General features: G+C 72.1%; 74 protein-coding genes and 2 riboswitches. Of the genes, 24 read left to right on the top strand and 50 right to left on the bottom strand.

The genetic code is table 11. The features are described 5' to 3' along the window. The 5 genes from ilvC to ACZ6IM_RS35630 form a co-directional block, all read right to left on the bottom strand. Window positions 1–577 (bottom strand): ketol-acid reductoisomerase (ilvC, locus tag ACZ6IM_RS35610; protein WP_469562546.1); only part of this gene is annotated, 577 nt, incomplete at its 3' end. A 118-nt stretch (window positions 578–695) separates the two neighbouring features. Next, window positions 696–1,220: an acetolactate synthase small subunit gene (gene ilvN / locus ACZ6IM_RS35615; RefSeq protein ID WP_052838449.1), complete on the bottom strand. Its 525-nt coding sequence runs from the start codon at window positions 1,218–1,220 to the stop codon at window positions 696–698. Between the two features lie 21 nt (window positions 1,221–1,241). Then, a complete protein-coding gene (locus tag ACZ6IM_RS35620; protein ID WP_052838450.1) occupies window positions 1,242–3,083 on the bottom strand; it encodes an acetolactate synthase large subunit in 1,842 nt (613 codons plus the stop codon). A 242-nt stretch (window positions 3,084–3,325) separates the two neighbouring features. Then, window positions 3,326–6,418, bottom strand: a complete 3,093-nt coding sequence (locus tag ACZ6IM_RS35625; protein WP_469562551.1) for a putative bifunctional diguanylate cyclase/phosphodiesterase — start codon at window positions 6,416–6,418, stop codon at window positions 3,326–3,328. A 419-nt stretch (window positions 6,419–6,837) separates the two neighbouring features. After that, window positions 6,838–7,779: a 2-hydroxyacid dehydrogenase gene (locus ACZ6IM_RS35630; RefSeq protein WP_469562554.1), complete on the bottom strand. Its 942-nt coding sequence runs from the start codon at window positions 7,777–7,779 to the stop codon at window positions 6,838–6,840. Between the two features lie 74 nt (window positions 7,780–7,853). Between ACZ6IM_RS35630 and ACZ6IM_RS35635 the strand changes: the two genes are divergently transcribed. Next, on the top strand, window positions 7,854–8,852 hold the full coding sequence (locus ACZ6IM_RS35635; RefSeq protein ID WP_469562557.1) for an aldo/keto reductase: 999 nt from the start codon (window positions 7,854–7,856) through the stop codon (window positions 8,850–8,852). A 100-nt stretch (window positions 8,853–8,952) separates the two neighbouring features. Continuing rightward, the gene (locus tag ACZ6IM_RS35640; RefSeq protein ID WP_469562560.1) at window positions 8,953–10,161 is read left to right on the top strand and encodes a PQQ-dependent sugar dehydrogenase; all 1,209 of its coding nucleotides are present in this window, start codon (window positions 8,953–8,955) and stop codon (window positions 10,159–10,161) included. A 32-nt stretch (window positions 10,162–10,193) separates the two neighbouring features. On the opposite strand, the gene ACZ6IM_RS35645 is transcribed toward ACZ6IM_RS35640, so the two are convergent. The 12 genes from ACZ6IM_RS35645 to ACZ6IM_RS35700 all read right to left on the bottom strand — a co-directional run bounded on the left by ACZ6IM_RS35645 (window position 10,194) and on the right by ACZ6IM_RS35700 (window position 22,382). Beyond that, entirely contained in the window at window positions 10,194–10,400 is a 207-nt protein-coding gene (locus tag ACZ6IM_RS35645) for a DUF6191 domain-containing protein (RefSeq protein WP_052838455.1), read from the bottom strand. A gap of 37 nt (window positions 10,401–10,437) precedes the next feature. Further along, window positions 10,438–13,536 (bottom strand): helix-turn-helix transcriptional regulator, encoded by a 3,099-nt coding sequence (locus ACZ6IM_RS35650; RefSeq protein WP_469562563.1) that lies wholly within the window; start codon window positions 13,534–13,536, stop codon window positions 10,438–10,440. A 104-nt stretch (window positions 13,537–13,640) separates the two neighbouring features. Then, the gene (locus tag ACZ6IM_RS35655) at window positions 13,641–13,826 is read right to left on the bottom strand and encodes a hypothetical protein (RefSeq protein WP_052838457.1); all 186 of its coding nucleotides are present in this window, start codon (window positions 13,824–13,826) and stop codon (window positions 13,641–13,643) included. Window positions 13,827–14,057: 231 nt separating this feature from the next. Beyond that, entirely contained in the window at window positions 14,058–14,648 is a 591-nt protein-coding gene (locus ACZ6IM_RS35660) for a hypothetical protein (protein ID WP_052838458.1), read from the bottom strand. A 35-nt stretch (window positions 14,649–14,683) separates the two neighbouring features. Next, the gene (locus ACZ6IM_RS35665; protein WP_052838459.1) at window positions 14,684–15,268 is read right to left on the bottom strand and encodes a GNAT family N-acetyltransferase; all 585 of its coding nucleotides are present in this window, start codon (window positions 15,266–15,268) and stop codon (window positions 14,684–14,686) included. After that, window positions 15,246–17,492, bottom strand: coding sequence for an MMPL family transporter (locus ACZ6IM_RS35670; protein WP_469562568.1), 2,247 nt, complete (start codon window positions 17,490–17,492; stop codon window positions 15,246–15,248). Before ACZ6IM_RS35670 ends, ACZ6IM_RS35665 begins: the two co-directional genes overlap by 23 nt. 249 nt (window positions 17,493–17,741) lie before the next feature. Beyond that, window positions 17,742–19,256 carry an Asp-tRNA(Asn)/Glu-tRNA(Gln) amidotransferase subunit GatB gene (gatB, locus tag ACZ6IM_RS35675; protein WP_052838461.1) on the bottom strand — a complete coding sequence of 505 codons (1,515 nt, stop codon included), beginning with the start codon at window positions 19,254–19,256 and terminating at the stop codon, window positions 17,742–17,744. A gap of 15 nt (window positions 19,257–19,271) precedes the next feature. After that, complete coding sequence (locus tag ACZ6IM_RS35680) at window positions 19,272–19,511, bottom strand: hypothetical protein (protein WP_007444751.1); 240 nt, start codon at window positions 19,509–19,511, stop codon at window positions 19,272–19,274. Then, window positions 19,508–21,001: an Asp-tRNA(Asn)/Glu-tRNA(Gln) amidotransferase subunit GatA gene (gene gatA, locus ACZ6IM_RS35685; protein WP_052838462.1), complete on the bottom strand. Its 1,494-nt coding sequence runs from the start codon at window positions 20,999–21,001 to the stop codon at window positions 19,508–19,510. Before gatA ends, ACZ6IM_RS35680 begins: the two co-directional genes overlap by 4 nt. Before the next feature lie 5 nt (window positions 21,002–21,006). Continuing rightward, a complete protein-coding gene (gene gatC / locus ACZ6IM_RS35690) occupies window positions 21,007–21,303 on the bottom strand; it encodes an Asp-tRNA(Asn)/Glu-tRNA(Gln) amidotransferase subunit GatC (protein WP_003973500.1) in 297 nt (98 codons plus the stop codon). Between the two features lie 118 nt (window positions 21,304–21,421). Continuing rightward, on the bottom strand, window positions 21,422–21,940 hold the full coding sequence (locus ACZ6IM_RS35695) for a cupin domain-containing protein (protein WP_052838463.1): 519 nt from the start codon (window positions 21,938–21,940) through the stop codon (window positions 21,422–21,424). A gap of 70 nt (window positions 21,941–22,010) precedes the next feature. Continuing rightward, window positions 22,011–22,382: a DUF4267 domain-containing protein gene (locus ACZ6IM_RS35700; protein WP_052838464.1), complete on the bottom strand. Its 372-nt coding sequence runs from the start codon at window positions 22,380–22,382 to the stop codon at window positions 22,011–22,013. Window positions 22,383–22,467: 85 nt separating this feature from the next. On the opposite strand from ACZ6IM_RS35700, the gene ACZ6IM_RS35705 reads away from it, so the two are divergent. Then, window positions 22,468–23,058 carry a TetR/AcrR family transcriptional regulator gene (locus tag ACZ6IM_RS35705; protein ID WP_052838465.1) on the top strand — a complete coding sequence of 197 codons (591 nt, stop codon included), beginning with the start codon at window positions 22,468–22,470 and terminating at the stop codon, window positions 23,056–23,058. 73 nt (window positions 23,059–23,131) lie between these two features. Here the strand turns inward: ACZ6IM_RS35705 and rmdB are convergent, their stop codons facing one another. The 5 genes from rmdB to ACZ6IM_RS35730 form a co-directional block, all read right to left on the bottom strand. After that, window positions 23,132–25,360 carry a cyclic Di-GMP phosphodiesterase RmdB gene (gene rmdB, locus ACZ6IM_RS35710; protein WP_052838466.1) on the bottom strand — a complete coding sequence of 743 codons (2,229 nt, stop codon included), beginning with the start codon at window positions 25,358–25,360 and terminating at the stop codon, window positions 23,132–23,134. 257 nt (window positions 25,361–25,617) lie between these two features. Further along, a complete protein-coding gene (ligA, locus tag ACZ6IM_RS35715) occupies window positions 25,618–27,825 on the bottom strand; it encodes an NAD-dependent DNA ligase LigA (protein ID WP_469562575.1) in 2,208 nt (735 codons plus the stop codon). A gap of 15 nt (window positions 27,826–27,840) precedes the next feature. Then, window positions 27,841–28,836 carry a methionine synthase gene (locus ACZ6IM_RS35720; RefSeq protein WP_052838468.1) on the bottom strand — a complete coding sequence of 332 codons (996 nt, stop codon included), beginning with the start codon at window positions 28,834–28,836 and terminating at the stop codon, window positions 27,841–27,843. Window positions 28,837–28,900: 64 nt separating this feature from the next. Next, complete coding sequence (locus ACZ6IM_RS35725) at window positions 28,901–29,590, bottom strand: SDR family oxidoreductase (protein ID WP_469562578.1); 690 nt, start codon at window positions 29,588–29,590, stop codon at window positions 28,901–28,903. Window positions 29,591–29,639: 49 nt separating this feature from the next. Beyond that, the gene (locus ACZ6IM_RS35730) at window positions 29,640–30,179 is read right to left on the bottom strand and encodes an LOG family protein (RefSeq protein ID WP_052838527.1); all 540 of its coding nucleotides are present in this window, start codon (window positions 30,177–30,179) and stop codon (window positions 29,640–29,642) included. A 91-nt stretch (window positions 30,180–30,270) separates the two neighbouring features. Between ACZ6IM_RS35730 and ACZ6IM_RS35735 the strand changes: the two genes are divergently transcribed. Together ACZ6IM_RS35735 and ACZ6IM_RS35740 are read left to right on the top strand one after the other, a co-directional pair. Continuing rightward, window positions 30,271–30,603 (top strand): DUF427 domain-containing protein, encoded by a 333-nt coding sequence (locus ACZ6IM_RS35735; RefSeq protein WP_052838470.1) that lies wholly within the window; start codon window positions 30,271–30,273, stop codon window positions 30,601–30,603. 37 nt (window positions 30,604–30,640) lie between these two features. Next, window positions 30,641–31,420, top strand: coding sequence for an alpha/beta fold hydrolase (locus tag ACZ6IM_RS35740; protein WP_052838471.1), 780 nt, complete (start codon window positions 30,641–30,643; stop codon window positions 31,418–31,420). 49 nt (window positions 31,421–31,469) lie between these two features. Here the strand turns inward: ACZ6IM_RS35740 and mnmA are convergent, their stop codons facing one another. Next, complete coding sequence (gene mnmA / locus ACZ6IM_RS35745) at window positions 31,470–32,600, bottom strand: tRNA 2-thiouridine(34) synthase MnmA (RefSeq protein WP_469562594.1); 1,131 nt, start codon at window positions 32,598–32,600, stop codon at window positions 31,470–31,472. 60 nt (window positions 32,601–32,660) lie between these two features. Between mnmA and ACZ6IM_RS35750 the strand changes: the two genes are divergently transcribed. Beyond that, a complete protein-coding gene (locus ACZ6IM_RS35750) occupies window positions 32,661–33,374 on the top strand; it encodes an N-acetylmuramoyl-L-alanine amidase (RefSeq protein WP_052838473.1) in 714 nt (237 codons plus the stop codon). Between the two features lie 15 nt (window positions 33,375–33,389). Here ACZ6IM_RS35750 and ACZ6IM_RS35755 read toward each other — a convergent pair whose 3' ends face one another. The 3 genes from ACZ6IM_RS35755 to ACZ6IM_RS35765 all read right to left on the bottom strand — a co-directional run bounded on the left by ACZ6IM_RS35755 (window position 33,390) and on the right by ACZ6IM_RS35765 (window position 35,178). Next, window positions 33,390–34,559, bottom strand: coding sequence for a cysteine desulfurase family protein (locus ACZ6IM_RS35755; protein ID WP_052838474.1), 1,170 nt, complete (start codon window positions 34,557–34,559; stop codon window positions 33,390–33,392). 90 nt (window positions 34,560–34,649) lie between these two features. Then, window positions 34,650–34,961, bottom strand: a complete 312-nt coding sequence (locus tag ACZ6IM_RS35760) for a hypothetical protein (protein WP_052838475.1) — start codon at window positions 34,959–34,961, stop codon at window positions 34,650–34,652. A 49-nt stretch (window positions 34,962–35,010) separates the two neighbouring features. Continuing rightward, window positions 35,011–35,178 (bottom strand): hypothetical protein, encoded by a 168-nt coding sequence (locus ACZ6IM_RS35765; RefSeq protein WP_052838476.1) that lies wholly within the window; start codon window positions 35,176–35,178, stop codon window positions 35,011–35,013. 126 nt (window positions 35,179–35,304) lie between these two features. Between ACZ6IM_RS35765 and ACZ6IM_RS35770 the strand changes: the two genes are divergently transcribed. Next, window positions 35,305–35,931, top strand: coding sequence for a TetR family transcriptional regulator (locus tag ACZ6IM_RS35770; protein ID WP_052838477.1), 627 nt, complete (start codon window positions 35,305–35,307; stop codon window positions 35,929–35,931). A 12-nt stretch (window positions 35,932–35,943) separates the two neighbouring features. Here the strand turns inward: ACZ6IM_RS35770 and ACZ6IM_RS35775 are convergent, their stop codons facing one another. From ACZ6IM_RS35775 to ACZ6IM_RS35820, 10 genes are all read right to left on the bottom strand, one after another. Then, window positions 35,944–36,804, bottom strand: coding sequence for a thioesterase family protein (locus ACZ6IM_RS35775; protein ID WP_469562600.1), 861 nt, complete (start codon window positions 36,802–36,804; stop codon window positions 35,944–35,946). A 62-nt stretch (window positions 36,805–36,866) separates the two neighbouring features. After that, window positions 36,867–37,526 (bottom strand): trimeric intracellular cation channel family protein, encoded by a 660-nt coding sequence (locus ACZ6IM_RS35780; protein WP_052838479.1) that lies wholly within the window; start codon window positions 37,524–37,526, stop codon window positions 36,867–36,869. A gap of 78 nt (window positions 37,527–37,604) precedes the next feature. Continuing rightward, window positions 37,605–38,960, bottom strand: a complete 1,356-nt coding sequence (locus ACZ6IM_RS35785; protein WP_469562604.1) for an ABC transporter ATP-binding protein — start codon at window positions 38,958–38,960, stop codon at window positions 37,605–37,607. Window positions 38,961–38,983: 23 nt separating this feature from the next. After that, window positions 38,984–40,081: an ABC transporter ATP-binding protein gene (locus tag ACZ6IM_RS35790; RefSeq protein ID WP_052838481.1), complete on the bottom strand. Its 1,098-nt coding sequence runs from the start codon at window positions 40,079–40,081 to the stop codon at window positions 38,984–38,986. Next, window positions 40,078–41,076: an ABC transporter permease gene (locus ACZ6IM_RS35795; protein ID WP_052838482.1), complete on the bottom strand. Its 999-nt coding sequence runs from the start codon at window positions 41,074–41,076 to the stop codon at window positions 40,078–40,080. Before ACZ6IM_RS35795 ends, ACZ6IM_RS35790 begins: the two co-directional genes overlap by 4 nt. A 108-nt stretch (window positions 41,077–41,184) precedes the next feature. Next, the gene (locus tag ACZ6IM_RS35800; protein ID WP_052838483.1) at window positions 41,185–42,981 is read right to left on the bottom strand and encodes an ABC transporter substrate-binding protein; all 1,797 of its coding nucleotides are present in this window, start codon (window positions 42,979–42,981) and stop codon (window positions 41,185–41,187) included. Window positions 42,982–43,051: 70 nt separating this feature from the next. Continuing rightward, window positions 43,052–44,059 (bottom strand): ABC transporter permease, encoded by a 1,008-nt coding sequence (locus ACZ6IM_RS35805; protein ID WP_052838484.1) that lies wholly within the window; start codon window positions 44,057–44,059, stop codon window positions 43,052–43,054. A 316-nt stretch (window positions 44,060–44,375) separates the two neighbouring features. After that, window positions 44,376–45,173 carry an enhanced serine sensitivity protein SseB C-terminal domain-containing protein gene (locus ACZ6IM_RS35810; protein WP_469562608.1) on the bottom strand — a complete coding sequence of 266 codons (798 nt, stop codon included), beginning with the start codon at window positions 45,171–45,173 and terminating at the stop codon, window positions 44,376–44,378. Window positions 45,174–45,367: 194 nt separating this feature from the next. Next, window positions 45,368–46,135: an enhanced serine sensitivity protein SseB gene (locus ACZ6IM_RS35815; protein ID WP_052838486.1), complete on the bottom strand. Its 768-nt coding sequence runs from the start codon at window positions 46,133–46,135 to the stop codon at window positions 45,368–45,370. Between the two features lie 78 nt (window positions 46,136–46,213). After that, window positions 46,214–46,882, bottom strand: coding sequence for an AAA family ATPase (locus ACZ6IM_RS35820; RefSeq protein ID WP_052838487.1), 669 nt, complete (start codon window positions 46,880–46,882; stop codon window positions 46,214–46,216). Window positions 46,883–47,059: 177 nt separating this feature from the next. Next, window positions 47,060–47,153: riboswitch (glycine riboswitch) on the top strand. Beyond that, a riboswitch (glycine riboswitch) is annotated at window positions 47,154–47,269 on the top strand. A 39-nt stretch (window positions 47,270–47,308) separates the two neighbouring features. Between ACZ6IM_RS35820 and gcvT the strand changes: the two genes are divergently transcribed. From gcvT to ACZ6IM_RS35845, 5 genes are all read left to right on the top strand, one after another. After that, window positions 47,309–48,427, top strand: coding sequence for a glycine cleavage system aminomethyltransferase GcvT (gene gcvT, locus ACZ6IM_RS35825; protein ID WP_052838488.1), 1,119 nt, complete (start codon window positions 47,309–47,311; stop codon window positions 48,425–48,427). 108 nt (window positions 48,428–48,535) lie between these two features. After that, window positions 48,536–48,913, top strand: coding sequence for a glycine cleavage system protein GcvH (gene gcvH / locus ACZ6IM_RS35830; protein ID WP_052838489.1), 378 nt, complete (start codon window positions 48,536–48,538; stop codon window positions 48,911–48,913). Between the two features lie 14 nt (window positions 48,914–48,927). Continuing rightward, window positions 48,928–50,190 (top strand): serine hydroxymethyltransferase, encoded by a 1,263-nt coding sequence (gene glyA / locus ACZ6IM_RS35835; RefSeq protein ID WP_052838490.1) that lies wholly within the window; start codon window positions 48,928–48,930, stop codon window positions 50,188–50,190. A gap of 101 nt (window positions 50,191–50,291) precedes the next feature. Further along, window positions 50,292–51,659 carry an L-serine ammonia-lyase gene (locus tag ACZ6IM_RS35840; RefSeq protein WP_469562613.1) on the top strand — a complete coding sequence of 456 codons (1,368 nt, stop codon included), beginning with the start codon at window positions 50,292–50,294 and terminating at the stop codon, window positions 51,657–51,659. A 158-nt stretch (window positions 51,660–51,817) separates the two neighbouring features. Then, window positions 51,818–53,230: an MFS transporter gene (locus ACZ6IM_RS35845; RefSeq protein ID WP_052838492.1), complete on the top strand. Its 1,413-nt coding sequence runs from the start codon at window positions 51,818–51,820 to the stop codon at window positions 53,228–53,230. An 82-nt stretch (window positions 53,231–53,312) separates the two neighbouring features. On the opposite strand, the gene ACZ6IM_RS35850 is transcribed toward ACZ6IM_RS35845, so the two are convergent. After that, the gene (locus ACZ6IM_RS35850) at window positions 53,313–54,047 is read right to left on the bottom strand and encodes a D-Ala-D-Ala carboxypeptidase family metallohydrolase (protein WP_052838493.1); all 735 of its coding nucleotides are present in this window, start codon (window positions 54,045–54,047) and stop codon (window positions 53,313–53,315) included. Window positions 54,048–54,226: 179 nt separating this feature from the next. Between ACZ6IM_RS35850 and ACZ6IM_RS35855 the strand changes: the two genes are divergently transcribed. Next, the gene (locus tag ACZ6IM_RS35855; protein ID WP_052838494.1) at window positions 54,227–54,784 is read left to right on the top strand and encodes a glycoside hydrolase family 25 protein; all 558 of its coding nucleotides are present in this window, start codon (window positions 54,227–54,229) and stop codon (window positions 54,782–54,784) included. A 7-nt stretch (window positions 54,785–54,791) separates the two neighbouring features. Here the strand turns inward: ACZ6IM_RS35855 and ACZ6IM_RS35860 are convergent, their stop codons facing one another. The 3 genes from ACZ6IM_RS35860 to ACZ6IM_RS35870 are packed head-to-tail and all read right to left on the bottom strand — an operon-like array spanning window position 54,792 to window position 56,781. After that, on the bottom strand, window positions 54,792–55,628 hold the full coding sequence (locus tag ACZ6IM_RS35860; RefSeq protein WP_469562646.1) for an NADPH-dependent F420 reductase: 837 nt from the start codon (window positions 55,626–55,628) through the stop codon (window positions 54,792–54,794). After that, window positions 55,607–55,819 (bottom strand): EF-hand domain-containing protein, encoded by a 213-nt coding sequence (locus ACZ6IM_RS35865; RefSeq protein ID WP_003973534.1) that lies wholly within the window; start codon window positions 55,817–55,819, stop codon window positions 55,607–55,609. Before ACZ6IM_RS35865 ends, ACZ6IM_RS35860 begins: the two co-directional genes overlap by 22 nt. 47 nt (window positions 55,820–55,866) lie before the next feature. Next, window positions 55,867–56,781 (bottom strand): helix-turn-helix domain-containing protein, encoded by a 915-nt coding sequence (locus ACZ6IM_RS35870; protein ID WP_052838496.1) that lies wholly within the window; start codon window positions 56,779–56,781, stop codon window positions 55,867–55,869. Window positions 56,782–56,829: 48 nt separating this feature from the next. On the opposite strand from ACZ6IM_RS35870, the gene ACZ6IM_RS35875 reads away from it, so the two are divergent. After that, a complete protein-coding gene (locus tag ACZ6IM_RS35875) occupies window positions 56,830–57,465 on the top strand; it encodes a GNAT family N-acetyltransferase (RefSeq protein WP_052838497.1) in 636 nt (211 codons plus the stop codon). Window positions 57,466–57,493: 28 nt separating this feature from the next. On the opposite strand, the gene ACZ6IM_RS35880 is transcribed toward ACZ6IM_RS35875, so the two are convergent. The 5 genes from ACZ6IM_RS35880 to ACZ6IM_RS35900 form a co-directional block, all read right to left on the bottom strand. After that, window positions 57,494–58,108 carry an ADP-ribosyltransferase gene (locus ACZ6IM_RS35880; RefSeq protein WP_052838498.1) on the bottom strand — a complete coding sequence of 205 codons (615 nt, stop codon included), beginning with the start codon at window positions 58,106–58,108 and terminating at the stop codon, window positions 57,494–57,496. 97 nt (window positions 58,109–58,205) lie between these two features. Then, entirely contained in the window at window positions 58,206–58,709 is a 504-nt protein-coding gene (locus ACZ6IM_RS35885; protein ID WP_052838499.1) for an ATP-binding protein, read from the bottom strand. 305 nt (window positions 58,710–59,014) lie between these two features. Then, window positions 59,015–59,782, bottom strand: coding sequence for an enoyl-CoA hydratase/isomerase family protein (locus tag ACZ6IM_RS35890; RefSeq protein WP_052838500.1), 768 nt, complete (start codon window positions 59,780–59,782; stop codon window positions 59,015–59,017). 45 nt (window positions 59,783–59,827) lie between these two features. Then, window positions 59,828–61,030: a L,D-transpeptidase gene (locus tag ACZ6IM_RS35895; protein WP_052838501.1), complete on the bottom strand. Its 1,203-nt coding sequence runs from the start codon at window positions 61,028–61,030 to the stop codon at window positions 59,828–59,830. Window positions 61,031–61,183: 153 nt separating this feature from the next. Then, window positions 61,184–62,422 (bottom strand): L,D-transpeptidase, encoded by a 1,239-nt coding sequence (locus tag ACZ6IM_RS35900; RefSeq protein ID WP_052838502.1) that lies wholly within the window; start codon window positions 62,420–62,422, stop codon window positions 61,184–61,186. A gap of 155 nt (window positions 62,423–62,577) precedes the next feature. Between ACZ6IM_RS35900 and glgX the strand changes: the two genes are divergently transcribed. Together glgX and ACZ6IM_RS35910 are read left to right on the top strand one after the other, a co-directional pair. Beyond that, on the top strand, window positions 62,578–64,839 hold the full coding sequence (gene glgX / locus ACZ6IM_RS35905; protein WP_052838503.1) for a glycogen debranching protein GlgX: 2,262 nt from the start codon (window positions 62,578–62,580) through the stop codon (window positions 64,837–64,839). A gap of 171 nt (window positions 64,840–65,010) precedes the next feature. Then, window positions 65,011–66,429, top strand: coding sequence for a sulfatase family protein (locus ACZ6IM_RS35910; protein ID WP_469562623.1), 1,419 nt, complete (start codon window positions 65,011–65,013; stop codon window positions 66,427–66,429). 14 nt (window positions 66,430–66,443) lie between these two features. Here ACZ6IM_RS35910 and ACZ6IM_RS35915 read toward each other — a convergent pair whose 3' ends face one another. Genes ACZ6IM_RS35915 through ACZ6IM_RS35930 form a run of 4 tightly spaced genes read right to left on the bottom strand, consistent with a single transcriptional unit; the run spans window position 66,444 to window position 70,032 of the window. After that, entirely contained in the window at window positions 66,444–67,088 is a 645-nt protein-coding gene (locus tag ACZ6IM_RS35915; protein WP_469562626.1) for a response regulator, read from the bottom strand. Then, window positions 67,078–68,331 (bottom strand): sensor histidine kinase, encoded by a 1,254-nt coding sequence (locus ACZ6IM_RS35920; RefSeq protein WP_469562628.1) that lies wholly within the window; start codon window positions 68,329–68,331, stop codon window positions 67,078–67,080. Before ACZ6IM_RS35920 ends, ACZ6IM_RS35915 begins: the two co-directional genes overlap by 11 nt. A gap of 52 nt (window positions 68,332–68,383) precedes the next feature. Further along, window positions 68,384–69,133 carry an ABC transporter permease gene (locus tag ACZ6IM_RS35925; protein ID WP_052838507.1) on the bottom strand — a complete coding sequence of 250 codons (750 nt, stop codon included), beginning with the start codon at window positions 69,131–69,133 and terminating at the stop codon, window positions 68,384–68,386. Further along, window positions 69,130–70,032, bottom strand: coding sequence for an ABC transporter ATP-binding protein (locus ACZ6IM_RS35930; protein ID WP_052838508.1), 903 nt, complete (start codon window positions 70,030–70,032; stop codon window positions 69,130–69,132). The genes ACZ6IM_RS35925 and ACZ6IM_RS35930 overlap by 4 nt, the downstream gene beginning before the upstream one ends. Before the next feature lie 171 nt (window positions 70,033–70,203). Between ACZ6IM_RS35930 and ACZ6IM_RS35935 the strand changes: the two genes are divergently transcribed. The 7 genes from ACZ6IM_RS35935 (at window position 70,204) to ACZ6IM_RS35965 (ending at window position 82,552) form a co-directional block, all read left to right on the top strand. Continuing rightward, a complete protein-coding gene (locus tag ACZ6IM_RS35935; protein WP_469562632.1) occupies window positions 70,204–72,105 on the top strand; it encodes an ABC transporter ATP-binding protein in 1,902 nt (633 codons plus the stop codon). Then, complete coding sequence (locus tag ACZ6IM_RS35940) at window positions 72,102–73,985, top strand: ABC transporter ATP-binding protein (protein ID WP_469562635.1); 1,884 nt, start codon at window positions 72,102–72,104, stop codon at window positions 73,983–73,985. The genes ACZ6IM_RS35935 and ACZ6IM_RS35940 overlap by 4 nt, the downstream gene beginning before the upstream one ends. Beyond that, window positions 73,982–75,874 (top strand): ABC transporter ATP-binding protein, encoded by a 1,893-nt coding sequence (locus ACZ6IM_RS35945; RefSeq protein WP_052838510.1) that lies wholly within the window; start codon window positions 73,982–73,984, stop codon window positions 75,872–75,874. Before ACZ6IM_RS35940 ends, ACZ6IM_RS35945 begins: the two co-directional genes overlap by 4 nt. Then, window positions 75,871–77,628, top strand: coding sequence for an ABC transporter ATP-binding protein (locus ACZ6IM_RS35950; RefSeq protein WP_469562638.1), 1,758 nt, complete (start codon window positions 75,871–75,873; stop codon window positions 77,626–77,628). Before ACZ6IM_RS35945 ends, ACZ6IM_RS35950 begins: the two co-directional genes overlap by 4 nt. 304 nt (window positions 77,629–77,932) lie before the next feature. Then, complete coding sequence (locus ACZ6IM_RS35955) at window positions 77,933–79,987, top strand: M4 family metallopeptidase (RefSeq protein WP_052838512.1); 2,055 nt, start codon at window positions 77,933–77,935, stop codon at window positions 79,985–79,987. Window positions 79,988–80,310: 323 nt separating this feature from the next. Continuing rightward, on the top strand, window positions 80,311–81,960 hold the full coding sequence (locus ACZ6IM_RS35960; protein WP_052838513.1) for a M4 family metallopeptidase: 1,650 nt from the start codon (window positions 80,311–80,313) through the stop codon (window positions 81,958–81,960). 82 nt (window positions 81,961–82,042) lie between these two features. Beyond that, window positions 82,043–82,552 (top strand): DUF1990 family protein, encoded by a 510-nt coding sequence (locus ACZ6IM_RS35965; RefSeq protein WP_052838514.1) that lies wholly within the window; start codon window positions 82,043–82,045, stop codon window positions 82,550–82,552. Window positions 82,553–82,584: 32 nt separating this feature from the next. On the opposite strand, the gene ACZ6IM_RS35970 is transcribed toward ACZ6IM_RS35965, so the two are convergent. After that, entirely contained in the window at window positions 82,585–85,203 is a 2,619-nt protein-coding gene (locus ACZ6IM_RS35970; RefSeq protein ID WP_052838515.1) for a glycosyltransferase family 1 protein, read from the bottom strand. Window positions 85,204–85,572: 369 nt separating this feature from the next. On the opposite strand from ACZ6IM_RS35970, the gene ACZ6IM_RS35975 reads away from it, so the two are divergent. Next, on the top strand, window positions 85,573–86,178 hold a 606-nt coding region (locus ACZ6IM_RS35975), incomplete at its 3' end, for a maltotransferase domain-containing protein (protein ID WP_469562643.1).

Genomic DNA, 86,178 nt, shown 5'->3' on the forward strand with positions numbered 1-86,178 from the left:
AGAGGTCGGTCTCGGTCTCCTCGGTGAAGGTCGTCTTGATGACGCCGGCGCGGGTGCCGCCGATGCCCTTCGCGTACGACAGGGCCAGCGCGAAGGCGTTGCCCGTGGCGTCCTGCTCGACGGCGGCGATGCAGGGCACGCCGCGGCCCTCCTCGTACTGACGGCGCACCAGGTGGCCCGGGCCCTTGGGGGCGACCATGCAGACGTCCACACCGGCCGGGGGCTTGATGAAGCCGTAGCGGATGTTCAGGCCGTGACCGAAGAACAGGGCGTCGCCGTCCTTCAGGTTGTCCTTGATGTCCTTCTCGTAGACCTCGGCCTGGATCGGGTCCGGAACGAGGATCATGATGACGTCGGCCTCGGCGGCGGCCTCGGCCACCGACACGACGCGCAGGCCCTGCTCCTCGGCCTTGGCCTTGGACTTGGAGCCCTCGTGCAGACCGACGCGCACGTCGACACCGGAGTCGCGCAGCGACAGGGCGTGGGCGTGGCCCTGGCTGCCGTACCCGATGACCGCGACCTTGCGGCCCTGGATGATGGACAGGTCGGCGTCGGCGTCGTAGAACAGCTCGGCCACTGGGTTCTCTCCTTGTGTGCAGGTGTTGCGTCCCACCGTATGCCGGTGAGGGGAAGGGAAGTTTCGGGGTCTCGGGATACGGGCGGCCGACGGTCTCCGCGACCGCCCGTTTCCGTCGTTATGCGGACCGGTCGAGTGCGCGCAGCGAGCGGTCCGTGATCGAACGGGCGCCGCGGCCGATGGCGATCGTGCCGGACTGGACGAGTTCCTTGATGCCGTACGGTTCCAGCATCCTGAGCATGGCGGACAGCTTGTCCCCGCTGCCGGTGGCCTCGATGGTGACGGCCTCCGGGGAGACGTCGACGGTCTTGGCACGGAACAACTGGACGATCTCGACGATCTGGGAGCGCGTCTCGTTGTCGGAGCGCACCTTCACCAGAACGAGTTCGCGCTGGACGGCCTGGGTCGGCTCCAGCTCGACGATCTTGAGCACGTTGACCAGCTTGTTGAGCTGCTTGGTGACCTGCTCGAGGGGGAAGTCCTCGACACTCACCACGATGGTGATGCGGGAGATGTCGGGGTGCTCGGTGACACCGACGGCGAGCGAGTCGATGTTGAAGCCGCGGCGGGAGAAGAGGGCGGTGATCCGCGCCAGGACGCCGGGGGTGTTCTCCACCAGGACGGAGAGCGTGTGCTTGGACATGGTCTCTTCGGTCTCTCTCGCTCAGTCGTCTTCGTTGTCGCCGAAGTCGGGGCGGACGTCCCGGGCGGCCATGATCTCGTCGTTGGAGGTGCCGGCGGCCACCATCGGCCAGACCATCGCGTCCTCGTGGACGATGAAGTCGACGACGACGGGGCGGTCGTTGACGGAGTTGGCCTCCTCGATCACCTTGTCGAGGTCGGCCGGGTCCTCGCAGCGGATGGCGTAGCAGCCCATGGCCTCCGACAGCTTCACGAAGTCGGGGACCCGGGTGCCGCGGGCGTCCGGGTTGACGTCGTCGGGGCCGGAGTGCAGCACGGTGTTGGAGTACCGCTGGTTGTAGAACAGGGTCTGCCACTGGCGGACCATCCCGAGGGCGCCGTTGTTGATGACGGCGACCTTGATCGGGATGTTGTTCAGGGCGCAGGTGGTCAGTTCCTGGTTGGTCATCTGGAAGCAGCCGTCGCCGTCGATCGCCCAGACGGTGCGGCCGGGCATGCCGGCCTGCGCGCCCATGGCGGCCGGGACGGCGTAGCCCATGGTTCCCGCGCCGCCGGAGTTCAGCCAGGTGGCGGGCTTCTCGTACTGGACGAAGTGCGCGGCCCACATCTGGTGCTGGCCGACGCCGGCCGCGAAGATCGTGCCCTCGGGGGCCAACTGCCCGATGCGCTCGATGACCTGCTGCGGGGAGAGCGAGCCGTCCTCGGGCTGGTCGTAGCCCAGGGGGTAGGTGTCGCGCCAGCGGGACAGGTCCTTCCACCAGGCGGTGTAGTCGCCCCGGTTGCCCTCGTCGTGCTCCTTCTGGACCGCCTGCACGAGGTCGGCGATGACCTCGCGGGCGTCTCCGACGATCGGGACGTCGGCGGCGCGGTTCTTGCCGATCTCGGCCGGGTCGATGTCGGCGTGGACGATCTTGGCGTACGGGGCGAAGCTGTCCAGCTTGCCGGTGACGCGGTCGTCGAAGCGGGCTCCGAGGGCGACGATCAGGTCGGCCTTCTGCAGCGCGGTGACGGCGGTGACCGCACCGTGCATGCCCGGCATTCCCACGTGCAGCGGGTGGCTGTCGGGGAACGCGCCGAGCGCCATCAGGGTGGTGGTGACGGGCGCTCCGGTGAGTTCGGCGAGGACCTTCAGCTCGGCGGTGGCCTTCGCCTTGAGGACACCGCCGCCGACGTAGAGGACGGGGCGCTTGGCCGCGGAGATCAGCTTGGCCGCCTCGCGGATCTGCTTGGCGTGCGGCTTGGTGACCGGGCGGTAGCCGGGCAGGTCCATGACCGGCGGCCAGGAGAAGGTGGTCTTCTTCTGGAGGATGTCCTTGGGGATGTCGACCAGGACCGGGCCGGGACGGCCGGTGGAGGCGATGTGGAACGCCTGCGCGATCACCTTGGGGATGTCCTCGGCCTTGGTGACCAGGAAGCTGTGCTTGGTGATCGGCATGGTGATGCCGACGATGTCCGCCTCCTGGAAGGCGTCCGTGCCGATCGCGGAGGAGACCACCTGCCCGGTGATCGCGACCAGCGGCACCGAGTCCAGGTTGGCGTCGGCGATCGGGGTGACCAGGTTGGTGGCGCCCGGTCCCGAGGTGGCCATGCAGACGCCCACCTTGCCGGTGGCCTGGGCGTAGCCGGTGGCGGCGTGGCCCGCGCCCTGCTCGTGGCGGACCAGGACGTGGCGCACCTTGGTGGAGTCCATCAGCGGGTCGTAGGCCGGAAGGATCGTGCCACCGGGGATGCCGAATACGGTGTCGGCGCCGACCTCCTCGAGAGAGCGAATGAGGGACTGCGCACCCGTGACGTGCTCGGGGGCGGACTGTCCTCCGGATCGGGGCCGGGGCTGCGGGTGAGCCCCGGTGGCCTGCTCGGTCATCGGCGTTCTCTTCTCGATGCTGAGGGTTTTTGCGAGGTTTGAGCGATCTTCGGCTGCTGCTCGGCAGGTGCCTGTGCAACAAAAAACCCCTCGTGCCATAAGGCAAGCGAGGGGAGCGCGCCGGGTGTGGGTCGCGGGAGTCCGGGTCGGTCCGGACGTCACCAGCTTCAGCCGACGCGCTGTCCAAGTACGAGAATTCGGGTGCGCATGGCACTGACCTTCCCTCCGGCGCGCACTCACTGTCAAGTGGGTGGGACGGGAGTCTCATTATGTGAGCGGAGAGCGGTGCCGCCGCTCAGGACGGCCGGCAGCCCGGAGGGGACACCGCCGACGACCTGGCCGGGGGCGGGACCGCCGACACCCTTGGTGTACACCCCGCCGCCGCCCGCGAAGGCCGGTTCGGCCGGTCCGTGCGGCACCGGGTAGTGACCGGTGCCGAGCGCTCTGCGCAGCCGGTACTCGTCCAGGGCCCCGGAGAACGCCATGCCCTGTCCGTGCGTACAGCCCATCGCGCGCAGGGCGACGATCTGCTCGGGCAGGTCGACGCCGTCGGCGACGGACTTCAGCCCGAGGTCGGTGGCAATGCGCAGCAGACCGCTGGTGATCTTGTGCAGTCGAGCGGACTCCACGACGCCCTCGACCAGGCCCCGGTCGAGCTTGAGGACGTCCACGGGCAGCCGTCGCAGCGCGGTGATCGCCGCGTAGCCGCTGCCGAAGCCGTCCAGGGCGATCCGGACCCCGACCCTGCGCAGCGCGTTCAGCCGGCGGTCCAGCTCGTCGAGGCCGACCCGTGGGTCGATGTCCGACAGCTCGATCACAAGGGAGCCCGGAGGCAGTCCGTGGCGGGTCAGCAGGGCCTCCACGGAGCCCAGCGGCATGGAACGGTCCAGCAGGCGGCGGGCGCCGATGCGTATGGCCACGGCCACGGACAGCCCGGTCGCCGCGCGCTCGGCGGCCTGCTCGACGGCCTCGCGGAGCACCCAGCGGTCGAGTTCGGCGGTTCTGTCGCCCTCCTCGGTCACCCGCAGGAACTCGGCGGGGGTGAACAGCACGCCCTGCGAGGAGCGCCATCGCGGCTGGGCGCAGACCGACGTGATCCGGCCGTCGGTGAGGGAGACCACCGGCTGGTGCAGCAGGGCGAACTCCCCGTCGTGCAGCGCGGCACGCAGCCGGGTGGCCAGCTCCGCCTTGCGTACGACGTCCTGCTGCATCTGCGGCCGGTACAGCTCGACGCGTCCCTTGCCGCCCGCCTTGGCCCGGTACATGGCGAGGTCGGCATTGCGCAGCAACTCGCCCGCTCCCAGGCCCGGTTCGGCGAAGGCGACGCCGATGGAGGCGTTGACCCGGACCTCGTTGCCGTCGATGAGGTAGGGCTGGGAGAGGGTCAGCCTGAGCCGGTCGGCCAGCTCCCGGATGTGGCCCTCGCGGGCGGCCCGGTCCCGGGCGCCGTCCCCGACGATCAGGGCGGCGAACTCGTCACCGCCCAGTCTGGAGGCGGTGTCGCCCTTGCGGACGGCCTCGTGGAGTCTGCGGGCCGCCTGGACCAGCAGCTCGTCCCCGGCCTGGTGCCCGATGGTGTCGTTGACTCCCTTGAAGCCGTCGAGGTCGATGAAGAGCACCGCCGTGCCGCGCAGGGCGGCACCCCGGTCGGAGGCGCGGCGGCCGGAGAGCGCCTGCTGGACACGCCGGGTGAACAGGGCGCGGTTGGGCAGGTCGGTGAGCGGGTCGTGTTCGGCGTTGTGCTGGAGCTGCGCCTGGAGGCGCACGCGTTCGGTGACGTCCCGGCTGTTGAAGATGAGGCCGCCGTGGTGCCGGTTGACGGTCGACTCGACATTGAGCCAGCCGCCCTCTCCGGAGCGGAAGCGGCACTCGATGCGCGTGGTGGGCTCCTCGACCGGGCTGGCGGCCAGGAACCGGCGTACCTCGTGCACCACGCAGCCGAGGTCCTCGGGGTGGATGAGACCGGCCAGTTCGGTGCCCACCAGCTCCTCCGCGGCCCGTCCGTAGACCCCGGCGGCGGCCGGGGAGACGTAGCGGAGGATGCCGTTGGGCGCGGCGATCATGATGACGTCGCTCGAGCCCTGGACCAGGGAGCGGAAGTGGTTTTCCTTCTGGGCCAGTTCCTGGGTGAGGACGATGTTGTCGAGCAGCATGATGCCCTGCCGGACGACGAGCGCCAGCACGACGGTGCCGCCGGTCAGCAGCACCACGCGGTCGACACTGCGGCCGTTGAGCACGTTGTAGAGGATGCCCAGGGTGCAGACGGCGGCCGCGAGGTACGGCGTGAGCGCGGCCAGGGACCCGGCGATGGGGCGGGCGGCCGGATAGCGCCCCCGTTCGCCGCCCTGTCCGGGCCCGGGCAGGGCGGTGGGCGCCGCGGACGGCGCGGCGGGGGGTGCGGGCTGGTGACCTGCGCCGCGCTGTCCGGGCACGTGCTCGCGCACCACGCGGGTGTGACCACGGGTCCCCTCGTCGTCCAGCGCCGGCCGGCCGCGCCGGGACGCGGCCCAGGGGGCGTAGGCGAGCAGCAGGGAACCGGCGAACCAGCCCGCGTCGAGCAACTGCCCGGAGCGGTAGCTGTTGTGCAGCAGCGGCGAGGTGAACAGGGCGTCGCACACCACCGTCAGGCCGAGGGCGCCGATGGCGGTGTTGACGGCGGATCTGCACACGGGCGAGCGCCTGAAGTGCAGCGCGAGCACCATGCTGACGAGAGCGATGTCGAGCAGCGGGTAGGCCACCGAGAGCGCGGAGTGCGCGACGCTCGACCCGCCCTCGGCCTTGGCCGCCTGGGCGAGCGCCAGACTCCAGGCCAGGGTGAGCAGCGAGCCGCCGATCAGCCAGGCGTCCAGGCCCAGGCAGATCCAGCCGGCCTTGGTCACCGGCCGCTTGGCCAGCACCAGCAGTCCCACGATGGCGGGCGGGGCGAAGCACAGGAAGAACAGGTCCGCGTAGCTGGGGCTGGGCACCGGCACCCGCAGCACGACCTCGTACCACCCCCAGACCAGGTTGCCCAGGGACGCCATCGCCGAGGAGAGGGCGAAGAGCAGCCAGGCGGGCCGAAAGCGGACCCGGCGCCCGCGGGCGTAGAGGAAGCACGAGACGGCGGCGGCCGCCGCGGCGGCGCTCAGGCCGAAGTCGCCCATGATCTTGGCGACGTACTGCGAACCCCAGCCGAGCGCGGCACCGACGGCGTAGGCCGCGCAGACCAGGGCGAGCAGGAGTTGGCGGACGAGGGGCGGTCCGCCGGCGGCGGCCGACGGCCGGGTCAGCAGCGGTCCGGCCGAGGGCCGGCCGCGCAGCGCTCCGTCCAGCGTGGACACGGGGGGCGGACTCACCGCGGCCTCCGGGTCCGCAACGCTCCCGCGTCCCGCACGCACCGGTGGACCGGCCGGTCCTGCCTTCTGCGGTCGCCCGGCCGGCGCGGGTGGGGGCAGCGCTGAGCGGGCCGGCCGCCGTGACCGCCGGGCCGACCCTGTCGGCGTGCGGTCGCGGTCGTGGTGGTGGTCGTGCGCCAGGGTCGCCGGCGGCGGCTCCGCCGCGTCGGATCGTTGGTCCATAGGCCGTGCATCGCCCGTCGCCCCCCTCACAGTCTGAGATGTCCATCCCCGGCGCCGTACGGTGCGCGGCGCTTCCCCTGTCGGACGATACACCAGTCTCGTCACTCAGGGACATAGGTTCTCTACGCTCCGTGACGACCAGCGGATATGCGGGCACCCACCGCATCCGGGGCGTCGCGGAGGGTGCCCGAAACGGATTACGCCCCCGTCGTCAGGATCACGTTGCGCAGCGGCTCCCGGTTCACGAACCGGTTCAACTGGCCCACCAGCAGCCGCTTGGCGCGCGGCAGGAAGGCCGAGGTCGGACCGCCCGCGTGCGGGCTGACGACTATGCCGGGAGCATGCCACAGGGGGTGGCCCGGCGGCAGCGGTTCGGGGTCGGTCACGTCGAGGGCCGCGGCGAGGCGCCCGCTCTCCAGTTCGGCGAGCAACGCCTTCGTGTCCACGACCGGTCCGCGCGCCACGTTGACGAGCAGGGCACCGTCCTTCATCCGGGCCAGGAACTCGGCGTCGACAAGCCCCCGGGTGGCCTCGGTGAGCGGTGTGGACAGGATGACGACGTCGGCCCGCGGGAGCAGGGCGGGGAGTTCGGCGAGCGGGTGCACCGGGCCGCGCTCCGTGGTGCGGGCGGAGCGCGCGACGCGCACCACCGGCGCGACCTCGAACGGCACGAGCCGGTCCTCGATCGCGGCGCCGATCGACCCGTACCCGACGATGAGGACCGTCCGGTCCGCGAGCGCGGGCCGGAAACCGCCGAGCCACTCGCCGCGGTCCTGCGCCCGCACGAAGTCCGGGATGCCTCGCAGCGACGCCAGGACGAGGGCCAGGGTCAGCTCCGCGGTGCTGGCCTCGTGCACGCCGCGCGCGTTGCACAGCCGTACGCCCGCGGGCAGGTGCTTCAGACCGGGCTCCACGTGGTCGATGCCCGCCGAGAGGGTCTGGACGACCTGGACGGAGCGCATCTCGGGCAGCGGGCGCAGGCCGACCGTGCTGGGCTTCATGTAGGGGACGACGTAGAACGCGCAGTCGGCCGGGTCGGCGGGGAAGGTCTCCTCACCGTCCCAGTGGCGGTAGGCGGGGCCCTCGGGGAGGCCCTCGATCTCGTCCGGGGGGATGGGCAGCCACACGTCAGCAGTCATGGTCAGGAGGCTATGTCAGGGGGCGGAGAGGCAAAGGTTAGGTTGGGTGGTCCGACAAGGGAGGGTCACGACCGGTGGAGCGCAGGACGATCGGCGCGACGGCACTCGCGGTGGGGGCCGTCGGACTGGGGTGCATGCCGATGAACTGGGCGTACAGCGCCTCGCGGCAGCGGGGCGACGAGTCGCTCAGGGCGGTGCACCGGGCCCTCGATCTCGGCTCCTCCCTGCTGGACACGGCGGACATGTACGGCCCGTTCACCAACGAGCTGCTGTTGGGGCGGGTGTTGAAGGAGCGGCGGTCCGAGGCCTTCGTGTCGACCAAGGTCGGTCTGCTGGTGGGTGAGCAGCACATCGTGGCCAACGGCCGTCCCGGCTATGTGAGACGTGCCTGCGACGCGTCCCTGCGCCGGCTGCAGACGGACGTCATCGACCTGTACCAACTGCACCGCGCCGACCCCGAGATACCCGTCGAGGAGACCTGGGGCGCGATGGCGGAGCTGGTGCGGGCCGGGAAGGTGCGGGCGCTCGGTCTCTGCGCGGTCGGGGCGCGCTCGGCCCGGCGGCCGGGGGCGCGGCTGCACGACGCGACGGTCCGACAGCTGGAGCGGGTGCAGCAGGTCTTCCCGGTGAGCGCGGTCGAGGCCGAGCTGTCGGTGTGGTCGCCGGAGGCGCTGCGGACCCTGCTGCCGTGGTGCGTCTCGCGCGGCGTCGGCTTCCTGGCCGCGATGCCGCTGGGCAACGGCTATCTGACCGGCACGCTGACGCCCGGCCAGGGCTTCGAACCGGAGGACCTGCGGGCCCGGCACCCCCGCTTCACCGCCGAGATGATGGCCGCCAACCAGCCGATCGTGGCCGCGCTGCGCCGGATCGCGGCCCGGCACGGCGAAGGGGTCACGGCGGCGCAGGTGGCGCTGGCCTGGGTGCTGGCGCAGGGGCGGCACGTGGTGCCGGTGCCGGGTACCAAGCAGGAGCGCTGGGTGACGCAGAACGCGGGGGCGGCCCGGCTGCGGCTGACCGAGCGGGACCTGGCGGAGCTGCGGGGGCTGCCGCCGGCCCAGGGCTCCTGGGAGTGACGCGCACGGCCGCCCCGGTCGGCCGCCGCCGGACCCGGTCGGGGACCAGGTCCCGGATTCGGGATTCGCCGATCGGGAACTTGGACGGCCCGTGCGGTGTATGACAAGGAGAACCCGCCGCGTCGAAGGGACCAAGATCGTGCAACGTCGAGCCGTGCCGGCCCTGCTGGCCGCCGCTCTCCTGCTGACGGCCGGCTGCTCCTCCGACTCCTCCGGCGGCGCGGACCCGTCCGGAGCGGACGGCGCCTCCTCCCCGGCCGGCACGGCGGCGCAGTCCTCGCCCGCCGGGTCGCCCGCCGAGCAGGCGCCGCCGGCGAAGGGCTCCGTGAAGGTGCTCCGTACGGTCGCCACGGGGCTGGACAGCCCCTGGGGTCTGGCCCCGCTGCCGGGCGGCGACCTGCTGGTCTCCTCCCGCGACGAGGCCACGATCACGCGGGTCGACGAGAAGACGGGCGAGAAGACGGAGCTGGGCGAGGTGCCCGGCGTGTCCCCGTCCGGCGAGGGCGGCCTCCTGGGCATCGCGCTCTCCCCCGACTACGCCTCGGACCACCTGGTCTACGCGTACTTCACCTCCGCCTCGGACAATCGCGTCGTGCGGATGCTGTACGACGAGAAGAAGCCGGCCGGTGAGCAGCTGGGCGCGCCGGACACGGTCTTCCGGGGCATCCCCAAGGGCGTGATCCACAACGGCGGCCGGATCGCCTTCGGCCCCGACGGGATGCTCTACGCGGGCACGGGCGAGAGCGGTGACACGGGCCTGTCGCAGGACAAGGAGTCCCTCGGCGGCAAGATCCTGCGGATGACCCCGGACGGCGAACCGGCGCCCGGCAACCCCTTTCCCGACTCCCCCGTGTACTCGCTGGGCCACCGGAACGTGCAGGGCCTGGCCTGGGACGGCAAGCAGCGGCTGTTCGCCTCGGAGTTCGGCCAGGACACCTGGGACGAGCTGAACGCGATCAAGCCGGGTGACAACTACGGCTGGCCCGAGGCGGAGGGCAAGGGCGGGGGCTCCGGGTTCCACGACCCCCTCGCCCAGTGGAGCACCGACGAGGCCTCCCCGAGCGGCATCGCCTACGCCGAGGGCTCCGTGTGGATGGCGGGGCTGCGCGGTGAGCGGCTGTGGCGCATCCCGCTGAAGGGGACGGCTGCCGCGGCCGACCCGCAGGCCTTTCTGGAGGGCGAGTACGGCCGACTGCGCACGGTGGCGCCGGCGGGCGGCGACAAGCTGTGGCTGGTGACCAGCAACACGGACGGCCGGGGCGACGCGAAGGGCGACGACGACCGGATCCTGGAGCTGCGGGTGACGTAGGCGATTCTCCGCGACCCGGGCCCTGGACACCCCTATCGGTTCGCCGCCGGGCCCTCGGTGCCCGGCTCCGCTTCCTCGGGAGCCGGCGCGTGCACGACGACCTTGCCCGAGGTGAGGTCTATCGGGCCGCGGCCGGGGTCGCCGTCGCCGATGTCCTCGCGGGTCAGTTCGAGGCGGTTCTGCTCGTCGCGGGTGTGTTTGCGGCCGGGGGAGAACAGTTCCTCGAATGCGTTGAACATCGTGCCTCCGTCGGTCGGCGTCCTTACAGCGTAAGCCTCACTCCGCCGAACCGGACGTGAGCCGTTCGGCGGGGAACAGCGCCAGCCGGTGGGCCACCGCCGCCGCCTCACCGCGGCCGGAGACGCCGAGCTTGGCCAGGATGTTGGACACGTGGACGCTGGCCGTCTTGGGCGAGATGAACAGCTCCTCGGCTATCTGCCGGTTGGTGCGGCCCTCGGAGACCAGCCGCAGGACGTCGCGCTCCCGGCCGGTGAGGCCGAGGGCGCCGGCGGGGTCGGCGGGCGGGGAGGCGGACACGGGGGCCGGTTCGGCGGCGCGGCCGAGGGTGAGGCGGGCGCGTCGGCCGAGTTCGGCCACGGCGTCGGACAGCGGGCGGGCGCCGAGGTGGTCGGCGACGGTGCGGGCCAGGCGCAGCAGCTCCGTGGCACGGGCGCGCTCGTCCTCGCCGCCGGTCGCCAGGAGGGCACCGGCCAGCCGGTGCCGGACGCGGGCGAGGTCGTAGGGCCGCTCCAGGCATTCGAAGGCGGTGACCGCCTCCGACCAGAGCTGCGGGGTGTCGCGGCCCTGCGCGCGGTGCAGTTCGGCGCGGACCCACCGCTCGTGGGCGACCCAGACCGGGGCGCCCGTCGTCAGGTGCTTCGCGGCATCGGCGAGGCGTTCGAGTACGTCGGCGCGGCCCTCCTCGGCGGCCGGCAGGCCGCGCGCGTCGGCCTCCGCCGCCGCGGCGGACAGCAGCAGGGGCCAGCCGTAGCGCTGGGTGCCGGGCGGGAAGCCCGCGTCCAGGACGCGGACGAGTTCGGCGCGGGCGTCCGGGAGCCGGCCGTCGGCCGCGGCGATGCCGACGGTCAGGGCGGCCAGCGGCAGTCCGTACTGCGGCATGGGGTCGTGGGCGCCGTAGGCGGCGCGGGCCTCGGCGAGCAGCCGGGCGGCCTCGGCCCGCTCGCCGCGGGCGAGGGCGACGGCGGCGCGCTTGAGCGCGGCGCCGCCGCGTGGTGCGGGGCTGCGGCCCGGTGCTCCGGCCCGGTCGGCCGCTTCCAGGGCCTCGTCCCAGCGACCCAGGGAGATGAGCGACTCGGCGAGGTTGCCCCAGACCCAGGCCTCGGACTCCAGCAGGCCCCTGCGCCGGGTGAGTTCGACGCCCTCGCGCAGGATGCCGAGCGCGTCCCGGGAGCGGCCGACGCTCTCCAGGGACGAGGGCAGGTTGACATGGCTGCGGGCCACCACGGCGGACCGGTCCTGGGCCACCACCAGGTCCCTGACCTGGAACATCTCGTCGAGTCCCGCGTCGATCTGCCCCGCGTCCACCATCAGGCCGCCGAGGGTGAGCCGGGCGTTCAGCTCGATCTCTTCGGCGCCCACCATGCGCGCGTACTCGACGGCCCGTTCGGCTGCCGTCATCGCGTCGGGGCCGGGGCAGTGGAGCATCGACCAGTTGGCGGACATGGCCAGCACCTCGGCGTGCACCTGGGACGGCGGCAGGCCGCGGACCAGCTCCTGGGCGATGCCCAGCTCCCGCCAGCCGTCGCCGCGGCCCTGGGCCTGGACCAGCAGCGAGCGCTGGGTCCAGAACCAGGCGGCGCGCTGCGGGTCCCGGCCGCCGGCGCCCGCGCCCGCGTCCTGCTCGTCCAGCAGGCGCAGCGCCCGCTTGGTGATCTTCATGGCGCGCTCGCGCTCGCCGCACAGCCGCCCGGCGACGGCGGCCTCGGCCATCAGGTCCAGGTAGCGCAGGGGCTTGGTGGCGGGGTCGCAGCCGCAGGGAGGGTAGACCTCGGTGTAGTCGACGGGGCGCAGGGTGGCGCGTACGTCGTCGGGGACGGAGTCCCACAGCTCCATCGCGCGCTCCAGCAGCCGCAACTGCTCGGAGTAGGCGTGCCGGCGGCGGGCCTCGACGGAGGCGTCCAGGACGGCGGGCAGGGCCTTGGCGGGGGCGTGGGCGTGGTACCAGTAGCTGGCCAGGCGCATCACGCGCTCGGCGGCGGGCACCAGCGTGGGATCGGCGTCCAGCGCTTCGGCGTAGCGCCGGTTGAGGCGGGAGCGTTCGCCGGGGAGCAGGTCGTCCCCGACGGCCTCGCGGACCAGGGAGTGGCGGAAGCGGTAGCCGTCGCCGTCGGGCGCGGGGAGCAGGATGTTGGCGTTCACCGCGGAGCGCAGCGCCTCGATGAGGTCGTCCTCGGCGAGCCGGGCGACGGCGGCGAGCAGCCGGTACTCGACGGTGGAGCCGCCCTCGGCGACGATCCGGGCGACCCGCTGGGCGCTCTCGGGCAGTGCTTCGACGCGGACTAGGAGCAGGTCGCGCAGGGAGTCGGTGAGGCCGGTGCAGCTGCCCTGGTGGGCGGCGACGGCGAGTTCCTCGACGAAGAAGGCGTTGCCGTCGGAGCGCTCGAAGATCTCGTCGACCTGGAGCGGGTCGGGTTCGTGGGCGAGGATCCCGGCGATCTGGCGGCCCACCTCGTCGCGGGTGAAGCGGCCGAGTTCGAGGCGGCGGACGGTGCGCAGCCGGTCGAGCTCGGCGAGCAGGGGGCGCAGCGGGTGGCGGCGGTGGATGTCGTCGGAGCGGTAGGTGGCCAGGACGACGAGGCGGCCGGTGCGCAGGGTGCGGAACAGGTAGGCGATCAGGTGGCGGGTGGAGGCGTCGGCCCAGTGCAGGTCCTCCAGCACGAGGACGACCGTGTGCCGGGCGGCGACGCGCTCCAGCAGACGGGCGGTGAGTTCGAAGAGCCGGGCCATGCTCTCCTCGTCGTGCCGGCCGCCGCCGGTGACCGGGGCGCCCTCGCCCAGTTCGGGCAGCAGCCGGGCCAGCTCCTCCTCCTGCCCGGCGGCCGCGGCGGCCAGCTCCTCGGGCAGGTGGCGGCGCAGGGCGCGCAGCGCGGTGGAGAAGGGCGCGAAGGGCAGCCCGTCGGCGCCGATCTCCACGCAGCCGCCCAGCGCGACGACGGCTCCCCGCCGGTCCGCCGTGGCGGCGAACTCCTCGACGAGGCGGGTCTTGCCGACGCCGGCCTCGCCGCCGAGCAGCAGTGCCTGCGGCTCCCCCCCGGCGGCGGACGCGCGGGCGAGCGCCTCGTGCAACGTGTCCAGTTCGCCGGTGCGGCCGACGAACACGGGACTGACGGACCTGGTCTCCACGGACCCGAGCATCGCACGCGGGTACGACAGCGGGTCACCGGTTTTCGGCAGGTGGACAGCGGCGGTAACGACAGCGGGGAGGAAGGCCGTACGGCCCCCCTCCCCGGCTCCCCCGTTCACGCCACCCGGGCGAACCGGGGCCGGTGCCGGCGCGGCGTATGGCTCTCCGCCTCGGCGCCGCCGTGCCGGGCCTGGCGGCGGGCGGCGCGCCGGGCGCGGACCACCTCGCGGGCCAGCCGGGCCTCGTCGGCGCGACGGATCAGTTCGGCGGAGCGGTAGCGCTGGATCTCGTACTCGTACACGGTGTGTCCCCTCGGTCCCTCGGTGAGAGCCGGTCTCGGTTCCCGGCTTCGGCTTCGCTCGCTCGCTTGCCGCTCGCTTGCGATGCCTCAACCTTCGTCTCCCAGGGGGGTGGGCCACATCGGGTAAGTTCCGCATCTTCGGCGCCGCGTGGGGCCTTAGACGTGCGTGAGGGGTCTTAGGGCGCGCGCCGTGGGCGCGTGATCGTCCTAAGACCCCTCAGAAGTGCCCGGTCAGCCGGCGGCGGGCAGCCCCAGAAGGACGTCCGTGTACTTCAGGACGGCCAGGAGCAGGCCGATGACGCCGAGGGCGACGCCCGCCCAGGCGACCGACTTGATCCACGGGGCCTGCGGGCGGCCCGGCGCGCCGAACGCGGGGCGGGCCAGCACGACGACGCCGACGATCAGCGCGACCAGGGCGAAGATGCCGCCCCACATCGCGGTGGCCTGCCAGGCGTTGCCGTAGCCCTTCTCGATCAGGGTGCCGACGTTCGACGACGAGGACGTCTGCAGCTGGCCCATCAGCGACTCGCGCGCGGAAGCCACGGTGCCGACCCAGCTGCCGGTCAGGGAGACGATGCCGAGGCCGGCGGAGACGACGGCGCCCGCGCCCTGGCCGACGCCGGTGGGGCCCGCCCCGGTCCCCTCGCTGCCGTCCGTGTCCTCGACCGTCCCCGCGTCGGCGCCCTCCGGCGTGTCGGTCCCGGCCGCCTCGGGGGCCCCGTCCGCCTTGGTGACCTCGGTGGACCCCGTGGGCCGCGCCGCCTCGTCCGTCTCGTGCTCGTCGGTCTTCACGCCGGTCTCGTCCACTGTCTTCGTTCCCATGCCTCGCACCGTACGGACGCTGTCTGAGAGGTCCCTTAATGATCCTTGTGAGCGGCACGCGCGCGTGCCTCGCGTGCCGCACGCCACTCGGGTGCGAGCACCGCCCACACCTCCATGTCCTGGCGCGCGCCCCGGTGGGGGAAGCTCTCGCGCAGCACGCCCTCACGCATCATGCCGAGTCGCCGCGCGGCGTTGACACTCGGGGTGTTCGCCGAGGAGGCGTACCACTCCACGCGGTGCATGCCGCGCTCGTCGAAGGCCCAGTCGATCAGCACGCGCGCACCGCGGGTGACCAGGCCGCGGCCCGTCGCGGCGGGCTCCAGCCAGCAGCCGATCTCGCAGACGCCGGTGGCGGCGTCGAAGACGCGGTAGAGCAGGCCGCCGACCAGCGTGCCGTCCAGCCACAGCCCGTGCAGGAAGCCGCTGTCGGCGGCGTGCCGGTCGGCGTACGCCTGGAGCACCTCGCGCGCCGACGCGACGTCGGTCGCCTTGGCGCCGAAGGGGACGTGCTCGGTGATGAAGTCCCGGCCGCGGTCCAGGTGGGCCAGGAACTCCTCGGCGTGCCAGGTCTCCAGGGGGCGCAGCTCGGCTCCGTCGTCACCCAGTGGTATCGCGTACATCCCGCTGCCGTGCCTCCTCCGCAAGGACGTCCGCCACCTCGGCGTCCGTCGCCGCGGCCAGCCTCTCATGGGCGGCCCGGCACTCGGGCGGCTCGATGCTGATGCGGGGCAGGAGGGCGTCCAGGCGGCGCGGCAGCCACCAGTTGGCGCGGCCGAGCAGGTGCATCAGGGCGGGCACCAGGAGGGTGCGCAGCACGAAGGCGTCCAGGGCGACGGCGGCGGCGAGCGCGATGCCGAACATGGCGATCACCCTCTCGCCGCTGAGGACGAAGGCGAGGAAGACCGAGATCATGATGACGGCGGCGGAGTTGATCACGCGGCCGGTCTCGGCGAGTCCGACCCGGACGGCGCGGCGGTTGTCGCCGGTCTCCAGCCACTCCTCGTACATCCGGCTGACCAGGAAGACCTGGTAGTCCATGGAGAGCCCGAAGAGCACCGAGACCATGATCACGGGCAGGAAGGGTTCGATCGGCCCGGCGCTGCCGAGGCCGAGCAGTTCGCTCCCCCAGCCCCACTGGAAGATCGCCACGACCACGCCGAAGGCGGCGGCCACGGCGGCCACGTTCATGGCGGCGGCCTTGACGGGGATGCCGACGGAGCGGAAGGCCAGCAGGAGCAGCAGGCAGCCGAGGCCGATGACGACGCCGACGAAGAGGGGCAGCTTGCCGACGATGACGTCGGCGAAGTCGTCGTAGCCGGCCGTCACGCCGCCGACGTGCACGTCGAGCGCGGTACCGGCCTCGGCGCGCGGCAGCACCTCGGAACGGAGCCGCTCGACCAGGTCGCTGGTCTGCTGCGACTGCGGCGCCGACTCGGGTACGACGGTGAGGTACGCGGCGTCGCCGCCGGAGTTGTACATCACCGGCGTCACCGAGGAGACGCCCTCGGTGGTGCGCAGGGTGGCGTCGAGGTTGTCCAGGGCGAGGCGGTCCTCGGCGCCGCGGACCTCGGTGACCAGGGTGAGCGGACCGTTGACGCCGGGGCCGAAGCCGTCGGCGAGGAGGTCGTACGCCTGGCGGGTGGTGGTGCCCTTGGCGTCGTTGCCCTGGTCGGAGGTGCCCAGGCGCAGGCCGAGAGTGGGCAGGGCGAGGACGGTGATGACGACGAGGGCGAGGGCGCCGAGCAGCTTGGGCCGGCGCTCGACGAAGGCCGACCAGCGGGCGGCGAACCCGGTCGGCACCTCCGGCTCGGGACCGTGCTCGGCGAGCCGGCGCCGCTCGCGCCGGCTCAGGGCACGCGGGCCGATGTACGACAGCAGGGCGGGCAGCAGTGTCACGGAGGCCGCGACGGTGAGGATCACGGTCAGCGAGGCGGCGACGGCGACGCCGTTGAGGAAGCTCAGCCTGAGGATCAGCATGCCCAGCAGGGCGATGCACACGGTGGCACCCGCGAAGACGACGGCTCGCCCGGTGGTCGCCACTGCGTCGGCGGCGGCCTGGGCCACCGGCAGCCCCCGTTTCAGTCCGCGCCGGTGTCTGGTGACGATGAACAGGGCGTAGTCGATGCCGACGCCGAGTCCGATGAGGGTGCCCAGCATGGGCGCGAAGTCGGCGACGGTCATGGCGTGGCCGAGGAGGGTGATGCCGGCGTAGGCGGTGCCGACGGAGACCAGCGCGGTGGCGATGGGCAGCAGCGCCGCGGCGACGGTGCCGAAGGCGAGGAACAGGACCACCGCGGCCACGGCCACGCCGACGGCCTCGGCGAGGTGGCCGCCGCCGGACTCGGTGAGCGCTATGGCGCTGCCGCCCAGTTCGATGCGGAGTCCGTCGCCCTCGGCCGCCTCGGCGGTGTCGACCACGGCCCGCGCCTGGCCCGGGTCGATGTCCTGGGAGGCGGCCTCGAAGGTGACGGTGGCGTACGCGGTGTCGGCGTTCTCGCTGATCAGGGGCGAGTCGGCGTCGTGGTACGGGTTGGTGACCGAGGCCACCCCCGGCAGGTCCGCGACGCGGTCCAGGGTGCGGGTCATGGTCTGTTCGACGTCGGCCGCGCGGACGGTGCCGTTCGTGGTGTGCCAGACGATCGTGTCGCTGTCGCCGCCGAGGTCGGGGAAGCGGGATTCGAGCAGCTGGGAGGCGCGGTCGGAGCCGGTGCCGGGGATCCCGTAGTCGTTGGAGTACGCGGAGCCGGTGACCGTGGCGGCCGCGGCCACGCCGCCGAAGGCGAGCAGCCAGAGCAGGACGGCTACGAGGCGACGTCGAACACACCAGCGTACGAGGGCTGCCACGAACGTGCTCCCAGGGTGTCTGATTGTGGATCTTTGACCGGGAACACCGGAAATTACCGGAAAAACCGGAAACGGTCGTCCATGGTGCGAACGGCCCGCAAAGAACGCATGAGCAATGCGGAATCACTCTTGCAGCCAGAAGTGATCCTTTGCGGACTTAGTGGTCTTATTCACAACAACGGCCCTGGGGGGACGCGCCACGGTCGGCGCGTCCCCCCAGGGCTCACGGGTGTTCGGGAGTCGCGGGTCTCAGCCCTCGGACACGCCCAGCTTCTCCAGGATCAGCTCCTTGACGCGGGCCGCGTCCGCCTGACCCCGGGTCGCCTTCATGACCGCGCCGACCAGGGCACCGGCCGCGGCCACCTTGCCGCCGCGGATCTTGTCCGCGACGCCCGGGTTGCCGGCGATGGCCTCGTCGACGGCGGCGGTCAGCGCGCCCTCGTCGGAGACGACCTTCAGGCCGCGCTTGTCCACGACCTCGTCCGGGGTACCCTCACCGGCGAGCACGCCCAGGATGACCTGGCGGGCCAGCTTGTCGTTCAGCTCGCCCTTCGTGACCAGTTCGGCGACGCGGGCGACCTGGACCGGCGTGATCGCCAGCTCGTCCAGCGCCTTGCCCGACTCGTTGGCGCTGCGGGCCAGTTCGCCCATCCACCACTTGCGGGCGGAGGCGGCGTCGGCACCGGCGTCGATCGTGGCGACGATCGGGTCGAGGGCTCCGGCGTTGAGGATGGACTGCATGTCGTTGCCGGAGATGCCCCACTCCTCGCGGAGCCGGTTGCGGCGCACCAGCGGCAGCTCGGGCAGCGCGGACCGGATCTCCTCGACCCACTCGCGCGAGGGGGCCACGGGCACCAGGTCGGGCTCGGGGAAGTACCGGTAGTCCTCGGCCTCCTCCTTCACCCGGCCGGAGGTGGTGGACCCCGTGTCCTCGTGGAAGTGGCGGGTCTCCTGGATGATCGTGCCGCCGCCGTTCAGCACGGCGGCGTGCCGCTGGATCTCGAAGCGGGCGGCACGCTCGACGGAGCGCAGCGAGTTGACGTTCTTGGTCTCGCTGCGGGTGCCGAACTTCTCCCGGCCGTGCGGGCGCAGCGACAGGTTCACGTCGCAGCGCATCTGGCCCATCTCCATGCGGGCCTCGGACACGCCGAGGGCACGGATGAGTTCGCGCAGCTCGCGGACGTACGCCCGCGCGACCTCGGGGGCCCGCTCGCCGGCTCCCTCGATCGGCTTGGTGACGATCTCGATGAGCGGGATGCCGGCGCGGTTGTAGTCGAGGAGGGAGTGCGAGGCGCCGTGGATACGGCCCGTGGCACCGCCGACGTGCAGCGACTTGCCGGTGTCCTCCTCCATGTGGGCGCGCTCGATCTGGACGCGGAAGGTCTCCCCGTCCTCCAGCTGCACGTCGAGGTAGCCGTCGAAGGCGATCGGCTCGTCGTACTGGGAGGTCTGGAAGTTCTTCGGCATGTCCGGATAGAAGTAGTTCTTCCGGGCGAAGCGGCACCACTCGGCGATCTCGCAGTTCAGCGCGAGACCGATCCTGATCGCCGACTCGACGCCGGTCGCGTTGACGACCGGGAGCGCGCCGGGCATGCCGAGGCAGACGGGGCAGGTCTGGGTGTTGGGGTCGGCACCGAGCGCGGTCGAACAGCCGCAGAACATCTTGGTGTGGGTGCCGAGTTCGACATGGACCTCGAGGCCCATGACGGGGTCGTACGACGCGAGTGCGTCCTCGTACGACACCAGGTCGGTCGTGGTGGTCACGGTGAAACTTCCCTCTCAGCCCAGCAGGACGTCGTCGTCGCCGAGACGCTTCAGCTCGCGGTACAGGATGGCGAGGTTGGTGACGACGGCGGCGCCGGTGACGACGGCGTCGAGCAGTCGCAGCGTGTCGCTCTCGCCCCGGGCCTTCTTGATCTGCTTGTAGACCCCGACGGCGCCGAACGCCGACGTGGCCATCGAGACGTACAGACCGGACTTGGACTTCTTGAAGCCCTTGGCCTTGGTCAGTGCACTCACAGCGACGGTGCCTCCTCGATCAGCGGGTGGCCCCACTTTTCCACGAAGGCGGCCTCGACGGCGGCGCCGACCTTGTAGAGCCGGTCGTCCTTCATGGCGGGGGCGATGATCTGCAGACCCACCGGCAGGTTGTCCTCGGGCGCGAGGCCGCAGGGCAGCGACATGGCCGCGTTGCCCGCCAGGTTGGTGGGGATGGTGCACAGGTCGGCCAGGTACATCGCCATCGGGTCGTCGGCGCGCTCGCCGATCGCGAAGGCGGTGGTCGGGGTCGTCGGGGAGACGATCACGTCGACCTGCTCGAAGGCCCGCTCGAACTCCTGCTTGATGAGGGTGCGGACCTTCTGGGCGCTGCCGTAGTACGCGTCGTAGTACCCGCTCGACAGGGCGTACGTGCCGAGCATGATGCGGCGCTTGACCTCGGGGCCGAAGCCGGCCTCGCGGGTCAGGGAGGTGACCTCCTCGGCGGAGTGCGTGCCGTCGTCGCCGACGCGCGCGCCGTAGCGCAGGCCGTCGAAGCGGGCGAGGTTGGAGGAGCACTCGGACGGGGCGATCAGGTAGTACGCGGAGAGCGCGAGGTCGAAGGACGGGCAGTCCAGCTCGACGATCTCGGCGCCCAGCGACTTCAGCAGCTCGACGGACTCGTCGAAGCGCTGCACGACACCGGCCTGGTATCCCTCGCCGCGGAACTGCTTGACGACGCCGACGCGCATGCCGTCCACGCTGCCGTTGCGGGCGGCCTCGACGACCGCGGGGACCGGGGCGTCGATGGAGGTGGAGTCCATCGGGTCGTGCCCGGCGATCACCTCGTGCAGCAGGGCCGCGTCCAGGACCGTGCGGGCGCAGGGGCCGCCCTGGTCGAGGGAGGAGGAGAAGGCGACCATGCCGTAGCGGGAGACGCCGCCGTACGTCGGCTTGACGCCGACCGTGCCGGTGACGGCCGCGGGCTGGCGGATGGAGCCGCCGGTGTCGGTGCCGATGGCGAGCGGGGCCTGGAAGGCGGCGAGGGCCGCGGAGGAGCCGCCGCCGGAGCCGCCGGGGATCTTGGTGAGGTCCCAGGGGTTGCCGGTCGGGCCGTAGGCGCTGTTCTCGGTGGAGGACCCCATGGCGAACTCGTCCATGTTGGTCTTGCCGAGGATGACGACGTCGGCGGCCTTCAGGCGCTTGGTGACGGTCGCGTCGTACGGCGGGATCCAGCCCTCGAGGATCTTCGAGCCGACGGTGGTGGGGATGCCCTCGGTGGTGAAGATGTCCTTGAGCGCGAGGGGGACGCCGGCCAGCGGGCCGAGCTTCTCGCCGCGCTCGCGCTTCTCGTCGACGGCGCGGGCCTGGGCCAGCGCGCCCTCGCGGTCCACGTGCAGGAAGGCGTGCACCTTCTCGTCGACGGCCTCGATGCGGGCCAGGTGGGCCTCGGTGACCTGGACGGCGGTCAGCTCGCCGGAGGCGATCTTCGCGGCAATCTCGGCCGCGGTGAGCTTGATGACGTCGCTCATGGCGGTTACTCCTCCCCCAGGATCTGCGGCACCTTGAAACGCTGCTGCTCCTGGGCCGGGGCGCCGGACAGCGCCTGCTCGGGCGTGAGCGACGGACGGACCTCGTCCGGCCGCATGACGTTCGTCAGCGGGAGCGGGTGCGAGGTCGGCGGTACGTCTTGGTCGGCGACCTCGCTGACGCGGGCGACCGCGCCGATGATGTCGTCCAGCTGTCCCGCGAAGTGCTCGAGCTCTTCGGGCTTCAGCTCCAGACGCGCCAGCCGGGCGAGGTGGGCGACCTCCTCGCGCGTGATGCCAGGCATGCAGCGTTCCTCTGGGTGAGTGTGTGGTCGGGGCACATCGGCCGGGGCAGGGTGCTCGTCCCGGCCGATTCGGCCCAGTGGGTGTGGACCAATCCTATGGGGCCGGGCCCCGTGGCCGTTAAACGGTTTCCCCCGGGGCGGCTCCGCGGCGCCGCGCGTCCCATGCGGTACTGCGCAGGAAGTGGTTGTCGTAGAGCTCCTGGACCTCCAGCAGGCTCTCCCGGGTGGCCTCGCCGAGGGCGATGCGCTGGAGGTGGCGGAAGTACTCGAAGCGCTCGACGCCCGGCGTGATGACGATGAGCAGGTCCGCGTCGGCGCCCGGCACGGCGGCGAAGGCGTGCGGCTTGCCGGGCGGGACGACGACGAGGTCGCCGGGGCCCGCGGTGAGGACCTCGTCGCCGGAGAGGACGTCGGCGGCGCCGTCGAGCAGGAAGAACATCTCGGCGGAGTTGTCGTGCCAGTGCGGCGCGGCGCCGTCGGCGCCCGCGGTGAGGGTGACGCGCTGGGTGGACAGGGCGCCGCCGGTGGCGCTGCTGTCGGCCAGCAGGCGCACGGTGGTGGGCGCGCGGCCGACGACTTCGGCCTCGGCCGCGCGGACGACCACGGACTCGTCGAACTTGGGAACGAACAGCGACATTCTCGAACCTCCTGAGGCGGAACGGCGGTACGGCGGACGGGTGGCTGGACGGACGGGCCGTACCGGGCGCTCAGACCGCGAAGAGCAGACCGGCACTGATCAGTAGGACGACCGCGGTGGCGAAGTGGATCCCGAAGGCCACCGCTTTCGTACCCCCGTGGCGCAGCACTATGAGCGTGTCGGCGAGCGGCACGAGGGCGACGCAGAGCATGAACCACGCCTCCGGGCGGGCGCCGGCGAAGGCCAGGAGCGCCAGTCCCACCACGCCGAACGTGCCGTCTCTGACGCCCTTGATCGTCAGGTAGGCACCGGCGTCGCCACCGGGGTCGGCCGGGACGCCGTAACCGGCGGCGGACGGGCCGGGCTGGAACAGGAAGCGGTACCCGAGGAACAGGCAGAACAGGTTGAGCACGATGGCCAGGGTGTACGCGGCGACGGTCACGACGACTCCTTGCTAGCAGCGCTAGGAACAGGAATGACGCTAGCAGAGCATCGGCAGGATGGCTAGCGTTGCTAGAATCGCGGTCATGACGATCCAGACGCGCCGGGAGCGCGAACGAGCGGAACGCGAGCGGCTGATCGTGACGGCCGCGCGGGACCTGGCCGAGGCAGAGGGCTGGGACGCGGTCACCACCCGCCGGCTGGCCGCCGAGATCGAGTACAGCCAGCCGGTCCTGTACAGCCACTTCAAGGGCAAGGGCGCGATCATGGCGGCGGTCGCGGTACGGGGCTGCGAGGAGCTGGCGGCGGACCTGCGGGCGTCGGCCGCGGCGGCCGGGGGCGCGCACGGGAGGTCGGCGGCGGTCGGCCGGGCGTACACGGACTTCGGACGGCGTCGGCCCGCGCTCTACGACGCGATGTTCACGCACCTGGTGGACCTGCCGTTCGCCACGCCCGAGGCCCCGGCACCGCTCCAGGAGGCGTTCGGCGAACTGCTGTGCGCCGTGGAACCCTTCGTGGCCGAGGGCGAGGACCCGGCGCTGCTCACGGAGACGTTCTGGGCGGGTCTGCACGGACTGGTGACCCTGACGCGCAGCGGCCGACTGCCCCAGGAGGCCCACGACCACCGGCTCGCCCTGCTGATCGACCGGTTCGCACCACAGACCGGGACAGGCTGAGCAGACAACACAACACGGGTCGACGGCGTGCCGCGGTCGGCGGCGTGCCGCGGTCGGCGGGGGGGTGGTCAGGTCACTCGTCGCTCGCTGCCGCGGGCAGTGCGGCGGCGGCTCGGACCCAGCCGCGGGAGCCGCGGGCGAGCAGCCAGGCGGTGGTCTCCTCCGGCGGCATCGCGGCGGCGACCAGCCAGCCCTGTACGGCGTCGCAGCCGAGGTCCCGCAGACGCTCCCAGGTCTCGTCGTCCTCCACGCCCTCGGCGACGACGAGCAGGCCGAGCGAGTGGGCGAGGTCGACGGTGCAGCGCACGATCTCGGCGTCCTCGTTGTCGATGGCCAGCCGGGCCACGAACGAGCGGTCGATCTTCAGCTCGCTGACGGGGAGCCTGCGCAGGTGGACGAGGGAGGAGTAGCCGGTGCCGAAGTCGTCCAGGGACATCTTGACGCCGTGTCCGGTCAGCGCGTTGAGGGTGTCGGCCGCACGCTGCGGGTCCTCCAGGAGGACGTGCTCGGTGATCTCGAGTTGGAGCGCTCCCGCGGGGACGCCGTGCCGGGCGAGCCGGGCGGCCACCGAGCCCGCGAAGCCGGGGGTGTGGACGTCGCGGGGCGAGACGTTGACCGCGACCGGCACGAACAGCCCCTGGGCACGCCACCGGGCGACCTGGCCCAGCGCCGTCTCCAGTACGTACTCGGTGAGGTGGGGCATCAGCCCGGAGGACTCGGCGATGGCTATGAACTCGTCCGGCGGCACCTTGCCCCGCTCGGGGTGCACCCAGCGCACCAGGGCCTCCAGGCCCGCCACCTGCCCGTCGAAGCGGACCTTGGGCTGGTAGTGCAGCTGGACCTCGTGGGCGTCCAGGGCCCGGCGCAGGTCGCCGAGGAGGCCGAGCCGGTCGGGGGTGTTGGAGTCCCGCTTGGACTCGTAGACCTCCACGCCGGTGCGGTCCCGCTTCGCCTGGTACATCGCCACGTCGGCGCGGCGCAGCAGGCCCTCGGCGTCCAGCGCGTGGTCGGGGAAGACGGCGACGCCGGCGCTGGCCTCCAGGACCAGGGTGAGCCCGTCCAGGTCCATCGGGGAACTCAGCTCGGCCACCAGGCCCCGGGCGATCCGGGTCGCCGACGTGGTGGAGTCGGCGACGGGCAGTAAGACGGCGAACTCGTCACCGCCGAGCCGCGCGGCCTCCGCCCCGCGCGGCAGGGCCTGCCGCAGCCGGTCGGCGGTCTGGAGCAGCAGCCGGTCGCCGGCGAGGTGCCCGAGCGTGTCGTTGACCGACCGGAAACGGTCGAGGTCGATCAGCATCAGGGCGGCGCGGGCGCCGATGCGCTCGGCGTCGTCCAGCGCGGTCCAGGTGCGCTCCAGAAGCCACTGCCGGTTGGGCAGGCCGGTGAGCGGGTCGCGCAGCTGCTCCTCGGCGCGGGCGCGGGCGATCCACAGTGTGGAGTCGAGGGCGATGAGCGGGATGGCGAACAGCGGCAGCAGCAGCGGCTTGGCGACGGCGACGACGCAGATCAGCGGGGCGATGCCGAGCAGGGCGATGGCGAGCAGACCGTGTCTGACCAGGGCGGTGCGGGCGACGGTGGGCAGGCCGGGGCGCGGGGTCTGGAGGTACCACAGCTGGGTGCGGGTGACGGCGAGGTAGGCGACGGCGACCAGCACCACCTCGAGAACCGCGTACAGCCCCCAGGTGTCGGGGTCCCAGGGGTGCTCCACGGACGGGACGGAGCCGCAGACGCCGAGGAGCAGGGCACCCGCGGCGATGCCGAGGATGTCCACCGCGCCGTGCAGGACGCCCTGCCGCCAGCGGCCCCGGCGGGCTATGCCGACCAGCACGACGACGGTGAGGCTGACCATGCCGGCCGGAATCCAGCCGTACAGCAGCAGGACAGCGAGGGTGAGGGCGGCGCCCGAGCCGGTGCCGCCCCACCAGCGGGAGCGGCCGAGCATGACCAGGTGGCCGACGACGATGCCGGCCAGCACGGCCAGGGACCAGCCGACGGTGCCGGCCGGGAAGAGGGCGTGTCCGTCGCTGAACGCCCGGTAGAAACCGGCGCCCAGGACGAAGGCGGCGGTCGCGACGATCGCCGCGGGCAACGCGGGCCAGGACAGGTGCCGTTCACTGTCCGGGTCGGCCGCGCCGTGGAGGTGGCCGGGGGCGCGGCCGGCGGCCTGCGGCACGCGGGTGCCCGTCGCGGGATGCGGGACGCCACCATCGCGTTGCCCGAGCCACCGGCTCACGTGCCACGCGTCCACCATGCGACGCAGGCTCAGCCGTGAGCCCGCGGCGGCGCTCTCGGTCGGTTCCATTCCCGTCCCTCTCACAGCCGGCGGTGCCCACGCCACGCGGCCCCCGCCTCGACCACCTTCAACGGCTCCGCATTGGAGACCCCTCCCCCTGTCGCTCGGGGCAGGGGGGTGCCCCGACCGCAGCTGGGCACGGCGGGCGCACACCTCAACAGTAGGCCGCGGAAGGCTTCCAGGGGCACTGGTCGTCGACGGTTGCCCGAATGCCACCCGGCCACCCGTATGCATCTGATATGCGCCGATCGGGTGGCCTTCAACCGCTATTCCTCAGCCGAAAGCGCGACGTCCGCCGCCGCTTCGGGTCCTTGTTCGAGCAGAACGGCGAAACCGTCCTCGTTCAGAACCGGCACTTTCAGCTGCATCGCCTTGTCGTACTTCGAACCGGGGTTGTCACCGACCACCACGAACGACGTCTTCTTGGACACCGAACCGGTCACTTTGGCGCCCCGGCTCTGCAGGGCGTCCTTGGCGCCGTCCCGGGTGAAGTTCTCCAGGGTGCCGGTGACGACGACGGTGAGTCCTTCGAGCGGGCGCGGTCCCTCGTCCTCCCCCGTCGAGCGGTCCTCCAGGGGGACTCCGGCCGCTTTCCACTTGCGCACGATCTCGCGGTGCCAGTCCACGGCGAACCACTCCTTGACGGCGGCGGCGATGGTGCCGCCCACGCCGTCCGTGCTCGCCAACTCCTCCTCGGTGGCCTGCTCGATGCGGTCGATGGAGCGGAACTCCCGGGCGAGTGCCTGGGCGGCGACCGGCCCGACGTACCGGATGGAGAGGCCGTTGATGAAGCGGGCCAGCGGGCGGGTCTTGGCCTCCTCGATGTGCTGGAGCAGCGCGAGGGTGTTCTTCTTCGGCTCGCCCTCCTTGTTGGCGAAGACCGTGGCGATCTTCTCCTCGCCGGTCTTGGGGTCGCGCTTGGGCAGCCCGCTGTCGGGGTCGAGGACGTACGCCTTGATGGGCAGCAGCTTCTCGACGGTGAGGTCGAAGAGGTCGCCCTCGTCCACCAGCGGTGGCTCGGACGGCTCCAGCGGCCCGGTGAGCGCCGCCGCCACGACCCCGCCGAAGTGCTCGATGTCCAGGCACTCCCGGCCCGCGAGATAGGCGACCCGCTCGCGCAACTGGGCCGGGCAGGCGCGGGCGTTGGGGCAACGGAGGTCGATGTCGCCCTCCTTCATCGCCTTGAGCGGCGTCCCGCACTCGGGGCACTTCGCCGGCATCACGAACTCCCGCTCGCTGCCGTCCCTGAGGTCGGCCACCGGTCCGAGGATCTCCGGGATCACGTCACCGGCCTTGCGCAGCACCACGGTGTCGCCGATGAGCACCCCCTTGGCCTTGACGACCTCCTGGTTGTGCAGCGTGGCGAACTCCACCTCGCTGCCGGCCACCGTCACCGGCTCGACCTGCGCGTACGGCGTGACCCGGCCGGTGCGGCCGACGCCCACCTTGATGTCGACGAGCTTGGTGTTGACCTCCTCCGGCGCGTACTTGTAGGCGATGGCCCAGCGGGGTGCGCGGGCCGTGGAGCCGAGGCGGCCCTGGAGGCGGATCTCGTCCAGCTTGACGACGACGCCGTCGATCTCGTGCGCGACGGAGTGCCGGTTCTCGCCGTAGTAGGCGATGAAGTCCCGCACCCCGTCCAGGCCGTCGACCACCCGGTTGTGCGGGGAGGTGGGCAGGCCCCAGGTCTTCAGCAGGTCGTACGCCTGGGAGAGGCGGGTCATGCCCGAGTAGCCCTCCAGGATGCCGATGCCGTGGACCACCATGTGCAGCGGGCGGGAGGCGGTGACGCGTGGGTCCTTCTGGCGCAGCGAACCGGCCGCGGCGTTGCGCGCGTTGGCGAAGGGCTTGTCCCCCGCCTCGTTCAACCGGGCGTTGAGCTCCTGGAACTTCTCCATCGGGAAGTAGACCTCGCCCCGGATCTCCACGAGGTCGGGGACCTTGTCGCCCGCCAGGCGCTCGGGGATCTCGGCGATGGTGCGGACGTTGGGCGTGATGTCCTCGCCGGTGCGGCCGTCACCGCGGGTGGCGGCGCGGACGAGGCGGCCGCGCTCGTAGGTGAGGTTGACGGCGAGTCCGTCGACCTTCAGCTCGCACAGGAGGTGGTACTCCTGCTCGCCCAGCTCCCGGGCGATGCGCTCGAACCAGGCGGCCAGCTCGTCGTCGTTGAAGGTGTTGTCCAGGGAGAGCATCCGCGTGGGGTGCTGCACGGCCGTGAACTCGGTCGCGTAGGCACCGGCGACCTTCTGGGTCGGGGACTGGGGGGTGCGCAGCTCCGGATGCCGCTCCTCCAGCTCCTCCAGGGTGCGCAGCAGCCGGTCGAACTCCGCGTCGCTGACGACGGGCGCGTCGTTCACGTAGTACCGGAAGCGGTGCTCCTCGATCTGCTCGGCGAGCTGCGCGTGCCGCTCCCGCGCCTCGGCGGGCACGCTCGTCGTCTCCGCCTGCTTGTCGCCCTGCTTGTCGCCGGCCACCGTATGGTCCTCCCGTTACTCTGGGTTGTCCGCGAGAGATCTTGCCGCCCGGACGCAGTGGGCGAGCGCGCGCCGGGCGTAGTCCGGGGAGGCACCCGCGAGTCCGCACGCCGGAGTGACGGTGACCGCCTCCGCGAGCAGCTCCGGACGCAGCCCCAGCCTGCGCCACAGCGTTCTGACACCCATGACGCTACCGGCCGGGTCTGACAATGCGGTGTCCGTGCCCGGCACGACACCGGTGAACAGCCGGGTGCCGCCCTCGACGGCCTCACCGATCGCGTCGTCGTCACGCTCGGTGAGAAGCGAGAAGTCGAAGGAGACGCCCGCGACGCCCGCCCGCCGCAGCAGGGCGAACGGCACGTCCGGCGCGCAGGAGTGGACCACGACGGGGCCGTCGGCGTGCACCCCGGCGACCTCGCGCAGTGTCGCCTCCACGACCTGGCGGTCGACGGCGCGGTGGGTGCGGTAGCCGCTCGCGCTGCGCACCTGTCCGCGCAGGACGGCGGTGAGGGAGGGTTCGTCGAGCTGGAGGACGACGCGGGCACCCGGCACCCGGCGCCGTACCTCGGCCAGGTGCAGGCGCACGCCCTCGGCGAGCGAGGCGGCGAGGTCGCGACAGGCGCCGGGGTCGGACAGGACCGCCTCGCCGTTGCGCAGTTCCAGGGCGGCGGCGAGCGTCCACGGGCCGACGGCCTGGACCTTGAGCGGCCCCTCGTAGTCCTGGGTGAACTCCTCCAGGGCGTCCAGGTCCTCCCGGAGCCAGCCCCGGGCCCGCTTGGTGTCCCGGCCGGGCCGGTCGCCGAGCCGCCAGCCGCTGGGCTCCACGCGCGCGTACAGCTCGACGAGCATCCCGGCGGTGCGGCCGATCATGTCGGCGCCGGGGCCTCGGGCGGGCAGCTCGGGGAGGAAGGGGAAGTCCTCGAAGCTGCCGGTGGCGGTCCTGGCGGCCTCCCGGGCGTCCTGGCCCGGAAGGCTGCCGATGCCGGTGGCGGGGGCGAAGGTGTCGTTCACGGGGCAAGCCTACGCAGGGGCGCGGGGCCGGAATTCGCCCCCGCCGCCCCTCGCGAGAGGTCGCTCACCGTCCCGGGCGCACCGTCAGGTCGTTGACCTCCGCGTCCCTCGGGAGGTCCAGGGCCATCAGGATCGTCGTGGCGACGGACTCGGGGTCGATCCACTGCGCCGGGTCGTACTCCTTGCCCTCCTGCTGGTGGACCTTGGCCTGCATGGGGCTGGCGGTGCGGCCGGGGTAGACGGAGGTGACGCGGACGCCGTTCGCGTGCTCCTCCTGGCGCAGGGCGTCGGCCAGGGCCTTCAGGCCGTGCTTGGAGGCGCCGTACGCGGCCCAGCCCGCGTGGGCGTTGAGACCGGAGCCGGAGTTGACGAAGAGCACCTGGCCCTTGGCGACGCGGATCTGGGGCAGCAGGAGACGGGTCAGCTCGGCGGGGGCGACCAGGTTGACGTTCAGCTGGTTGAGCCAGGTCTTCGGGGTGAGGTCGCCGACCGGGCCGAGGTCGACGACCCCGGCGATGTGGAGCAGCGAGTCCACGCGGTCGGGCAGGCTCTGGTGGGAGAGGGCCCAGGACAGCTTGCCCGGCTCCGCGAGGTCCCCGACCAGGGTCTTCGCACCCGGGAGCGCGGCGGCCAGTTCCTTGGCGCGGCCCGCGTCGCGCGCGTGGAGCACGATCTCGTCGCCGCGTTCGTGCAGCCGGCGGGCGACGGCCGCGCCGATGCCGGAGCCCGCTCCGGTGATCACATGTGTAGCCATGCCGCCATGCTCGCATCAGCCGGGCGGCGCCCGGAGGCCACCCGGCGCCCTACTCGATGCCCTGGCTCTCCTCCAGGTAGGCGAGCGCGCCGACCGGCTCCTCGGCGAAGAACACCAGCTCGGTGAGGGGGCGGGGCAGGAAACCCTCGTCCTCCATGCGGCGGAACTGCTCCCTGAGGCCGTCGTAGAAGCCCGCGGTGTTGAGCAGGACGACCGGCTTGTCGGTGTGCCCGTGCTTCTTCAGCTCCAGGATCTCGGTGGCCTCGTCGAGCGTGCCGGTGCCGCCCACCATGATGACCACGGCGTCGGCCTTCTCCAGCAGCAGCCGCTTGCGCTCGGCCAGGTCCTTGGCGATCACCATCTCGTCGGCGCCCTCGCGCGCCTTGGCCGCCAGGAAGTCCACCGAGACCCCGAGCAGCCGTCCGCCGGCCTCCTGCACGCCGTCGGCGACGACCTTCATAAGACCGACGTCGGAGCCGCCCCAGACGAGGGTGTGCCGGCCCTTGCCGAGCAGTTCGGCGAACTCCTTGGCGGGGCCCGTGTAGCGCTCGTCGAGGTCGGCGGCGGAGAGGAAGACGCAGATGTTCATGGCCTCCACCGTACGGCCGGGCCCGGAGGGGAAGAACCCGGCCTCCGGGGACGCTGTAGTGACGAAGGCCACTGCCACCAGGAGGACGATCGTGACCAAGGGACTCAAGGGACACCGCATCACCGTCGAACCGAGCGACCGGCACGTGCGCGTGGTGCACGGCGGGCAGGTGCTGGCGGAGAGCGACGGGGCGCTGGTGCTGCACGAGACGGGCTGTCCCGACCGGTACTACATCCCGCCCCGGGACGTACGCGTCGACCTGCTGACCCCGTCCGGCACGACCACCCACTGCCCCTTCAAGGGCGACGCCTCCTACTGGTCGCTGCCGGACGCGGCGGACCTGGTCTGGGCGTACCCGGACCCGAAGCCGGAGGTCGCGGAGATCAAGGACCACCTCTGTTTCTACGAAGTCGAGGTGTCCTGAGCGATGAATCCGGTGCCGTACGGCAGTCTGCACAGGCATGGAGAAGACGACTGTTTCGCGTGACGGCACCCGCATCGCCTACGAACGCTCCGGCCGGGGGCCGGCGGTCGTGCTGGTCAGCGGCGCCATGTCGACGGGTGCCACGACCGCGCCCCTGGCCGCCGAGCTGTCGGGCCGTTTCGACGTCACCGTGTACGACCGCCGGGGGCGCGGCGAGAGCGGCGACACGCCGCCCTACGCGGTGGAGCGCGAGATCGAGGACCTGGCGGCGCTGATCGGGGCGGTGGGCGGCGAGGCGTCGCTGTACGGCATGTCGTCGGGCGGCGCGCTGGTGCTCCGGGCGGCGGCGAGCGGTCTGCCGGTGCGCCGGGTCGCGGTGTACGAGGTGCCGTACGCCATGGACGACGCCGCCGCGCGGGCCGCGGCCGAGTACACCGAGCGGCTGGCCGAGGTGCTGGGGCAGGGCCGGCGCGGGGACGCGGTGGAGCTGTTCCTGCGGCACACGGGGCTGGGCGAGGAGATGATCCGCGGTGCCCGGCAGTCCCCCATGTGGGCCGGGATGGAGTCGGTGGCGCCGAGCCTGGCGTACGACGACGCCGTGCTGGGCGACAGCCGGGTGCCCGCGTCCGCGATCGCCTCGATCGGCGCTCCCCTGCTGGCCCTCGCGGGCGGGGCGAGCGACGCGTGGTGGCACGGGGCCGCCCGTGCGATCGCTCAGGCGGCGCCCGACGGCCGGTACGGCACCGTGGCCGGGCAGACCCACATGGTGGAGCCGGGCGTACTGGCGCCGGTGCTGGCGGAGTTCCTCGCCGGGTGAGCCGACGCCACGGCGGTCACCCTCGCCGTCGTACGCCCCGGCGGACGACTCAGACCGCGCCGGCCGTCGCGCGCGAGGTGGACGCGATCGTCGCGGAGCCCACCACGCGCGTGCCGTCGTACAGCACGATCGCCTGGCCGGGGGCGACGCCGCGGACCGGCTCGGTGAAGGCCACCTGCAGGGTGCCGTCGACCAGTTCGGCCCGTACCTCGGTCTCGCCGCCGTGGGCGCGGAGCTGGGCGGTGTAGGTGCCGGGGCCGGTGGGGGCCGCGCCGCACCAGCGGGGCTTGATCGCGCTGAGGGCGTCGACGTCGAGCGCCTCGGCCGGGCCGACCGTCACGGTGTTGTCCACCGGGGAGATGTCCAGGACGTAGCGCGGCTTGCCGTCGGGGGCCGGGGTGCCGATCCTGAGGCCCTTGCGCTGGCCGATGGTGTAGCCGTACGCGCCCTCGTGGGTGCCGAGCCGGTTGCCCGCCTCGTCGACGATGTCGCCCTCCGCCTTGCCCAGCCGGTCCGCCAGGAAGCCCTGGGTGTCGCCGTCGGCGATGAAGCAGATGTCGTGCGAGTCGGGCTTCTTGGCCACCGCGAGGCCCCTGCGCTCGGCCTCCGCGCGGATCTCGTCCTTGGTGGTGTCCGTGTCGCCGAGCGGGAACATCGCGTGGGCGAGCTGCCGGTCGTCGAGCACCCCGAGGACGTAGCTCTGGTCCTTGGCCATGTCGGAGGCGCGGTGCAGCTCGCGGACGCCGTCCTCGCGCAGGATCACCTTCGCGTAGTGGCCGGTGCAGACGGCGTCGAAGCCGAGGGCCAGCGCCTTGTCGAGCAGCGCGGCGAACTTGATCTTCTCGTTGCAGCGCAGGCACGGGTTGGGGGTGCGGCCGGCCTCGTACTCGGCGACGAAGTCCTCGACCACGTCCTCCCGGAAGCGGTCGGCGAGGTCCCACACGTAGAACGGGATGCCGATGACGTCCGCGGCGCGGCGGGCGTCCCGTGAGTCCTCGATGGTGCAACAGCCCCGGGCGCCCGTGCGGAAGGACTGCGGGTTGGCGGAGAGCGCCAGGTGGACGCCGGTCACGTCGTGCCCCGCCTCGGCCGCGCGGGCGGCGGCGACGGCGGAGTCGACTCCGCCCGACATGGCGGCGAGGACGCGGAGGGGACGGGTGCGCTGCGGGGTCTCAGTCATAACCCCTCCAGAGTACGGGGAGGCGGGAACCGGAGCGCGCGAGTATGCGTTGAAGATCGCATGGGGGCGAAGCAGGGATCCACGAGCGGGTCCACGAGCGGCGGGTCCGCGGACGGCGACCGGCGGATCGGCCGCCGCGCGCTGATCGTCGGCGGTGCGGCGGCGGCCGTGGGCACCGGTGTGCTGGCCCGTGACGAGCTGGCCCGGCTGTGGTGGCGGATACCGGGCGTCGAGCGGCCCCGCGAGGAGGGCGCGGTCGACTACGCGGGCGCACGCTGGGTGGCGGCGTCGGACGCGAACTGGCGGCGGGCGGACCGGCCGGACGACTTCGGCATCGACATGGTGATCGTCCATGTCACACAGGGCAGCTTCGACAGCGCGGTGCGGGCCTTCCAGGACCCGGGGCACAAGGCGGCCGCGCACTACGTCGTCGGGCAGGACGGGCGCGTCACCCAGATGATCCGCGAGCTGGACGTGGCGTACCACGCGGGCAACCGCGACTACAACGAACGCAGTGTCGGCATCGAGCACGAGGGCTTCGTGGACCGGCCGCAGGACTTCACCGACGCGATGTACGCCGCCTCCGCGCGGCTGACGGCGGGGATCTGCGCGCGGTACGACATACCCGTGGACCGCAGGCACATCCTCGGCCACGTGGAGGTGCCGGGCACCGACCACACCGACCCGGGGCCGCACTGGGACTGGGACCGGTACCTGAAACTGGTGCGGCGGGCGGCCACGAGCGGCCCGTCGAAGCCGCCGACCAAGGCCTGAGCCCGACGACGGCGTCTACGACAGCCCCGCCGCCCGAGCCCGTTCCACCGCGGGGCCGATCGCCTTGGCGAGCGCCGCCACGTCGGCCTCGGTCGAGGTGTGGCCCAGCGAGAAGCGCAGGGTGCCGCGGGCCAGGTCGGGGTCGGTTCCGGCGGCCAGCAGGACGTGGCTGGGCTGGGCGACGCCCGCGGTGCACGCGGAGCCGGTGGAGCACTCGATGCCCTGGGCGTCGAGCAGCAGGAGCAGCGAGTCGCCCTCGCAGCCCGGGAAGGTGAAGTGGGCGTTGGCCGGGAGGCGGCCGTCGGGTGCCGGGTCGCCGCCGAGGATCGCGTCCGGGACGGCCGTGCGGACGGCGTCGACCAGGTCGTCGCGCAGGGCGCCGATCTCCCGGGCGAACCACTCGCGCCGCTCGGCGGCCAGGCGCCCGGCGACCGCGAAGGAGGCGACGGCGGGGACGTCGAGGGTGCCGGAGCGCACGTGGCGTTCCTGGCCGCCGCCGTGCAGGACGGGGACCGGGGTGTACTCCCTGCCGAGCAGCAGCGCGCCGATGCCGTAGGGGCCGCCGATCTTGTGGCCGGAAACGGTCATGGCGGCGAGCCCGGAGGCGGCGAAGTCGACCGGGAGCTGCCCGAAGGCCTGGACCGCGTCGGCGTGCAGCGGCACGTCGAACTCGGCGGCCACGTCGGCGAGTTCACGGACCGGCATGATCGTGCCGATCTCGTTGTTGGCCCACATGACGGTGGCGAGGGCCACGTCGTCGGGGTCGCGGGCGATGGCCGCGTGCAGCGCCTCGGGGTGGACCCGGCCGAGGGCGTCGACCGGCAGGTACTCGACCTGCGCGCCCTCGTGCTCGCCGAGCCAGTGGACGGCGTCGAGGACCGCGTGGTGCTCGACGGGGCTGGCCAGGACCCGGGTGCGGGCCGGGTCGGCGTCGCGGCGGGCCCAGTACAGGCCCTTGACGGCGAGGTTGTCGGCCTCGGTGCCGCCGGAGGTGAGGACCACCTCGCTGGGGCGGGCGCCGAGCGCCTCGGCGAGGGTCTCGCGGGCCTCCTCGACGGTGCGCCGCGCCCGGCGTCCGGACGCGTGGAGGGAGGAGGCGTTGCCGGTGACGCTCAGGTGCGCGGCGAGTGCCTCGACTGCCTCGGGAAGCATCGGGGTCGTCGCGGCGTGGTCGAGGTAAGCCATGGTGCGGCCGATTCTACGGGGCGGTTCCGCCCGGTCCCGGAGCAAGGGCCGCCTCGTCGCGCGGCGGCCCGGAGGAGGCCGCGCGGTGGCTCACAGGCTCCAGGACATCGTGTTGTCGGCGGACATGAAGGCCACCAGGACCAGCAGGTCGGCGACGCCCAGGCCGAGGCCGAGGAGGGCCCGGCCGCGGCGGGCGGTGCCGCGCCACAGGGCGATGCCGGCCAGGGCGATGGCGATCGGGCCGAGGAAGACGTTGAGGACGAGCAGACCGAGCAGGCCGAGGACGAAGGAGGCGACGGCCATGCCGTCGGTGTCGTGGATGCCGGTACGACGGGTGGGGCGACTGGCGTCGGTGCTGCCCGTGGTGTCGGTGCTGCGGTGGGCCGGTGCGGTGAGCTGCATGGGGTTCTCCCTGCCGTGCGTCGGTGGACCGTGCGCTGGTGGGCGTGGGTCAGTGGGCGGAGGTGCTCCGTCGGCGGCCGTGCCGCTCGCGGACCGCGAAGACGCCGAGCCAGACGGCGATGACCAGGCCGGCCGCGACGGAGAAGGTGAGCGGTGCGTGGGCGACTGCGCCCAGGACCACACCGAGGAGCAGGAGTGCGACGACGAGAAACACCATGGTGCTGATCCCCCAATCTGCGTGGACACTTCGGTGAACGATTGTGGTTACAGTTGTTCACTGACTTCTCAGTCTAGCGCGTCGCACGGCTTTTCAATTCCGGAGAACAGTTGTTAACTGCATGGCATGAGTCACACCCCCGGCATCCGGCAGGCGCAGAAGCGGAAGACCCGGCAGGCGCTCCTCGACGCGGCGCTCGGCCTGCTGGAGGAGCAGAGCCTGAGCAGTCTCGGCCTGCGCGAGGTCACCCGTGCCGTGGGCGTCGCCCCGACCGCCTTCTACCGGCACTTCCACTCCACGGCGGATCTCGGTGTGGCGCTGGTCGAAGAGGCGCTGGGCAGCCTGCACCCGATGATCCGGACCACGATGTCACCGGCCGAGGACGACGACGAACGCATCGCCCGCGCGGTCGAGTTGATCGCCGGCCATGTGGCCGCGCACCCGGCCCACGTCCGCTTCATCGCGCGGGAACGGCACGGCGGGGTACAGCCGGTGCGCCGGGCCATACGGGAGCAGCTGGCGCGGTTCGCCGAGGAGGTGCGGGCCGAGCTGGCCACGGACGCGTCGGCCGCGGGCTGGAGCGAGACCGATCTGCGCATGCTGGCGGGCCTCTACGTCGACCAGATGCTGATCACGGCGTCCCTGTTCCTGGAGACGCTGGACGCCCCGGAAGAGGAACGCCGCCGGGCCGTCGAGACGGCACGGCGGCAACTGCGGCTGATCAGCGTCGGCCGCAGGCACTGGCTGGACTGAGCAGCCCCCGGGTCAGCCGAGCCGGACCCGGGCCAGCTGGCGGGACTGGGCGACCAGGCGGTCGGCGCTGTCCCAGACCTCGGCGTCCTCCTCCAGGAAGCCGCCGGCGAGGTTGCGGGTGGTGATGGAGACCCGGAGCGGGCCGGGCGCCGGGCGGCACCGCACGTGGACGGTCAGCTCGACCGTCGGCACCCAGCCCTTGAGCCCCAGCTCGAAGGCGGTCGGGGGCAGCGCGTCCACCGCGAGGAGCAGCGAGAGCGGGTCCGCATCGCGGCCGTCGGCGAGGCCGAACCAGGCCCGCATCTCGCCCCGGCCCGAGGGCTGCCCCAGCGCCCAGCCAAGGGTTGCGGGGTCTAGCTTGAGCATCAGCCGGTCGGCGATGGCCGAGCTGCCCTCGACGGGGGCGGGGCCGTCCTCCGGGCCGAAGCACTGGTCCATCGGCGGGATCGTGGGCGGCTTCGCCGAGGTGCGGACGTCGTCCGGCAGCGCGTCGAGGTCGCCGTAGGAGGCGAGGACCCGGATGCGCTCGACCTCGTTGCCCTCGTCGTCGTACTGGAAGAGGGAGGCCTGGCCGGTGGAGAGGGTGCGTCCCGTGCGGACGGTCTCGGTGCGCACGACCGCCGGGCCCGGCCGGGAGGCGGTGAGGTAGTGCGCCGAGATGGTGAAGGGGTCGGGGTGCGGGAGCGCGTCGCCGAGGGCCCGGCCCAGGACGGCCAGCAGATAGCCGCCGTTCACGGCACTGATGATCGTCCAGCCGGCCGACAGGTCGAGGTCGTAGACGCCGGGGGCGCGCGGGGTCACGGCGGTGTCCCGGTCGAACTCGCTGTCGCCGATGGTGGCCCGGGTGGCCGCTGCGGAGGCTGCTTCTGGCATGACTGCACGGTACAACAGGAAACTACTAAGCGGTAGCTTTCCGTGAGTCGTGGGGACCGGGGTCAGTCCCCCTCGACCACCGTCGACCTGCGATTCCAGGCGCGTGGTGCCCGCCAGTGGAAGCGCAGCGCGAGCAGCCTGAGGACGAAGGCCGTGACGACCGCGAGGCCGCTGGTGAGCGGGGTGAGTGCCTCGTAGCGGATGCACAGGGCGACCATCGCGGAGCCGACGATCGCCGGGACGGCGTACAGGTCACGGTCCCAGCGCAGCAGCGAGGGCACCTCGTTGGCGAGCACGTCGCGCAGCACGCCGCCGCCCACCGCGGTGGTCAGGCCCAGGCAGGCGGAGGCGGTCAGGCCGAGGCCGTAGTCGTACGCCTTGGTGGTGCCGGCGACGCAGAACAGGCCGAGGCCGGCCGCGTCGAAGATGTTGACGCCGGTCTGGAGGCGCTCCACATGGGGGTGGAGGAAGAAGACCAGCAGCGTCGCCAGCAACGGGGTGAGGAAGTACCCGAGGTCGGTGAAGGCGGCGGGCGGCACCGCGCCGATCACCAGGTCCCGGAACAGCCCGCCGCCGAGCGCGGTGACCTCGGCGAGGACGGCGATGCCGAAGACGTCGAAGTTCTTGCGTACGGCCAGCAGCGCGCCGGAGATGGCGAAGACGAAGATGCCGACCAGGTCGAGCGTGTGCTGGACGGTGGGGCTGAAGAGTTGCTCGTACACCCTTCCATTCTTACTCGCCAGCGAGCCCCTGCCTTACAAATGAAGGCAGGGGCTCGCTGGCGCGCGAGGTGGGAGAGGTCACTTCTCCTTGGCGGGAGGCTCCTCGGCGGGAGACCCCTCGGCGGCCGGCTCGTCACCGTCCGACGCGGCGCCCTCGGCCGCCTCGGTCTCCGACGGCTCGGAGGCTTCGGTCTCCGACGGCTCGGAGGCTTCGGTCTCCGACACCTCGGACGCCTCGGGCTCCGACGCCTCGGTCTGCGACGCCTCGGTTTCGATCGCCTCGACCTCCGCGGCCACCGCCGCCGAGGTCGCCGCCGACTCGGCCAGCGCCTCCTCCGACACCAGCTCCGCCGCCTCCTTGGCGGCGGTGAGCAGGACGACGTCCTGCGGGGCCTGGTCCTCGAAGTTCTCCGGGTGGTGGCAGGCGACCTGCTGACCCGGCCGCAGCTCCTTCAGCGGCGGCTCGGTGGTGGTGCAGATCTGCGTGGCCTTCCAGCACCGGGTGTGGAAGCGGCAGCCGCTCGGCGGGGAGATCGGCGAGGGCACGTCACCCTTGAGCAGGATGCGCTCGCTCTTGGCCGACTTGCGGGCCGGGTCCGGGATCGGGACGGCCGACATCAGCGCCTTGGTGTACGGGTGCATCGGCGACTTGTAGAGCAGGTCGCGGTCGGCCAGCTCCATGATCTTGCCGAGGTACATCACCGCGATGCGGTCCGAGACGTGCCGCACGACGGACAGGTCGTGCGCGATGATCACGTACGTCAGGCCCAGCTCGCTCTGGAGGTCGTCGAGCAGGTTGACGACCTGGGCCTGGATCGACACGTCGAGCGCGGAGACCGGCTCGTCGGCCACGACCAGCTTCGGGTTGAGCGCGAGCGCGCGGGCGATGCCGATGCGCTGGCGCTGGCCGCCGGAGAACTCGTGCGGGTAGCGGTTGTAGTGCTCGGGGTTGAGGCCGACCACCGACAGCAGCCGCTGCACCTCCTTCTTGACCCCGCCCTCGGGCTGGACGCCCTGGAGCTTGAAGGGGGCGCTGACGATCGTGCCGATGGTGTGGCGCGGGTTCAGCGAGGAGTACGGGTCCTGGAAGATCATCTGCACGTCGCGGCGCAGCGGACGCATGCCGCCGACCCCGAGGTGGGTGATGTCCTTGCCCTCGAACTCGACCTTGCCGGCGGTCGGTTCGAGCAGCCGGGTGATCAACCGGCCCATGGTCGACTTGCCGCAGCCGGACTCGCCCACGACGCCCAGCGTCTCGCCGGCCTTGACCTCGAAGTCGAGGCCGTCGACGGCGCGGACCGCGCCGACCTGGCGCTGCAGCAGGCCCTTCTTGATCGGGAAGTGCTTCTGCAGCCCGGTCACCTTCAGCAGGGTGTCGCCGGGACCGGCGTCCTTGGTGAGGGTGGTGCCGCTGGTCTGTGCGGGGATGGTCACCGCTTTGTCCTCTGCCTGGTCGCTCACAGCTTCGGCGCAATCTCTTCGGTCCAGATACGCTCCCGCTGCTCCTGCGACATGTGGCAGGCGGCCCAGTGCTTGCTGCCGACCTCGGTCAGCTCGGGGCGGACCGTGCGGGTGACGTCGTCCTTGGGCACGTCGGCGTACGGGCAGCGCGGGTTGAAGGCGCAGCCGGACGGGAGGTTGATGAGGGAGGGCGGCGAGCCCTTGACCGGGATGAGGCGTTCCTGCTGGTCGCGGTCGAGCCGCGGCATGGAGCCGAGCAGGCCCCAGGTGTAGGGGTGCCGGGGCTCGTAGAACACCTTCTCCGCCGGACCGCGCTCCACGCACCGGCCGCCGTACATCACCAGGAGGTCGTCGGCCAGCTCGGCGACGACGCCCAGGTCGTGGGTGATGACGATGACCGCGGAGCCGAACTCCTTCTGCAGGTCCCGGATGAGGTCGAGGATCTGAGCCTGGACGGTGACGTCCAGGGCGGTGGTCGGCTCGTCCGCGATCAGCAGCTCGGGGTTGTTGACCAGCGACATCGCGATCATCGCGCGCTGGCGCATACCGCCGGAGAACTCGTGCGGGTAGCTGTCCACCCGCTTGTCCGGCTGCGGGATGCCGACCCGGTCGAGCATCTCCACCGCGCGGCGCTTGGCGGTCTTCTTGTCCACCGGGTGGTGGATGCGGTACGCCTCCACGATCTGCTGGCCGATCGTGTAGTACGGGTGCAGCGCGGACAGCGGGTCCTGGAAGATCATCGCCATCTCCCGGCCGCGCAGCTTGCGCACGTGGTCGGGGTCGGCGGACAGCAGCTCGGTGCCGTCCAGCCAGATCTCGCCGGATATCCGCGCCTTGCGCTTGCCGTACTGGCCGGCGGTGTGCAGGCCCATGATGCCGAGCGAGGTCACCGACTTGCCGGAGCCGGACTCGCCCACGATGCCGAGGGTCTTGCCCTTCTCCAGCTGGAAGGAGAGCCCGTCGACGGACTTGACCAGGCCGTCGTCGGTCGGGAAGTGCACCTTGAGGTCGCGTACTTCCAGGAAGGCGGTCGGCGCGGACGAGGTGCCGGCGGGCTCGCCCACCGCTGCCCCGCTCTTGCTCAGTTCGGTCATGCGAGCCTCACTCGGGGGTCGATCACGGCGTACAGGACGTCCACCACGAGGTTGGCGATGAGCACCGCGAGAGAAGTGATCAGGGTGACGCCCAGGATAACCGGCAGGTCCTGGTTCTTGATCGCGTTGAGCACGGCCTGGCCGAGGCCGGGGAGGCTGAACGTGGTCTCCGTCAGGATCGCGCCGCCGATGAGGGCGCCGAGGTCCATGCCGAGCATGGTGAGGATGGGCGTCATCGTCGAGCGCATGGCGTGCTTGCGGATGACGACACTTTCCCTGAGTCCCTTGGCGCGGGCGGTCCGGATGTAGTCCTCGCCGAGGATCTCCATCATGGTCGCACGGGTGATCCGCGCGTACATGGCCGCGTACAGGAAGGCCAGGGTGATCCAGGGCAGGATCATGCCGCCGAGCCAGCCGGAGAAGCTGTCCGAGAGCGGCACGTACTGGGCGTCGAGCCAGCCCAGTCCGTAGGAGAAGGCCGCGAGGCTCAGCAGGCCGGTGAAGTAGATGGGCAGCGAGACGCCGGCCAGGGCGACGATCATCGCGCCGCGGTCCCACAGGGTGCCCCGCTTGAGGGCGGAGAGCACACCGGCGGCCAGACCGAAGATCAGCCACAGCACGGCGGCACCGAGCGCGAGACCCAGGGTCACCGGGAAGCGGTCGGTGAGCACCGGCCAGATGGCCTGCTCACTGCGGAAGGAGTAACCGAAGCAGGGGGCGGCGCACTCGGTGACGTCGCCGCCGCCCGAGTAGGTGCGGCCCACGAAGATGCCGCGGAAGAACTCCCAGACCTGGGCGTAGATCGGGTCGTTGAGACCCAGCTTCTCCCCCACGGCCTTGATCGAGGCGGGGTCGGCCTGCTTGCCCACGAAGCTCGCGGCGATGTCGACGCCTGCCCACTTGGGGATCAGGAAGAAGATGCTGAAGACCACCATGACGATGACCACGAGCATCACAGCGGCGGCGAACAACCGCCTCAAGAGGTAAGCGAGCACAGCTAACGGCCCGCCGCGGACCGCGGGCCACCGGAGATTGTCCGATGGCCCGCGGTCACGCCGCGCCGGCCTTCACCTGCCTTTCGTGCCGTTCGGCGGGTGTACCGGTTACTTCGTGGACTTCAGACCGAGGTTGACGAAGTCGTACATGCCGCTGTAGCCGTCGGTGGTGTAGACGTTGGCGAGACGGCTGGAGCGGAAGTTCAGGAACTTCTCGAAGACGAAGGGCAGGTAGTAGCCGCCCTCCATCACCTTGTGGTTGATCTCGGTCGCGACCTTGGCCTTGCCGGCGTCGTCGAGCGTCTTGGCGTACGTGTCGAAGAGACCGTCGATCGCCTTGTCCTTGATGAGCGCGTAGTTGTTGTTACCGCTCTCCAGGATGAACCGGCTGTCCCACAGCGGCTGGCCGTAGCCCTGCACCGACGGGAAGTCCGGGCCCCAGCCCATGATGATGATGCCGTAGTTCTTCTTCTTCACGTTCGCGGGGCTGCCGATGATGCCGGCGGTCTGCGAGCCGTCGTACTGGTCGATGTCGACGGTGATGCCGACCTTCTTCAGCGACGCCTGGAGCGACTCGGCGGTGGCCACCTCGACCGGCTTGTTGTTGCGGACCGCGATGGTGGTCTTGAAGCCCTCGGGCTTGCCGCAGGCCTTCAGCTCTTCCTTGGCCTTGGCGACGTTGCCGGTCTTGTTCTCACCGGCGATGCCGTACGGGTCGTACTTCTGGCCCTCGGCGCCCGGGACACCCGGGGGCAGCATGTTGGTGCCGATGTCGCCGCCGGCGACCGGGCCGCCGCGCGCGGTCTGCAGCGAGACGTGGTCGGCGCCGTAGATCACGGCCTTGCGGCAGTGCTCGTTGTCGAACGGCTTCACGCTCTGCGGGAAGACGGCGTAACGGACGTAGCCGGAGACCGGGTTGTCCAGGTTGCCCTTGTGCTCCTTGAGGGCGGTGGAGCGGCCCTGCGGGGAAAGGCTGGTCTGGGCGAGGTCCAGGTCGTAGTCGCCGGCGATCAGACGGGAGTCCAGGTCGTTGGCGTTGGAGAAGAACTTGATGGAGATCTTGTCCGGGTAGGCCTTGCGGACCGGGTCGGAGGCCTGCTTCCACTCGGTGTTGCGGACCAGGACGAGGTCCTTGCCCGGGCTGTACGACTGGAACTTGTACGGGCCCGAGGAGAACGGGTGCAGACCGTACTTGGACTTGGTGTCCTTGTCCTGGCGGACCGGGGAGGCCGAGGTGAGCGCGAGCATCTCCTCGAAGTCCGAGTTGGCCTTCGGCAGCTTGAAGACGATGGTCTTGTCGTCCGGCGTCTCGATCGCCTTCAGGCCGAGCTTGTCCTTGGACTTGTCCTTGTACGGGCCCTGGTACGTGCCCTCGGGGTCGAGCACCTCCTTGAGGTACGTCGGACCGCCGGACAGCACGTCCTGCGCCCACACGCGCTCGATGCCGTACTTGACGTCCTTGGAGGTGATCGGCTTGCCGTCCTCCCAGGTGACGCCGTCACGCAGGGTGTACGTGTAGGTCTTGCCGTCGTCCGAGACCTTGGCGGTGGCGGTGGCCAGGTCCGGCACCACACCGGCGCCGGCCTTGCCCGGCTCCGTGGCGTTGGTGACGAGCTGACGGGAGTAGTAGCGCGAGAAGTTCCACATGAAGCCGTAGTAGCCGCGGGTGGTGTCCCACGAGTCGGCGTCCTGCGCGCTGGCGAACTTCAGCTCGCCACCCTTCTTGGCCTGGTCTGCCTGGGCGACCTTGTTGTTGGCGGCGTCGAAGCCGGCAGCGCCATTCTTCGAACCCCCGTTACCGCCGTCGCTGTCGCCGCCGCACGCCGCCGTGGTCAGCAGCGCGGCCACCACCGCGGCAGCGGCCAAAACCTGCTTGCGCCGCCCTGAGGTGCGTTGGGTAGTCACGATCTCGGATCCTCCGGATTAGATGAGAGACCCCGTGCAGGTGCCACGGGTCACTTTGCGGTACGGCAGTTCAGCGGGAGCCCTTCGGGTCCAGCGCGTCACGCACGCCGTCGCCGAAGAGGTTGAAGGCGAGCACGGTGATGAAGATCGCTACACCCGGGATCACCATGTACATGGGGTCCGAGTCGTAGTAGTCGATCGCGCTCGAGAGCATCTGCCCCCACGAGGCCGTGGGGGGCTTGACGCCCACACCCAGGAAGCTGAGTGCCGCCTCGGTGAGGATGTTGGTGGGGATCATCATCGTCGTGTAGACGATGATCGGCGCGACCAGGTTGGGCAGCAGTTCCTTGAAGAGGATGTAGAACCGCCCGGCGCCCAGGGAGCGGGCGGCCTCGACGTACTCCCGTTCGCGCATCGACAGGGTCTGGCCGCGGACCACGCGGCCGATGTAGGGCCAGCCGAAGAAGCCGATGACCAGGATCATCACGAACAGGCGGACACCGGTGCCGGTGAGGCCCAGCATGTTGTTCGGCATGACCGAGACCAGGGCGATGATGAACAGCAGCTGCGGGAAGGCGAGCAGACCGTCCATGACCCGGCTGATGAGGGAGTCGACCCAGCCGCCGAAGAAGCCAGCCAGGACACCGAGGACGGTGCCGATGACCACGGCGACGATCGCGGACAGGAAGCCGACGAGCAGCGAGATCCGGGCGCCGTAGAGGATGCGGGCGAAGATGTCGCGGCCGTTGACGGGCTCGACACCGAGCCAGTGCTCGCCGCTGATACCGCCCAGGGAGCCGGTGGGGGTGCCGAACAGCGGGTCGATCAGGTCCTCGTGGTGCGCCTCGGGGTCCTGCCCGACGAGGTTGGCGATCACGGGGGCCAGCAGCGCGATCACGATGAGGAGGAGCACCACCGTGCCACCCGCGAGGGCCAGCTTGTCCCGTTTCAGCCGCTCCCAGGCGATGCGCCCAAGGGAACGCCCCTGTACCGCCTTGGCCTCGGCGCCGGCAACCGCCGCTTCCTCGGCCGCACTCGGGGCCGCTTCCGCGGTCGGCTCGTGCAATGGTGCCGTCATCTGGCAGGGACCCCTCTCAACCGGCGGTAGCCGGCCCGCACTTGCCGCTGTAGCGGCGTGATCAGTCCGTCGTACACAGGAGCGAGCTTCCACCCCTTACTTGCGGGAGTCTTCAACGCTTTGGCGATCTGTAGCCAGACTTGCCGGGGAATGGATGCGCAACCGTGATGCTGTTTGAGGTGTTCCGTTATCCGGACAGTGGGTAACGGGGGCCGGACACGGGCGAGTTGGTACATCAGGGACAAGCAGGCGCTTTGCGTCCTCATCTACGCGCGAAGATCGACTCTTCCGGCGGGATCCACGGGGACCGCGGCCGTCAGTACCGGCTACCGGCCGGAGGGTATCCGTACCCGCCCGCCGGCGCCTGGGCGGGGGCGGCCGCGTGGGCCTCGCGGTCGTAGAACGGGCGCGCGTTGGCGCGCAGCCACAGGGCGACCGGATCGTGGGCGTCGGTCATCGCCACCGTCGACACCGGCAGCCCGTCCGGCACCGCGCCGACGGACTGCTGCATCATCGCGCGCACCGCGTCGACGGCGGGCGGGGAGGTGTCGTACACGTCCAGGCCGATGGTGAGGTACGGCGCCCCCAGCGCCGGCTGCACCCAGGCGCGGCGCAGCGCGCGGACCGCCGGGGTGCGGTGGGCGTTCTGCGCGAGCAGGGCGTAGAACTGGGGGATCTCGATGGCCGGTTCGGACAGCCGCAGGGGGCCCGCGGGCTGGCGGTCCAGGCCGGAGGCGATGCGGCGCAGGTCGAGCCAGGGGATGCCGACGCCGCCGCCGGGGGCGTGCGGGTTGAGCCACAGGCCGTAGTGGTCGGGGTAGAGAGCGCGGGCGGCCTCCAGGCCGTCGACCACCTCGTACGACCGGTTCCAGCCGCTGGCCGAGAGCTCCTGGGCGGAGGTCACGCAGGGGGCGTAGCCGTAGCCGTCGACCTCCATGTTCCCGTACTGGGCGTCCGGGGAGCCGGCCTGGCCGTGCCACAGCAGCATCCAGACCTGGCCGGAGGCGGGGGTGGCGAGGGCGCGCAGCAGGGCCTCGTAGGCGTCGTAGCGCCCGGGCGTCACCTGGCGCAGCATGTGCTCGACCTGTCCGGTCGTGGTGCCGCTGGCGCTCACGCGTATCGCCCCTTCGAGAGTTCCCCCGGTGTCGGACCCAGCTTAAGGCTCCGCCGGGTGCGGGGGTGCCCAGGAGCTGGGGGCTCCTTGCCGTCCGGCGGGTGCGGGTTTCGTCGTGGCTTGTCGCGCCCACGCGGCGGAGCCGCACATGTCACAGCCCCGCGCCCCTTCAGGGCGCTGTCCCTGTCCGGCGCTTACAAGCCCTGGCTGTAGAAGGGCCTGACCTTCTCCCGCATCCAGTCGCAGACCGGGTCCTGGGCTGCTTCCAGGAGGATCAGGTTGACCTGCCATTTCAGGGGGGACTTGGCGAGGGCGCGGCCGAGGGCGTCCAGGGGGAGGGCGCGGGCGTCGCCCTCCCAGTGGGTCAGTTCGACGCCGACGAACAGGACCGGGTCGGCGGTCTCGACGGCGGCCAGGCAGCGGCGCGCGCTGCGGACGACGCCGATGGCGGCGAACTCGGAGGAGGCCGCGGCCAGGAAGTCCACCGGGTCGTCCTGCCAGTCCGGCTCGAAGAGGCGGACCCGGCCGCCGGACGCGGGCCCGTCCAGGGGGGTGCGGCCGGCCCGGCACAGCTCGGCCACGGCGGGCGGCGGCAGCGGGATGCCGACCACGCCCTCCGGGTTCACCACGATGCCGACCTGCGGGGGCAGCCCGCGGGCGAACTCCGCGGCGGGGGCGATGGTGTACGCCATGTGCGCCCCCGCGACCTGGCGCAGCTGTTCCTCGGAGCTGAACACTGGCACGTAGGCCTGGCCGTCGATCTCCAGCGAGGGCAGGTCGAGGGGGCCGCTGTGCGGGCCGCCGCCGTTGGGCAGCGGGACCCAGACGAAGCTGCGGCCGAGGACCTCCACGATCCGGCCACCGGCCGACGGGATACCGAGGGAGGCGGACAGCACCTCCTCCAGCTCGTTGCCTGGCCACCCGCCGTGCGGGTGGGGGTGCGCCTGTGCCGGGAAGTCCATCTGCCTACCTACCGCCTGCCTGGTACCGCCGTTCGTGGCTGAAAGGCTAACCCGTTCGGCCCTGAGCCCTACCGTGTGTCACCCCGTGAAGGCGATCCGCCGCAGGGCGTCGGCCGCAGCCCGGTCGAGGACGACCGCGGAGGAGCAGCCCGCGGGCAGGGTGCCTTCGGTCACCGCGCGCAGCAGGCGGGAGTTGGCCGCGCGGTGCCGCAGGAACGCGTACCGCGAGACGCCCCGGCCGCGCTCGCGCTGCCCGGCCAGCGCCTCGTCGGGAGCGACGTCGAGGAGCAGCAGGTGCAGGGTGCCGTCCCGGCGGCGGGCCTCGCGGGCCAGCCAGCCGCGCACCCAGGCCTGGGTGCCGCAGTCGTGCACGACGACGCCCTCGCCGGAGCGCAGGGCGCGGCGCAGCCCCGCGTAGTGGGCGAGGCGGACGAGGGGGCGGTAGAGCGCGTACGGCAGGAAGCGCGGCATGCGGCGGTCCCAGCGGTCGCGGGTGTCCTGGGAGTCGACGCGGCCGCCGCGCACGGTGCGCCGCATCAGCGTGGACTTGCCGCTGCCGGGCAGGCCGGTGATCACCACCAGGTCCCGGGGTCCGAAGAGCAGGGCGTGCGGGCTGCGGCCGTCGCGGTCCCTCAGGTCGCGGACGACGGGTGCGGTCAGTGGGGCGCATGCCTCGGGGGCCGGGGCGGCGGGCTGCTTGGGCAGCGCGAGTCCCGAGGTCGTGGCGTACGCCGTGGTCCTGTTCACCGTGATCGTCCTCCCCTGGGGCGGTACACGAGCACCTCCCCGTCGAGTGTAAAGAGAAGGTAATGCGCGGGTCTCGCGTTTTCGTTCGCTTACTGCCACAAGCCGGTTACAGATCACGGTCTGCCACGGATCGCCCGGGCGTGCAATGATGGCGGCGCCAACTGCATACCGGCCGTTTGAATCCGCGCGGGAGAGTCCCCGGCCGCGCCGGGGCGCCGAAGGAGCAAGTCCCTCCCTTGAATCTCTCAGGCCCCGTTACCGCGCGGGCGAGGCACATCTGAAAAGCGGACCGCCCCCGACGGCGGTCCCACCCAAGGTGCAAGCCCTGATCGCCGTACTGCGGTGGCCGTGGCGAACCTCTCAGGTTCCGATGACAGATGGGGAGGACCGACCTCGCCACGTCCTGTCCTGGGAGACGACCGACCGATGAGCAGTACCGAACCGCGCCGTACCGCGCTCGACGCCACGCATCGCGCGCTGGGCGCGACGATGACCGACTTCGCCGGCTGGGACATGCCCCTGCGCTACGGCTCCGAGCGCGAGGAGCACGTCGCGGTACGCACCCGCGCCGGTCTCTTCGACCTCTCGCACATGGGCGAGATCACCGTCACCGGTCCGCAGGCGGCCGGGCTGCTCGACTTCGCGCTGGTCGGCAACATCGGCAGCGTGAAGCCGGGCCGGGCCCGCTACACCATGATCTGCCGCGAGGACGGCGGCATCCTGGACGACCTGATCGTCTACCGCCTGGGCGACACCGAGTACATGGTGGTCGCCAACGCCTCCAACGCCCAGGTCGTGCTGGACGCGCTGACCGAGCGGGCGGCCGGCTTCGACGCCGAGGTGCGCGACGACCGCGACGCCTACGCGCTGCTCGCCGTGCAGGGCCCCGAGTCCCCCGGCATCCTCGCGTCGCTCACCGACGCCGATCTGGACGGCCTGAAGTACTACGCCGGCCTGCCCGGCACGGTCGCGGGCGTTCCCGCGCTGATCGCGCGTACCGGATACACCGGCGAGGACGGCTTCGAGCTGTTCGTGAAGCCCGAGCACGCCGTCGAACTGTGGGAGGCGCTGACCCGGGCGGGCGAGGGCGCCGGGCTGATCCCGTGCGGTCTGTCCTGCCGGGACACGCTGCGCCTGGAGGCCGGCATGCCGCTGTACGGCAACGAGCTGTCGACCGCGCTGACGCCGTTCGACGCCGGTCTCGGCCGGGTGGTGAAGTTCGAGAAGGAGGGCGACTTCGTCGGGCGTGCCGCCCTGGCCGAGGCCGCCGAGCGTGCCGCCTCCCGGCCGCCCCGCGTCCTGGTCGGCCTGGTCGCCGAGGGCCGCCGGGTCCCGCGCGCCGGGTACCAGGTGGTCGCGGGCGGCGAGGTGATCGGCGAGGTGACCTCCGGCGCCCCGTCCCCGACGCTGGGCAAGCCGATCGCCATGGCGTACGTCGACCCCGCGCACGCGGCTGTCGGCACCGAGGGTGTCGGTGTGGACATCCGGGGCAGCCACGAGCCGTACGAGGTCGTGGCGCTGCCGTTCTACAAGCGCCAGAAGTAGACAGTAGACACGGGGCGCCGCCCCCGCACGGCAGTCCCCTGGGTCACTCAGCACTCCCTCTTCACCCCCTTCACCAGCCACTTCCTCGCGTACAGGAGAATTCAGGCCATGAGCAACCCCCAGCAGCTGCGCTACAGCAAGGAGCACGAGTGGCTGTCGGGCGCCGAGGACGGCGTCTCGACGGTCGGCATCACGGAGCACGCGGCCAACGCGCTCGGTGACGTCGTCTTCGTGCAGCTTCCCGAGGTCGGCGACTCGGTGACCGCGGGCGAGACCTGCGGCGAACTGGAGTCGACCAAGTCCGTCTCCGACCTGTACTCCCCCGTCTCCGGCGAGATCACCGAGGTCAACGAGGACGTCGTCAACGACCCGTCGCTGGTGAACAGCGCCCCCTTCGAGGGCGGCTGGCTGTTCAAGGTGCGGATCTCGGACGAGCCGGCCGACCTGCTCTCCGCCGACGAGTACACCGCCTTCATCGCCGGCTGAGGAGTCCCGACCCCATGTCGCTTCTGAACACACCCCTGCACGAGCTGGACCCGGACGTCGCCGCCGCCGTCGACGCCGAGCTGGACCGCCAGCAGTCCACCCTCGAGATGATCGCCTCGGAGAACTTCGCCCCGGTCGCGGTCATGGAGGCCCAGGGCTCGGTCCTCACCAACAAGTACGCCGAGGGCTACCCCGGCCGCCGCTACTACGGCGGCTGCGAGCACGTCGACGTGGTCGAGCAGATCGCCATCGACCGGGTCAAGGCGCTCTTCGGCGCCGAGCACGCCAACGTGCAGCCGCACTCGGGCGCCCAGGCCAACGCGGCCGCGATGTTCGCGCTGCTCAAGCCCGGCGACACGATCATGGGCCTGAACCTCGCCCACGGCGGGCACCTGACCCACGGCATGAAGATCAACTTCTCCGGCAAGCTCTACAACGTCGTCCCCTACCACGTCGGCGACGACGGCCAGGTGGACATGGCCGAGGTGGAGCGCCTCGCCAAGGAGACCAGGCCGAAGCTGATCGTGGCCGGCTGGTCGGCGTACCCGCGTCAGCTGGACTTCGCCGCGTTCCGCAAGGTCGCGGACGAGGTCGGCGCGTACCTGATGGTCGACATGGCGCACTTCGCCGGCCTGGTCGCGGCGGGCCTGCACCCGAACCCGGTCCCGCACGCCCACGTGGTGACCACCACCACCCACAAGACGCTGGGCGGCCCGCGCGGCGGTGTGATCCTCTCCACGGCCGAGCTGGCCAAGAAGATCAACTCCGCTGTCTTCCCCGGTCAGCAGGGTGGCCCGCTGGAGCACGTGGTGGCCGCCAAGGCCGTCGCCTTCAAGGTCGCCGCGAGCGAGGACTTCAAGGAGCGCCAGGGCCGTACGCTGGAGGGTGCCCGCATCCTTGCCGAGCGCCTGGTGCGGGACGACGCGAAGGCGGCGGGCGTCTCCGTCCTGACCGGCGGCACGGACGTCCACCTGGTCCTGGTGGACCTGCGTGACTCCGAGCTGGACGGTCAGCAGGCCGAGGACCGACTCCACGAGGTCGGCATCACGGTCAACCGCAACGCCGTCCCGAACGACCCGCGTCCGCCGATGGTGACCTCCGGCCTGCGCATCGGTACGCCGGCCCTGGCGACCCGCGGCTTCACCGCCGAGGACTTCGCCGAGGTCGCGGACGTGATCGCCGAGGCGCTGAAGCCGTCCTACGACGCCGACGCCCTCAAGGCCCGGGTGAAGGCCCTGGCCGACAAGCACCCGCTGTACCCGGGTCTGAACAAGTAGACACCACGCCTTCGAGTGGGGCGCCGCACCCGCCACAAGCGGTCCGGCGCCCCGCCCGGAGCACCCCTCCCTCTGCACCACCCCCGTTCTGAGGAGTCCCCGTGGCCATCTCGGTCTTCGACCTGTTCTCGATCGGCATCGGCCCGTCGAGCTCGCACACGGTCGGCCCGATGCGCGCGGCCCGCATGTTCGCCCGCCGCCTGCGCAACGAGGAGCTGCTGGACTCCGTCGCCTCGGTCCGCGCCGAGCTGTACGGCTCGCTCGGCGCCACCGGCCACGGCCACGGCACCCCCAAGGCGGTGCTGCTCGGCCTGGAGGGCGACTCACCGCGCACGGTCGACGTGGAGACGGCCGACGACCGCGTCGAGACGATCAAATCCGCCGGCCGCATCAGCCTCCTCGGCGAGCACGAGATCGCCTTCTCCTACGACGACGACATGGTCCTGCACCGCCGCAAGGCCCTCCCCTACCACGCCAACGGCATGACGCTGTGGGCGTACGACGCCGAGGGCGCCGAGGTGCTGACCAAGACCTACTACTCGGTCGGCGGCGGCTTCGTCGTCGACGAGGACGCGGTGGGCGCGGACCGCATCGTGCTCGACGACACGGTGCTCAAGTACCCCTTCCGCACCGGCGACGAGCTGCTGCGCCTGGCCCGGGAGACGGGCCTGTCCATCTCCGCCCTGATGCTGGAGAACGAGCGGGCCTGGCGCGACGAGGACGAGATCCGCGAGGGCCTGCTGGAGATCTGGCGCGTGATGCAGGCGTGCGTGGAGCGCGGCATGACCCGCGAGGGCATCCTGCCGGGCGGCCTCAAGGTCCGCCGCCGCGCCGCGAACACCGCGCGCAAGCTGCGCTCCGAGGGCGATCCGCTGGCCCTGTCGATGGAGTGGATCACGCTCTACGCGATGGCCGTGAACGAGGAGAACGCGGCCGGCGGCCGGGTCGTCACCGCCCCGACCAACGGCGCGGCCGGCATCATCCCGGCGGTCCTGCACTACTACGTGAACTTCGTCCCCGGCGCCGACGAGGACGGTGTCGTCCGCTTCCTGCTCGCCGCGGGCGCCATCGGCATGCTCTTCAAGGAGAACGCCTCCATCTCCGGCGCCGAGGTCGGCTGCCAGGGCGAGGTCGGCTCCGCCTGCTCGATGGCGGCCGGCGCCCTCGCCGAGGTGCTGGGCGGCACCCCGGAGCAGGTGGAGAACGCCGCCGAGATCGGCATGGAGCACAACCTCGGCCTCACCTGCGACCCGGTCGGCGGCCTGGTCCAGATCCCCTGCATCGAGCGCAACGGCATGGCCGCGGTCAAGGCGGTCACGGCGGCCCGGATGGCGATGCGCGGCGACGGCTCCCACAAGGTGTCCCTCGACAAGGTCATCAAGACCATGAAGGAGACCGGCGCCGACATGTCGGTGAAGTACAAGGAGACGGCCCGGGGCGGGCTGGCGGTCAACATCATCGAGTGCTGAGCGGGCGCCCCGGCCGGGGCGGAGGCGGGCGCCTCCACCGGCGCCTCACCGCCTCGCCGACGCCTCATCGGTGTCTCACATCGTGACATCCACTTTCCGAAAAACAAGACGGCTGAGATCGTTGCAGGGCCCATGTTTCGCACGTGAAAGACCGAGCCATGCCCGCACCAGCCTCCGGCCCAGCACCCAAGACCCCCGTCAACCCCCGGTCGCGGGTCCTCATCGCCAGCCTCATGGGCACGACGATCGAGTTCTACGACTTCTACATCTACGCGACCGCCGCCGTCCTCGTCTTCCCGAAGCTCTTCTTCCCGAGCAGCGACCCCACCACGGCGCTGCTGTCGTCGTTCGCGGTGTTCGGCGCCGCGATGGTCGCCCGGCCGATCGGCGCCGTCTTCTTCGGCCACCTCGGTGACCGGCTCGGCCGCAAGAAGACGCTGGTCGTCTCGCTGCTCACCATGGGCATCGCCACCTTCCTCATCGGCGCCCTGCCCACCTACGCGCAGGCCGGCTGGGTGGCCACCGCGCTGCTCGTGCTGATGCGGCTCGCACAGGGCTTCGCGCTCGGCGGCGAGTGGAGCGGGGCCGCGCTGGTCGCGACCGAGAACGCCCCCCGCGGCAAGCGCGCGCTGTACGGGACCTTCCCGCAGCTGGGCGCCCCGCTCGGCTTCATCATCGGCAACGGCCTGTTCCTGATCATCGGGGCGCTGCTGCCCTCCGACGCCGGCGCCGACCCCACCCAGCCGTCCGAGGCCTTCGCGAGCTGGGGCTGGCGCATCCCGTTCCTGTTCTCGGCCGTGATGGTCGCGATCGGCCTGTGGGTGCGCTCGCGGCTCGTGGAGTCGACTGTGTTCGCCAGGACCCGCGAGGCCGGCAAGGTGCACAAGCTCCCGCTGGCCACCGTGGTCCAGGGCCACTGGAGGCAGCTGGTCCTCGGCACCTTCATCATGCTGGCGACGTACGTGCTCTTCTATCTGATGACCACGTTCTCGCTGAGCTACGGCCGCGCCGCGAAGGACGCGGACGTGCCCGGACTCGGCTACAGCTACACCACGTTCGTCCTGATGATGATCTTCGGCGTGCTGTTCTTCGCCGTGTTCACCCTGGTCTCCGGCCCGCTCGCCGACAAGTACGGGCGCCGCACCACCCTGGTCTGGATCACCGCCGCGATCGTGGTCTTCGGGCTGGTCTGGGTGCCGCTGATCGGCCTGGGCACGCTCGGCGTGGTGCTGTGGCTGGTGCTCGGCTTCACGCTGATGGGCATGACCTTCGGCCCGATGGGCGCGCTGCTGCCGGAGCTGTTCCCGACGAGCGTGCGCTACACCGGATCCGGCATCTCCTACAACGTCAGCTCCATCCTCGGCGCGGCCGTCGCCCCGTTCATCGCGGTGGCGCTGTGGGAGGCCGGTGACGGATCGCCGTGGCTGGTCGGCGTCTACCTCTCGGCGATGGCCGTGCTGACGCTGATCGCCCTGCTGCTCGGCAAGGAGACCAAGGACGTCTCCCTGGACGAGGGCGAGCCCGACGCCTCCGAGGAGGACCGGCCCCGGGCGGCCTCGGTCGCCTCCTGAGCCCCCGTCCGCCCGGGGTTCCGCCACCGCGCCGTGACCGTCCGCCGGGCGCCCCCACGCCCGGCGGACGGTCACCGGTGGCTCAGATGCCGCAGGTGGGGGCCGACCAGTACGGCGACGGGTCGAAGGCCACGTGGGTGTGGTCGTTGTGGCCGGGGTAGCCCGGGCCGAGGATCTCCGAGAAGCCGTGGGTCCTGGCCTGCTGGGCGAGCCGGCAGAAGCTGGGCGAGCCGGTGAGGTCGGCGGCGTCGCCGTAGAGGTGGCGGCTGGTGGACGAGCCGCCCACCGCGCTGTTGCAGGCGCGGGAGCGGAAGCCGCTGGAGATGGTGATCGGCACGTCGCCGAGGGCGTGCCGCATGGCCTCCAGCTTCCACATGGTCTTCAGCGCGTTCGACTTGGCGGTGGCGGCGGAGACCGCGCCGCCCGACCAGTCCGAGTTGCACTTGTTCAGCTCCGCGTAGCTGAAGTGGACGGGCGTGCAGTCCGCGTCCTGGAGCGCGTAGATCTTGCTGAAGGTCGCGGGGCCCGCGACACCGTCCGCGCCCAGGCCGTAGGCGGCCTGGAACTTCTTCACGGCGGCGGCGGTCCGGGCGCCGTACTGGCCGTCGTAGGAGAGCCGTTCGCCGGAGGTGACCCAGCCGGCGACGCGGATCTGGAGCTGCGTCACGTCGCTGCCGGAGGAGCCCTCGGAGAGGGTGCGGTTCCAGGTGTAGCAGGAGTCGGCGTGCGCGGCGCCGGCGGTGGCGCCCACCCCGGCCACCGCTCCAGCCATGAGCATGACAAATGAGAGAAGGAGACGTGACACGCGTCTGAACATCCCGGCCTCCCGACCGTCGAGTCGTCCGTGAACCGGAGCCCAGCGTGCGGCACTGCGCTACGCGCGTCAATGGCGCCCGGGCGAAGGGAAGTCGACGTTTCCGCCTCCGACGCGGATCACCCGTGCCATCGTGGGGAATAACCAACTCCCGTCCCCCCACAGCCCCTCAGGGAGGCCCCATGCTGCGCGGCATCGACGTCAGCGCGTACCAGTCCTCCAGCTACGACACGGACGGGCTCTCCTTCGTCTTCGTGAAGGCGACGGAGGGCCGTTCGTACGTCAACCCCAAGCTCGCGGCCCAGACGAAGCGGGCCCGCGACGCCGGACTCGTCGTCGGCTTCTACCACTTCCTGTGGCCGGGCAACCTCACCGCCCAGGCCGAGTACTTCGTCTCCAAGGCCCCGGACCGCAAGGGCGACATCCTCGCCGTCGACTGGGAGACGAACGGCGAGGGCACCCATCCGAGCAACGCGGAGAAGGACAGCTTCATCAGGAAGCTGAAGGCCCTGCGGCCGGACAACCGGATCGTCCTCTACTGCAACCGGCACTTCTGGTTGAACGTCGACACCACCTCGTACGCGGGCGACGGTCTGTGGATCGCCGACTACGTCTCGGCGGGCAAGCCGCGCATCCAGGCGAAGTGGCGATTCCACCAGTACACGGACGACCCGGTCGACACCAACGTGGCGGACTTCGCGAGCAGGGCGGCGCTCAAGGAGTGGGCCCAGAGCGCCTGAGGCGGCGTCAGCCCCGGAAGGCCGCGGGCCGCTCCGGGGAGGCCTCCGCCAGCGCCTTGGTGACGCCGTCGACGCCCTCACGCAGGCCGTACACCGGGGTGTCCGGCTGCTGGCGCCAGGAGTCGCCGATGCCGCCCGCGTCGACGGTGTCGAAGCCCAGCTCGTCGATCAGGGCGCGGACCTTCGCCTTGGCCGCCTCGTCGTCGCCGGCCACCGGGAGGGCCATGCGGTCGGGCGCGCCGGCCGGGCGGGGGCGGTCGAGGATGTCCTGGGCATAGGTGCCGTTGAAGGCCTTGACCACCGGGTGGCCGAGATGGCGTTCGGTCCAGCGGCTCTCGGTGAGGCCCTCGTCCTCGATGCCGGCGATCCTGCCGTCCCGCTGCTGCGGGTAGTAGTTGCCGGTGTCGATGACCGCGACGCCGTCGGCGGCCCCGTCCAGGACGCCGGACGGCAGGTCCGGGATCCGCTTCAGGGGGATCGTGACGACCACGATCTCGGCGCCGCGCGCCGCCTCCTCCACCGGTACCGGGGTGGCGCCGGTCTCCTGGGCCAGCGCGGTGAGCGTCTGCGGCCCGCGCGAATTGGCGACGGAGACGTCGTGCCCGAGCGCGGTGAGCCGCCGGGTGAGGTTGCCGCCGATGTTGCCCGCGCCGATGATGCCGATCTTCATGATGCCGACTCGCCTGGCCTTTCGGAGGTCGTGTCCTGCGGAGCCTGTCGGCTCGCGCCCATGACCTGCACCAACCTCCGGCCGAGGTGGGCTATTCCGCGCGAAGGCGCCCGTCCGGGTGACCGGCGGGCGCCTTTTTCGTCGCGGTGCCGCTACTTGTTCAGGTGGGCCCAGAACTCGTCGAACGACAGCTGCTTGTCGCCGTCCAGGTCGCGGCCGGCGATGATCGCCTCGGCCACCGACTCGGTGACGTTCCAGTCGCCGCCCTGGGCGAGCGCGGTCTTGAACTCGGCCGCGGTGATGAGGCCGTCACCGTCCGTGTCGATCCGCTCGAACTGCTTGCGTGCTTCCTCGATGTCGGCCACCGGTCCGCCCCTCGTTTCGTGCCTGGGTCCATCTGACGCAGGTCAGATTATCCGGCCGTCCGAGCGCTCAGTGCGGCGACCACCCACCTGAACTGCTCCTCGTGGGCGGAGGGCGGCTCCAGGCCGTTCACGATCGCCGACAGTTCCCGGTAGCGGGCGAGCCGGACGTTGGTCACCGCAGTGAGGCGTTCGAGTACGACGGCCGGGTCGGCGTCGCCGATCAGCGCGCGCACGATGTCGGCGGCCCGCGGCGAGTCCGGTGCGACACCCTCGCGCAGGGCGTCGCCCGCGAGCTGCACCATGCGGCTCACGAACCACAGCGAGGAGCCCGCGGGGACGTCCGGCCCCCGGTCCGCCGCGTTGAACTCGATCATCCGGCGCATCGTCCCCCGGAACTCCGGGTCCTGGATCAGCTCGGCCAGCTCCACCCAGGCGTCCACCTGCTCCGAGGTGGGGTCGTCGGGCAGGTCGGCGGCGGCGAAGCGCAGGCGGGTGCGGATGTCGGGGTCCGCGGTGTCGATGCCCGCGAAGACCTCCGCCATGAAGTCCTCGATGATCCGCCGCCGTTCGGCGGTGGACAGCCGTGCCAGCTTGTTCATGAGTGTCGTCTCCTCAGCGGTCGAGCCGCGTCGCGCCACGGTGGACAGCACCGCGCGGGTCACCCTCAGCGATCTGATCTGCGCGTCCAGCGCGCTCACGTGCGCCGCCGCGACCTGCGCGACCGTGGCCTCGCCGGCCAGGACGCGGCGTACGGCGTCCAGGCCGAGGCCCAGCTCGCGCAGGGTGCGGATCAGCTCCAGGCGGGCGACGGACTGGGCGTCGTAGAGCCGGTAGCCGCCCGCGGAGCGGGTGACCGGGGGCAGGGCGCCCTCGTCGGACCAGTAGCGGATGGTGCGCACCGTCAGTCCGGTGGTCCGCGCCAGCGCGCCGATGGTCATGAGGCCGGTGCCGTCGTCGGTCATGTCTGGGAGTCTGTGCCTTCCAGTGGGTGGAGACTCAAGGAGCGCGCGGTGGCGGAGAGCCTGCGGGACATTCTGGACGCGGCGGCGCGGGGCGTGTTCCCCCCGGCGGACGGCGGGACGAGCGTCGTGCCGCAGCACGGCGGCCGGGACGCGGGCGTCGTCGCCTTCACGGCGCACTCGGTGGTCTTCACCGACGAGGACGAGGGGTGGGTGCGCGGGACGCTGGCGTCGCTGGGCTGCGACCCGCTGGCCGCGACGATGAACGCCCGGTTCCTGGCCGCCTTCGCGGAGCGCACGGGACGGACGACGGACACGGTCGACGTGCTGCTGACCGGTGCCCCGCTCCCGGGGCGCCCGGAGGTCGCGCTGACGGAGGTCGCCGATCCCGGGCATCCGCGCGTGGTCGCGGCCCGGCGGCGGCGCGACGGGGTGCGGGTGTGGGCGGCCGACGGCGGGGTGCTGGTGCTGGGCCGCGGGGTCGGCGGGCGGCTGGAGGTCGCCGTGGAGGTGGCGGAGGGGGCCCGGCACCGGGGGCTGGGGCGGCGGCTGGTGACGGCGGCACGGCGGCTGGCCGGTGAGCCGGTGTGGGCGCAGGTGTCGGCGGGGAACGCCCGCAGTCTGCGGGCGTTCCAGGCGGCGGGTTACCGGCCGGTGGGCTCGGAGGCGCTGTTCCTGCGGCCCTGAGCCGCGGCCGTCCCCGGGGCGGGGCCGGTCAGTGCCAGGGCTGGTAGTGCGGGTTGCTCTCGCACTCGCTCATGATCTCGGTCTTGGTCTGCCGGTCGACCGGGCAGACGCCGATGATGTACTTGCGCTGGATGCCGCCGGGGAAGGCGACCTCGACCTGGTCGGCCCACTTGTGGGTGTCGCCGATGGTCTTGTTGACGTCGATGCCGCCGGGGGCGTCGATGTAGTAGTTGTAGCCGGACTTGTACCAGGTCTTGTACAGGTCGTGGTCGTAGCTGGTCGAGACGAACGGCGAGGGCTGGTTGACCAGGACGTACTTCTCGACGTCGTACTGCCCGTTCTCGACGTCCTTGGCGTGGAAGCCCTCTTCGAAGACGACCTGGGGGCCGCGGCTGTCGCTGCGGTAGAGGGTGCCGCAGGTGGTGCGCCAGACCGGCTCGGGGGTGATGCGGTCGACGTCGACGCCGCGGTCGGCGGCGGCCTTGGTCTTGTCGTCGAACTGGGGGCAGGCCGGGGCGGCCTTGGCGGGGGCGGCCGACGGGGCCGGGGCGGCTCCGGGGGCGGTGGCGGCGGTGGTGGCGAGGACCGCGGAGAGCGACAGGACGGCGGCGGCGGTCCGTCGGCGCAGGCGAGTGGTGATCATGCGGATACGATCCCGGTCACGGAGCCGCGTGTTCCGGATTCTCACCCTTAGGTGGCGTGTCCGGCGAACCTGCTTGCCTTCAGCGGCAGATGGCCTCTCAGCGGTCCACTACCCGCATCTCGAACCAGGTGGTCTTCCCGCGCGGCAGCAGGTCCACGCCCCACCGGTCGGAGAGCTTGTCGACGAGGAAGAGGCCGCGCCCGCTGATGTCCGTCTCCTGCACCGGCATCAGACAGGGCAGCCCCCGGGAGGGGTCGCGGACCTCGACGCGGATCCAGCCGGGGCGGCGGCGCATGTGGAGGCCGAAGATCCGGGCGCCGGTGTGGCGTACGGCGTTGCCGACCAGCTCGGAGACGAGCAGGACGGCGTCCTCCGTGATCTTGGGGCCGAGCTGCCACTGGCGCAGGGCGACGACCTGGGCCAGCCGGCGGGCGGTGGCGGCGGACTCGGGCAGGGAGGGTAACGGAACCTCGCGCTCCGTCGGGTTGCCGAACAGCTCCAGCGCCTTGAGCGCGCGTTCGTCCTCGACCGCCGGCGACCAGCGCGCCGCGGTCGCACGTCCGGCTCCCCGCGGCAGTTCCGTACCATCCAGCCCCGCCATGCCCCCATCATGGCCGCCCTCGGCGGGCTCCGGGGCCGTTCCCGGGGAATACGCCCCCGCGGGAGCCGGGCCGGGCGACGGTCGATCGGCATATGCCGCAGGCAGTTCGGGGCCGGAAACGGCCTCACTGACCTGCGTGAACGGCTCGGCCGGAGACAAGCGACGGACTCCCTCGACAAGGCGCGCTTAATGGTGCGTTAAGGCTGCCATAAACCGCCCCATCGAGGGACCCGGATCAGACACCGCGTCAATTGCGAGGAGTACGGGGCCACTTCGGGCGGGACCCGCGCCCCGCGCGGCAGCTGTCAGAGGAACTTGGCCTTGCCCGGGCCCTCTTCCACGAAGCTGCGCATCCCGCGCTCGCGGTCCTCCGTGGCGAACAGGCCCGCGAACCAGTTGCGCTCGACGGCGAGGCCGGTCTCGATGTCCGTCTCGAGACCCGTGTCGATCGCCTCCTTCGCCGCGCGCAGTGCGATGGCGGGGCCCTTCGCCAGCCGCGCGGCCCAGGCGTGCGCCTGCTCGTAGACCTCGGCGGCCGGGACCACCCGGTCCACCAGGCCGAGCGCCAGCGCCTCGTCGGCCTTCACCTGGCGGCCGGTGAAGATGAGGTCCTTGGCCTTGGAGGGGCCGATCAGCCGGGACAGCCGCTGGGTGCCGCCCGCGCCCGGGATCAGGCCGAGCAGGATCTCCGGCTGGCCCAGCTTGGCGTTCTCCCCCGCGATGCGGAAGTCGGCGCAGAGGGCGAGTTCGCAGCCGCCGCCGAGCGCGTAGCCGGTCACCGCCGCGACCACCGGCTTGGGGATGCGGGCCACCGCGGTGAAGGAGTCCTGGAGGGCACGGGACCGCGCGATCATCGCCGCGTGGTCCATCACCTGCATCTCCTTGATGTCCGCGCCCGCCGCGAACACCTTCTCGCCGCCGTGGATCACCACGGCGCGTACGTCGTCGCGCCGGGTGACCTCCTCGGCCAGCTCCTTCAACCGGTCCTGGGTGGCGACGTCCAGCGCGTTCATCGGCGGGCGGTCCAGGCGCAGCGTGCCGACGCCTTCGGCGACTTCGAGATGTACGGTCATGCCCCGCAGGTTAGCGGGCGTTCACGTGCCGTGGCAGGCGCCCCCTTACGCCTTCCACTTCTCCCAGGACATGTTCCAGCCGTTGAGGCCGTTGTCGGGGGCGATGGTGGCGTCCTCGGAGTTCTTGACCACGACCACGTCACCGACGATCGAGTTCTCGAAGAACCAGCGGGCCGGCGCCTTCTCGTCCCAGCCGCCGCGCACGTCGCGCAGGCCGATGCAGCCGTGGCTGGCGTTGCTGTTGCCGAAGACGTCGCCGCCCCAGTAGTTGCCGTGGATGAAGGTGCCGGAGGTGGACAGGCGCATGGCGTGCGGGACGTCCTTGATGTCGTACTCGCCGCCGTAGCCGACGGTCTCGCCGTTCATCCGGGTCACCGCGAGCCGCTCGGTGATGACCATCTGACCGTTCCAGGTCTCGTAGCCGGGCGCGCCGGTGGTGACGGGGATGGTCTTGATCGTCTTGCCGTCCCGCATCACCTTCATCGTGTGCTTCTTGGCGTCCACGACGGAGACCTGGCTGCGGCCCACGGTGAAGGAGACGGTCTTGGCCTGCTTGCCGTAGACGTCCTCGCGGCCCTCGACGCCGTCGAGGTTGAGGTCGACGGTGACCTTGGTGCCGGCCTTCCAGTACTTCTCGGGCCGGAAGTCGAGGCGGTCGTTGCCGAACCAGTGGCCCTCGACCTCGACGGCCGGCTCGGTCTTGACGGTGATGGCCTTCTCGACGTCCTCCGGGTTGGTGATGCCCCGGGTGAAGCGGATCGAGAACGGCATGCCGACGCCGACCTTCGAGCCGTCCTCCGGTGTGAAGGAGCCGACGAAGGTGTTCTTCGGCGTCAGGGTGGTGAAGCGGGAGTCCTCGGCGGCGGTGCGGCCCTCGGAGTCCTTGGCGACCGCGTGCACGCTGTAGGTGGTGGCGGCGGCCAGATGGGTGGACGGCGTCCAGGTGGCGCCGTCCCCGGATATCTTCCCGTCCACCTTCGCGCCCTTGCCGTCCTTGACGACGACCTCGGTGAGCTTGCCCTTCGCGGCGCCGACCTTCAGGGCGCCGCTGGTGTCGACGGACTTGGCCCCGTTCGCGGGAGCGATGGTGACGACGGCCTCGGACTGCTCGCTCTGTGCCGCGGTGGAGTCCTTGCCCTTCTCCCCCTTGCCGTCCCCGGCCCCCGAGCCCGAGCCGCCCCCACCGCACGCGGTGACGGTCAGCATCAGCAGCCCGAGTACCGCCCCCGCTATCGGACGCACGTTCACCTTGTCTCCCCTCGCCGGGCCCGGTCCGGCCCGCACCCCAGTGCGCCCGCGCGCACCGGCGCATCGTAACCGCAGGCCAGGGGTTGCGGGACAGGTGAATTGTCACCGTTCCGTACCGAGTTGGCGGGAGGGTGCCGCGAGGCGCGGCCGGCGTCACTTCACCGCGCTGCCCGCCTTCCATTCCCTCCACTTCATGTTCCAGCCACCCAGCCCGTTGTCGGGGGCCACCGTCCTGTCCTTGCTGTGGACCACCTCGACGACGTCGCCGATGAGGCTGCGGTCGAAGAACCAGCCCGCCGGGGTGTCGGAGCCGCCGCCCTTGTCGTCGCGCAGTCCGACGCAGCCGTGGCTGACGTTGGCCCGGCCGAAGGTGTCGGCGGGCGCCCAGTAGTTGCCGTGCAGGAAGGTGCCGGAGCTGGTCAGGCGGATGGCGTGCGGGACGTCGGGGATGTCGTACTCGCCGCCGAAGCCGACCGTGCGGCTGTTCATGCGGGTGACCTCCAGCATCTCGGTGATCACCATCCGGCCGTTGTAGGTCGGCGTGGTCGGTGCCCCCGCGGTGATCGGCACGGTGGCCATCAGGGTGCCGTCCCGGCGCACCTGCATGGTCCGCTCGACCGCGTCGACGCGGGAGACCTGGCTGCGGCCGACGGTGAAGGAGACCTTCTTGTGCTGGAGCCCGTAGACCCCCTTGGCGCCCTCGACGTCCCGCAGGTCCAGGTCGACGGTGACCTCGGTGCCGGGCTTCCAGTACTCCTTGGGGCGGAAGTCGAGGCGGTCCTTGCCGAACCAGTGGGGGCGGATCTCGGTGGCGGGCTTCGCGGTGACCGTGACGGCGCGTTCGACGGCGGCGCGGTCGGTGAGCTCCCGGTTGAACTCCAGCGAGACGATCATTCCGGTGCCGACGACCGAGCGGTTCTCGGGGGCGACGTAGGCGATGAAGCGTTCCCCGGGGACCTTGGTGGTGAACGTGGTGTGCCGGGCCGAGCGGTGGCCGTCGCCGTCCAGCGCGACGGCGTCGACCGTGTACTTGGCGGCCAGGGCGAGCCGGTCGTCGTCGGGCCGCCAGCTGAGGCCGTCCTCGGAGATCCGGCCGGGCACCGGGGTCTCCTGGGCGTCCTGAGACCTGACCACCCTCACCGACTCCAGGCGCCCGTCGGGCACCCGCACCGATAGCTTCCCGTCCGGCCGGACGGCCTTGCTCCCGTCGTCCGGGGTGATGCGGATGACGTCCTCGGGGGTGGGTGGTTTGCCGAACATCTCGCCGATGCCCGAGCCGATGCCGCCGCCGTCCGAGGTGCACCCGGCGGCCCCGGCCAGCAGTCCTGCCCATGTCAGTAGGGCGGCCAGAGCGGCGCCCGCGCGCCGTGCGCGCCCGTGTTCGTGCCTCACATCCACCCGTAACGACCGGTCGGCCCGGGGGAAACGTGAGTGCGAGCCACCCGGTGGGCAGAACTGTGGGGAGGACGACGCGACGGGGAGCAGCGGCCGGGACGCCGTACGCCCTCCTGCCGGACGTCGTTCCACGAGCCGTGGGAGGCTGACAGGTGTCCAGCGCAGCCGAGCGGGAGGCGGTGCCCGGGGAGCGGGCCACCGCGGACGGTCGCCCCGCCGTCGTGGTCAATGGCGCGCGGCGGGCCGCGCCGCCGCCCGCCGTGCCGGCCCGGCCGGGCACCCCGGTGCCGCTCGGCGCCCGGTTCCGGACCGGCCCCGACCAGGTGGCGGGGACCAACTTCGCCCTGTGGGCGGGCGGGGCGGAGGCGGTCGAGCTGTGCCTGTTCGACGGGCCGGGCCCCGGTGCCAGGGAGAGCCGGGTGCGGCTGACCGAGCTGACGCACGGGATCTGGCACGGCTTCGTGCCGGGCGTCCGGCCCGGGCAGCGCTACGGTTACCGGGTGCACGGCCGCTGGGACCCGTGGACCGGCGCCCGCTGGAACCCGGCGAAGTTGCTCCTGGACCCGTACGCCCGCGCCGTGGACGGCGACTTCGGCCTGCCGCCCGAGGTGTACGGCCATGTGCGGGACTGGCCCGAGCAGCGGGTGGCGGACACCGTGCGCGACGACCGTGACTCGGCGCCGTACGTCCCCAAGGGCGTCGTGGTCCATGACGACGACGACTGGTCGGACGACCGCCGGCCCAAGACGCCGTGGGCGGACTCGGTCATCTACGAGCTGCACGTGCGCGGCTTCACCAAGCTCCACCCCGGCATCCCGCCCGAGCTGCGCGGCACCTACGCGGGCCTCGCGCACCCGGCGGCGATCGAGCACCTGACACGGCTGGGCGTGACGGCGGTGGAGCTGCTGCCGGTGCACCAGTTCGCGCACGAGAGCCATCTGCTGGAGCGCGGCCTGAAGAACTACTGGGGCTACAACTCGGTCGGCTACTTCGCCCCGCACGCCGCCTACGCCGCCTCCGGCACCACCGGTGGGCAGGTCGGCGAGTTCAAGCGGATGGTCCGCGCGCTGCACGCGGCCGGCATCGAGGTGATCCTCGACGTGGTCTACAACCACACGGCGGAGGCGGGTGAGCTGGGCCCGACGCTCTCCCTGAAGGGCATCGACAACCGCGGCTACTACCGCCTCCAGCCCGACGCCCGCCGGTACGCCGACTACACCGGCTGCGGCAACACCCTGCACGTCGTCCAGCCGCACGTGCTGCGCCTGATCACCGACTCGCTGCGCTACTGGGTCACCGAGATGGGCGTGGACGGCTTCCGCTTCGACCTGGCGGCGGCGCTGGCCCGCTCGATGCACGACGTCGACATGCTCTCCCCGTTCCTCGCGGTGATCGCGCAGGACCCGGTGCTGCGCCGGGTGAAGCTGATCGCCGAGCCGTGGGACGTCGGCTCGGGCGGCTACCAGGTGGGCTCCTTCCCGCCGCTGTGGACCGAGTGGAACGACCGCTACCGCAACGCGGTGCGGGACTTCTGGCGGCACGCGCTGCCGGACGTGCGGGAGATGGGGTACCGCCTGTCGGGCTCCAGCGACCTGTACGCGTGGGGCGGACGGCGGCCGTACGCCTCGGTCAACTTCGTCACCGCGCACGACGGCTTCACGCTGCGGGACCTCGTGTCGTACGAGCGCAAGCACAACGAGGCCAACGGCGAGGGCAACCGGGACGGCACGGACGACAACCGGTCCTGGAACTGCGGCACGGAGGGGGAGACGGACGACGCGGGGGTGCGTGCGCTGCGGCGCCGTCAGCTGCGCAACCTGCTGACCACGCTGCTGCTGTCGACCGGGGTGCCGATGCTGGTCGCGGGCGACGAGATGGGCCGCACCCAGCGCGGGAGCAACAACGCCTACTGCCAGGACAACGAGACGAGCTGGGTGGACTGGAGCCTGCGGGACGACCCGGAGTGGGCGGCCCTGTTCGCGCTCGCCTCCCGGCTGATCGCCCTGCGCCACCGGCACCCGGTGCTGCGCCGCCGGGCCTTCTTCTCCGGCCGCGCGCACTCCGCGGACGGCCTGCGCGACCTGGCCTGGTTCACCGGGGGCGGCACGGAGATGACGGAGCGGGACTGGTACGCCCCCGCCGCCACCCTCGGCATGTACCTGTCCGGGCGGGACATCCCGGGCCGCGACGAGCACGGCGACCCGATCACCGACGACAGCTTCCTGGCCGTCCTGCACGCGGGCGAGGAGCCGGCCGCCTTCGTCCTGCCGGGCGCGCCGTGGGCGGAGCGGTACGAGGTGGTCGTCGACACCGGCCGGGAGGAGCAGGAGGAGGCGCCCGGCACCACCTACCCCGCGGGGACCGGGATCACGGTGCCGGCCCGGACGGTGCTGCTGCTGCGGGCGAGCGGCTGAGAAGCGCGTTCCGGAGGCCGTTCTGTTGCCGCGTGTTGCGGCCTGTTGCGGCCCTTTTCGGCTCCGTGAACCCGGCGGCGATCTTCTTGACCGGGCCGTCGCGTGCCTGGAAACGTCCCTGGTCGGCGCCGCTTCGGCGCACCTCCGACCTCGTCCTCCAGGGGATCACGCATGCCCGAGATGTCCCGCCGCCTCTTCGGCGGTCTGGTCGGCGGCGGTGCGGTGAGCGCCGTCGCCGGTGCCTCCGCCACCGCCGAGGCCGCCACGCCCGCCTCGGCCACCGCTCCCGCCGAGCGCCCGTTCGCGGCGCGCACCGGGGGCCGGCCCGGCAAGCGCCCCAACATCCTGTTCATCCTCGGCGACGACCTCGGCTGGGCGGACCTGTCCTCGTACGGCGCGCCGCACATCAGGACGCCGCACCTGGACGGGCTCGCCGCGCAGGGCGTGCGGTTCACCCAGGCGTACTCGGGGTCGGCGACCTGCTCCCCCACCCGGTTCAGCCTCTACACCGGACGCTACCCGGGCCGTACGAAGGGCGGGCTCGCGGAGCCGATCGGCGACCGCAGCCAGGGCCTGGACCCGAACCACCCGACCCTCGCGTCCCTGCTGAAGCGGGCCGGTTACGCCACCGCGCTGATCGGCAAGTGGCACTGCGGCTGGCTCCCCGACCACAGCCCGACCAAGTCCGGCTGGGACGAGTTCTTCGGCAACTTCGGCGGCGCGCTGGAGTACTTCTCCAAGCTGGGCCAGCTCGGCGACTACGACCTGTACGAGGGCGACGCCACGTACAAGGACCTGCGCTACTACACCACCGTCCTCACCGAGCGGGCGGTCGAGTACGTCGGCCGCGACCACGACCGGCCCTGGCTGCTCAACCTGAACTTCACCACCCCGCACTGGCCGTGGCTGGGCGAGGGCGACGAGGAGACCGGCGCCGCTATCGCCGCCGAGGTGCGCACCGGGAACGTGCTGGGCGCGCTGCTGCACAACGACGGCGGCTCGGTGGAGAAGTACCGGGAGATGGTGGAGAACCTGGACGCCTCGGTCGGCAAGGTGCTCGCCGCGCTGCGCCGGGCCGGCCAGGAGGAGAACACCGTCGTCGTCTTCGCCAGCGACAACGGCGGCGAACGCTTCTCGTACCAGTGGCCGCTCAGCGGCGGCAAGTCGCAGCTGCTGGAGGGTGGCATACGGGTGCCGACCGTGCTGCGCTGGCCGGCCCGCGTCGACGGACGGCAGGTCAGCCACGAGCCGGTCTACTCCCCCGACTGGACGGCGACCCTGCTGGAACTGGGCGGAGCGCGCCCGGACCCGGCCTACCCCCTCGACGGGCACAGCCTCGCCGACTACCTGCTGCGTGGCCGGAGGCTGCCCGAACGCGACCTGTTCTGGCGGGTGCGGGGCAACCGGGCGCTGCGGCGGGGCGACTGGAAGTACTACCGGGACGCGCAGGGCCGCGACCACCTGTACGACCTCGCGGCCGACGCCCGGGAACAGGCGGACCTCGCGGCCGACCGGCCGGAGCTGCTGGCCGAGCTGAAGGCGGCCTGGGAGCGAACCGACCGCGAGCTGCTGCCCTATCCGGCGGCCTGAGTCCCGGCCGGGCGTCAGCCGAGGATGCCCCGGTCGTACGCCGTGGCGACGGCCGCCGCGCGGTCGTTCACGCCGAGCTTGGCGTACAGGTGGGTGAGGTGGGTCTTCACGGTCGCCTCGCTGATGAACAGCTCCCGGGCGATCTCCTTGTTGGATGTGCCGCGCGCCACCAGGGCGAGCACCTCGCGCTCACGGGCGGAGAGCGGCTCGCCGCCGGGGGCCTTCGGGGCACGGACGGCGGAGACCAGCCGGGAGGCGACCGCCGGGGAGAGGACCGTGCGCCCCTGGGCCGCCGCGCGGACCGCGGAGAACAGCTCGTCGCGGGGCGCGTCCTTGAGTAGGTAGCCGGTCGCGCCGGCCTCGATCGCGGGCAGGGTGTCGGAGTCGGTGTCGTACGTGGTGAGCACCAGGACCCTCGCGCGGGCGCCGCGCCGTGTCAGCTCCCGGATGGCCTCCACGCCCGAGCCGCCGGGCATCCGCAGGTCCATGAGGATCACGTCGGGGTCGAGCACGGCGGCCCGCTCCAGCGCCTCGGTGCCGCCCGCCGCCTCGCCGAGGACGCGGAAGCCCGGCGCGGACTCGAACATGCCGCGCAGGCCGTCGCGGACCACGGGGTGGTCGTCGACGATGAGGAGGGAGATCACGGCGTCATCGGTCATGGCGGACCAACGGTACGCGAGCCGAGACGGCCGTGCCGTGCCCCGGTTCCGCCTCCACCGTGAGCGAGCCGGCGATGCGCTCGGCCCGGGCCCGCATCCCGTCGAGGCCGAAGCCGCCGCTGGGGGTGCGCTCCCGCGCGGTCAGCGGGTCGAAGCCCCGGCCGTCGTCGCGGATGTCGAGGGTGACCTCGTCGCCCATGTAGGAGAGGGTGACGCCGACCCGGTCGGCGGCGGCATGCCGGGCCGTGTTGGACAGGGCCTCCTGGGCGATGCGCAGGAGCGTGGCGGCGACCTCGTCGTGGAGTTGCTCGGCGGTGCCGGTGACGGTGAACCGGGCCTGCACTCCGGTGCGCTCGCCCCATTCCGTCACCGTCTTCTTCAGCGCGTCGGGCAGTCCGTCGTCGGCCAGCGCGACCGGCGAGAGGTTGTGCACGGAGCGGCGGGCCTCGCCGAGGCTGTGCCGGGCCAGGGCGAGGGCCCGGTCCAGGTGCTCGCGGCCGAGCGCCCGGTCCGGGGTGGCCGCCACGACCTGGAGCTGGGCGATGATGCCGGTCAGGCCCTGGGCGAGGGTGTCGTGGATCTCGGCGGCCAGCCGCCTGCGCTCGTCGGCGACCCCGGCCTCCCGGGCCTGGACGAGGAGCTGGGCGTGGAGGGCGGCGTTCTCGTCGAGGGCCTGCTGCAAGGCGGTGTTGGTGCGCTCCAGTTCGGCGATGGTCTCGACCCGGGCGCGGCTGCGGGCCTCCTCCAGGGCGGCGAAGTGCGCGAAGAGGGCCACCAGCATGCTGTTGACGGTGAGGATCGCGCCGAACAGCACCCAGCCCATGACCCCGCGCGGCGGCAGTCCGCCCGACTGGGAGCCCGCGAGGGTGACGGCGGTGGCGAACAGTCCGGCCCGGCACAGCCGGCGGGGCAGCAGGTGCTGGGCGCCGAAGTAGCCGACGACCGCGTAGAAGGCGAACAGCGGGTTCAGCCAGGTGAGGGCGAAGCCGAGGGCCCAGCGGACGGCGTAGTAGCCGGTGCCGGCCCGGGACGGCCCGGGACGGGTGCGCGCCGCCCGGTTCCACCACAGCTGGAGGACGACGGCCGCGCCGATCAGCACGCCGCTCGCCAGGCGCTCGCCGCCGGTCATGCCGATGGCGTCGGCGGCCGACCAGGCGACCAGGGTTCCGACGGCCAGCAGCGCGTACGGGCCCCAGCGGTGGAACGCCGCCCACCGCTCGTCGACCGCGGTCGTCTCCGTCATCGTGCCTCAGTCATGGCGTCATTGTCGGACACGCCGCCGCCTTCCCCCACGCTCACTCCCAGCGGAACCAGCGCGAGGCCGCCGCCGTGAGCAGCACCGTCCAGGCCACCAGCACCGCCAGGTGGGACCAGCCCGGCCAGTCGCCCGCGGCGGCCTCGTTGAGGGCCTGCGCGGCGGCACCGAACGGGGTCCAGCCCACGATCCGGGCCAGCAGGTCCGGCATGGCCTGCACCGGCAGCCACACGCCCGCGCAGAACATCGCCGGGAACAGCGCGGCCGACCCGATCGCCCCGGCGATCTTCGTGGTGCGGGAGAGCGCCGAGAGCACGGCGCCCAGGGAGAGCGCGGCCGCCACTGCCAGCAGCAGCGCCAGGAGGTAGCCGAGGGGCCGGCCGGGCAGTCCCACGTCGAAGACGAGCCGCCCGACGGCGAGCGCGAGCAGCGCGGAGACCAGGGCGGCACCGCCGCACACCACCATCTGGGCCGACAGCAGGGCCGCGGGGCGTACCGGTGTGGCGGACATCCGGCGCAGGATGCCGCGCTCCCGGTAGCCGGTGAGGACCTGGGGCATGCCCTGGAGACCGCCGAAGGTCAGCCCGAGCAGTACGGCCACCGGCACGTAGGCGTCGACCGGGCGCAGCCCGCCGAAGGAGGGGTCGGCCTCGCGGAAGGACGGGATGGAACCGAGGATCACCAGCAGCAGAGTCGGGAACACCAGCATCCAGAACAGGGCGCCGGGTTCGCGGCGGAACAGCCGCAGCTCGGTCCTCAGTACGGCGGTGTCGAAGACGTCCGTGGTCATGCGGTGGCCTCCGTCAGGTCCAGGAAGGCGTCGTCCAGCGTGGTGTCGGTGACCCGGAGCTGGTGGGCGGTGACGCGGGTGCGGGCGAGCAGGGTGATGACCGCGTTGACCGTCTCGTCCGTGCCGGACAGGGTGACGCGGCCGTCCTTGGTCTCGACGGAGGCGAGTGCGGGCAGCGCGCGCAGGTCCGCCTCGTCCAGCGGTGCGGACGGGGTGAAGCTGATGACGGTGGCGCCCGCCGAGCGCCGGATCAGTCCGGCGGGGGTGTCCAGCGCGGCGACGCGGCCCCGGTCGATCACCGCGATCCGGTCGCACAGCCGCTGGGCCTCCTCCATGAAGTGGGTGACCAGCAGCACCGTGACCCCGCCCGCGCGGATGTCCTCGATCAGCTGCCAGGTCTCCCGGCGGGCGCGCGGGTCGAGGCCGGTGGTCAGCTCGTCCAGGACGACGACGCGGGGGTCGCCGACCAGCGCGAGCGCGATGAACAGGCGCTGCTTCTGGCCTCCGGAGAGCTTGCCGAACCGTGTGTCCAGCATCGGGGCGAGGTCCAGCCGCTCGGCCAGCGGGCGCCAGTCGGCCGGCTTCGGGTAGAAGGCGGCGTACAGCTCCAGGGCCTCGCGGACGGTGAGCTTGGGCTGGAGTTCGCTCTGCTGGAGCTGGGCGCCGAGGATCTCGGCCACCCGCCGGCGGTCGGCGACGGGGTCGAGGCCAGTGACCCGGACCCGGCCGGCGTCGGGGACGCGCAGTCCCTCGACGCACTCGACGGTGGTGGTCTTGCCGGCGCCGTTGGGGCCGAGGACGCCGAAGATCTCGCCTTCCTCGACGGCGAAGGACACACCGTCGACGACGGGGCGGCCGCCGTAGGACTTGCGCAGGTCGGTGACTTCGATGACGGGCATGGCACCAGCGTCCCGGCGGGCGGGGGTCCGGCACATCGGCCGATGCGCTCGAAGGCGCATCAGCCGATCGGCCGATGCCCCCGTACGACCCGGGCGATGCCCCCGTACGACCCCGGTGGGGCCCGAAAACTCGGTGGGCAGTGTCAGTGGTGAACCGTAGGCTCGCTGCTGATGCCCACGAAACCTGCACCCGCCACGGATCTCGCTCCCGACCCGGCTTCAGAATCCGCGCCGGACGCCACCCCGGACGCCGCCCCGGACGCCGCCGAGAAGCATTCCACCGTACGTGCCCTGCTGCGGCTGTGGCCCTATGTGCGGCCGGTGCGCGCGCGGTTGGGGACGGCCGCGGTGACGGCGATCCTCGCCTCCTGCGTGGGGCTGGTGATCCCGCTCGTCCTGAAGTGGATGGTGGACGGGCCGGTCGCCGACCGCGATCCGGCGGGCGTGTGGCTCGGGGCGCTCTACCTGCTGCTCCTCGGACTGGCGGAGGCCCTGCTGTTCGGGCTCCGCCGGTGGCTGGTGGCCCGGCCGCTGGCGGGGGTCGAGGCGGGGATGCGCGCCGACCTGTACCGGCACCTGCAACGGCTGCCGGTGGCCTTCCACGACCGCTGGGCCTCGGGGCAGCTGCTCTCGCGCGGGACGACCGATCTGATGCTGCTGCGCATGTTCCTCGCCTTCCCGCTGACCTTCCTGCTGGTCAACGGCGTGACGATCCTGGTCGGCGTGGGCATCATGCTGGTCCAGGACTGGACGCTGGGGCTGGTCATCCTCGGGCCCGCCATCCCCGTGATGATCACCTGCGGGATCTTCGAGAAGAAGTACTCGGCGGTGGCGCGGCGCGCGCAGGACCAGGTCGGGGACCTGACGACGGTGGTCGAGGAGAGCGTGCTCGGCGTCCGGATCATCAAGGGCTTCGGACGGCACCGCAGCCAGGCCCGCGCCTTCCACGAGCTGTCGCACACGCTGCGGGGCACGGAGCTGCGCAAGGCGCGGCTGCTGGCGGCCATCTGGGCGGTCATCGTGACGCTGCCCGAGGTGGCGATCGGGGCGGCGCTGGTGGTCGGGGCGGTACAGGTGGCGGACGGGGCGCTGTCGGCGGGGACGCTGGTGGCGTTCCTGTCCACGGCGCTGGCGCTGCGGTGGCCGGTGGAGTCCATCGGCTTCCTGCTGGCGATGAGCCAGGAGGCGGCGACGGCCACGGACCGGTACTTCGAGGTGATGGACGCGCCGGTCGAGTCCGGCGCCGGCCCCGGTGGTGGTGCACCTCCCGGCGAGCAGCGCACCATCCCCGGGGCCCGCACCGGCATCCGGTTCGAGAACGTGCGGTTCCGTTATCCCGACGCGCCGCCCGGCTCCCCGCCCCTCCTGACGGACGTCACCCTGCACATCCGCCCCGGTGAGTCCATGGCCCTGGTCGGTGCCACCGGCAGCGGGAAGACGACGCTGACCGCGCTGGTGCCGCGCCTGCACGAGGTGACCGAGGGGCGGATCACGCTGGACGGCGAGGACATCACCGCCCTGTCCCGCGAGGAGTTGCGCGCGATGGTCGCCGTGGCCTTCGAGGAGCCCACCCTCTTCTCCGCCACCGTCGGCGAGAACGTGCTGATGGGGGCCGCAGAGGACGCCGGCGAAGAGGAGCTGGACCGGGCCCTCGCCGTCGCACAGGCCGACTTCGTGCACGCGCTCCCCCAGGGCACCGGCACCCAGGTCGGCGAGCAGGGCCTCAGCCTCTCCGGCGGCCAGCGTCAGCGCCTCGCGCTGGCGCGGGCGGTGGTCGGCCGGCCGAGGTTCCTGGTCCTGGACGACCCGCTGTCCGCGCTGGACGTGCACACCGAGGCCGCCGTGGAGGCCGCCCTGCGGCAGGTCCTCGCGGACACCACCGCGCTGATCGTGGCCCACCGCCCCTCCACCGTCCTGCTCGCCGACCGCGTCGCCCTGCTCTCCGGGGGCCGCATCGCCGCCGTCGGCACCCATCACGAACTGCTGCGCACCAACGCCGAGTACGCCCATCTGATGTCCGGACTCGACGGGTCCGGCGATCTTGAGGGAGCCCAGGAAGGGGACGGCCGATGACCGCGCCCACGGCCACCGCGCCGGACCGGGACCAGCCGGAGGACCCGGGGCACGGGGACCCGGCCGAGGCGGCGGTACTCGCCGCCGACGACGACTCGTTCGACCAGGACGTCCTGCCCAGCCCACCCGGTGCGACCGGCGCCCTGCTGCGCTCCCTGCTGACGCCCATGAGGGCCCGCGTCGCCTTCACCGTCCTGCTCCTGCTGCTCCAGCAGGCGGCCGTGCAGGCGGGCCCGCTGCTGGTGGCGTACGCCATCGACCACGCCGTGCCGGCCCTGCGCGACGACGACCACGGCCCGCTGATCGCGGTGGGCGCCGGCTACCTGCTGTGCTCGCTGGCGGCGGGCGCACTCCAGTACGCCTTCATCGCCGCCGCGGCCCGCGTCAGCCAGGACGTGCTGCTCGACCTGCGCGGCCGCATCTTCCGGCACGCGCAGGCGCTGAGCGTCGACTTCCACGAGCGCTACACCTCCGGCCGCCTCATCTCCCGCTCCACCACGGACGTGGAGTCCCTGCGCGAGCTGCTCGACGAGGGGCTCCAGGAGCTGGTGACGGTCATCCTGTCCTTCGTCTACATCACCGCGCTGCTGCTCTGGCTGGACTGGGGCCTGGGCGCCGTGGCGGTGGCGTCGTTCGTGCCGCTGTACGCGCTGGTGCGGCTGTACCAGCGGCGCGCGGGGCGGGTGTACCGGAAGCGGTCCACGGCGATCGCGGCGGTGATCGTGAAGTTCGTGGAGACGATGAACGGCATCCGGCCGGTGCGGGCCTTCCGCCGGGAGGCCGCCAACGACGCCGACTTCGCGGTCCTGAACCACCGGCACGAGCGGACCAACGGCGACGCGCTGCTGGAGATGGCCCGTTACGTGGTCGGTTCCCGGCTGGTCGCCAACACGGCCGTCGCGGGCATCGTGCTGTGGGGCGCCTACCGGGTCGCGGACGGCACGCTGGCGCTCGGTGTGCTGGCGGCGGCGGTGCTGTACCTGCGCCGCCTGTACGACCCGATCGACCGGCTGGGCATGTTCCTGAACTCGTACCAGTCGGCGGCGGCCTCGCTGGAGAAGATCGCCGGGCTGCTGGCCCAGACGCCGTCGGTGCCCGAGCCGACCGCGCCGAAGGAACTGCCGCCGCTGGAGTCGGAGCACCCCGGCCGCGAGGTCGTCTTCGACTCGGTGAGCTTCGGCTACCGCACCGGCGGCGAGGTGCTGCCGCGCTTCGGGCTGACGCTCCCGGCCGGGCAGACGGTCGCCGTCGTGGGCTCCACCGGCGCGGGCAAGTCGACGCTGGCCAAGCTGCTCGCCCGGTTCTACGACCCCTCCGCCGGGCGGGTCCTGCTGGACGGGACCGACCTGCGCGACCTGGCCGTGCCCGAACTGCGGCGCGGGGTGGTGATGGTGACGCAGGAGGCGTTCCTGTTCTCCGGGACGGTCGCCGACAACATCGCCATCGGCCGTCCGGAGGCGACCCGGGAGGACATCGAGCGGGCCGCGAAGGCGATCGGCGCCCACGACTTCATCGCCGCGCTGCCGGACGGCTACGACACCGACGTGCGCAAGCGGGGCGGCCGTATCTCCGCCGGTCAGCGGCAGCTCGTGGCGTTCGCGCGGGCGCTGCTCGCGGACCCGGCGGTGCTGATCCTGGACGAGGCGACCAGTTCGCTGGACGTCCCCGGTGAGCGGGCGGTGCAGCGGGCGATGGCGACGGTGCTGAGGGGCCGTACGGCGGTCGTCATCGCGCACCGGCTCTCCACCGTGGAGATCGCCGACCGGGTGCTGGTGATGGAGCACGGCCGGATCGTCGAGGACGGCACCCCGGACGAACTGATCGCCGGTACGGGCCGGTTCGCGGATCTGCACCGGGCGTGGCGGGACAGCCTGGCGTGAGGATCGACGCGTACGAGGACCCGGGTACCCCGGACCGTCGGGGCGGCTGGCGGTACCTGGTGTGGCTGGTCCGGCGGCAGTGGCCCCGGTGCCTGGCGGGGGCGGTGCTGGCCAGTGCGTGGATGGTGCTGCTGGCGGCGACGCCGTACCTGATGGCCCGGGCCGTCGACCACGGCCTGGAGCCCGGTGACCTGGGCGCGCTGGCGGGCTGGACGGGCGCCATGGTCGCCGTCGGCGCGGTCAACGCGTGGCTGGGCATGATGCGGCACCGCACCATGACGAAGGTGCGGATGGACGCCAACTTCCGCACCGTCAAGGTGGTCGTCGGCCATGCGACCCGGCTCGGCGCGGCACTGCGCGGGCAGGTGGGCACGGGTGAGGTCGTCACCATCGGGGTGGGCGACGTGCAGACCATCAGCGCCTCCCTGACCGCCGTGGGGCCGGGCGTCGGCGCGATCGTCGCCTACGCGGCGGTCGGCGGGCTGATGCTGTCCGTGTCGACCCGGCTCGCGCTGGTGGTGCTGCTCGGGGTGCCGGTGCTCGGGGTGCTCCTCGGTCCGCTCATGGGACGGCTCCAGGGCAGGGAGGCCGAGTACCGCGAGCGGCAGTCCGTGCTGACCGCGCGGATCGGCGACCTCGCGGGCGGACTGCGGGTCCTGAACGGGCTGGGCGGCAAGGGCCTGGTCGCGGACGCCTTCCACCGGGACTCGGGCCGGCTGCGCGAGCAGGGCTACCGGGTCGGCGCGGTGACCAGCTGGATCCAGGCCCTCGGAGTGGGACTGCCGGTGCTGTTCCTGGCCCTGGTGACCTGGCTGGGCGCCCGGCTGGCGGCGCGGGGGCACATCAGCGTGGGCGAGCTGGTGTCGGTGTACGGCTATGTCGTCGCGCTGGGCTGGCCGGTGGCGTTCCTCATCGAGATGGGCCACCAGCTCAGCCGCGGCGTGGTGGCCGCCCGCCGCGTCGTCGCCTTCCTGCGTCTGGAACCGGCCCCGGACGACGGCACCCGGGACGCTCCCGCGGAGCCCTCGGTGCTGTACGACCCCGCCTCGGGCGTACGGATCACCCCCGGCCGCCTGACCGCCCTGGTCTCCTCCCGGCCGTCCGACGCCACCGAGATCCTGGACCGCCTGGGCCGCTACACCCCGTCCGACGCGACCTGGGGAGACATCCCCCTGACCGACGTCCCACTCCCCCAGATCCGCTCCCGCATCCTGGTCGCAGACCCGGAGGCCGACCTCTTCGCAGGCCCCCTGCACGACGTAATTGGCGTTCCGGAAACCAACCTCAGCGGCGCGGGCACCCTGAGCGCTGTAATCGGCGATGAGGAAGCGCCCCTCAGGGGCGCGGGGAACTGCGCGACAAGCCACAACGCACCCGCACACGCACAACCACCCACCCGGGCAGATGAGTTGGCGCCCCTCACCCAGGCCATCCACGCAGCCGCCGCGGAGGACATCATCCGCGCCCTCCCAGAGGGACTGAAAACCCCGCTCGCGGCCCAGGCCCGCGACCTGTCCGGCGGACAACGCCAACGCGTCCGGCTCGCCCGCGCCCTCCTGACCGACCCCGAAGTCCTCCTCGCCGCGGAGCCCACCTCCGCCCTGGACGCCCACACGGAGGCCACCGTGGCCGAGCGCCTCAAGCACGCCCGCCAGGGCCGTACCACCGTGCTGGCCGCCACCTCACCGCTCCTCCTCGACCGCGCGGACGTCGTGCACCACCTGGTCGACGGCAAGGTCGCGGCGACCGGCACGCACCGCGAACTCCTGGACAGCGAACCGGGATACCGCGCCCTGGTCGCGCGGGACGCCGAGGTCGCCGAACCAGCAGAGGCAACCGGAGCAGCCGAGGCAGCCGAGGCATCAGAAGAAGGGGAACCGGCCCGATGACACAGCTGCCCGTCGCCGAGCGCACCGACGTCCGCCGGGCGGCGGCCGGTCTCGTGCGGGCCGACCGGAGGTCCTTCGCGGTCGTCCTGGGGCTCAACGCGCTGGCCGCGCTGGCCGGTCTCGCGGGTCCGTGGCTGCTGGGCCGGATCGTCGACGAGGTGCGCGGCGGAGGCGGGGTGGGCGCCGTGGACCGGATGGCCCTCGCCATCCTGCTGTGCTCGCTGGCGCAGCTGCTGCTGGCCCGCTGGGCGCGGTACGTGGGGCACCGCTTCGGGGAGCGGACGCTCGCGCGGGTGCGGGAGCGGTACGTGGAGCGGGCGCTCGCCCTGCCCGCGTCGGTCGTGGAGCGGGCGGGGACCGGGGACCTGACGACACGCGGCACCGCCGACGTGACCACCGTCGGCACGACGCTGCGCGACGCCGGTCCCGAGCTGCTGGTGAACGCGGTGCAGGCGCTGTTCCTCATGGGCGCGGTGTTCGTCCTCGACCCGCTGCTGGGTCTGGTCGGGGTGCTCGGACTGACGCCGGCCTGGCTGGCGCTGCGCTGGTACCTGCGCCGGGCGCGGGCCGGCTACCTGGCCGAGGGCGCGGCCACCTCGGACGTCGCCGAGAGCCTGGCCGCCACGGTGGCCGGGGCCCGTACGGTCGAGGCGTTCGGGCTGGCCGAGCGGCGCGTGCGGACCAACCACGAGGCGCTGGAGGTCTCGCGGCGCACCCGGTTCCAGACGCTGTTCCTGCGCAGTGTGTTCTTCCCCGCGGTGGACATCTCCTACGTGCTTCCGGTGGCGGGCGTGCTGCTCCTCGGCGGGGTCCTGCACGCCCGCGGAGCGGTGAGCCTGGGAGCGGTGGTGACGTGTGCCGTGTACCTCCAGCAACTGGCCGGGCCGCTCGACGAGGTGCTGATGCGCACCGAGCAGCTCCAGGCCGGCGGGGCCTCCTTCGCCCGGGTGGAGGGGCTGGCGCGGGCCCCGCGGGCGACGGCGGACGAGTCGGCGGTGCCCGCGGACGACCGTATCGACGTGTCCGGTGCGCGGTACGCCTACGAGCGGGGCGGGGAGGTGCTGCGCGGGGTGGACCTGACCGTGCGGCCGGGCGAGCGGCTGGCGGTGGTCGGTCCTTCGGGGGCCGGCAAGACCACGCTGAGCCGGCTGCTGGCCGGGGTCGACGCGCCGACGGAGGGCTCGGTGACGGTGGGCGGGGTGCCCGTGGTCGCCCTGGGTCCGGAGCGGCTGCGCCGTCAGGTGGTGCTGGTCACCCAGGAGCACCACGTGTTCCTGGGGTCGGTCCGGGACAATCTCCTGATCGCCGAACCGGCGGCCACGGACGAGGAGTTGTGGGCGGCGCTGGCCGCGGTGGGCGCCGAGGGCTGGGTGCGGGAGCTGCCCGAGGGCCTCGGCGCCGAGCTGGGGGCGAAGGGGCACTCGACGGACGGCTCGCAGGCCCAGCAGCTCGCCCTGGCCCGGGTGGTGCTGGCCGACCCGCACACGCTGATCCTGGACGAGGCCACGGCCCTGCTGGACCCGACGACGGCCCGGCACACGGAGCGGGCGCTGGCCGCCGTACTGGCGGGCCGTACGGTCATCGCCATCGCGCACCGCCTGCACACCGCGCACGACGCCGACCGGGTGGCGGTGATGGAGGACGGCCTGCTGACCGAGCTGGGCACGCACGACGCGCTGGTGGCGGCGGGCGGGGCGTACGCGGCCCTGTGGGGCTCCTGGCACGGGGAGCCGGGCCGCCGACCGCGCCACTGACCGAGCGGGCAGCAGGGAGACCGCCGGGCACGCCGGCAAGCAAAGGTTCCGTTTATCGAACGTGAACTCCCGGTCAACGAACCAATTCCAGCCAACTTACTGACGCGCCCCTGACAAGTAGGGCTTTCTCCTGCCACTCTTCCGTCGGCCCTCCACAGCGCCCCCACAGCTTCCCCACGAGTGCTGTGCAGCGGCCGGCTCGTAGCACGTGGTTTCTGCGTACCGCACAGTTCCGCCCGGTCGGCCACCCGCCGGCCGGTCTCCCCCGGCCGCGTGACCCGCGGCCACGCAGAAGGAGTCAGTGTTGAGCAGCAGTACTCCCCACAGACGCACCTCCCACACCACCTCGCCCGTCTCCTCCCGGCGCACCACGCACCGGCGTGCCGCGGCCGTCGCGCTGGCCGGTGTCGCGGCGCTGATCGCCACGGCGGTCCAGTCCGGCACCGCCACCGCGGCCCCCGACCCCTCGCCCGTGAAGGGCAACGAGCTGGTCAAGCTCAGCCCGTCCCAGCGCGCCGAGCTGATCCGCGACGCCAACGCCACCAAGGCGGAGACCGCCGACGACCTGGGCCTGGGCGCCAAGGAGAAGCTGGTCGTCCGGGACGTGCTCAAGGACCGCGACGGCACCCTGCACACCCGCTACGAGCGCACCTACGACGGTCTGCCCGTCCTCGGCGGCGACCTCGTGGTGGCCAGTGAGGCGGGGAAGACGGAGCAGGTCGTGAAGGCCACGGCGAAGGCGATCAAGCCGGCCACCGTGACGCCGAAGATCTCCGCCGCGAAGGCCGAGTCGCAGGCCGTGTCGGCCGCGAAGGCCGCCGGCGCCGAGCGGCCGGACGCCGACCGCGCCCCGCGCAAGGTGATCTGGGCGGCGAACGGCACCCCGGTCCTCGCGTACGAGACGGTCGTGGGCGGCCTCCAGGAGGACGGCACCCCGAACGAGCTGCACGTGGTCACGGACGCCGCCACCGGCGCCAAGCTGTACGAGTACCAGGCCGTCGAGAACGGCACCGGCAACACGATGTACAGCGGCACGGTGACGCTGGGCACCGCGCAGTCCGGGTCGTCGTACACGCTGACCGACACGGCGCGCGGCAACCACAAGACGTACAACCTCAACCGCGGCACCTCCGGCACCGGCACCCTCTTCTCGGGCTCCGACGACGTGTGGGGCAACGGAACCGCGTCCAACGCGGAGACCGCCGCCGCCGACGCCCACTACGGGGCCGCGCTGACCTGGGACTACTACAAGAACGTGCAGGGCCGGTCCGGCATCCGCGGCGACGGTGTGGGCGCGTACTCCCGGGTCCACTACGGCAACAACTACGTCAACGCCTTCTGGCAGGACAGCTGCTTCTGCATGACGTACGGCGACGGCTCCGGCAACGCCAACCCGCTCACCTCCATCGACGTGGCCGCGCACGAGATGAGCCACGGCGTCACGTCCAACACCGCGGGACTCAACTACAGCGGCGAGTCCGGCGGTCTGAACGAGGCCACGTCCGACATCTTCGGCGCGTCGGTCGAGTTCTACGCCAACAACTCCTCGGACATCGGTGACTACCTCATCGGCGAGGAGATCGACATCAACGGCGACGGCACCCCGCTGCGCTACATGGACAAGCCCAGCAAGGACGGCGCGTCCAAGGACTACTGGTACTCGGGGATCGGCGGGGTGGACGTCCACTACTCGTCGGGCCCGGCGAATCACTTCTTCTACCTGCTCAGCGAGGGCAGCGGCACCAAGACCATCAACGGTGTCACCTACGACTCGCCCACCTCGGACGGCCTTCCGGTCACCGGCATCGGCCGCGCCAAGGCGGAGAAGATCTGGTTCCGCGCGCTGACCACCAAGTTCACCTCGACCACCAACTACGCGGGCGCCCGCACGGGCACCCTCGCGGCGGCCGGTGAGCTGTACGGCACCGACAGCGCCGAGTACACCGCGGTGGCGAACGCGTGGGCGGGCATCAACGTCGGCGCGCGGCCCGGCGGCGGCGACCCCGGTGACGGCACCACGTTCGAGAGCACCACGAACGTGAACATCCCCGACTACGGGTCCGCGGTGACCTCGTCCCTCACGGTCTCCGGTCGCACCGGCAAGGCGCCGAGCAACCTCAAGGTGGGCGTGGACATCGTGCACAGCTGGCGCGGTGACCTGCAGATCGACCTGGTCGCGCCCGACGGGTCGGCGTACCGCCTGAAGAACAGCGGCAACGACCCGGCGGCGGACGTGCACGAGACCTACACGGTCAACGCCTCCTCCGAATCGGCCAACGGCACCTGGAAGCTGCGCGTCCAGGACCAGGGTCCGGCGGACACCGGCTACATCGACGCCTGGCGGCTCACCTTCCCGTAGGCCGGCCGGCCCGCGGGTGCGCCACCCCAAGTCGGGGCGCCGCTCCGGAGGTTCGATTCCTCCGGAGCGGCGCCCTCTTCATGTGCCGCCCCAACCTCCCTTTTTTGCCCGGCACTTGCACTCGCCTTGTTGCCTCTTGACCGAGGTCACACGGCCTTCACATCCCCGCAACACATCCCGGCCGACGATTTTCGGCCAACATCATCGCGCCCTCCTGACATGTACGCGCCTTCGGTGTCAGTCTTCCGTCACCCACAGCACGACTTCGCAGCAACCGGCCGGACACCCCACGCCGACCGGATCCCCCCACCGAAGGAGCTTGTGTGTCTTCCGTCTTCGCGCGCCACAAGCGCACCACCCTGGCCCTCGCCACCGCGGTCGCCGCCGGAGCGATGCTCACCACCGGCCTGACCGCGGGCAACGCCGCCGCCGACAGCACCGCGCCGACGGCGCTCCCGGGCGCCCCCGTCCTGCTGTCGGGCACCGCCCGCAGCGCGCTCATACAGGAGCAGCAGGCCGGCGCGGCCGGCACCGCCCGGGCGATGGGCCTCGGCGCCAAGGAGAAGCTGGTCGTCAAGGACGTGGTCAAGGACCGCGACGGCACCGTGCACACCCGCTACGAGCGCACCTACGACGGCCTGCCCGTCCTCGGCGGCGACCTCGTCGTGCACCGGTCGGAGTCCGGCGCCACCAGAGGCGTCACCAAGGCGACCGAGGCCGCCGTCGAGGTCGCCACCGTCACCCCGAAGGTGAAGGCCGCCAAGGCCGAGCAGCAGGCGCTGGCCGCCGCCGAGGACGCCGGTTCCTCGAAGACCGCGGCCGACTCCGCGCCCCGCAAGGTGATCTGGGCCGCCGAGGGCAAGCCCGTCCTCGCCTACGAGACCGTGGTCGGCGGCCTCCAGGACGACGGCACCCCGAACGAACTGCACGTCATCACCGACGCCGCCACCGGCGCCGAGCTCTACCAGTACCAGGGCATCGAGACCGGCTCCGGCAAGAGCCTCTACTCGGGCACGGTCGAACTCGGCACCACCAAGTCGGGCTCGTCGTACCAGCTCTACGACACCGGACGGGGCGGCCACAAGACGTACAACCTGGCCCGCAAGACCTCCGGCACCGGCACCCTGTTCACCGACTCCGACGACACCTGGGGCACCGGCGCCGCCTCCAGCGACCCCCAGGACCAGACCGCCGCCGTCGACGCCGCCTACGGCGCCCAGGTCACCTGGGACTTCTACAAGGAGGGCTTCGGCCGCAGCGGCATCAGGAACGACGGCAAGGCGGCCTACTCCCGCGTCCACTACGGCAGCAACTACGTCAACGCCTTCTGGTCCGACAGCTGCTTCTGCATGACCTACGGCGACGGCACGGGCAACACCAACCCGCTGACCTCGCTGGACGTGGCCGGGCACGAGATGAGCCACGGCGTCACCTCCAACACCGCGGGACTCGAGTACAGCGGGGAGTCCGGCGGCCTCAACGAGGCGACCAGCGACATCTTCGGCACCGGCGTGGAGTACTTCGCGAACAACTCCGCCGACAAGGGCGACTACCTCATCGGCGAGGAGATCGACATCAACGGGGACGGCACCCCGCTGCGCTACATGGACAAGCCCAGCAAGGACGGCGCGTCCAAGGACTACTGGGACTCCGGCCTCGGCGGCGTCGACGTGCACTACTCCTCGGGCCCGGCCAACCACTTCTTCTTCCTGCTGGCCGAGGGCAGCGGCGCGCGGACGGTGGACGGGGTGGAGTACGACTCCCCGACCTCCGACGGCTCCACCGTCACCGGCATCGGCCGCGCCAAGGCGCTGCAGATCTGGTACAAGGCGCTGACCGCGTACATGACCTCGACGACCGACTACGCCGACGCCCGCGCGGCGACCCTGAGCGCGGCGTCCGACCTGTACGGCGCCGACAGCACCGAGTACAAGACGGTGGGCGCGGCCTGGACCGCGATCAACGTGAACTGACCCGGAGGGGACAGCGGCGGCAACACGGCGGGGCGGCACCCGGAACCAGCGGTTCCCGGGTGCCGCCCTACTCTTGGGACCCATGTCCTTCACGTACGACGACGTCGGCGCCACCCGCGAGCAGGGCCACTGCCCGCCCGGCTTCCGCCCCCTGCACGTACGCACCCGCCTCGGGGAGGGCGAACCGGTGTTCCGGCGGGCGGTCGAGGCCGTGCTCACCTGGGAGATGCACCGGGAGATGGGCGTCGGCATCGACGCGAGCGCGGAGCGTGCCGCGCCCGGCGTCGACGTCACCGTCACCCTCGCCGGCATGATCAAGGCGCCCTGCCGGGTGGTGTGGACCCTGGAGGAGCCGCGCCGGGCCGGCTGGGCCTACGGCACGCTGCCCGGCCACCCCGAGTCCGGCGAGGAGGCCTTCGTGGTGGACCGCACGGGGGACGGCACCGTGTGGCTGACCGTGTCCGCCTTCAGCCGCCCCGCCAAGTGGTACGCGAAGGCCGGCGGACCGGCGGCCCGCGCCTTCCAGCACGCCTACGCCCGCCGGTGCGGCACCGTCCTGCGGAGGCTGAGCGGCGGCGACGAGCAGGACTGAGTCCGTCCGCCGTCCACCGCCCCGCCGCGGCCTCACCGCATCAGCAGCCCCGCCGCCTCCACCAGGTCGCCCGAGGGCACCGCGACCAGACCGGTCTCCACTCCGGACGCCAGCAGCCGGTGCGCGGGCAGGACCCGGACCGTGTAGCCGAAGGGACCGGTGCGGTCCAGGGCGAGCGGGCCCTCGTACACCCAGCGGCCCTCCAGGTCGGGGCCGCCCACCGGCTTCAGCGGCACCTTCGCCGCGTCGGTGATCCGGTCCTCGGAGTCCACCCGGCCGGAGACCGCCTGCACCTCCACGTCCTCCGGCGCGAGGTCGCCGAGTTTCACCCGCACCCGCAGCGCGAGGGTGGTGCCCAGCTCGGCGCTGGCGGACGCGGCGGACGTCTCCACGTGGTCGACGCTCACCCCGGACCAGGCCGCCCGTACCCGCGCCTTCCACTCGGCGAGCCCGCGCGCGGAGTCCGGGTCCATCGCGCGGTGCGCCTCGGCGGCCGGGGCGTAGAGCCGCTCGACGTACTCGCGCACCATGCGGCCGGCCAGCACCTTCGGGCCCAGCAGGCTGAGGGTCCTGCGCACCATCTCCAGCCACCGGTCGGGCAGCCCGCTCGCGCCCCGCTCGTAGAAGCGCGGGGTGATCCGCTGCTCCAGCAGGTCGTAGAGGGCGTTGGCCTCTACGGCGTCGCGCCGGTCGGGATCGGTGCCGACGCCGTCGGCGGTGGGGATCGCCCAGCCGAAGTCCGGCTGGTACCACTCGTCCCACCAGCCGTCGAGGACCGACAGGTTGAGGCAGCCGTTGAGCGCCGCCTTCATGCCGGAGGTGCCGCACGCCTCCAGCGGCCGCAGCGGGTTGTTCAACCAGATGTCGCAGCCGGGGTAGAGCTTCTGCGCCATCGCCATGCCGTAGTCCGGCAGGAACACGATGCGGTGGCGCACCCGCGGGTCGTCCGCGAACCGCACCAGCTCCTGCACCAGCCGCTTGCCGCCGTCGTCCGCCGGGTGCGCCTTGCCCGCGACGACGATCTGGACCGGCCGCTCGGGGTGCAGCAGCAGCTCCGTCAGCCGGTCCCGGTCGCGCAGCATCAGCGTGAGCCGCTTGTACGACGGGACGCGCCGCGCGAAGCCGATGGTGAGCACGTCCGGGTCGAGGACGTCGTCGATCCAGCCCAGCTCGGCCGTACCGGCGCCGCGCTGCCGCCAGGAGGCGCGCAGCCGCTCGCGCACCTCCTCGACGAGCTGGGCGCGCAGGGTGCGGCGCAGGTCCCAGATGTCCTGGTCGGGGATGTCGGCGACGGAGTCCCAGCGGTCCGAGCCGCCGACGGCCAGCGCGTCCTCGGCCCGCTGCACACCGATCTGCCGGGCGCCGAGCCGGAACACCTCGGGTGCCACCCAGGTGGGCGCGTGCACTCCGTTGGTGACGGAGGTGATCGGCACCTCGTCGGCGTCGAAGCCGGGCCACAGTCCGGCGAACATGCCCCGGCTGACCCCGCCGTGCAGCAGGGAGACGCCGTTGGCGCGCTGGGCGAGCCTGAGGCCCATCACGGCCATGTTGAAGAGGTTCGGCTCGCCGCCGGGGTAGGTCTCCATGCCGAGCCTGAGGACGCGTTCGACGTCGATGCGCGGGAGTTCGGAGTCGGGGCCGAAGTGGCGGGCGACCAGCTCGCGGTCGAAGCGGTCGATGCCGGCCGGGACCGGGGTGTGGGTGGTGAAGACGGTGCCGGCCCGCACCGCTTCGAGGGCGGCTCCGAACTCCAGCCCTTCGTCGCACAGTTCGGCGATGCGTTCCAGGCCCAGGAAGCCGGCGTGGCCCTCGTTGGTGTGGAACACCTCCGGCGCGGCGTGGCCGGTGAGCCGGCAGTACGTGCGCACCGCCCGGACACCTCCTATGCCGAGCAGCATCTCCTGGAGGAGGCGGTGCTCGCTGCCGCCGCCGTAGAGCCGGTCGGTGACGCCGCGTTCGCCGTGGTCGTTCTCCTCGACGTCCGAGTCGAGGAGCAGCAGCGGCACCCGGCCGACCTGGGCCAGCCAGATGCGGGCCCGCAACTCCCGGCCGCCGGGCAGCGCCAGGGCGACGTGGGCGGGGGTGCCGTCGCTCTCCTTGAGCGGGGCCAGGGGCAGCTCGTGGGGGTCGAGGACGGGGTAGTGCTCCTGCTGCCAGCCGTCCCGGGAGAGGGACTGGCGGAAGTAGCCGTGGCGGTAGAGCAGGCCCACGCCGACGAGTGGCACACCCAGGTCGCTGGCCGCTTTGAGGTGGTCGCCGGCCAGGATGCCGAGGCCGCCGGAGTACTGGGGCAGCGCGGCGGTGATGCCGAACTCGGGCGAGAAGTAGGCCACGGCGGCCGGGAGCCGGCCCGGCTGGGCCTGGTACCAGCGGTCGCCGGTCATGTAGTGGTCGAGGTCGTCGGACACCGCGGTCAGCCGGCGCAGGAAGCGCCGGTCCTCGGCCAGCTCCGCCAGGCGCGCGGGCGGCACGGTGCCGAGCAGCCGCACCGGGTCACGGCCGGACGCGGTCCAGCACTCGGGGTCGACGGACTGGAAGAGGTCGCGGGTCTCCGGATGCCAGGACCAGCGCAGATTCCGGGCCAGATCACTGAGCGGCCGGAGGGGGTCGGGGAGTACGGGACGGACGGTCAGTCGACGAATCGCCTTCACCCGGACGACGTTACCGCGCGATGTGTCCCTCGCTGGGGCCTTCGCCCTGATGCGCCGGACAGATCGGACGCGCACGGCGTGTCGATATGGCCGGATCTTTCCGCGTCGGCCTTCTTGTGACAGTTCGGCCCGCACGGAAAGCTGCACATGTCGCGACGCACGCTGATTGCGGGAGCGTCAGCCGGGAAAGCGACGGTCAGATCGCCGTGTGTGTCGCGTTGTCGACATACGCGCGAGTAGTTAACAAAGTGCCGGATTGCCCACCGGAAGAGTGTGGGAAGGCTCCTGCGGTACGCCCCGCACGCACCTCGCAGGACCCACCTCCCCAGAAGTCATCCGCCCAACCAGTTGACGCGGACAGGAGCGGTCATGCCCGCCACGCACCACTCGTCAGCATCCCCCGCGGAGAACACCACCGTCGTCGGGCGCATCCCCGTCCTGGACGTCCGTCCGGTCGTCCAACGCGGGCGCAGACCGGCCAAGGCCGTCACCGGTGAGTCCTTCGAGGTCTCCGCCACCGTGTTCCGCGAGGGACACGACGCGGTCGCCGCCAACGTCGTCCTGAGAGATCCACGGGGCCGGCCGGGACCCTGGACGCCGATGCGGGAGCTGGCCCCGGGCACCGACCGCTGGGGCGCCACCGTCACCGCGGGCGGGACCGGCCTGTGGTCGTACACCGTGGAGGCGTGGAGCGATCCGGTCACCACCTGGCGGCACGCCGCGCGCATCAAGATCCCGGCGGGGATGGACACGGACCTGGTCCTGGAGGAGGGCGCCCGGCTGTACGAGCGGGCCGCCGCCGAGGTGCCCGGGAGCGAGGACCGGCGCGAGCTGCTGGCCGCCGTCGACGCGCTGCGGGACGAGAGCAGGCCCGCCGCGTCCCGGCTGGCGGCGGCGTTGACGCCGGAGGTGGACGCGGTCCTGGCCCGCCACCCGCTGCGCGAGCTGGTCACCTCCTCCGAGCCGCTGCCCCTG

This window comes from Streptomyces sp. NPDC042336 (assembly GCF_055581985.1).

What these genes read in the sequence shown, in the direction of transcription:
- ilvN (WP_052838449.1), bottom strand. Translation starts at nt 1,220, where the DNA reads ATGTCCAAGCACACGCTCTCCGTCCTGGTGGAGAACACCCCCGGCGTC.
- ACZ6IM_RS35620 (WP_052838450.1), bottom strand. Translation starts at nt 3,083, where the DNA reads ATGACCGAGCAGGCCACCGGGGCTCACCCGCAGCCCCGGCCCCGATCC.
- ACZ6IM_RS35630 (WP_469562554.1), bottom strand. Translation starts at nt 7,779, where the DNA reads ATGACTGCTGACGTGTGGCTGCCCATCCCCCCGGACGAGATCGAGGGC.
- ACZ6IM_RS35640 (WP_469562560.1), top strand. Translation starts at nt 8,953, where the DNA reads ATGACAAGGAGAACCCGCCGCGTCGAAGGGACCAAGATCGTGCAACGT.
- ACZ6IM_RS35645 (WP_052838455.1), bottom strand. Translation starts at nt 10,400, where the DNA reads ATGTTCAACGCATTCGAGGAACTGTTCTCCCCCGGCCGCAAACACACC.
- ACZ6IM_RS35650 (WP_469562563.1), bottom strand. Translation starts at nt 13,536, where the DNA reads ATGCTCGGGTCCGTGGAGACCAGGTCCGTCAGTCCCGTGTTCGTCGGC.
- ACZ6IM_RS35660 (WP_052838458.1), bottom strand. Translation starts at nt 14,648, where the DNA reads ATGGGAACGAAGACAGTGGACGAGACCGGCGTGAAGACCGACGAGCAC.
- ACZ6IM_RS35665 (WP_052838459.1), bottom strand. Translation starts at nt 15,268, where the DNA reads ATGTACGCGATACCACTGGGTGACGACGGAGCCGAGCTGCGCCCCCTG.
- gatA (WP_052838462.1), bottom strand. Translation starts at nt 21,001, where the DNA reads ATGAGCGACGTCATCAAGCTCACCGCGGCCGAGATTGCCGCGAAGATC.
- gatC (WP_003973500.1), bottom strand. Translation starts at nt 21,303, where the DNA reads ATGCCTGGCATCACGCGCGAGGAGGTCGCCCACCTCGCCCGGCTGGCG.
- ACZ6IM_RS35695 (WP_052838463.1), bottom strand. Translation starts at nt 21,940, where the DNA reads ATGTCGCTGTTCGTTCCCAAGTTCGACGAGTCCGTGGTCGTCCGCGCG.
- ACZ6IM_RS35705 (WP_052838465.1), top strand. Translation starts at nt 22,468, where the DNA reads ATGACGATCCAGACGCGCCGGGAGCGCGAACGAGCGGAACGCGAGCGG.
- rmdB (WP_052838466.1), bottom strand. Translation starts at nt 25,360, where the DNA reads ATGGAACCGACCGAGAGCGCCGCCGCGGGCTCACGGCTGAGCCTGCGT.
- ACZ6IM_RS35725 (WP_469562578.1), bottom strand. Translation starts at nt 29,590, where the DNA reads ATGGCTACACATGTGATCACCGGAGCGGGCTCCGGCATCGGCGCGGCC.
- ACZ6IM_RS35730 (WP_052838527.1), bottom strand. Translation starts at nt 30,179, where the DNA reads ATGAACATCTGCGTCTTCCTCTCCGCCGCCGACCTCGACGAGCGCTAC.
- ACZ6IM_RS35740 (WP_052838471.1), top strand. Translation starts at nt 30,641, where the DNA reads ATGGAGAAGACGACTGTTTCGCGTGACGGCACCCGCATCGCCTACGAA.
- mnmA (WP_469562594.1), bottom strand. Translation starts at nt 32,600, where the DNA reads ATGACTGAGACCCCGCAGCGCACCCGTCCCCTCCGCGTCCTCGCCGCC.
- ACZ6IM_RS35750 (WP_052838473.1), top strand. Translation starts at nt 32,661, where the DNA reads ATGGGGGCGAAGCAGGGATCCACGAGCGGGTCCACGAGCGGCGGGTCC.
- ACZ6IM_RS35755 (WP_052838474.1), bottom strand. Translation starts at nt 34,559, where the DNA reads ATGGCTTACCTCGACCACGCCGCGACGACCCCGATGCTTCCCGAGGCA.
- ACZ6IM_RS35760 (WP_052838475.1), bottom strand. Translation starts at nt 34,961, where the DNA reads ATGCAGCTCACCGCACCGGCCCACCGCAGCACCGACACCACGGGCAGC.
- ACZ6IM_RS35765 (WP_052838476.1), bottom strand. Translation starts at nt 35,178, where the DNA reads ATGGTGTTTCTCGTCGTCGCACTCCTGCTCCTCGGTGTGGTCCTGGGC.
- ACZ6IM_RS35770 (WP_052838477.1), top strand. Translation starts at nt 35,305, where the DNA reads ATGAGTCACACCCCCGGCATCCGGCAGGCGCAGAAGCGGAAGACCCGG.
- ACZ6IM_RS35775 (WP_469562600.1), bottom strand. Translation starts at nt 36,804, where the DNA reads ATGCCAGAAGCAGCCTCCGCAGCGGCCACCCGGGCCACCATCGGCGAC.
- ACZ6IM_RS35790 (WP_052838481.1), bottom strand. Translation starts at nt 40,081, where the DNA reads ATGACCGAACTGAGCAAGAGCGGGGCAGCGGTGGGCGAGCCCGCCGGC.
- ACZ6IM_RS35805 (WP_052838484.1), bottom strand. Translation starts at nt 44,059, where the DNA reads ATGACGGCACCATTGCACGAGCCGACCGCGGAAGCGGCCCCGAGTGCG.
- ACZ6IM_RS35815 (WP_052838486.1), bottom strand. Translation starts at nt 46,135, where the DNA reads ATGGACTTCCCGGCACAGGCGCACCCCCACCCGCACGGCGGGTGGCCA.
- gcvT (WP_052838488.1), top strand. Translation starts at nt 47,309, where the DNA reads ATGAGCAGTACCGAACCGCGCCGTACCGCGCTCGACGCCACGCATCGC.
- gcvH (WP_052838489.1), top strand. Translation starts at nt 48,536, where the DNA reads ATGAGCAACCCCCAGCAGCTGCGCTACAGCAAGGAGCACGAGTGGCTG.
- glyA (WP_052838490.1), top strand. Translation starts at nt 48,928, where the DNA reads ATGTCGCTTCTGAACACACCCCTGCACGAGCTGGACCCGGACGTCGCC.
- ACZ6IM_RS35845 (WP_052838492.1), top strand. Translation starts at nt 51,818, where the DNA reads ATGCCCGCACCAGCCTCCGGCCCAGCACCCAAGACCCCCGTCAACCCC.
- ACZ6IM_RS35850 (WP_052838493.1), bottom strand. Translation starts at nt 54,047, where the DNA reads ATGTTCAGACGCGTGTCACGTCTCCTTCTCTCATTTGTCATGCTCATG.
- ACZ6IM_RS35855 (WP_052838494.1), top strand. Translation starts at nt 54,227, where the DNA reads ATGCTGCGCGGCATCGACGTCAGCGCGTACCAGTCCTCCAGCTACGAC.
- ACZ6IM_RS35870 (WP_052838496.1), bottom strand. Translation starts at nt 56,781, where the DNA reads ATGACCGACGACGGCACCGGCCTCATGACCATCGGCGCGCTGGCGCGG.
- ACZ6IM_RS35880 (WP_052838498.1), bottom strand. Translation starts at nt 58,108, where the DNA reads ATGATCACCACTCGCCTGCGCCGACGGACCGCCGCCGCCGTCCTGTCG.
- ACZ6IM_RS35885 (WP_052838499.1), bottom strand. Translation starts at nt 58,709, where the DNA reads ATGGCGGGGCTGGATGGTACGGAACTGCCGCGGGGAGCCGGACGTGCG.
- ACZ6IM_RS35890 (WP_052838500.1), bottom strand. Translation starts at nt 59,782, where the DNA reads ATGACCGTACATCTCGAAGTCGCCGAAGGCGTCGGCACGCTGCGCCTG.
- ACZ6IM_RS35910 (WP_469562623.1), top strand. Translation starts at nt 65,011, where the DNA reads ATGCCCGAGATGTCCCGCCGCCTCTTCGGCGGTCTGGTCGGCGGCGGT.
- ACZ6IM_RS35915 (WP_469562626.1), bottom strand. Translation starts at nt 67,088, where the DNA reads ATGACCGATGACGCCGTGATCTCCCTCCTCATCGTCGACGACCACCCC.
- ACZ6IM_RS35920 (WP_469562628.1), bottom strand. Translation starts at nt 68,331, where the DNA reads ATGACGGAGACGACCGCGGTCGACGAGCGGTGGGCGGCGTTCCACCGC.
- ACZ6IM_RS35925 (WP_052838507.1), bottom strand. Translation starts at nt 69,133, where the DNA reads ATGACCACGGACGTCTTCGACACCGCCGTACTGAGGACCGAGCTGCGG.
- ACZ6IM_RS35930 (WP_052838508.1), bottom strand. Translation starts at nt 70,032, where the DNA reads ATGCCCGTCATCGAAGTCACCGACCTGCGCAAGTCCTACGGCGGCCGC.
- ACZ6IM_RS35935 (WP_469562632.1), top strand. Translation starts at nt 70,204, where the DNA reads ATGCCCACGAAACCTGCACCCGCCACGGATCTCGCTCCCGACCCGGCT.
- ACZ6IM_RS35940 (WP_469562635.1), top strand. Translation starts at nt 72,102, where the DNA reads ATGACCGCGCCCACGGCCACCGCGCCGGACCGGGACCAGCCGGAGGAC.
- ACZ6IM_RS35950 (WP_469562638.1), top strand. Translation starts at nt 75,871, where the DNA reads ATGACACAGCTGCCCGTCGCCGAGCGCACCGACGTCCGCCGGGCGGCG.
- ACZ6IM_RS35965 (WP_052838514.1), top strand. Translation starts at nt 82,043, where the DNA reads ATGTCCTTCACGTACGACGACGTCGGCGCCACCCGCGAGCAGGGCCAC.